Raw genomic sequence first — 115,343 nt, 5'->3', positions numbered from 1 at the left:
CAAGATCAATATCTTTCCATTCCATCTGCCGAATCTCGCCAGGCCGCTGGAACAGGTAAGGCGATAGCCTGAGCGCGGTTTGCACAACAAAGGTACCTTGATAGTGAGTAATGTCCCGCAGTAATTGGCCGACTTCTTTGGGGTCAGTAATCGCGGCGTTATGAATGACTTTTTGCGCGGGTATTTGAGCGCCGACAGCTTGCGCCGGGTCGTAATCGGTGAAGCCGTGGGCGATGGCATAGGCAAAGGCGCCGCTGATGTCTGAGCGTACCCTATGCGCGGTTTCCAATTGGTTTTTGATAATCAACGGCCGCACGACGGCGAAAACATCCGGCGATTTAACCTCGCCAATCGGCATTTGGCCGACCGCCGGGAATACATACAGCTCAAAGCGGCGGAGTTTCTTTTGATGGGTGATGTCGCGGACGGTGTGAGCATTTGAGGCTAACCATTCGCGAGTTACATATTCGAAGCTGTTGATTAGTGGCAGACCAGCATCAAGGCGATTTTGAGCTTCGGTGGTTTGTTGGATGTCGGCCTTTTCCTGCTTGCGAATTTCGCCGGGGTCTATGCCATTGGCAATCTGCTCGCGGGCGGCCTCAGCTTTGCGCCTGGCGCTTTCGAGGGAGGTTTCGGGGTACGATCCAAAGCCAAGCCGATTCTGCTTACCCTTAAATCGATAGATGAACCGCCAAAGTTTTGAACCGTTGGCTTTGACCAACAACGTCAAGCATTCGCCGTCGTTGATGGTGTAGTCCTTGTCTTTAGGCTTAGCTGCCCTGTAGACCGTGTCTTTATTGAGATTCTTAGCCATCGAGTGACACCGAAAGTGATTCGCAGTGATACGTTTAGGCGTTACTTTAGCGCGTGTCACTAATCGTGTCACTGTTTGCGGTGTATGTCACTGCATTTTGTTGCACTTCTTTGGACAATAAAAAACCCGCTAAGCCTTATGGCTTGCGGGTTTCTGTATGTTCTTGCACTTCTCTAAATCTTTCTTTGGTACCGAGGGTCGGAATCGAACCGACACTCCTTTCGGAACCGGATTTTGAATCCGGCGCGTCTACCAGTTTCACCACCCCGGCAAAGAAAGCGTCATTATACTGATTTTTGCAGAAATGCCAAACTATTTTTTACGCTGCCAATATTACCGCTGCTTTCAGCTTTTTCATGGCGTTTTGTTCAAGCTGTCTGATACGCTCAGCCGACACTTGATAACGATCCGCCAATTCGTGCAAAGTGGCTTTTTCTTCCACCAACCAGCGGCTAGCCAGAATATCGCGGCTTCTGTCGTCCAAGCCAGCCATGGCATCCATCAGCAACTCTTCCTTGCGGTCTTCCCAGTCGCTATTTTCCAGCAATAAAGCCGGATCGGCGCCGTGCTGTTCCAGATAAGCGATAGGCGCTTGCGCATGGTCTTCGCTGTCGTCGCCGGTTGGCTCAAGTCCTATATCGCGACCGTCCAAACGCCGTTCCATTTCGTAAACCGTTTTGACGTCCACATCCAGGTTCTCTGCTATCGCTTCCGCATCGTCTTGCGATAGGTAGTTCAAGTCGTTTTTAAACTTGCGCAGATTAAAAAACAGTTTGCGCTGCGCTTTAGTGGTAGCAACTTTAACAATGCGCCAGTTTTTAATCACATATTCGTGAATTTCCGCTTTGATCCAATGTACGGCAAACGACACCAAGCGCACACCCATGTCGGGGTCGAAACGCTTGACCGCTTTCATCAAGCCGATATTGCCTTCCTGAACAATGTCCGCCAACGGCAAACCGTAACCGGCATAGCCTCTGGCTACATGCGCCACGAAGCGCAAATTGGACATCACCAGCTCACGCGCAGCATTCAGGTCGCCTTCATCCCGGTAACGTAACGCCAAGTCCTGCTCCTGCTCGACGCTGAGTTTGGGCATTTGGGCGACTAAGTTCAAGTAAGAATCAAACGTCCCAACCGATAAATTGATCGGCAAAGCCAAGCTGTTGTTCATATCACCCTCGTTTCCGCGGAATAAATTAACGTTAACCGAATTCTAGCACTCGAAACACGAGAGTGCTAATAATTTAGTAAAAATCTTTTGATACAGATAGTTACACTGATTTTTGCTTCAATTTTGCTGTGTAAGCAGCTAGCGATGCCGCCTTTACGAATTCCGGCCAAACTCGTTAAAATGCAGATTAAGTCAGAAATCTCCGCCTAACTCATCAAAACCACAGCCATTTACTCAAACATGTCAGCTTCCGATAGCCCCGTATCATCCAACTTTATTAGACACATCATTGCCGCCGATCTGGCCGCCAACAAAAACAACGGCAAAGTTGCCACCCGTTTTCCTCCTGAACCCAATGGCTATCTGCACATCGGCCACGCCAAATCGATTTGCCTGAATTTCACCCTTGCCGCCGAAAACAACGGTACCTGCAATTTACGCTTCGACGATACCAATCCGGAGAAAGAAAGCGTCGAATATATGGAAGCCATCGAACGCGACGTGCAATGGTTAGGATTTAAATGGGCCGGCAAATACCACGCCTCCGATTATTTCGAACAGCTTTACGATTACGCGGTGCAACTGATCAAACAAGGGGATGCCTATGTCGACAGCTCCACGCCTGAACAAATGCGCGCGGATCGCGGCACCTTGACCGAACCCGGCAAGGAAAGCCGGGACCGCAGCCGCTCCATCGAAGAAAACCTGGATTTGTTTACCCGGATGCGGGCCGGCGAATTCGCTGACGGCCAGTATGTGCTGCGCGCCAAAATCGATATGGCCTCGCCTAACATTAATATGCGCGACCCGACCATCTACCGCATTCGCCGTGTTCATCACCAACGTACCGGCGATGCCTGGTGTCTGTACCCAATGTACGACTACACCCATTGCATTTCCGATGCTTTGGAAGGCATCACCCACTCGATCTGCACCTTGGAGTTTGAAGATCACCGCCCTTTATACGACTGGGTGCTGGACAAATTGCAAACCCCTTGCCATCCACAGCAAATCGAATTCGCCCGTCTGCAATTGGAATACACCATCGTCAGCAAGCGTAAATTGCTGCAATTGGTCACCGAAAAACACGTCAAAGGTTGGGACGACCCACGCATGCCAACCATTTCCGGCCTGCGCCGGGCCGGTTTTACGCCGGAAGCGATTCGGGACTTCTGCGAACGCATTGGCGTCACCAAAAACGATTCCTGGATCGAAATGGGTGTCTTGGAAAACTGCATTCGTGAAGACTTGAACGAACGCGCTCCGCGAGCGATGGCCGTGTTAAGGCCGTTAAAAGTAGTCATCAGCAACTGGGAAGACGGTAAAACCGAAACTTATCAAATCGCCAACCATCCGCAAAAGCCGGAAATGGGCAGCCGAGAAGTCAATTTCTCCAAAACCATCCTGATCGAGCAAGACGATTTCATGGAAAACCCGCCTAAAGACTTTAAGCGTTTGGTGCCAGGCGGCGAAGTGCGCTTGCGCGGCTCCTATGTGATCAAATGCGAGGAAGTGATTAAAGACGCAGCCGGTAATGTCATCGAACTGCGTTGCAGCTACGACCCGGCCACCTTGGGCAAAAACCCCGAAGGCCGCAAAGTAAAAGGCGTAATCCATTGGGTTTCTGAACAACACGCCCTGCCCGCCGAACTGCGTTTATACGACCGGCTGTTCAGCCATCCCAACCCGGACACACTGGATAATTTCCTGGACGGCATCAATCCCAATTCGCTGGAAGTGTTGACTGATTGCCGGGTGGAAGCCAGCCTGGTCAATGCCACGCCGGATACCCGTTATCAATTTGAGCGCACCGGCTATTTTTGCCTGGACTATGCCGACAGCACCGCGGAAAAATTGGTGTTTAACCGCACCGTGACCTTACGCGACAGTTGGGCAAAGTAGCAAAGTAATTAACCATGGCCGCGCTGCAAGCATTAATTGATCACCTGGAAGCACAAACCGGCCAATCACTAAACAACCACCGTCTGAGCAGTGTCGGCGGTGGCGACATCAATAGCGCTTACCGGCTGCAAGCCGCCAATATCGACTGGTTTATCAAATTAAACCGGGCAAGCCTAGCGAATATGTTTGTAGCGGAAGCGGCCGGTTTACGAGAGTTAGCCCGTATAGGCGAGGTGCGCGTGCCCAAGGTGATTTGCTTTGGCGAATGTCAACAACACGCTTATCTGGTGCTGGAATTCATCGAATTGAGTTCGTTGCATAGCCGCAGCGCCAGCTTATTCGGCGAACAACTGGCCTTGCTGCACCAGCGGCCGCAAGCCTATTTCGGCTGGCACATCGATAACACCATCGGCTCCACGCAGCAGCACAACGCCAGACACGACGATTGGGTCAGTTTTTGGCAGCAACAACGCCTGGGCAAACAATTACAGTTTGCCGCCGCTAACGGTTATCGCGGCTCACTGCAAACGCAAGGCGATAAACTGCTGGAGAACATCATCGCTTTTTTCAGCGATTACCGCCCACACCCATCCTTACTGCACGGCGACTTATGGGGCGGCAATGCTGCCTCGGATAAGCAAGGACAACCGATAATCTTCGACCCGGCTTGCTATTACGGCGACCGCGAAGCGGACCTGGCCATGACCGAATTATTCAGCGGCTTCAGCCGCGATTTTTATGCGGCTTATCAAGCCGACTATCCGCTGGACCCTGGCTACAAAACCCGTAAAACCCTTTATAACCTTTACCACATCCTTAACCATCTTAATCTGTTCGGCAGCGGTTATTTGAACCAGGCCAACAGCATGATCGCTCAGTTATTGGCTGAATTAAACTAATCGCGTCCAGCGCCGAATGGCCAACCGAAGCGATAGGTTGACATAGCCAGTTGCAATCCCCCTCCATTTTCCCTGCTCATAAAAAGAATTTTTCCCGCATCAATCCAGGAATTTCCTCCCGGATAATAGCCGTCAACTTTAAGGCCGAAACAGCAGCTTATATCCAGAGCCCCGTTTCGAAATTTATGACACCACCCATTCCACCGCTGCCATGAGCAACACCCTAAAAATATTGTTAGTCGACGACCATGCTGTGGTACGCGCGGGTTTTCGCATGTTATTGTCGGTTAGCGGCAATGTCGAAGTCATTGCCGAAGCGGAACGCGGCGAACAAGCCATTCAGCTTTATGGCGAGTCCAAGCCGGATCTGGTGGTCATGGATTTATCCATGCCGGGAATCGGCGGCCTGGAAGCCATTCGCCGGATCGTCGCACGGGATGCAAATGCGCGGATTTTGGTATACAGCATCTATCACGAACAAGTTTACGTGCGGCGAGCCTTGGATGCTGGCGCGCAAGGGTACATCACTAAAAACATGGCGCCGAATTTATTGTTGCCGGCTATAGAAAGCATTATGCAAGGTAAAGGTTATACGGAACCCGGCCTGCTTAAACCCGCGGACGAGCCGTCCGCCAATGCGCAGTATCAAGCGCTGATCGATGCATTCTCGCCGCGCGAGTTCGATATTTTCCGGCTACTGGCCCAAGGCCTGACGGTCTCGAAAATTTCCATTCACCTGTGTTTGGGCAATAAAACCATCGCCAACTACGCGACGCAAATCAAGAAAAAACTGCAGGTGCAGACCACCACCGAATTGGCCCACATCGCCGTCAACCTAAACATACTCAATCAGTAAACCTTATCTAAAACCGCTCAGCGCAATACTCTGATCGAACCCAAGGTACCGGTTTCAACGGTCACGCTCAGCCGGGTAATTTTACTGACGCGGATGGCGTTCTTGGGTTGCGAGGGGTCGAAATTGAATTCATCGCCCTCGCGCACCATGAAAGTACCGACACCGCTGACTTCCAACAGAGCAATAAAGGCCTTCCCGGACGGATTCAACAAACCTCGTAATTTGAGGTTAGGCACCTTCATGGTTTCCTGATTCGGCATAAACCCATAAGCGCCGACGGCAGCGCCCTGCGCCCCAGCCGTTTCGTACATCAGTTCGCTGGGCGTGAATGGATCGCGCAGCTGCTTCGGCGCCTCAGGCGTCAACGGCAGCGGCGTGGCCGGCGCTTCCAGAGCCCGCGCGGCGAGTGCCGCCATTGAAAAAGCAAGGCCGGCAATCGGCTTGATTGAATTCGACAAACTCATTTAATGCCCCGATACCAAAGAGAATAAGGCTTGAAAGAATGCATAATAGACAAAGCCCACCATCGAACCGATCACCAAAATCATCACCGGCTCGATCAGGGCCGACAGGCGCTTGATCGCAATTTCCAACAACTTTTCGTAATAAATGCCCAGTTCCTGCAACACTTCGTCCAGCGACCCGGTCCCCTCGCCTACGGCAACCATCTGCACTACCAGCGGCGGAATGCGCGGATGATCGATACTGCGCGCAATATCCCGGCCCTCTAAAATCTGGTTGGATGCGGCCAGCAACTGATCGACATAAACTCGGTTGCCCAGCAAATTAGCGGTAATTTTCAACGCCTGAAACACGGTGACACCGCTGCGCAGCAGAATCGACAACGCCCAGTTCATCTGCGCCATCGCACCGGTCACCAGCAACGAGCCGATCACCGGCAGCCGCAGCAACAGCCGGTCTATCCACAAACGGCCGTTACGGGTTTGATAAATCAACACTATCAGCAGCAGCAAAGCCGCCACACCACCTACCAGCCAAAGGCCATGCTGGCGCACGAAGTCGGATATATCCACCAGCAACTGGGTGGACGGCGGCAAAGCTTTGCCTTTGCCCATCAAAAACTTGCTGAATTTGGGGATGATTTTCACCACCATGAAAATGCCGACGCCGATTGCCGCCAGCACCACAATCGCGGGATAAATCATCGCGTTGATGGTCTGTGCCCGCAATGCGGCTCTTTTATCCAGATGTATCGCCAACCTTTCCATGATCTGATCCAAATCGCCCGTGGTTTCGCCGGCGACCACCAAATTGATCGCCATTTCCGGAAACACCGCCTTGTGCTTACTCATCGCCGACGACAGCGATTGGCCAACCCGAATGTCCTTCAGCATCAGGCGTAAAGTCAAATTCAAGCGCGGATTGGTCAATTGCGCCTGGGCCAGCTCCAGGGCCTGGGCCACCGGAAGGCCCGCCCGCAGCATAAAACTCATTTGCCTGAAAAAGAATATCAACGCCGTATTCGTTACCGAACGTTGCGAGGCCAACCAGTCAGAAAAATTGGCCTGGCCGAAAAAACCGCTGCTGCCGCGCCCCTGCCGTAACGCCAACACTCGCAAGCCGCGTTGGCGCAATTGCGATGCGGCATTACCCATATCGTCGGCTTGCAGCCTGCCGCCAATCTCGTTGCCGCGCTCGTCCAAGGCGGTGTAAACAAATTCCGCCATCTCAGTTTACTCCGCGCACGCCGCGGGTTTTGTGAACCGCCACATCACGTAACTCGTCTAGTGTGGTCATGCCCAACAGCACTTTACGGCAACCGTCCTCCCACATAAAACTCAGACGCTCACCGGCACTGGCTTCCAAGGTTTCCTCGTCGCTGCCGCGCGCTACCAAGCGGGCGAGCGTTTCATCCAGCCACAGCGTTTCAAACAATCCCAGCCGGCCGCGAAAACCGCTGCCCTGGCAGATCACGCAACCGCCCGGTTCGTAAATCTGCACGGCATCGTCATCCCGCCCCAGTTCCGCCAGCTCGGCAGGCGTCGCCAAGCGCGGTTTGCGGCAATGCCCGCATAAGCGGCGCACCAAGCGCTGGGCGATCACCGCCGCCACCGTGGAACCGATCAGGAACGGTTCGCAACCGATGTCGATCAAGCGCGTGACGGCGCTCACCGCGTTGTTGGTGTGCAGCGTCGAAAACACCAAATGCCCGGTCATCGCCGCTTTCACGGCCACATCGGCAGTTTCCGGGTCGCGGATCTCGCCTACCATCAACACGTCCGGATCGTGCCGCAAAAACGAGCGCAGGGCGTCGGCAAAACTGACTTTCGGCCCGGTCTGCAATTGAGAAACCCCGAGCATCACGTATTCAATCGGGTTCTCCACGGTCATGATGTTGATGTCGGCGCGGTTGATTTCCTGGAGCGCGGCGAACAAGGTAGTCGATTTACCGCTCCCGGTCGGACCGGTCAGCAGCACCATGCCATAGGGGCGGTGTATCACCTTGCGAAAATGCTGCAAATCTTCTTCCATCATACCCAGATCGGCCAGCGTCAAACCAAACGCCTCTTGGCCGAGCAGCCGCAGCGTCATCCGTTCGCCCAGCCGGGTCGGCGCCGTCGCCACCCGAATGTTAAAGCCCTTGTCGATAGGCCGGGGCAAATGATAAGAAAAACCACCGTCCTGCGGCATGCGCTGTTCGGCTATATCCAAGCCGGCCAGCACTTTGACCCGCGACACCAACGCGGCAGCCGCGCCGGCGTTGGCAACCAACGGAAAATCGCGCAATTTGCCGTCCACCCGCAAGCGGACTCGCAATCCATGCGCATCCGGTAATAAGTGAATGTCCGAGGCCCGGTAAAAATAGGCTTCGCGGATGATACCGTCCAACATGGCTACCAAATCGGTATCGGTCTCCGCCGTCACCGCGCCGCTTTGCTCGGGCGCCGATTTTCCGGCCAATGCCTGCTTTACCTTTAATTGCAATAAGGCCAGATCGGCCATTGCCAGCGGCAATACCTGCCCCAACAAGCGTTGCACCGAATCAATGCCGCCCCGGTCGCCCGGATCGCTGCAGATCAGTAACACCTGTTCGCCATCACTAACCGGCAACAGCAACTTGCGCTGTACCAGACTGGGCGGAATTTTTTTTAACAAGGCGCTTTCCACCTGTAGCGTATCCAGATCGACATACGGCACGCCGTATTGCTCGGCCACCGCCCGATGCAAGGCCGATAAGGGAAAACGATAATGGGCCTGAACCATGCTTAGCAAACTCAAGCGTTGCCGACGGGCGTCAATACGTAAGCGCTCCAATTGTGCGGCCTCAACCAAGCCGCAGCGCACACCGGCTTCCAGGAGATGTTCGTCATTGATAGCCATACGCTTACAACGCCAAAATCACTTCGGCCAGCAGGGATTGCGGATAGCCGGGCATCGCCAACACCGGCATGCGCTCGACGCTGATACGCAGCACCGCCACTTGAAACGGTAGCCGATCCAAATCGTGAATGAAGCGGTTCAAAGCCAGATAGGTGCCCTCCACCTCCAGGCGCCGCAGCGGCCTTTCCAACAACGAACCCGGCGACATCCGTGCCACCCAGCCGGCACTCAACGGCGGAATCACGGCAGTGATGGGCGTAGTGGGAGCAGCCGGCGTTGCAGCCGCCGGTTTGTTTTTCCGGCTTTTCTTGGTGGTTGCCGGTGCCGCCGCAACCGGCGCGGCATTGCTGCTTACCGCCGCTTTGAAAACCTCGTTGGCGCGCACATGAATCTGCGCATCCCGCGCCACTTTGGAAATATTCACAATCAGAAACTGAGAGTCGTCCGGCGCCAGATGTTTTTCCACGCTGTCCGACTGCTCCTTGATAGCCGCCAGCAAACGCTCTTGTTCCGCTAATTGGCTCTTCAAGCGCTCGACGTCCTCATCCGGTTCTTCCGGAATCTCGGCGGTGCGCAGGCGTTTGTCGGTGGCTTCCGCCGTTTGCTGTAATTGGCCGATTTCCCGGTTGGCCGGCACCCAGCGCAACCAGGCATATCCGCCGATGACGATCACGCCGATAGCCAAGGCCGACAACCATTGTTCGCGCTTACTCAAAGGGGGTAGTTTCATGGGGGTTTGGATTGGATAAACGAATGATTTTGCCGTCCGGCTCGGCCAATTTGACCAGCCGCAACGAAATACTGAAGCCGTTACTCTGCAGCGGCCCTTTGCCGAAAGTCACTTTGGGCTCACGAACCTGCAAGTCCCAGCGGGCGGCGGCATCACCCACCCGTTTGATAAAGGTCTGCGCGGCGCTGTCGCTGAGCGCCCAGGCCTCCAGCACCAGGTTTTCCGCTTCGATACGCTTGGCGTCGATAGGATTGGGCGGAGCCGCGTTCGGCGCCGCGGCCGGTTTTAATGCCGACTTGTCCGGCTCATCCAAACGCTCGATCACCACCTCATTGTCAACCAGCGTTTGCAGCATACCCAACACGCCCTTTACCAAATCCATGCGCTCCGGAATGTCTTCGTCGTAGAAGCGGGCCAGATTTTCCAGACGCGACTGTTCGGTGCGCAAACTCTTGATCTTGTCCTTGATCTGGGCGATTTCAGCCGCTTGGGCATTGATGCGCTTAATAGCCTCATCGATACTTTGCCAGCTGGCGTCCACCTGCTGCTTGTAGCTCTCGACGCTGCTTTTGCGCGCCCACAACGACAGCTCGGCCACGCCGACCATCAGCAATAGCAGCAGCACCAGCGCCGCGGCCCGCACCTCCAAGCGATCACGCAGTGCCGGCAATGGGCCGCCCAAGCGCACCCCCACGCAACGCTCCGCTTCGGCCAGACCCAAGGCGTGGTAAGCCGCTCCGGCCATGCCCGGCGAAACCTTATCGCCAACGACAGCATGGGTTAGCGGGTGCAAGTCCAGTTCCAGCATGTGTTCCAAATTGGCGGCCAGCTCGGGTGCCGACGGCCAACTAGCCAACCACACCGGCTCGCGCGGCGGCGCATGCAGCGCGTGGTAGCTTTCCAGGCAAATATCCAGCGGCGCTTTGTGCAGATTCAAATAGTGGCGCAAGGCCGTAATCCCGCCAGCGGCTAGCCGCGTGCTAAACCCCAAACCGGGTTGAGTCTCCAGCAGCACCGCGTAGGTTTCTGTCGCTGGAAGTAAGGCCGCGCTGCAACCGGTCAAGGGATACATGGTTTGCAATTTCAAACCCTGCCGCGCGAAAGCGTCCGACCAGCGCTGCAATAAACTTTGATGCACGCAACTAATCAGCCAGTTAAAAGTACCGGGTATATCGTCCACCGCACTCTGCGCCGCCCAGCCGACTTCGATGGCCTCGTCGGCGGCTTTCAACCACTCCTGCCCGGTCAAGCACGCATTGAGCTGGCTGCGTTTGATATACCCCAACTCCACCGCCAGATCGCCGAAACGCCGTAACGAAAACTGCTCGGCCAACGCCAAACCGCCGCCGGCCCTGGATTTACCTTGCTGCAAATCCATCACCGCCCGCGCTTGTTCCTCGGTCATATAGCCTTGGCCCACCAATAAATGCCCCACCGACCAGCGGGTGACGTGTTGCAGCAACAGCGGCTCCGCTTCCCAGCGCGCCAATTCCAGCATCTGCAACAATGGCCGGGGTTTGCGGGGATTGACCGGTAACTCCACCAGCGTCGAAAACACCGCCGGCGACAACAGAATCGCCGAACCGCCGCCCTGCCAACCCTGGCTTTTTAGCGTAATCAGCAGATCGCTGAGGCCTTCGGCCATATCCACTTGTTCGGTTTTGGCCTGATACAGCAATTCCATATCCTGATCGGCACGGCGCAGCACGGCGGCGCGCAAGGAAAAACCGTCGGTCTCGCAGACTAATAACTGCGACGGGATAGCGAAAGGGATAAAACGGTTAAATTTCATGGAGGCTTGGGTTAAAGGGATATTTAAGTGGTTCCCGGACTTTGATTTTTCGGCTCCGCCGCTTCTCGTTCACACGGTCATCCGTCACCGCCATTAAGTTAAGAGCGGGTGATTCCCTCTCCCCCTGGGAGAGGGTTAGGGTGAGGGGAATAAATAAGGGAAGAAGCGATATTTTGATCCCCTCATCCCAACCTTCTCCCGAAGGGAGAAGGAGCTTTTTCCTTAGCGTATTGGCACTGACGGCCCGCAGTGAGCGCACATAGCGAGACCGATTCGGACAAAGTGGACTCATGGAATGATCCAATTAAGGGCCAAATTCAGTGTCTGGCGGGGTAAGACGCTGAAACTGCGGATGTTGCTCACAGCCGGGACTGGATTTCCGGCCACACAATCGCCGTCGAAAATTCGATAGTTATCCGGGTCACCAGGCGGCACTTCGTGGCAAATGAGCGCATAAGCGCGTTTACCGATAGGCAAGATTGGCGGCGTACTCAACTTAAAGTTCTCGGTTTTTTGACCGCTCGCCGATACTGATAGGCTTGTCAAAACCAAGTAATCAGGAGTTCCCTCGTCCGAATCGACATAATCCGTCAAATCGGATAAGTAAAGGCGCAACACCAAGTTGACGCCTGACCCTGGCAATGGTGCCCCGCTTTGATTCTCAAACGTCACACTCACTGCCGCCGGTATTTGCACCTGCCAATCGGCGCTGACAATCAGTTGCGGCGCGGCCACGTCATCGGTTGCAACCGTTAAATCCATGCCTTCGCTAGCTAAACTGGCGGTCGCTGCGGTTACACTGTAATCCCAGCCTGAATCCAGCGCATCAGCGGCCGCATTCGCGCCCTCGTTGCCATAGCCATCTCTGAAACGCAGGCCGCCGCCGGATTCCGGGATAACCTGTAAATAGGGGCCGCGCCAGCCAATGCCGACACCCGTGTTCTGATCCAAATACCATTCGCTAACGATTTCGGTGACATCGCACGGCGATTTAAAGGTTTTCGGAACAGTGGCGGGAAGCACTTCGTCACCGAGCCTCAATAACTCCGCCAAACATAAGGGCAAGCGCCCCATATCCGCCACAAAGCCGCTAAGCTCCGGCGCGCCATTCACGGTGCGGCTCGGGTCGCCGACGATGGCTTTGCGGATCATTTCCATCCGGCGTTTGGTTTCGTCGTATTTGGTCTGATCTTCCACGCCCTCGGTCAACATCAAGCCGGTGGACGCCACCAGCGCCATCAAAAAAATCACCAGCAACATTTCCAGAAGGGTAAAGCCGCGCTCGGATTTGTGATGTCTCGAACCGACCGCAGGTAGGGTGGATAAGCGCAGCGCATCCACCGGGATAGGTTTGCATGCGGTGGATGCGCTGCGCTTATCCACCCTACGCGCTGTGCCCGAAAGCGGGCATCGATTCCCACGGCGGAGCGTGATAGCCTGCGCTTTGGCGTTTTTGGCGATTTCGATCAATAAGTTCATCGCAACAAACACAGCACAGTATCGTCGCCACTGCCAGCGATCTGGCAGGAACTGGGCGTTGGGTTATTGTCGGTTTTATCCGGGCCGATGCTGACCAGCCGGGCTTTGTCGGCGTCATCCAAATCCAACATGAGGTAATTGGCTTGATAGGCATCGGTAATCACCCACAAATTATCGACACCGGCATAACTCATCAGAGCGCTTTTGCGTTGCAAATACGGACCGTTCCAACCGCGACGGGTATCCGGATTCCAGCCGTTGCCCAAAGGATCCGCAAACAGCATCCAGAAATTGGCCGGCGATTCGCACCAGGCCAATTTTGCGGCGTCGGTAGTGCCCGCTTCGGAAGGTAAATTGACTAAATCCGGGTTGATTTTGCCGGCGTTTGCCGGGTCCTCGCAGACATAAACACCCTGCCCCGGCAAATCGTTGCTACCGCTATCGCGGCGAAACTGCAACAACGCATTGCGGATTTCCGCCATTTCAAACCGGGTGGCGTCTTGGCGGCCTTGATCCTGCACACCTTCATAAGCCAGCACCGCCGTGCCGGCCACCACTGCCATCAGCGCAATCACCGCCAATAATTCCAGCAGGGTAAAACCGGCTTGCGCGCGACTTTTCAGGGTTTTGGAACGCACGGCGGCAATATCGCGCCAGGCGACGGACCGCAACATCCCGCTAAAAACAAACAATAAACACCTCATTTACTTGCTTGTGAAAATTAAAAACTAGCCAGCCCTCGTTTCCGATTAGCTGGCATTAAGTTGGCGTCACGCCGGCATCGGCAGCCAATCAAATGTCTCAGTTAAAGTTGCTTGGCAGGCGCGCCGCTGCTGGTGACCACTTTTGCACCCAGCGTGGAGGCCAGCATCGGCAACATGAAATTAACCTTGGCACTGTCCGGGCCTTTAAGATGGAACAGGTCGACAATAAACTTTGAAGCATCATTCGGATAAGCGGCCAAGGCCCGGCTCAGCGTTTTTTGGGATGCTTGCTGATCGCCGTTCAGGGCTTGCAGCAGCGCCAGCCGGTACACTAAATTGTTGGCCGGCACGAAACGCACGGCAACATCCGCCAACACGGTCAGTTGCGGCCGCATCGCCAAATCATCGGGCTGACCGGTAAACGTAAAAATCATCGGCACATAAGGTTCGAGCAGCGGCGCTTGCGTCACCGCTTTTTGACAGACATCCACCAAATGATCGGAGCGTTGTTGAGAGGGTTGCGCCACCGTCGCTAACAAAGCCAACTCCATGCGCAGATAGTGGGTTTCATGTACAACTGCCACAGACGCGGCAGCAGCAATGCAGAAGCCCGCAATAACAGTGCCGGATTTTTTCCAAGCTATCGGCCGGCTCAACTCATCTCCCAAGCCCAGTACCATCGCGGCAACCCCCAAAAACGGCGCATACCACAGCGGGTATTCCAACATGCTGTGAATGCCCAAAATGGCCGCCAACAACATCAGCCAAGTCTTAAACGCTTGATGCGTTGTCCCCTCGCCCACGGCCAGCACCGGACGAATCCAGCGGCTGATAGCCAATAGCAGCAGCAATACCGGCAATAAACCCAGTTCGGCCAGCAAGTGCAAAATCAGGTTGTGCGCGTGTTCGATATAGGTAGGCAGTGCCGGAATATACCGGCCAGCTTGAAAATACGCGGTGTCGAATTGCCCAAACCCTTGGCCCAGCAAGGGCTGCTGCAAAAACAAGTGCCAGGCCACTTGCCAGATATGCCAGCGCGGCGAGGCGCCGCTGGTTGGTTGCAGCATGCGTTCCGCCGAGCTGAGTTGCGCATCGGGCAACACCCCCAGCGACCACAAACCCTGCAAGGCCAGATAACCGAAAAGCCCTAAACCAATGGGTTTCAACCAGGCGGAACGGTAGCGCCAAGCAATGATAAAGATGACTAGCCAATACAATAAAACGCTACGCGAAGGCGTCAGACTCAAGCCCAGCATCAGGCTAAACCCGCAGAACGCAAATACCCACCGCGGTAGCCGACCAAGTGCATGCCAGTACAATAAAGACACACTGCCCAAGGCCAACAAATCACCGTAATTATTGGCTTGGCCCACGCCGCCCCAATCGCCGATTTCCCCGGATAAGCGCCCAAATAGCTCACGCCAGGCTACCAGCGCGGCCGCCGTTACCAAACCACCGGCCAGCCAGCCGCCCACCCGTTCACTACCAAACTGTTGCCGAAAATGAGCCATCAAAACCATCATCAACGCAGCCCAAACCAAATAAGCCATCCCCATATAGGCATGGGGCACGACAACTTGCGGCAACAGTTTGGTTTGTAAGGCCAGATAGGCGGCCAGCGTTAAAGGCAACCACAGCGTGCGCGGCAACTGTAAATACTCACTACGCCACAATCTCGGCAATGCCGCAGCACAAGCCAGCAAGCCGCCGACTAACGCCAGCCATTCCAGATGAAAGGTGATTACCGGCTGCAAATGCCAGGGCGCCAGCCAAGGCAAAATCGGCAGCAAACCCAATAGCAACAGGCTGAGCGGTGGAAGTTTGGAGAAGTGGAGCGATTTCATGATTTGTATTCAATCGTTAATAGTTATGCGCGTGGCGATTATGAATTTCCTATACAGCCAAGTGCCTTGTTCCGACACTCCAGCGTGGGAAGGCACGCAGGCTTGCCACCACGACAGGGCGCAGGCTATCCCAAGCGCTACCCTTCGGAATTCCAGGAGCCCCGTACCGGCTAGCTCTAGACTCTGCCGCAAAGTCCAGAGCTAGCAGGGATTCCCACGGCGGACCGTGGGAATCGGCTTACCTAGCTAAACTTAGTTAGGGTTTTGATCAGCGATGTTCTCGTCGATCATACGGCCTTCGGTGTCAACCACGGCCAGCAGACGGGGTTTAGTGAATAATTCACCGGCTACAATGTTGTTGTCCACAGTTCCAGCATTCGCGCCATCTTGGCCGACGTGGAACAAGGCGATGTAACGTGCATAATTGACGGCTGGGTTGATATTTTTACTGACAAAAGTTGGTGCTGTCGAAATAGCGACAGAAGAATTGCTAGTGCTATGAGCGGCGTCGTGACCGAAGCCCAAGGCAATAACCAGATTACACTGGTCGCTTTCCAACGAATCGTTGATAACGTTTTGACGAGCACCATCATCGCCATTAATTGGATCACCACTCAACTTGGTAACAGGTAGCGCTACACTATTTACTTGGCAGGCCGCTGTGCCAAAAGTAGGCAGTATGGCAACGTTAGTAATTGCGTTCCAATCGTTTTCTGCCGCATCAGTTGGTGAAACAGTAAAAACTGCACCTTCGTTATGCTGCAGGTTTGGTTCTATACCAGCAGTGGTTGTAGCAACGGTACGTTCTTGAATTTCAGTGATATTGACTGCAGCCATGGCATCATTCAATGCCAAACCAAAAGCGGAAGCAGATGCAGGCACAGACCAGTTTGAGAACTTTGAAGCCGTTGCAGCAGCCATAAACGCAGGTGCAGAACCGGCACTAGCCCCTGAGCCGACAACCAAATTATCCCATTGATCTGGGAATTTTTGCGTAACCGCACGGTAGTTACGAATCGCACCGTCGGCCGTAGCAGTACTATTGGAAGCAGCAGTAGCTTGCGCGCTGTCACCAATGCCGTCATACGCCACCAATGCCGCTGTCGCCAACGTAGCGATCAGCGTGATAACCACCAGCAGTTCCAGTAAGGTAAAACCCGCTTGTCTGTGTTGCAGTCTTTTCAGTTGTTTGCCTTTCATACTGTTTTCTCAAATCTAAATGCCGCAACTGCCTCGCGCAGCCTATTGGTCATCTTATTTTTTGGTTTTTTGATGTGACCCCATCACACTCGTTTAGTTATGCGCGTCCGTGCGCGGATTAGTCCTGAATTCTCTATATTCCTCGCGCCCACTGGGCAAAAGATGGGGGATTATTTAAAAAATCTCCCCCGGCCCCTCTTTGCTAAAGAGGGGAATTGATAAGGCTAAAGCGGCCTTATTCCAATCTCCCGCCTTCCACTCGGACCGTGCCTACCGGAAGCATCAAGCTTGGCCCGGTAAGCTGCTATCCACCACAAAGCGGTATTGTTTGCCGCAGTGCAGAATCACTTCTTTTTGCTGACGCTTGAGAATTTTTACCTCGACCCGGATTTCGCCGAAGCCGTCGTGCTGCAATACTTCATCAAGCAATTCCATCAGCTTGCTTTTGACGGGTTGGGCTTGCATGTGCTTATGGTTTCTCATCATCTCTATTTCTCCCTCATTCAATTCAAGCGTGTTCATTGCGCCGGCAAGGCCAGTTTGTAACCGCTATGGCGGGCTTGATTCAGCCAATATTCGGCTTTTTCCTGCTGCTCCAGATTGGGACTGGTAGCGTGCACCCGGTACAGCATGTATTGCGCATGCGCATGCCCCTGGCGGGCGGCGGATTCGAACCAGCGTGCCGCCAGTGTCATGTCCTGCGGGCCGCCCAATCCCAGGTAATACAGTTCGCCCAGCAGGGCCTGGCTGTTGGCGTCGCCGGACCCGGCGGCGCGATGGCACCAATCGAAGGCTTGGGCAAAATTGATCTTGCGCAATTTGTCGCCGTAGCGGTAGGCATAACAGTTTTCGGTGGCGATGTCGGCCGGGGTATCCAGGCCCATGTGGTTGGGCTGGCAGGCGGCGCAGGCCAACAGGAACAGGCTCAGCAAACTCCGGACATAGAATTGCTTCGGTAACGGGAATCCGCGCCGAGCTTTTAAATGGTTGCGGCTCATTGATCCGACTCCCTCAGGCGCGGCGGCGCGCAAAACTCGCCGCAAACCGGTTCGTCCGGATTTTCGGGTTTGGGCACCGGCTTGGCTTGCATGGCGATTTCCGGCGCGTAGCGGTGGTATTTGTCGGTCGGATCGTATTGTTCGTGGTGATCGTTGCCCTGGTTCAACACGTAAGGCGTAATCAACAACACCATTTCCGATTTACTGTCGGAATCGACGGTCTGTCTGAACACGTTACCCAACACCGGGATGTCGGCCAAGTATGGGACTTTACGGCGGTTGCGGGAAAAACTGTCGCGAATCAAGCCGCCCACCGCGACGGTATAGCCGTGCCTAGCGAAAATTTCACCTTCCATACGGGCGGTGGTAATAGTGTCCACCGGTAAATCCACAACTTCACCGCTGGTGTTATTGGTCACTGGAATGGAGGCCGCGCCTTCGTTGAGCGTGGAATTTTCCTGCCTGAGCTGAATGTGGATGGTACCGTCGGCGTTGATATGCGGCGTCACTTCCAGAGTGGTGCCGATTTCTTCCAGCTCGGTCTCCGGGGTGGTGATGGTGCGGGTGGTATTCAGATTATCGATGTTGTCGATGGAATAGCCGCGCACCATGATGCGTTCTTCGCCGACGAACAGGTTAGCCGGGCGATGATTGGACGCCACCAGCATGGGGTTGGAAACCACGTTGACGCGGTTATTTTTTTCCAGAAATTCGATATTGGCTTTGATTTTGTCGCTGAGAAATTCGTAAACAAAGCTGCCGCCGCCGGTCATGGCCGCCGCGCCGCCCATGATCAAGGGATTGAGGCTGTCGCCTTGAATCTTGGTATTTTTGATTTCGAAGTTGAACAAGGAGCTAAAGTCTTCGCCAACCTTGACGTCGATAATCTTCATTTCCAGCATTACTTGATTTTGCGGTTTGTCGAGTTGCTCAACCAGGCTGGAAATGGATTTAAGAATGGCATTGTCGCTAGTCTTGACGATCAGCTGGTTGTGTTCGGCGTTGATGGTGACGTATATCACCTTGTTGATGCCGGACACCTCGGACAGTTCGCCGGGATCGACACGTTTGCCGTCGGCACCGAGTTCCGCGAGTTGTTCGACGCTTAAATCCTTGGGTACTTCTTCGCGGAAACCTTGTTGCAAGTTGCCATAGCGACCACCGGCCGCGCCTTGATTGCCCATGCCGCCGGAAAAACGGTTATTACGTCCACCGTACATATTGCCGCTGCTGCTACCACCAAAGCCGCCTTGAAAACCTCCGAATCCGCCGCCCATGCTGCCGAAGCCACCCATACCGCCACCGAAGCCGGTATTACCCATGCCGCGGTTATTGCCGAAACCGCCGCCACGGTTGTTGCCGCCACGCCCATTCATGCCGCCCATGCCGCTCAACATCATCGCGTTGCCGTAGGATACCCGCACCCGATTACCGTAAAGACTTTCGATAGCCATAGCCACCGCCATGACATTGGGGTTGCGCAATTGAAACACGCGCACATTGTCGTCTTGGCCCATCACCAGATCTTTGCTGTATTCTTCCTTGGTCATCAGTCTGAAGGTACCTGCATCGCCGTTATCCTGGCGGTACCAAAGATCGCTGATCCGGCAGATGGAACGGATAGCCTCTTCCAACGAGACCTTTTTTAGAAAAATCGTCACATTCTTTTTGCCAGCTTCCGGGGTGGCAACGATGTTGACGTTGGCATCCTCCGACAAAACCCGGATGATGTCCGAGACCTGGGAGTTTTTGAATTCCAGTTCCTGAATTTCCAGGGACTTGGCGGCCGCACACACGTCAAAGCCTGCCGACAACAGCATGAGCATGCATAACACCTTGATGTGCTTTGGTTTTACGATTTTCAATTACAGCCTCAGTAACTTGATAATTCATGTTTTGCACTTATCGAAAACTTTGGCGCACCCGGACGCATTAGTCCTAAGCCGCTTGTCGTTTGCGTATCAGCAGGCTGTTTAAAATTTGAATATAAAGATGCTTCCGCCACGTTGTAAAAACCGTTGATCAAGCTGTCCTTAGCCGAGCCCAAACCGCATGGATAAGTCGAAGCGTGCCCTCCATGGCTCTGGCTACCCGCTTCCTGGCGGGAACGACGGTTTTTTGGGGCTGACAGAAGCATCTTTATATTCAAATCGCCATAGCACAAAATGGCGCGCATTGTATGTTGGCGAATTCCCAGTTGTCGTTAGGAGTAAATCCCGAATTATTTGCCAATAATTCCGGGCGTTAAGAAGGGCAATGTAATAATTTTCCGCAATACCTCACGCATTTATTTGCGAGGCCCGCGGCTTTCTTGGCCTGGGATCTCGATACAAACGCAAAGGCAGCCGGTTAATCAGGCGGCTAGTGATCCGGCATTATTTAACGCCGGTATCGCGGCCAGGCGAAGCTTGTCGAGACCAGTTGGATACTGGGCTGCGACAAATTGTGTGCCAACGGTGGGACAGAAGGGAGAAATTTGGAGCGGAAGTATTTTTAGTTTTTGATCCCGGCAGACTCACTACCGCCGACAAACAGGCGATAGGCCGGGTTGCCGGTTTCATCTCGATACGCAAGCGCCAAAGCCGATAAACACTGCTCGAAACGCCTGCGTTGTTCGCCGTCGATCTGCAGACCGATCAAGACCTTGCCGAACGCAGCCCCATGATTGCGGTAATGAAACAGGCTGATATTCCACTGACTACCCAGCGACAGCAGAAATTTCAGCAGCGCGCCGGGGCGTTCGGGAAACTGGATGCTGTAGACGCTCTCCTTCAACTCGAACGGCGCATGACCGCCGACCATATAGCGGATATGGTCCTTGGCCAGTTCGTTGCCGGTCATATCGGTTACCGGAAAGCCATCTTCGGCCAATTGTTCGATAAGATGCTGGCGGTCGTTTTCCGCGCCGCTGCTACTGATCCCTACAAACACTTGCGCCATGCGCGCGTCGAAATAGCGGTAATTGAACTCGGTGATGCTGCGTTTGCCGATCATTTTGCAAAATCTTAAAAAGCTGCCCGGCACCTCCGGTATTTCCACCGCCAGCAGAATTTCCCTGTGTTCGCCTACCAAGGTACGCTCAGCGACATAGCGCAAGCGGTCGAAATTGATATTGGCGCCGCTGTCGATGGCAATCAGCGTGTGCTGTTGCAGGTGTTGCTGTTCGGCGTATTTTTTCAATCCCGCCACCGCCAGCGCGCCGGCCGGCTCGGCAACCGAGCGGGTATCGTCGAAAATGTCCTTGATAGCCGCGCAGATCTCGTCCGTGCCGACGGTGACGACCTGATCGACGTACTGCCTGGCAATGCGAAACGGTTCTTCACCAATTTGCTTCACCGCCACGCCGTCGGCGAACAAACCGACTTGTTCCAATATTACGCGCTGACCGACTTTTAAAGCTTGATTTAAACAATCGGCGTCGTCCGGTTCCACCGCGATGACTTTGATGTCCGGACGCACGAATTTGACGTAGGCGGCGATGCCGGCCACCAGTCCGCCACCGCCGACCGGCACGAATATCGCATGAATATCGCCGTTGTACTGCCGCAGAATTTCCATGCCAACAGTGCCCTGCCCGGCTATCACTTCCGGGTCATCGTAAGGATGGATAAATGTCATGCCTTTTTCCGCGACCAATTCCATGGCATGGGCATAAGCATCGTCGTAGGAGTCGCCGTGCAGCACGATTTTCGCGCCGCGTGCCTTGACCGACTTGATCTTGATTTCCGGTGTGGTTTTCGGCATCACAATCAGGGCTTTGATTCCCAGTTTTTTTGCCGCCAAGGCCACGCCTTGGGCGTGATTGCCGGCGGACGCGGCTATAACGCCGTGAGCGGTTTGTTCCGGTGTCAGGGAGGCGATTTTGTTATAGGCACCTCGCAATTTAAACGAAAATACCGGCTGTAAATCTTCGCGTTTCAGATAAACCTTGTTGTTGATTTTCTCCGACAGCGTAGCGGCAAAATCCAATGGGGTTTCTTCGGCAACGTCGTAGACTTTTGCCCGCAATATCTTTTCTATGTATTTTTGCATTATTGTCCTCGGCAACTGCTGGCGCACTTGCCGTCCATGCGTTGATCCTTGGGCCGTGCGGGCGATGCCGCCTACAACCTTACGGCGTAAAAACTGCTGAGAGATCAGCCTTAATCGGTTATTATCCCATACAATGACGGGTTAAACGCCGTGTCAGATTTATAAGAGCAATCCATCAGGACCATCACCATGACCCAAGACGAATTAAAAAAACAAGTCGCCCAGGCTGCCCTGCAATATTTGAAAAACGTGCCCATCATCGGCATGGGTACCGGCTCGACCGTCACGCATTTGATCAACTTGCTGGCCGACTGCGATTTCAAAAGAGACATCGAAGGCGCGGTATCCAGCTCGGCTAAAACCACCGAACATTTGCAATCCATCGGCATTCGCGTCATTGAATTGAATCAATCCGGCGATCTGGATATTTATGTAGACGGCGCGGATGAAGTCACCCCGCATAAAAAAATGTTGAAAGGCGGCGGCGGCGCGTTGACCCGCGAGAAAATCATCGCCGGCGCCAGCAAAAAATTTGTCTGTATCGTCGACGAAAGTAAATGCGTGGATGTGATGGGCAAATTTCCATTACCCGTAGAAGTGCTGCCGTTATCGCGCAGCTTCGTGGCTCGCCAATTGGCTAAACTGGGCGGCCAACCCGAATTGCGCATGAACAAAGACACCGGCGCCAGCTACATCACCGACAACGGCTGCGAGATTCTGGATGTGCATAATTTGAGCATCCTGGACCCTATCGAGTTGGAAAAAACCATCAACAATATCCCAGGCGTGATCACCAATGGTCTGTTTGCGATCCGCGACGCGGATGTGGTGTTGGTGGGTAAAGGCAGCGAAGTCATTACTTACTAAACCGCATCATCCGCTATTGCGACAGGTTGTCCGACGCGACGACCTCAGTCACCGAAACGCCGGCAACGCCCTATCTGTAAAGCCTTGCCGGCTTTTCACCATTAAATTTCTGGCTGCCCCAGCCTTAGAACTCTACAATATCCGCCCATCGCAGCCGCCGGCTGCTCTGCTTTATTGCCACACTTCTCAGAGTATTTTAGGAACTACCATGTCTGACATTGAAATTGCCCAACAGGCAAGCATGCGCCCAATTATTGATTTGGCCGGCGAAAAATTCGGCATTCCCGCCGAACATCTGGACCCTTACGGTCATTACAAAGCCAAGATTTCCCTGGAATATGTCAACAGCCTGACCGATAAAACCGACGGCAAGCTGATTTTAGTCACCGCCATTAGCCCTACGCCGGCCGGCGAAGGCAAAACCACCACCACGGTAGGTTTGGGCGATGCGTTGAACCGCTTGGGCAAGAAAACCATTATCTGCCTGCGCGAACCTTCATTGGGCCCGTGTTTCGGCGTAAAAGGCGGTGCGGCAGGCGGCGGCTATGCGCAAGTAGTACCGATGGAAGACATCAATCTGCATTTTACCGGCGACTTTCACGCTATAGGTGTGGCCCACAATTTATTATCGGCCCTGATCGATAACCATATTAACCACGGCAACAAACTGGACATAGACCCGCGCCGCATCCAATGGAAACGGGTAATCGACATGAACGACCGGGCGCTGCGCAAAATCACGATCGGCCAGGGCGGACCGGCGAACGGCTATTTACGTGAAGACGGCTTCGACATCGTCGTGGCTTCTGAAGTGATGGCGATTCTGTGTCTGGCCACCAGCCGCGCGGATTTGAAAGAGCGTCTGGGCCGCATCGTGATCGGTTATAAATCGGACAAAGTCACGCCGGTTTATGCCAGCGATCTGAAAGCCCACGGCGCGATGGCAGCTATCTTAAAAGACGCGATCAAACCGAATCTGGTACAAACCCTGGAAAACAATCTGGCGATTATCCATGGAGGTCCGTTTGCGAATATCGCCCACGGCTGCAATACCGTGACCGCCACCAAAACCGCGTTGAAGCTGGCCGACTACGCAGTGACCGAAGCCGGCTTTGGAGCCGACTTGGGCGCGGAAAAGTTTCTGGACATCAAATGCCGCATGTCCGGCTTAAAGCCCTCGGCGGTGGTATTGGTCGCCACAGTACGCGCGTTGAAATTCCATGGCGGCGTAGCTAAAGACGATTTGAACCAGGAAAATCTGGCGGCACTGGAACAAGGTTTTGCCAATCTGGAACGCCATCTGCATAACATTACCCAGCATTACGGCCTGCCCTGCGTGGTCAGCATCAATCACTTTACTTTCGACACCGATGCCGAAATCGCCTTGCTACAGCAGAAATGCGAAGCCTTGGGCGTGAAATGCGTAGTCGCCAAACACTGGGCGCACGGTGGGGCCGGCGCGGAACAATTGGCTCAAGAAATACTGAACATCGTCGATCATCGCGAACCCGGTTTTAGTTATGTTTACGACAGCGAACTACCGCTGTGGAATAAGATCGAAGCCATCGCCACCAAGCTGTACGGCGCGGCAAACATCAGCGCCAGCCCGAAAATTCGCGCCGAGTTGAAGGCGCTGCAAGCCAACTACGGTCATTTCCCGGTCTGCATGGCGAAAACCCAAATGTCGTTTTCCACCAACCCCAATGCCAAGGGCGCGCCGTCCGACCATACTGTGGAAATCAATGAAGTACGTCTGGCTAACGGCGCCGGCTTCATCGTGGCGATTGCCGGTGACATGATGACGATGCCCGGCTTACCGAAAGTACCGGCCGCCGAGCGTATCGATATTAGCGACGACGGCGTGATCAGCGGTTTGTTCTAAATATCGCTAGGCAAATTGGGTCGATTGTTCGAATTTTTTGCAATGCAATCGGCCCGTTTCCTTCAACCTTACACGTAGCAGGTATAAGCACCCTGGACTATGCTTGAGCATATGAATAGTCGCCGGGAGTGGACATGCTTGACCTGAAAACCGTTAAATTCAACCACAAAATAGCGGCCCTATCGCTGATACCCTTAGCAGGCTTACTGCTAATGGCCTCCTTCGTGGTCTACACCCATATTGTGGAGATGCGGTCAGCGGCAAAGATTATCTCCTTAGCCAACTTTTCCGTGTACGCCAGCGATCTGGTGCATGAATTACAAAAAGAACGCGGCTTGTCGGTCGGGCATTTGGGTAGTGGCGGCCAGAAATTTAAACAAGAACTGGGGCAACAACGCTTAACCACGGACGAAAAACTGAAACAACTGAATGCTTTTCTCAAAACATTCGACACCAAAGCCGCCGCCAATCTGGCGGCTGGTTTGGCGGCGGCAGACCGGCAAATCGACCAACTCGACGAGACTCGCCAGTCGGTCACCGCTTTAAGCGCCAGCGGCGAAGTTACCATCAATTACTATTCCAATCTAAATGCCGCCTATCTGGCGATCATCGCCCAATTGCCTCAATTGAGCACCAATGTAGAAATCAATCACAAGCTGGATGCCTATGCCAATTTTCTGAAAGGCAAGGAGCAAGCGGGCGTGGAGCGGGCCGTGTTGGCGAACACTTTTGCCAAGGACGCTTTTGGCCCCGGCATGTATGAAAAACTGGTGACGCTGATCGCTTTTCAGAATACTTATCTGGATATTTTCGCCTCTGTCGCCCCCCAGCAGTACCTGGATTTTTTACAACACACGCTGCGCGGCCAATTTATTGATGAAACGGCGGCGATGCGCAGCAAAGCTCTGAGCAATGCCGATAAAGGCGGTTTTGGGGTAGACCCGGCCCACTGGTTTGCCATGCAAACCGGCAAAATCAATCTGTTGAAAGACGTAGAAAACTATATCGCCAAGGACACCATAGATTCGTCCAAGGCGATTGAAAACAGCGCTAGTCGCCGATTGTTGTTCAACGGCGTGTTTATTATTGTGGTAGCGGGGTTGTCTTTTTCGCTATTTTGGATACTGCGTAAGGACATAGCCGCTCAGTTGGGAGGAGAACCGTGGCAGGTCAATAATCTGGCAGTCAATATCGCTGCCGGGAAACTGGAACGACGGGGCATGCCGCAAGCGGAGCAACATGTCGGCATTTTTGCGGCAATGCTGACCATGCAAAAACGTCTGGCCGATGTGATTGGCACTATCGGCAGTTGTTCGGCGCAAATCGCTCAAGCCTCTACCGAAGTCAATAATGCGGCGCAAACCCTCAGTCAAAGCAGCTGCGAACAAGCGGCCAGCATTGAACAAACCAGCGCCGCACTGGAACAATTGACCGGGTCGGTCGAACACAACCATGAGAATGCGCAGACTACGGAACAAATTGCCCTTACCGCCGCCCAATCGGCGCAAAGCGGTGAACAGGCGATCAGAGACACCGTGGAAGCGATGAACAAAATTGCCGAGAAAATCGGCTTAATCGAAGCGATTGCCTACCAAACCAATTTGCTGTCATTAAACGCTTCGATAGTCGCCGCCAAAGCGGGCGAACACGGCGCCGGCTTCTCGGTCGTAGCAACCGAGGTGCGGAAGTTGGCAACCCGCAGCCAGGATACCGCCAACGAAATCGGCGAACTCGCCAATACCGGCCTGGACATCGCTGAAAACGCCGGCCGTATCTTTAGCCAAATGCTGCCCAGCATTCAAAAAACCGCTACCCTGGTACAGGAAATAGCCATCGCATCTGACGAACAGGCTGCCGGCGTCCGGCAAATCAGTCAAGCGGTAGGACAATTGGATACGGCTATTCAGCATAACGCGGCAGCTTCAGAGCAATTGGCCGCCACTGCTGAAGAATTAAACGATCAAAGCCAAACGCTCATGCGGGAAGTTGGCTTTTTTAAGATGCACTAACAGACAAAAGATGACGGAAATAACATGAACGAATTCGTTTGGGAAAATCAATATCTGCTCGGAAACGAAGCCGTTGACCAACAGCACAGAGAGATTTTCGATCTGGCAAACCAATTGGTGAGCTCGAAAGATACGCAAGCGCTAGCCGAAAATATTATGTTGCTTTATCAACACGTTAGAGAGCATTTTCAAGCTGAAGAAGCCTTTATGAAACAGCACGGCTATCCGGAATATCAACATCATGTGCAGACGCATAATGTGATGCTGGAGAAGTTGATCGCTTTTAGTCAGGGAATCCATCAGCAAAAACGACAGGAAATAGACGTGTCCGGCTTCATGCGCGACTGGATTACTCATATGGCAGAGGAAGATGCTGCCATTAATACTTATTTAAAAACCCAGAAATAGCGGAAGAACACCTAACAGGATAGCAACGAGTGCTGCTACCTAGCCGTGAAGAAAGCAAGCTGCTGGGAGAATGCCGGAAAATTCTTCCAGCATAGCTCCCAGATCAAAACCTAGTCCGCATTTGCGAGCAGATGGTCTTGAGATTGCGCCAAGTCGTTTAGTAACGATAGCTCGTCCAACGACAGTACCCGGCTAATCGCCAAAAGTATAATAAATACGTCGTCGACACGGGCCATGGCTTGAATAAAATCGGTACGAATATCGGTTCCGAAATCCGGTGCCGGCTGGATATTGGCGGGCGGAATTTCCAAAATCTCCCGGACTTCGTCCACCAGCATGCCGATCAGTTGCGAACCCTCGCCCGTTTCAACCGCCACCAACACAATGCAACTGCGCTTACTGACCTCCGAGCAATGCCGGCTTAATCGTGCCGATAAATCGATTACCGGCACCACGCTGCCGCGCAAATTGATCACGCCGTGAATATAGTCCGGTGTCAACGGCACCCGGGTCACGTTGGCAATTTCGATAATTTCCTTCACATCCAGAATGCTGACGGCAAAACTTTCTGTCCCCACTAAAAAAGTCAGGTATTGGCCTACCTGCTCCTGAACCGCCACAGCGTGGCCGGTTTCTCTCCGAATCAGATTACTCATGGTCTGCTCTCCAGAGACTAAAAGCGCTCAAAATCTTGGTCGTTAAAATCCAAGGAGTTGTCGGCAAGGCTATTCACCGCCACGGGTTTTTTAACATAGTTTTGCGCTACCGCGCCACGAGACTGGTGCTTAGCGGCCGGCGGTGTTTTACCAAAAGATTGCGACCTATTGCTGTTGCCATCCAGTTTGAAAAACGCTACGGCATGCTGCAGTTGGGTGGCCTGTCCGTTTAATTCCTCGGACGTAGCGGCCAATTCCTCGGCGCTGGCGGCATTTTGCTGAGTCGCTTTATCCAACTGGCGCATCGCTTCGTTAATTTGATTAATGCCACTGGATTGCTCCATGGATGCGGCATTGATTTCCTGTACCAAATCGGCTGTTTTCACAATATTGGGTACCACGGCAGCAATCAAGGTACCGGCTTTTTCAGCTATTGCGACGCTATTGGTGGCAAGCTCGTTGATTTCTTCCGCTGTGACGCGGCTGCTCTCCGCCAGTTTTCTAACTTCTGCGGCCACTACGGCAAAGCCCTTGCCGTGTTCGCCCGCGGAGGCCGCTTCAATCGCCGCGTTTAACGACAGCAAATTGGTTTTGTAGGCTATATCCTCGATCAAGCCAATTTTTTTGGCGATATTCTTCATGGCCAGAACCGTCTCGTTCACGGCCTCGCCGCCGTCACGAGCCTCGCCTGCCGACTTAGTCGCCATTTGCTCGGTGACATGGGCATTTTCGGTGTTTTGTTGTACTGATGAATTGAGTTGTTCAATCGACGAAGTGGTTTCCTCGACGCTAGCCGCCTGCTCGGTAGCCATCTGACTCATGGACTGGGCGGTAGCACTGACTTGTTGCGAAGCACTGGCCAGCGTATCGGAGTTTGAGCGCACTTGCGAAACCACTTGGCTCAGCTTATCGCGCATTTCGCGTAAAGCCTGGGCAAGTTGGCCGATTTCATCTTTACCGTTGACTTCCAGCTTCGCTGTCAAATCACCTTCGGACAAGGATTGGGCAAATTTGACACCGACGATAATCGGCACGGTAATCAAGTTGGCCAGGAACATGGCGATGATAACGCCCAAAACCAATGCGGCAATAATGGTACCGATAATGATTTTATTGGCCTCGTCGACTAATTCGTTTGCTTGGGCCCTTGCCACCCCTAATTGGGCATACCCCGCTTCCTCCGCGCTTTGTGCTTGTTTAATGACGTTATCGCCCAATTCCAGCATTTCTTTTCGGACGACATTCAGCTTGTCGTCGTTATCAATCCAGTTTTGCGCGGCTTGCTGATAATCGCGGGTACTCGCACGCGCCGTCTCAATCAGACGCAAGGCTTCTTCGGAATTGACGATTTTTTGTAAATCATCATAAGCCTTCATCAGTTCCGGCATTAAAACTTGCATCTTTTTCCAGGCGACACGGTCTTTGTAATTCACTTCCTCTTTTTCCGCGCGCATGATTTCCATCGCTTTAATGTAAATATTGGCCGCGCCAATATAACGCTGAACGTATGGATCCAACTCTTGTGCATTAGTACCTTTTTTCATAGCCTCCTGATACAAACGCACTTGTCTATCCAAAAAATCATCTGCCGCTTTAGCGACGTCATCACCTTCTTTTACCATTTCTTCTACAGCCGCTTTATTTTCCTTGACCGATGCCACGACGGCTCTGAATTTTTCACCGAATTTCTGTGTGCCTTCCCGGGCGGTTTTAGACTGAGTCAATAACTCGGTATTGTTATATTTCTTGGCTACCTGATCGACCTTATCGAGATACTCAAATAACGTTTTCATGTTGTCTTCGACTTTTTGAGCATCTTCGTCTTTATTGGAAATACGGTATGCCCTTTGCGCCATGATAGTTTGCAAAGCCATTCTTTCTACGCCAGTAGCATATTCAACCGATTTGCCGTTGTTGTCGGTAATACCGAACAAAGCGCCGGCGACATCGCCAATATAAATTTTGGACAACACACCAAAAGCTATCGTGATAGCCACGAGCAGCATCGCCCCCGTCAGGATTTTTGTTTTTATTTTTAGGTCGTTGATATTCATCTGCTGTTCCCTCTAATAGGAATTTATAACCGTGAGAAATCGTTAACTTATTGAATTCGCCGCGACGTTAAGATCGGTGCCGGTCGGCTTTTATTTTTGATGGCCGCTTGAATCAAACCTTGTACATCCAGAATCAGTGCGACATTGCCGTCGCCGAGTACCGTCGCACCAGTGATACCATTCAATCTTTCGAACACTTTGCCCAGCGGCTTGATGACGGTTTGATGCTCGCCATGCAATTCGTCAACCACAAAACCCGCTTTGGTTTGCCCGGATTTAACCACCACGACGCTCTCACGTTTCCTGTTGGTATCGGCACTCTGATTATGGAAATAATCGCCTAAACGCAAGTACGGCAAGACCTGGCCGCGCAGATTGATGTAATGCTGTATGTCGTCTATCTCGCATTCGCTAGTGTTCATCTCGATGCATTCGTCGACCATACTCAGCGGGATGATGTAGCGGTCCCGACCGGTGCCGACCATAAAACCGTCGATAATCGCCAAAGTCAGCGGCAAGCGTATGGAAATGGTGGTGCCCTCGCCTTCTATGCTGTCTATCTCGACAGAACCGCGTAAGGCTTCGATATTTTTTTTCACCACATCCATACCAACACCGCGCCCGGATAAATTGGTAGCTTGATCCTTGGTGCTAAGTCCGGCGGCAAATATCAGATTATGAATTTCTTGTTGGGATAAATCGTGATCGGGTTTAATCAGGCCGTTGGCCAATGCTTTGTTAAGTATTTTTTCGCTATTCAAACCGGCGCCGTCATCAGCAATTTGAATGACGATATGCCCGGATTCGTGATAGGCGTTGAGTTGCACGGTACCTTGTGCCGGTTTGCCGGCAGCAAGCCTCTGCGCGGGACTTTCGATGGCGTGATCCAAGGCGTTGCGGATCAAGTGGGTCAATGGATCGTTGATTTTTTCGACAACCGTTTTATCCAGTTCTGTTTCACCACCACTGATATAAAGTTCGATGTCTTTATTCAACTCCTTGCTGACATCGCGTACGACACGCTTAAACCGGGAAAAGGTTTCGCCGATTTGTACCATGCGCAATTCCAAAGCCGTATCGCGGATACTACTGACCAAGGCATTCATGCTGGCGGCCACATCGCCGGCATCGCTGAGGCCATGCTTCTCGACGATCAAATTCATCGCCGCACTGGAAATCACCAACTCGCCGACCAAATTGATCAAATGGCCCAGTTTGGTAGCATCGACCCGGATGTAATTGGCTTCGCTTGCCAGTTTTTGTTTGGTCTGTTCCTGTTTTTTCAGCGCTTGATCGACTAATGGCTGCTGTACGACATGTTGCTCGACCAGTATCTCTCCCAAGGGTTTGCCGGGGACGATAACCTGTTCGGAATCAATATTGGCCTGCTGACGTTGCAAAGCATGGTTGACATCATTTTGAGTCAGCGCCCCAACCTGCACCAACATATCGCCCAAGCGGTTGACATGATTGTCATCCTGGGCATTCAACAGATTTAAATATTCCTCCAGCTTGGAATTGGGCGGCAAAATTTTGATATCGCAATCGTCCGAGGCAAAATCAAATACCGCCTCTATCGTCTGTTTATTCGCATCGCTCTGAAAAGCAATTTTGAAATGCAAATAGCAGCTTTCCGGGTCCATGTCGTCACCGACCGGCATTTCCGGGGCTACAGTAAGAATTTGTTTAATCTCACCCAAGGTGCGCAGATAGCGAATAAACGACAAGGGGTCCATGCCGTTTCTGAAGGCATCTTTCTGAAACTCTAGAGAAATTAGCCAGTTATCGTCCACCGATATTTCACCGCCGCCTTCAATTTCCAGCTGGACGCTATCGTCGCTTTGCTGCATGTCGGTCGTTTGCCGTCCGGTCAATTGCCGAATCAAACGCTCTCCGTCCGCCGCCAAGCTTGCCGGTAACTCGGCGTCTTTCTGCGTCAAACAATGTTCGATCAATTTAGCCGTGTGATCCTTGCTGTCCAACAAAACAGAAATCAATTCCGCGTCGATGCCGCGTTCGCCGTTACGCACTTTATCCAGGACCGACTCCGCTTCATGGGTAAAGCCGACAATGGCGTTAAAACCAAACAATCCGGAAGAGCCTTTGATGGTATGCATGGCCCTGAATAAACTGTTGATGGTTTCGCTATCGTCCGGTTTACTCTCCAGAGACAACAAAGCGTCTTCCATATCCGTTAACAACTCTTCAGCCTCTTGGGCAAAAACCGTTAAGGCCGCATCTAATTCGCTCATGATGTTTTCCAATCTGCGGAGATTACGATAGGGTCGCCGAAATGCTTACTCAGGTTGAGCAGTTCCAGCACTTCAACGACCGCCTCGCTATGCTGAATAAGACTAAAGCGGATATCGCGGCTGACGGCTTCCTGCTTCAGAAACATCAGCAGTTGCACACCGGCGCTATCGATTTCAGTGACATCGGCAAGATCGATTTGCACGTCTTTAGCCGAGCTTAGATACGGGGATAGTGCTTGTTTGTGTTCCAGCACCGAGTAGATGGTCAATTCACCCTGAATGGCTAGATGGGTGACACCCTTTTTTTGTTGTTTTAGGTGGATAGCCAAGGTTTTCTCCCCTTGTGCAATGGAGTTGTTTTTAAGGCAACACCAATTTAGACACCGCGTCGAGTAAAGTGGGGGCTTGAAACGGTTTGGTCAGCCAGGCTTTCGCGCCTGCCGCCTTGCCAGCCTGTTTTTTATCGTCGGCAGCTTCGGTAGTCAGCATCATCATCGGGGTGAATTTGTAAGCCGGGAGTTTTTTGGCTTCCGTCACAAAGGTTATGCCGTCCATATTCGGCATATTCACATCGGTAATGATCAAATTGATTTTTTGTCCGGTTAATTTACTCAGTGCATCCCTGCCGTCGCAGGCCTCAATCACATCGTAGCCGGCGCCCTTAAGGGCAATGCCGACAACCTGTCGAATGGATGCCGAGTCATCAACAATCATGATGGTTTTAGCCATTAGTCAATCCTTCATCAAATTTAGAAAAATGTAATCTCATCGTTGGCGGAAGTGCTTTGGTGACTGACCGCCGCACTTGAAGAGTGATTCAACAACTCTTCCGGCATCGTGTAACTAAGCTCCATTCTCGACAATGTGGCGCCGACATCCAAGCTATTTGCTTGGCGCTCGCCGCTGCTGCGCGTGGCATCTACCGCAGTTTGCAGGCTGTTTAGATTATGTTCGACATGCGACAGCATTTGGCTGACCCGATCCTGAAACTGGAACGCCGTCAACACCGAGAAAATCTCGTCGCGAATTTGCGCGCTGTTACCGCGCAATTGGTCCGCATCGTTTCTGAACATGTCCAAAGCCACCCGCAAATCGTCCAGAGCGGTGCGGATGGCGTGTTCAGCATCGCGGATCGCTTTATCATCGGACGAGCCGGATGCTTCGGACATTTTCAACGTCGAGGCCATGGCTTTGTTGATATCGGCAATGGCGTGGCTGATTTTTTCCCCGGTGGAAGACGAAAATCCGGCCAGTTTACGGACTTCGTCGGCAACAACCGCAAAACCCCGGCCATTTTCGCCTGCCCGGGCGGCTTCGATAGCCGCATTCAGCGCCAGTAAATTGATTTGTTCAGCGACCTTGCGCACTTCCTGCGCCATCGTGTCCAGTTGACCGGTATGCGCAGACAGTTTGCGAACCTCGTCGACTACCGCATGCTCAACGTCCTGGATTTCACTTAAAACTTTTAACACCGCCGTCAAAGCATCCCGGGTTTCGCCGAATAACACATCCACGCTACGACCTTGACGATTCTGCGCACCGCCGGAAATCAGTCTCTCCAATTGATTAACCATAGCGGCGAAACGGCTGGTCAGGACGGTGATTTCCTGTTCGGTATGCGTTCTGGATGTTTGTACTTGTCTGAGCAAAATGGGCACTACTTGCAGAAATAAACGCTCCAGCTCGATGGCGTATGCTTCAAGCTCTTGCAGTTTTAAATCTTCGTCGCCACGCCAGGCGTTATTAGCTTCATTCAGCGCGGTTTGCTGTTTATTGTACAAAGTAGACCCAATCAGGACGCCGGCAAAACCAAGCCCGGCAGTAGCTCCCAAGCTGATCAAACTGAAACCGGTTTGCACGCAAGCCAACAATCCACCTGTCACACCCAACCCCACCGTTAACAGATAAAAACCAAGTGGACCGGGGCTCTTGGCTACAGGATAAGGTTTTCGAAGCATGGGAATTCCGTCTGGGTTTTGGGTATGTTAAAGATAGTAGAGAGTTTTAAATTTGCATTCAACCCACTACCATCTTAGGTTTTTCGTTAATGTTAAGTTCTCAGCACTTCCTGTAATTATTTACTGACATAATTACGTCGCATATCCTTACTAACGGAGACGGTTTTATTACTATTACCCCGATCACAACCGAAGAATTCGAACGTTTCAGACGTTTGATTTACGACCATGCCGGCATCGCTCTGACACCGGAAAAGAAAGTCATGGTAGCCAGCCGGCTAGCCAAAAGGCTCGATTATTACCAGTTGGAACATTACGGGGAATACTACCAACTGGCTACCAGTCCCGATTACCCCCATGAATTTCAAACGCTGGTCAACATTCTGACCACCAATGAAACGTATTTTTTTCGGGAACCTAAGCACTTCGAATTTTTTCAACAGCACATTCTTAAGACCTGGCGCGGCGAGCATTTTAGGGTTTGGAGCGCGGCTAGTTCGACAGGAGAAGAAGCCTATACTCTGGCAATGGTATTAGCGGAGAACCTAGGCGCGCACAACTGGGAGATTTTCGGCTCCGATTTGAGCACGCGAGTGCTGGAAGTTGCCCGCCATGGCGTCTATCCACTGGATAGGCTGGACCATATGGACAAACGCCTATTGGAAAAATATTGTTTACGCGGCGTGCGCAGCCAGGAAGGTTACTTTCGCGTTGACAACAAACTACGCAGCCGCGTCAAATTTGATCAGGTTAATTTGATGAGTTCACTGCCGCATACATTGGGGAGGTTCGACGTAATTTTTCTGCGTAATGTTCTAATCTATTTTGACCAAGACACCAAAAAGCAGGTCGTCGAAAGACTGATTACCGCGCTAAAGCCTGGCGGACATTTCATCATCAGTCATTCGGAAAGCCTGCACCGGGTCACCGAACAGTTACAAATGCTGAAGCCTTCTATCTACCGGAAACCATGAAAATCCTGCCCTTCCGAGATACCCAGCGTATCGTCATCGATCCGGGCGAATTCTATGCCTCCCGCCAGCCGGAAGTCATTTCGACGCTGCTAGGCTCTTGCGTAGCTGCCTGCCTATATGACCCGATCAATCGGGTATTTGGCATGAATCATTTTTTGCTGGCTTATCGTTCCTACTCCAAAAACATGCCTATCATCGAATCCGAAGAGGGCCGTTACGGCATTTATGCGATGGAATTACTGATCAACGAAATGATGAAGCTCGGCGCCAACCGGCTCAATCTACAAGCCAAATGCTTTGGCGGCGGCAACGTGTTAAAACTGCGAGAGGACAAAAACCGCAAGGAAACCGTGGGCGACGTGAATGTTTTATTCATCAAAGAGTTTTTAAAAAAAGAAAACATTCCTATGCTTAGTGCCTGTCTAGGCGGCAATATCGGCAGAAACGTCCATTTCGTCGGTACTGATTATTCGGTGTTTATCAAAAAAATCGACCACAATCAGCAACTGTCTCTTGAAAACGAAGAGCGCCGCTACTGGAAGAAAAATATCGACGAACATGAAAAATCCAGAAGCAGTGCCGAATTCTGGTAAATCATCCAAGACCATTAGCAGGCAACACTATGACAGACACAAAAGTATTTATTGTCGACGACTCCGCCGTGGTCCGGCAGGTATTAACCGGATTGCTCGATAGCCTGCCTGGCGTCAAAGTGATCGGTGCCGCGCCGGATCCCATCTTTGCCCTGACCCGCATGGAAAAAGACTGGCCGGATGTCATCATCCTGGACATCGAAATGCCACGCATGGACGGCATCACCTTCCTGAAGAAGCTAATGCACGAACATCCCACGCCGGTCGTGATCTGTTCGACGCTCACGGCAAAAGGCGCGGAAGTGACGATGCAGGCCATGAGTGCCGGTGCCGTCGACATCATCACCAAACCGACCGTCAACCTGAAGGGCTTTTTGCAAGATTCGAAAACCCTGCTGGCGGATGCGATTAAAGGTGCTGCGCATGCCAGACTAAAAAAATCGGCTATCCCAAGCGGCAAACCTCTGGATGGCAGCCCGAAATTAACCGCCGACGCCGTCATTTCCCCGACCAGCCTGATCTCGATGACGGAAACCACCGATCGCGTCGTCGCCATTGGCACATCAACCGGCGGCACCCAGGCTCTGGAATACGTATTGACGCGATTACCCCGTACCACGCCGGGAATCGTCATTGTGCAGCACATGCCGGAGGCATTTACCGCCGCATTTGCCAAACGGCTGGACAGCCTGTGCCAAATTACAGTTAAAGAGGCCGAGCAAAACGACCGGGTCATTCCCGGCCTGGCTTTGATCGCGCCCGGCGGCAAACACATGCTGTTGCGCCGCAGCGGCGCCCAATACCGGGTGGAAATCAAGGATGGCCCCTTGGTAAGCCGCCATCGGCCATCGGTGGATGTGTTGTTCCGCTCGGCCGCGCAAGCTGCCGGCAAAAACGTACTGGGCATAATCATGACCGGCATGGGCGACGACGGCGCCCATGGAATGAAAGAATTACACGATACCGGCGCACTTTGCGTGGCCCAAGACGAAGCCAGTTGCGTGGTCTACGGCATGCCCAAGGAAGCAGTAAAACTGGGCGGCACCGACGGCGAATTGCCTTTATCAGCTATCCCGAATTTGATCATGCAATCGCCGAATCGGGCAAAATTCTTGAAAGGTTAAAGGCCGGTTTTATCTACAAGCGGCGACAGCGGTAACCGTAATAGGCGATATATAAATAACAGAGTAAAGGGATGAAAAAAGCCTGCTGAATGCCAATACGATCCGCAAACGCCCCTTGCAGCAAAGGTAAAATAGCCCCACCGACGATGGCGGCGCAGAGTATGCCGGAGCCTTGGCCGGTATGCCTGCCCAAGCCGGTCAAAGCCAGCGAAAAGATGGTGGGAAACATGATGGAATTGCACAAACCTACCGCCAGGATGGTAACCATAGCCAGTATGCCGCTGCCCAACATCGTCGCCAACACCAAACCAGCCGCCGCCAAGGCGTTAAAGGCCAACACTTTGCCGGGATGGATTTTCTGCATCACCGCCGACCCAATAAACCGGCCGACCATCGCCCCGCCCCAATAAAACGACACGTATTTGCCGGCCTCTTGCTCAGCCAAACCGGCTATATGCGGCTCGCCGAGAAAGTTAACCAGAAAGCTGCCAATCGACACTTCACCGCCGACGTACACAAAAATCGCCACGGCGCCCAATACCAGGTGCGAATATTGCCAGGCGCTGCCATCCACTGCATTTGGGCCGGTTGCCTCGGCTTGCTGGTTAATCTTAGGCAACTTCAACATCGCAAACACTGCCGCCATGAAAAACAAGACTGCCGCGAGACATAAATACGGATTCTGCACCGCCGCCGCTTCCGCGGCCTGATACGCAGACAATTGCTCGGCGTCGAGCAGCTTTATTTCCTCGGCGCTTTTCACCGCATTCGACAAAATAAACAATGCGCCAAAATACGGCGCCAGCGTGGTACCCAAGGAGTTAAACGCCTGCGTCAAGGTTAAACGACTGGACGCAGTGTGCGGATCGCCCAACACCGTCACGTAAGGATTGGCGGAAACCTGTAGCAAGGTAATCCCGGACGCCAACACAAAAAACGCCGCCAAAAACAAAGGATAAGAATGCAAGCCAGCCGCCGGATAAAACAGCAAACAACCGCCACCGGCAATCGCCAAACCGACGATGATGCCGCCCTTGTAATCGATTTTTTCCACCAGATAGCCGCTGGGCACCGACATCAGAAAGTAAGCGGTAAAGAAACAAAACTGGATCAGCATCGCCTGGGTGTAACTCAGCGTAAACACCGCCTTCAAATGCGGGATCAGGATGTCGTTAAGACAGGTGATAAATCCCCAAATAAAAAATAGCGAAGTCAGAACCGTCAGCGAGCCTGCATGCGAGGGTCTATCAAGGTTTTGTCGATCCGGCATGAGTGAATCCTGCATATTGATTTAGGGTTTGAGGACCTGGAAACGTGCGATCTCGTTACCGACCATCACCTCAAACTCGCCCGGTTCGACAATGCGCCGCATATCCACGCCGATAAAAGACATATCCTGCGGCGTTAAGCTAAATTGCAAGGTCTGCTCCGCGCCGGGTTTTAACTCAACTTTTTTAAACGCCTTTAGCTGTTTCACCGGCCGCGAAACCGAGGCCGCGACATCGTGCAGGTAAACCATCACGGTCTCCTTGCCGGTCAGCGTGCCGGTATTTTTCACCTTAACCGTCACGTCGATATTCTCGCCCATGGCAATATTGTCTTTGCTCAGACGCAGGCCGCTGGTCTGGAAGGTGGTGTAACTCAAACCGTGACCAAATGGATACAAAGGCCGATACTGATTGCTCTCAAAAGCCTCTATCGGCTTGTGATCGTACATCACAATATCGCTAACATCGCGCGGATAGGAAATCGGCAACTTGCCGCTGGGATTGGTGTCGCCGAACAAAATATCGGCCATCGCTGCCCCGCCTTCCATGCCCGGCAAAAAGCCCAACACCACCGCCTGCGCCTTGTTGGCAATTTCGGTGATGATGCGCGGCCGGCCGCCGAACGTGACTAAAACCACCGGCTTGCCGATTTCGAAAATCGCTCTAGCCAGTTGCAACTGTACCGGGTCCAAATGCAGGGATTCGATATTGCCTTCGGTTTCGGTGTAGGTTTTTTCGCCCAGCGCCAAAATCACCACATCGTGCTGCCTGGCTTGCGTTACCGCCTGCTCGATATTGATTTCGTCGCTGAAATTTTTGCCGCCCACGTACGTCACTTTGCCCGTGGTTTTCTGCTGAATGGCTTGTATCAAAGTGGGCTTGTCTTTGGGATATAAATGCTCTGCGGCGCCCTGCCAGGTAATCGTCCAACCGCCGTTCATCACGCTCAACAAGTTCGCGGTCGGCCCGGTGACCAAGATGCTGGCCTGCTTGCTCAAGGGCAGAATATGTTGGTCATTTTTCGCCAGAATGATCGCTTCCCGCGCCGCTTGCCGGTTAGCGGCCACCGCATCCTCAGTGACAAAGTTACCTTTTACGGCCAGCTCAGGCTCGTGCCTGTCAAACAAACCGCTTTGATATTTCACCCGCAAAATACGCGACACCGCTTCGTCGATACGGGTCATCGGCACTTCGCCGGTTTTGGCTAAATCCAGCAATAAGTCGTAAAACGAATAATCGAACGGCACCATGCTCATATCGATGCCGGCCATCACCGCCATTTTTACCGCTTCGCGCGGCGAGGATGCCAATTTATCGCGGGTATACAAGCGGCTGATGTCGGCCCAATCGGACACGGTAAAGCCTTTAAAACCCATCTCAACGCGCAAAATGGTGTTCAGGTAGTAATGATTGACGTGGCCGGGAATGCCATCCACCTCGGCGGAATTGACCATCACCGTCGGCGCTCCGGCTTTCACGCCCGCTTCGAAGCCCGGCAGAAAATATTCGCGCAAAGCTCGTTCGCCTATCCAGGCCGGGGTGCGGTCCTTGCCGTTCAAGGGATAGCTGTAGCCGACGTAATGTTTCAAGCAAGTTGGCGCTTTGTCGGCGTCCGCAAAATTATCGCCTTGATGACCTTGAATATAGGCACTGCCCATCGTCACCGCCAAAAGCACGTCCTCGCCGTAAGTTTCCCACAAGCGCGGCCACAGCGGTTGCCGGCCGATGTCCATAACCGGCATGAAATTCCAATCCAAACCCGAGGCCTTGGCTTCCCGCGCAGTCACTTCGCCTTCCTTGAAAGCCAAATCGGGATTAAACGTCGCCGCCATGCTGATGGCTTGCGGAAACAGCACTGCGTTTTCGGTGTAAGTTGCACCATGAATCGCGTCGATACCGTACAGCACCGGAATTTTCAGCCGGCTTTTTGCCGCCACGTCGCGTATCGCTTGGGTCATCCGCCGCCATTTTTCGATGGGCTGGGTTTGATTATTCGGCGTGGTGGGCGTGTTGAGTATCGAACCGATATGCCGGTTCAAAATGGCGTCTTCCAGTTTGGCCTGATCGATGGGATTGTCGGCTACCTCGCCATTCACGACCGAAACCACGCTAAAGTCGATCTGCGTCATCTGTCCGACTTTTTCTTCCAGGCTCATTTGCGCCAATAAGGCCTGTACCTGCGCTTCAACATTGTCGTTTGTTTCTTTTGCACTCACGCCGGACTCCAAAGCCAAGAATAGGGAAAGAATTAAGAAAGCTAATTTTGTTTTCAAGAGATTGATTTAAGGTTTGATCGATGCCCGCTCAATCGTTTTATCTACCTGCCGGCCGCACGGCAAAAATCCGATCAACGATAGCAAGGCATTTGTAGTTATCGGTAAAAATAGGCACATCATAGCCGGCGATAATTCGCTCATGTCAGCGGCAAGTGCCCATCAGGGACCCGGAATAGTTTATCCAGACCTGAAGATGCTGTCTTATATTTTAAGAGCAGCGGTGGCGTAGAGCCTGGCTTGGTGTTTTTCGTGGCAACTGCCACACCGGATGAAGTTTTCTCAGGATTGTTATTCCGGAAACAACTTATCCCGCGCATTCTCCAAAATCGCGGTCACGGCCGGATGCTTGAGTTTGCGGCGCATGGTGATGGCGTAAAAACGTTCATGCACCGAGTCGATACGGCCGATGGCTTCCACGCCGTATTGGCTTTGGATTTCGGCTTCGACATTACTCGGTGCGACAAACAAACCCACGCCACCACTGCCAAAGGTTTTGATCAACGCGCTGTCTTCAATTTCGGCCTGGATAGCCGGGCTGATACTTTCGGCGTCGAACCATTGATCCAGCGAGCGCCGCAGCGAAGTGTTGGCGGTGGGCAGCAGGAACGGTGCGCCGCTCAAGCAGCGTGGGAAATTTTGCCTATAGGTCGCGGCCAAAGCCGGCGCGCCGAACACGGTAACCCCGCATTCGCCCAGCAGATGGTTAAACGCTTTGGCGCCACTGGTTGGTGTCAGCGGCGCATCGGACAAGACTATATCCATCCCTTGCATGACCATCTCACTCAAAAGCCGCTCGGTTTTGTCCTCGTAACAAAGAATCTGCACCGACTCTGGTAAGCGGAATGCCGGCGCCAGCAAGCGATAAACCACCATTTTCGGTAACGCATCCGCCACGCCCACCACCAGACGCAGAGCCCTGCCGGTCGGCCGGCCTTTTAAGGTGTTAGTTAACTCTCGGCCCAGCGAAAAGATTTCTTCCGCGTAATTAAATACCACCCGCCCAGTGTCGGTGAGCACCAGTTTACGGCCTTGTTTATAAAAGAGTTTTTCGCCAATTTGCTGTTCCAGCACCGCTAATTGGCCGCTGATGGTAGGTTGCGCCAAATGCAGTTTCTCGCAAGCGCGAGTGATGCTTTCTTCACGCGCGACATTCCAGAAATAAAACAAATGTTGGTAGTTGATACGTTCCATAGCGCTCAATGTATAGGAATTTACGATGAATTAATTCTAAACATTCTATTTAACAATATCAAAATGCTGCGCTAGGCTATCACGCAACCCTAACCTACCCTGAGAACTGCACATGCAAAAGCTAAAAGCACTGCACAGCGAAGACATCGCGCCAAGTACCGGAGCCGCATTAGCGGAGTATGACAAGTCGGCGTTTGAATTGGATAACCTCGGCGCCAGCCAAATCCTCAGTGATCGCTTATCGGATGCTCACGGCGACGACAAAGAATTACGCAGTTCGATACGCCTGCTCGGTTCGATCTTGACTAAAGTGCTCACCGCCCAAGCCAAACCGGAGGTGGCCACCGCCGTCGCGCAGTTGCAACGCAAGTTTGCCAGCTTGCTCCGAGAGGGCAGCGCCAACCGCCGCCGCCAGTTCATGGAGATTCTGGAAGGCCTGGATGCAGAAGAAATAGGCGAAGTGGTACGAGTGTTTAACGGCTATTTCAGCCTGCTCAATATCGCCGAAGAATCACATAACCTAAATTTGCGCCGACAAAATCAGACCGGCCGCTATTGGCCCGGCTCGTTTCATGACACGCTGATTAAACTACGCGACAGAGGCGTCAGTGCCGATAAATTACAGGTGTTATTGGACGAAATGCTGTATTTGCCGGTGATGACCGCTCACCCCACCGAAGCCAAACGCCGCACAGTCAAAAGCGCGTTGCGCAATGTCTTTCTCAGCCAGGAGGCCTTGGACGATCCACGCCTACGCAGCCAGCAACGCAGCGAGGCCTTAGACAAACTGCAAGCACAGATTCAATTGCTGTTAAAAACCGACGAAGTGCGGGCCCGTAAACTGGGCGTGGCCGACGAAATCGACGCTGGTTTGTTTTATTTTTCACTGTCGCTATTTCAGGCTACCACCTTGGTTTACCGGAACTTACAACGCGCACTTAGCGATGTGTTCGGCGCCGACGTGGCTAGCCAAATCCGCATCCCCAGCTTTTTGCGTTTTGGTTCCTGGATAGGCGGCGACCGCGACGGCAATCCAAATGTAAAACCGGAGACCACCGAGCTGGCCTTACGCATGCAGGCGCAAACCATCATGCAGGAATATCTCGCCCGCCTGGATCAATTACGTGGCCAGTTGTCGCATTCTTATGGACTTTGTGACTTGGCCCCGGAATTTATCGACAGCCTGCACGCCGACCGCACCCTGCTAGGCCCGGTAGTCGCGGAGTTGGAAAAGCCCTATCTGCAGGAACCTTACCGGCACAAACTGATATTGATGAAATATCGCATGCAATCCACCTTGCAGCGCGTGCAACAACAGTTACAGGGCCAAGCGGAACAAGCCAATCGCCTTGCCTATGCCAGCGTGGCCGAGTTTTTACACGATCTGCGCTTGATCGATGCATCCTTGCGCAGCCACGGCGACGCCAATATCGCCGAGCTGGAATTAGCCGATCTGATCCGCTTGGCCGACGTGTTCGACTTTCACTTGATGCAACTCGACGTGCGGCAAGAATCGACTCGCCACAGCGAAGCAGTCGCGGAAATTCTGGCAACCGCATTGAACATTGACTACCTGGCGCTGGACGAAGCGCAACGCATAGCATTGTTAGCAGAGGCGATTGCCGCACCGGGTGGTTTGATATTCGACGCCGCCGCGCTGACGCCGGCCAACCGCGAAACCCTGGAGTTGTTTATGGTGATGGCGAAAATGCGCCGGGAAATAGGCCCGAACTGCTTTGGTAAATACGTAATTTCCATGACCCATTCCGCCAGTCATGTCTTGGAAGTCTTGCTGCTGGCGGCGCAAGCCGGCCTGGTCGGCAAAATCGGCGGGCATTGGCATTGCCATATCGGCGTCAGCCCCTTGTTTGAAACCATCGACGATTTAAATCGCATCTCCGAGGTACTGACCCAGCTATTCGATACCGAGTGCTATCGGGAATTGTTGCGCGTCAGCGATGACCGCCAGGAAATCATGCTGGGCTATTCGGACTCCTGCAAAGACGGCGGCATCCTGGCTTCGGCCTGGGGCTTGTCGCGCGCGCAACGGCAAATTATTGCGATCAGCGAGCGGTACGGTTTGAAATGCCGCCTATTCCATGGCCGCGGCGGCACCGTCGGTCGCGGCGGCGGCCCGACTCACGAAGCGATTCTGGCCCAGCCGCCCGACACCGTGCGCGGCCAGATCAAATTCACCGAGCAAGGCGAAGTGCTGTTTTATCGGTACAACAATATGGAAACCGCGGTCTACGAATTAACCATGGGCGTTACCGGCTTGCTGAAAGCCAGCGTCAGCCTGGTGCAAGCCGTTCCGGCGGATCATGCGGAAGATTTGGCAGTCATGGACGAATTGGCGCGGATCGGCGAACAAAGCTACCGCGACCTGACCGAACGCACGCCCGGCTTTTTGGATTATTTCTACGAAGCCAGCCCGGTCGGCGAAATCGGCGGCTTGAACATCGGTTCGCGGCCTTCGCACCGCAAAAAACTGGATCGCTCGAAAAACTCGGTGCGGGCGATTGCCTGGGTGTTCGCTTGGGCGCAATCGCGGCAGACGTTTCCGGCTTGGTACGGCATCGGTTTCAGTTTGGCCAGCTGGTGCGCCGGCAAGCCGGAGCGCCTGGAAACCCTGCGGCGAATGTATCGGGACTGGCCGTTTTTCCGCAACCTGCTGAGTAACGCGCAAATGGCTTTGAGTAAGTCGGACATGAACATCGCGCGAGAATACGCGCAATTGTGCAATGACCCGGAAACCGGCAAACGGGTTTACAACCTGATAGCCGGCGAGCACCAGCGCTGCGTGGAGTGGATACTGGAGATAGCCAACACTGACCGCTTGCTGGCGGAGAATCCGGCCTTGGCCGCATCCTTGCAGCGCCGCGATGCTTATCTGGGGCCGCTAAACTATATCCAGGTTTTTTTGATCCGGCGGCTGCGGGAAATGAATACCGAGAATCCCGCGGACAGTCCGTGGATGAAACCCTTGTTGCGCAGTATCAATGCGATTGCCGCAGGTATGCGCAATACCGGTTGATGTTATTAGCCCGGCCCTGAAATACCGGCCGTCCTGAACGGGTCGAAGGACGCGCCCCCTGAAAAGGGGAAAGGGCTTTTCGGCAGACTCTAAAAGGGAGGAGAACCATGCAATACGCCTACGCATTGGCACACTGGTTTAGAGTGATCATTATCAACACCGGGCGCTGGCTGTTTGAAAACAAGCCTGCCATGGCAATCTTGACCCTGATATTTTTGTATAAATTTGGCGACACCTTGCTACCCTTTCTATGGCACATTCTGCACTTGGCCATTGAGGTGGTCGAGATGTTGTTCGAGCATTTTTTGGAACACGTGTTCGGGGTAACGCCGCGCCAAGCCGAGTTCATTGTGTTCTGGACCGGTCTGACTTTGCTCGGTACTGTGGTTTGGCGCTTGTCATATAAAGCTTATCTCGTGATAGTGCGAGCATGCGAAGCTGCTTGGCAGAACTGGTGTGAAAAAGCCGGCCCGGCCAAATTGCTTGCCACACTAAAGGTTACACTTTTGCTGGGCATACTCGGCAAGACCATGCTGTTATTCGTTTAAACCGATAGGATTTCGTTACGTATGAGCATCACCGCCGGAAACAAGGAACACCCGCACAGAAAACAGTCGACGCAAACCTTGCTGGGATTCTTATTCGACCTGCTGGAAATCCCCAGCCAAGCCCAAGGCATCCGGGAGCGTTGGCTGGACTCAGTCAGCGACGACAGCCAGACAGCGCTGAGCCGCATCGGTGACCATTTGGGTTTGAATATGGAGAGCACGCTGCTTACGCCGATTGCGGCCGCCAACGCCTCATCCCCGCATACGCCGCTGCTCACCAGCCTCTCGGATGGCTGCGGCTGGCTGGTGTTGTGCGGATTTCGCGGCGGCAAAGTCAGAGTGGCCCTTGCTCAAGGCGAGGTGATCGAAGAGCGCTACGTCAAACCGGCTGACATCGCCGCACTATTGGGCCGAAGCGACGCCGGCATCAGCGAGTGGCTGTTAGTGCAAGCCCAGGCGCCGCTGGAGAATGCCGTCAGCCAAGACCATCACAACCACATGCCGCCATTTAGCCGCTTGCTGGAGCTGTTACGTGCTGATCGCCACGATCTCTGGTTATTGTTGGGTTTGGCTTTGGGCTCCGGATTGTTGGCGCTGGCTTCGCCGGTGGCGGTGCAAGCGCTGGTCAATACCGTAGCGATGGGCGGCATGGGCCAACCTTTGATCGTATTGGCGACCATACTGTTTTTCTTTCTAAGCTTCGGGGGTGCGGTTTTTGTGCTGGAATCTTATCTGGTGGAGATCGTGCAGCGGCGGATTTTTGTACGGCTGGCCGCCGACTTGGCCTATCGCTTGCCCAGAGTGCGCAGCGATGCCTACGATAGCCAACACGGCGCGGAACTAGTCAATCGCTTTTTCGATGTATTGACCTTGCAGAAAGCCGGCTCTGCACTGCTCTTGGACGGTTTGAGCACCGTGGTGCAAACTTGCGTCGGCTTAATCATGCTGGCGTTCTATCACCCCTTCCTGCTGGCCTTCGATGTGGTGTTGCTGTTGGCTATCACTGCCATCGTATTTTTGTTGGGCCGCGGCGCGGTCACCACGGCGATTCAGGAATCGATCAGCAAATATGCCTTGGTCGCCTGGCTGGAAAGCGTTGCCGGGAATATTCAAACCTTTAAATTCGGTAACGGTGCAGTAATGGCCGCCAACCGCACCGACCAACTCTCACTGGACTATTTAACGGCCAAACGCCAGCATTACCGCGTGCTGCTGGGCCAAGTCATCGCCTCCGTGGCGCTGTACGCCATCGCCAGTACGGCCTTGTTGGCTATCGGCGGCTACTTGGTCATAGACGGCCATTTAACCTTGGGGCAATTGGTGGCGGCGGAACTGATCGTCTCGTCAGCTTTATTGGCCTTGATCAAATTCGGCAAACACCTGGAAGGCTTTTACGACTTGATGGCCGGCACGGACAAGATCGGTCATTTACTGGACTTGCCCTTAGAAGATTCGGCCGAGTTGGACGCAGAATTTAACGGTCCGGCGTCACTCACAATCAGCGGCTTAAAATTCGGCTTCGGCGCGCAGCGGCCATTATTCTCGGATTTTGCGCTGCACATTCAGACTGGCGAAAAAGTCGCGATTTCAGGCGGTCCCGGCAGCGGTAAAACCGCGCTGGTGTCGCTAATCAGCGGGATGCGGCAAGCACAAGCCGGCCGGATACAAATCAACGGCCAAACACTGGATGAATTGCGCCTGAGTACTTTGCGGCAAAACATCGCCGTCGTCAGCCGGCTGGAGATTTTTCACGATAGCCTGCTGGAAAATATCAGGCTTGGCGATGCGAACCTGAGCGTTGCCGATGTCCAAGAGGCCTTGGCCAAAGTCGGCTTAACTAGCTTGGATTTGGATACCGTCATGAGTCCCGGCGGCTCGCCACTTGCCCACAGCCAAGCCATACAAGTCATGCTGGCAAGAGTCATCATCGCCCGGCCCACCTTGTTGATCGTGGATGGCATACTCGATGGCTTGGATAGCGGGTTACAGCAGCAGTTGGCATCAATACTATTGGCCGCTGACGCGCCCTGGACCCTATTGCTGCTGACCGGATCGAAAGAATTGGCCGCACTTTGCGGGCGCGAGATCACTTTGCCGGGAGCCGCCCATGACTGAGTTACAAATTAGGCTGTCCGCGCTATCGGCAGCCCATACTCCTCGCCTGGTCAGCAGTCTAGCGCGGGCTTGCGTCTGGTTATTTCTGTTGACCCCTCCAGCCCTGCTGCTGACACCGTGGCAACAAAACATCAACGGTATCGGCCGGGTCTCCGCCTTTGCGCCGCTGGAACGCCAACAGAATTTGGATGCGCCGGTTTCCGGTCGTATCGTCAGTTGGCATGCTAAAGAAGGCGCCAAAGTGAAGGCCGGCGATTTGCTGATGGAAATCACCGATGTCGATCCGGAATTGCTGGAACGCTTGCAACAACAGCGCGCGGCAGCCGCGGCGAAATTGGCGGCCAAAGAAGACGAGCTGCGGGCCTATCGCCTGCAAATCGACAACTTGATTGCTACCCGCGATTTGCAAGTAGCTACCGCGCAATACCGGCTGGATGTGGCCCGGCAACGCGCGCGCTCAGCCAGTGAAGCCATTGCCTCGGCACGCGCCACGCTGGAAACGGCTAGTGTGCAAACCCAGCGCCTGCAACGCTTGATCGGCGACGGCTTGGTGTCGCAGCGCGATTACGAAGTCGCGCAACGCGATGGCATCGTAGCGCAACGCGCCTTAAACAGCGCCCAAGCCGGTCTGGAAGGCGCTTTGGCCGAACAACGCGCCGCCGAAGCCGAAATCGGTCGAATTCGCGCCGATGCCCAGGCACGTATCGACTCGGCGACGGCATCGGCTAACAAAACCCAAAGCGAACTGGAAGACAGCCGCAGCAGCCTGTTAAAGAGCGAAGTGGATGTGTCTCGCCAACAATCCCAACAAATCAGAGCGCCGCGCGACAGCAGCATCCTCAGGCTGCTGGCCAATCCGCAGAGCGACATTGTCAGACAAGGCGATCCCTTGCTGGTGTTGGTGCCGGATATGGATGTAAAAGCCGTGGAACTGTGGGTAGACGGCAACGATGCCGTATTGATCACCCCAGGCCGACATGCACGTCTGCAATTCGAAGGCTGGCCGGCCTTGCAATTCGCCGGCTGGCCGGAAGTAGCCGTCGGTACCTTCGGTGGCTTAGTAGCCTTCGTGGACTCCACTGACGACGGCAAGGGTAAATTCCGGGTGCTGATCGTACCCGATCCCAACGACCGCCCCTGGCCGACAGAACGCTTCGCCCGCCAAGGCGTCAGAGTAAAAGGCTGGGTGTTGTTGAACCGGGTAACGATGGCTTACGAATTGTGGCGGCAACTGAATGCCTTTCCGCCACAAATGACTATGGAAGCGCCGGCGACCGATTTGGTCAGGCAAAAACTGAAATAAGCGCTTATGAATCGTTTCGCATCCCGTCAACACCCATCAGGGGCTACGGCCAAATACTTGCAAGCCTGCAGGCGGCATATCGGCGCACTCTTGCTGATACCTTTGCTAACCAGTTGCGGACAATATCTCGACACCAGCCCCGACCGTAAACTGGTCAAGCGCGTCGAGGAGCGCCTGAAACCTGATGAGGGTTTACCGCTACCGGCCATCTCGCAACTGCCGCCGCAAACTGTGGAGCAGGCCTTGCCCAAGTTTAAGGAAGGCCGGCCCAAGTCGGCGACTATTCTGCCCCCTCCCAGTGCTACGAAGCCGGAATTACCCAAGGCACCGCCGGAAGCGAGCAAGCAATTGTCCATCGCTGCGGTGCGCAGTATGGCTTTGGAAAATAACCTGGATTTAAAAATCGCCCAGGCCGATCCAAAAATCGCTGCCACTGCAGTCAGCGAAGAGCAAGCCAAGTTCGATGATTTAATCTTCGCCAAGGCCAAATACGGCAAGAAAAACACCCCGGCGCAAAATCTGGATGTCGTCAGCTTTACGCCGGTGGATCCCACTTCGCCGCTGAAAAATGAAATCGACAAACTCACCGCCGTGCCGCAGGAAACTGAAGTGCTGGATATGGAAGCCGGTATCGTGATCCCGTTGCGTACCGGCGCGAAAATTACCGTCAGTTCACCGTTCGACGGCAAACGGCAGTTTCGCGGTGTCGCTTCGGACCAGTATCAAAACGCGCTGCGGTTTTCCATCAGCCAGCCCTTACTGCGCGATGCCGGGATTGCCAATAACGTCGCCGGCATCCGCATCGCCCGTTACGAACAACAAGCCGTCGACGTCAAAACCCGTCTGCAGGCAATTCGCGTGTTGGCGATGGTTGAGCGCGCGTATTGGAGCCTGTATGTGGCTTGGGGCGAATTAGATGTGCGCCGCCAGCAATACGAAAACGCCTCCAATAATCTGAGTATGGTCCGGAAGCGTGTGGCTGAAGGCTTGACAGCCAGTGTGGAAATCAACCGGGCCGAAATCGGCGTGGCCGAACGTCTGGAGTCTTTGATCATCGCCGAAACCAGCCTGAAAACCCGCCAGCGCCAACTGAAATTGTTATTAAACGCGCCGGGCCTGGATCTGGATTCGCAAACGCTGCTGATTCCCGAGACCTCGCCGACCCTGCTGGAATTTAATCTGGACCGCGAACAACTGGCGCAACGCGCGCTGGACGGCCGCCTGGAATTGCTGGAACTGGAATTAAAGCTGGCCGCAGACTTGACCAAAATCGACTACCTCAGCAATCAAACCCTGCCGATGTTCATGCTGGATTACAACTACGCCGCACTGGGCCGCGACACGTCGTCCTACGGTGGCGCTTTTGATCAGACCTTGAGCGGCAATTATTCGGATTGGTCGGTGGGCGTACGCATGGAAATCCCACTCAGCAACGAATTGCGCCGCGCGCGTCTGGATCGAGCCGTGCAAGAACGCATGCAACGTCTAACTACGCAACAACTCAGGGAATTGAGCGTGCGTCGAGAAATCTACGACTCGCTGGATCAAATGAGCCAGAACTGGCAGCGCATTTTAGCCACCCGGCAGAACGTAGTACTGGCCGGTTTGAATTACGACGCCGAACTGAAACAATTTAAAGAAGGCCTGCGGACCATGACCGAGGTACTGGAAACCCTGACCCGGCTCGGTGAAGCGCAACTGCGCGAAGTGCGCGCCATCGGCGATTATCAAGTGTCGATGATAGACCTGGCGTTTGCTACCGGCACTTTGCTGGGACATAGCCGGGTGGATTTGGGCCTGAGCGCGAGTGCTCAGTAACAACAGCAGAGAATGAATGTAAGCGATAAAAGCAGCGCGTTTATCGCTTACAAATTTGCGGTTGGGAAATGACTATCAGTGATGGCAACCTGAACCGTGGATATGACCGTGAGCCACTTCGTCGGCTGTAGCAGGTCTGACATCCATCACTTCCACGTCAAACGTCAAATCTTCACCGGCCAAAGGGTGGTTACCGTCGATGGTGACATCGTCGCCGTCGATCTCGACGATGGTAATGATGCCTGGGCCGTGGCTGACATCGGCATGAAACTGCATACCGATTTCAATATCCATCCCGTCGAACATTTTCTTGGAAACGACTTGAATCATTTCTTCGGAGACTTCGCCGTAGGCTTGATCGGCGGCGATGGTGACGTTGAATTTATCACCGGCTTGTTTGCCGTTTAACGCTGCTTCCAGACCCGCAATGATGTTGCCCGCGCCATGCAAATACAACAAGGGCTCTTCGCCTCTGGAACTGTCCAGCTGCTCCCCGTCTTGGTTGGTTAAGGTATAATGGATGGAAACAGCCGTTTTGTCTGTGATTTGCATATGCATCTTCGCTGGATGAAAAAAGCCGACATCATATAACCTTTTCCCCGAAAAAACATGTCACGCTGGCGACCGCCCCGCCCCAAATCTTCACCGTACATCACTGCCGAAGGCTATCGCAGCCTGGAAACCGAGTTGAAACAGCTCTGGGAGCGGCGCAAGCATGTGACTATAGCCCTGTCCGCCGCCGCTGCAGAAGGTGATCGTTCCGAGAACGCGGAATACATCTACCGCAAAAAAGAACTACGAGAAATCGACCGGCGTATTCATTATCTGCAAAAGCGCTTGCCGTCGTTGACTGTCGTGTCCGAGAAGCCGAGCAATCGCGATCAGGTATTTTTCGGTGCCTGGGTGACTTTGGAAACGATGGATGGAGAGGAAATCACCTACCGCATCGTCGGTGCCGACGAAATCGATACTACGGGTGGTTTGATCAGCCTGGACTCACCTCTGGCGAAAGCCTTATTGAAGAAGATGCTGGACGACGAAGTGACAATCCGCCATGCCGAGCAGGAAACGCGGTATTACATTACCGCGATCAAGTATTAAGATGAGTACGCAAGCCGCCTTTACCCGATTCAAGTGGTTCGTGATCATTCTGCTGCTGACCATCGTCGAAATAGGCCCCTTTCCGCTGATGGGTTTGACGCTACTGTATGTCATCGCGTTCCGCCCACGCTGGTTCAAGGCGTTGGTCGATCAGATCTATTCATGAGCTGCGCGCAATACCTGTTTGTCTACGGTACGCTGCGCAGAAACCCGGACGATCAAACTCAACACCCATTTCTAGACGATTGCGATTACATAGGCCCTGCGTTTATGCACGGCGATTTGTATGAAATCGATAATTATCCAGGCGCCGTAACCCGCGGCACAACGCAGATCAAAGGCGAACTGTACTTACTTGGCACCCCCGAACACACACTGTCTGTATTGGATATTTACGAAGAATGCGCCACGCATTTTCCGCAGCCGCATGAATACATCCGCCGCCAACTTTTAGTAAACCTGCCCGACGGACAAAGCGTTTGCGCTTGGACCTACCTATACAACCGTCCGACGACCGGTTTGCAGCGGATCTTAAGCGGCGACTATCTTCATCATCTCAAGGACAAAACATGATCAGCATTATCCAGCGCGTGACTCAAGCCAAAGTCACGGTCAACTGCAACGACATCGGCGTGATCGGCACCGGCATTATGGCGCTGGTGGCTGTCGAGAAAGCCGACACCCCCAAGCAAGCGGACCGCTTGCTGGAGCGGATTTTGAATTACCGCATCTTTGCGGACGCGGACGACAAAATGAATCTGAGTCTGCGCGATATTCAAGGCGGCCTGCTGCTGGTACCGCAATTTACCTTGGCGGCCAACACCGATACCGGCAACCGGCCCAGTTTTGCCTCGGCCGCGCCGCCGGCAATGGGCCGGGAATTATTCGCGTATTTGCAAAAGCGCGCGCTGGAGATTTACCCAAGCAGCCAGTTCGGCGAATTCGGCGCCGACATGAAAGTAGCGTTGATCAACGACGGCCCGGTGACTTTTACCTTACGTTGTCTGGAAAAGTAATTTTGCATACCGTTTGGATTCGGGAATCACTGCCTGACCGCTCACCCGGTCGAATTACCAACCCGCCCTTAAATATTATCGCTCCCGCAAAGGCGCAAGCTCAGCCGCTAGAGTGGATTCGCCGTAAGATGTAACGGCTCCCGCCTTCGCGGGCGTGACAAACCCAAGGAAATTGAGGAACGGCTTGGCAGTCACTGTCAGATAGGCGCGCTCGCCAATAAATTATTCTGTGTTAAATAACACAATTTTATTTGCCTAACGTGCACCTTACCCCTACAATTGCGCCTCCTTTATCACCCACAGAGAAATACTTATGAAAATTCAACATTTGCTAATCGCCTTAACCTTGCCGGCTTTGCTGACCCTGACAGGCTGCGAATCCGCAAAACCGGTCGAAGCAACTGCTGAGCCTGCGGTCGTGACGCCTGTAACCGCTGCACCGGCTGAAACTGCTGCCCCCGCGCCAGCGGCGGCACCCGCCATGTCTCCGGAACATTGCGCTAAACATAAAGCCGATGCCGCAGCGCACAATTGCGTTGAACATTGCGCCAAACACAAAGGTAAAAATGGCAAAGCTTGCCTGAAACATTGTGCCGACAAAGCCGCAGCCGAACACGATTGCGCGAAACATTGCGCCGATCACCCAGGTGCTAAAGATAAAGTCTGCGCCCAACATTGCGCGCAAGATGCCCATGCCAGCGCCCACCAATGCGGTGCCGAGCATTGTGCCCATCACGAAGCCGCCGCTGCCGCCAATTGCAGCAGCCACCATTGCGCCCATCATCAAGGCGGCGCAGCCCATGATTGCAGTGCGGATCATTGCAAAAAGCACGGCGGCGACATGGCCGATTGCTGCGGCTCCGCGCATAAATGCGATAAATAATCTGTAACCTCAGATCCGATTGGGCCTCACTGCGGTGATGTAGTGACCGCAGTTAGGCCCAGTCAAACCAGTCCAGCCCGCTCGAAAAGCCCCCTACCGCCCTCTTCACTCGGCTAGATCCAGCCTCTTAACTCTCTCCCATTTATTCTTTAGCCGACGAGCGCATCTTTTAGATTGCCGAATCGTTTACATCTGCGCTAAATTCTCAAACTGTGCCACCTCAGGCGGCCGGACATTTTTATGCAGCAACAGAGGAACTTATGGCCGAATCCAATCAAAATCCCGCTATCGCCGCCGCGATCATTGGTGTCATCGGCTCGATCAGTGTCGCTATTATCTCTAACTGGGATAAATTGACTGGACAACAAAAGGCCGTAGAATCGCCGCCGGCACAGCAAACCGTGACGGCAATTTCTCCGCCGATTGCCCCGGCAAAACCGGCAGTAGTGGAGCCTGTGCCAGTCATCAACATCAGCGGCGACTGGTATAACCCCGCCGCGCCTACCGCAGGCGGCACCCACATCAACCAACAGAGCGACAGTTTTGAATTCCAGGGCTGGGGGATGTTGGCGCAAGGCGTGGGCTATACATCAAAAGGCAGTGGCAATCTGATCGGGCAAACCCTGACTTACGATTACACCGCACAATACCAAAACGGCTGGGTTTCGAAGGGCAATTGTACCGGCACGGTAACGCCGAACGGCGCGAAGATTACCGCAACCTGCACTGATACCATCATGGGTACCTACGTGTCGGCAGGCGTGCGGCAATAAGGCAGGACAAGGGGCAGACACAACCATCCCGGCAGTCTCCCCTTGAACTAAAACATCTAGCGAATGGCTAACAACGCTCTTAATACATCAACGCGGCTAATCATGCCGACAAACTGATCGTTTTGAAAAACCGGGAAACTCCTGGTCGGCGATTCCTGAAATTTGCTGGCGACATCCACCAGACTGGCATCGGCACTGACAAATTGCGGGTCTTTGCTCATGAACTCACCTACTTTTCCAGCCATGCTTTGGTTGTAAGCGGATTCGACAAACACCTTCATGCCGTCTTTTTCGGAAAATATCCCCACTAACTTACCGTGTTGGTCCACAACCGGCACGCTGGTTACTTTGTGGTCCAGCAAAATCTTAACAGCCTGAGAAATTTCGGTATCGGGGGTAACGGTAACGATTTTGGTCGACATGTAATCGACTACAGCTATTTTGGCTAGCATGGTGTACCTCCTGTTATTATTTTTTATTCTACGCTTGGACAGCCTCGGGACCGACCGGTTCGGCGGCCAGCTGACTTCTGTCCTATGCGATTATTATAAAAATTCCCCACACTAGCTAGCTTTATTATTCCAAAGCAGCAGCGACCGAAATACCGGGGGATTTCGGCGTCGGCCACCCATTCCGGGCTAACGGGTTAATGCTGAAGCCCCACCCGCAAACTCCTTGTAACGGCCATTTTCAGTAATGTAGGAATTTTCTGCCAGGCCGTTGGGATTTGCGTTCCCGGCCGTGCGGATACGACGACATTCAACGGCGGGCTTTGTAAGTTGCAAAATGACTATGCAACTCGCGTATCAGTCTAAACTTGTGAAACCGCACATTGACGTTTCTGCTGAAAATGGATACCGCTTATGCCTGATCGCCTTAGTAATCAGTCCGCACCTCAGGATTTTTCCTTACGCAAACTGTTGACCGTACTGACCGCCACGGTGGCTTTATTGCTGATAGTCGGCAATATGTTTGTGTGGCTTAGCCACGGCAAACTGGAAACAGCGGAAGCCGAAAAACAGCGTCTGATAAATGCGACGCTGGCATTTAAAAATGTTCGCTATCACGTCGTACAAATCCAGCAATTTCTCACCGATGCATCAGCGGTAGGCGAAGACGATTACAGCGATGCCTTGGCGGAAAAAAACGCCGCGCATGCGGAGTTGACGAGTTTACTGGCGATGATGCCGGACATGAGGCCAGCGATTCAAGACGCCGATAACGCCGTAAGTGCGCTTTATGCCACCGGCGAACGCATGGCGAACGCCTATTTTCAGCAAGGCCGTGAAGCCGGCAACCTGATCATGAAAGCGCCGGAAAATGGCTTCGACGCGGCTTCGGAAATTCTGGCCAACAAACTCAATCAGCTTGCCGGCAGCGTGGAACAGCAAGCCAACACCGCCTCACAGCAGCAAAATCAGATGCAGAGCCAGATGTTTACGGTCAGCGCCACGGTTGCCGGTCTGGCTTTACTATTGATCGTGTCAGCCAATATCTGGCTGACGCGAAAATTATTTAGCGTGTTGGGCGGCGAGCCCAGCTATGCGTCGAAAATTGCCGGCAGTATCGCCAAAGGCCAATTAGACATCAAAGTCGCCACTGAGAAAAACGATACCAACAGCCTATTGGCGACCATGAAGCTCATGGGCCAGGAACTAACCCGCCATATGCGCGAGATCAACGCGGTTAGCAAGCAAATCGGCCAATCTTCCTACCAAATATCCAATATTTCCGGCGGCATTTCCAATGCCAACCGCTCGGAACAAGCGAGATCGTCCGAGGTAAAAACCGCTACCGAACAATTACGTAGCACCACCGAAGAAGTCGAACGCTTTTCCGTTGAGATTCGCCACCGCACCCAGCAAACGCAAAACACGGCACATAAAGGCATTGTCGCCGTTAACGAAAATCTTGATGAAATGCGCAGGGTTGTGAAGGAAGTGGAAAACGCGGAAGCTAAAACCGTGGCGCTGCGCCAAGCTAATCGGCAAATTCAGGATATTACCATCACCATCCGCAACATCACCGAGCAAACCAATCTACTGGCCTTAAACGCGGCCATCGAAGCCGCCAGAGCCGGCGAATACGGCAGAGGCTTTGCGGTGGTAGCCGATGAAGTGCGGAAACTAGCGCAAAACGCTTCCGGCGCTACCGCCGAAATTGCCAGCATTATTGGCGAATTAACCAAAATCATCGAAGAAAATACTCTGGCGATGGGTTCCATCATCCAGACCACCAAACAGGGCATGGAAAAAGCCGAAACCACCAGTGTAGTCATCAACGAGATTGTGGGTCAGATAGCAGAAAATGCGGGTACGGCGCAGCAAATCTCCCAGGTGTCCAAATATCAACTGGAAAACGTCAACCAATTGCAGACCCGGGTAGCAGCTTTATTCGACGCGCTGGGACAGAACGAATCCAAAGTGCACATCACCCGGACCATCAGCGACGACCTTTACGTGGTGACCGAAAAAATGCGCACTATGCTGGAACACTTTAGCTTCGATGCGCAGTGGACGGCGACTCCCGCCGCCAACGAGAATCGCAAATTTCCGCGCAGCAGCCAATACTTGCTGGCCCATGTCGAAATCGCCGACTTGGTTCTCGACGGCGTCACTGCTGATTTCAGCATGTCCGGTGCCTGTTTGCGTCTGCCTGTGGAACTGCCCTGCCCGCTAAACAGCTCGATTGCTATTCAATTGCGTATTCCTTATGACAATATTCAGCAATATGAATCGCAACTACCGCTGGAACTGATGTGTAGCATAGTATGGTACAAGCCTATCGACGGCGAGCACCACTACGGGGTTAAATTCAACGAATTCATGCCGCCGGAAACCGCGCAGAGCTTAAAAGCCTGTTTTGCCTTTTTCAATCACTCCGCAACCTATTAACCACGGCTTGGAAATACTTGGCGCAAAAATTCAATCGAATTCGTTGCAGCATGGACATTTCCAATCCACATCCGCTGGCCGCGTCGGATGCACGTGATTCAGCAGTTTTTTCGAGCCGCCGAAATCATGATAGTTTTGGCAGACTTTTTCGAACGCGGCCTTGGGCGATGCGGCATAGCTAAACTTAAATTTGGGATACCTGCCGACATGCTGCTTCAAGCGGGCGTTTAGGTCGGTTTCCGAACGGCCGACGTATTTGACGACAAACTTATTGGTTTTTTGATTAATAATGCCCAAGGCATAATTACCTTCAGTGCTTTCGGTGATTAACTCGTTGATTTTGGCATTGCTCAAATCGTAAGCCCCTTGCATATCAAGTGAAGCCATAGTTCCTCCAGTAGCGTCTCGCTATTCTTATAATCAAGTCGTAGGTCTGGCAAATATGCCTGATGACAGGATAATACTCTTATCTGGTCCAAGTATTACTTTAAATATTGCAAGTTCAGTCCGACGCCTTTGTAAGGCGCTGCAGACCGGACAGAATATAGCGCTTGGGATTAATGAATTTTACAGCCGCCCATAACCAGGAGCCGGGATGCAACGCTTGATATTGTCGGGATGTTTGATCAGTGTGGTTGGTTGGCTGCTGGCCTTCCCGGCGCACGGCACCGAATGGCAAGTCGGCCCGCAGCGCGCGCTTAAGCTGCCTAGCGCGGCTGCAAGACTGGCCAAAGACGGCGATGTCGTCAGCATCGATGCCGGACTCTATGAGGGCGACGTCGCCAGTTGGCCGCAGCAGCGCTTAACCATACGCGGACTGGCAGGCGGCGCTCACCTGGATGCGCTTGGCAATTCAGCGGAAGGCAAAGCGATCTGGGTACTAAAAGGCAATGACACGGTCGTTGAAAATATCGAACTTTCCGGGGCCAGCGCGCCGGCGTTGAACGGTGCCGGCATCCGCTTCGAAGGTACTCATCTGACTCTAAGGAATTGCCATTTCCATCACAACCAGATGGGCATCTTGACCGGCGTTAACCCCGACAGCGACATCCTGATCGAAAATTCGGAGTTTAATGACAACACCGTCGATTATCCCCGCTACGGTAAACTCGGCCATAACATCTATATTGGCAATATCCGCCGTTTTACCCTGCAAAATTCTTATATCCACGATGCCAGCACCGGCCATAACGTCAAATCGCGGGCCAGGGAAAACTATATTCTTTACAATCGCATCACCGACGAGCGTAACGGCTCCAGTTATCTGGTGGACTTACCGGATGGCGGCGGCGCTTATCTGATAGGGAATCTGTTTCATCAAGGTACAAACACCGAAAATGCCGCAATGCTGGCTTTTGCCGCCGAACACAACCAAACTCAGCCGAATCAACAGCTTTATCTGGTCAACAATACCTTCGTCAACGATTACCCCGGCGGCTCATTTCTGAATAATCACAGTATTGCCACTGCGATGTTAATCAACAATCTGTTGATAGGCGAAGCCACCGCCATGATTGGCCCAAGCCAGGAAAACCAAGACCTCAAGGCTAAGGCCAACGTGTTACTTGATCCGGCAAATTACGATTACCGCCTGAAACCCAATGCGCCGGCAATCGATCAAGGCGTCTCCCCAGGATTCGCCACCAACGGTTTACTGCTTAATCCGCAATTTGTCTACCGTCACCCGCGCGGCAGCGAAAAACGCCGCCAACAAGGACCGCTTGATGTGGGGGCCTACGAATTTATCGCCCAACAGCCCGATTAAACCTTAGCCGAACAAAGCCAAAGCCTTTTTCAACGTAGACCACACGCCCCAACTGAGCGGGATCAATACATAAAGCCAGAATACCGCCAACAGCCAGGGGCTGGAAGATTTACTCGATGCGGAGTTATTCATAAAAAGTGCCCTGCCTTGCTTAATGTTCGGCTTCGTCGGCCGGATAAATACCGTCCAGCTCATCGAAATCGCCGTGTTTCATATGATGTTTCTCGTGCACCGGCCGGATCGATAGATTGGCAATAAAGCCCACCACCAATAATCCGGCCATGATGTACATGGTCACGTTGTAAGCATCGGCCTTAGCCACGCCCTGGCCGATTTGATATTCGCGGATGTAATTCACCAACACCGGCCCCAACACACCGGCGGTTGACCAAGCCGTCAACAATCGGCCATGGATACCGCCGACAAAACGGGTGCCGAAAATGTCCGCCAGATACGCCGGAATCGTCGAAAAACCACCGCCGTACATACTCATGATCAAGGCGTACAGCAACACGAACAGCGCCATATTGCCGCTCATACCCATGGTAGGTATGGTGGAATACAAGGCGGCACCGACCGCGAAAAAAATAAAATAGGTGTTTTTACGCCCGAGATAATCCGACGCCGACGACCAGAAAAACCGCCCGCCCATATTGAACAAACTCAGTAAACCGACGAAACCGGCCGCCGAAGCCGGCGTTACCGAGCCTTTAAACATCTCCTGTATCATCACCGAAGCTTGCCCCAGCACACCGATACCGGCCGTCACATTCAGGCACAGCACCAGCCACAGCAAATAAAATTGCGGGGTTTTTAAAGCTTGGTCGATATGAACGTGCTTATCGGTGATCATTTTGTTTTGCACCAGCGGCGGCGTCCATCCCGCAGGCTGCCAATCAGGCGGCGGGATGCGGATGGTCAATGCGCCTATCAGCATCGAACAAAAATACAGGCCGCCCATCACCAAAAATGTTTGCACTACGCCAACCGATTCGGCCGATTTAAACTGGTCCATCAGCAACACCGACAAGGGCGCGCCTATCATCGCCCCGCCGCCGAAACCCATGATAGCCATACCGGTCGCCATACCGCGCCGGTCGGGAAACCATTTGATCAACGTCGATACCGGCGACACATAGCCCAAACCCAAACCAATACCGCCGATCACCCCATAACCCAGGTAAATCAGCCAAATTTCGTGCAGGTGTACGCCCAGCGCCGAGATCAAAAAGCCACCGCCAAAACAGCAAGCCGCGACGAACATCGTTAAGCGTGGCCCGACTTTTTCCAGCCATTTGCCGCCGAACGCCGCCGACAAACCTAAAAACACAATCGCCAAGCTGAAGATCCAGCCCAGTGTCGTCAGCTTCCAATCCTCCGGCGCGGAGGTACCGATGCCTATTACCCGAGTCAATGGATCGTTGAACACACTGAACGCATAGGCTTGGCCGATGCACAGATGCACCGATAAAGCCGCCGGCGGCACTAACCAACGGCTATAGCCGGGCTGCGCGACGCTATGTTGTTTGGAAAAAAATCCCGACATAATTGATCCATTGTTTAACTAAATTTTCGATAGTGGCGGTTTACCGCAGCGCCGGCCCATGCGGCATTTTAGCATTGCCGGCCGGCAGGCTTTAAGTCCAATATCCGCGGACCTAAATCAGTACCAAGCCGGCGAAACAAGCCATATACCGCGAAACCGTCCATTTATCTAACATAGATTAATTAAAAAACTCAGCCCTTATGCCCTGCAACACCCGCCGTGTTGGGACTTCCGTTTCCGGCACACTACTTGCTGCCACCCAAAAGCCTTCTAACTTCTAAATGCCTGATAAAAACAATGAAAAAAACCAAGTTACAGGATTTTCCAGTTGCCCAAACCGGTCACCTAGCAGGCGTCGCCGCCTTGCTGTTTTCGCTGCACGGCATCGCCCACGCCGCCGAGCCATCGCCGACCGAGGATCTAAAAACCAGCGAAACCAACAGCAAACCCAAAACGGCCAGAACCGCTAGCCAAAGCCAAACCAGCGACACTGCCACTACGCTGGATACAGTCACCGTAGCGGGAACGGCTCCCTTTAATCCACCCAACCAAAAACCGCAACTGGATACCGAAGCCGCTACCGGCAGCCGCCTGGGCCTGACACCTCGCGAAACGCCGGCTTCGATCACGATTATTGATCGGGCGACTTTCGAAAAGCGCGGCGCGCAGACTACGCAGGAAGCCTTGGAAAAAGCCCCAGGCATACTCGTATCGTCGCAACCCGGCTCGGCGGGCTCGGTTTCGATGCGGGGTTTCACCGGTTCGCAAATCACGCAGTTGTTCAACGGCATTACCGTGCAATATGATGTCGTGGCCGCCCGCCCCATCGACAGTTGGCTCACTGATCGCGTCGAAGTCTTGGGTGGACCGTCCACATTTTTATACGGCCAAGGCGCAGTAGGCGGCTCGGTCAACTATGTCAGCAAAATTGCGCATCGCGGCCCGGATGAACATCACGGCTTGGTATCGCTGGGTGAATACTTAAACCGCCGGGCTTCCTATGGTTTCAACGGCCAACTGGGTAATACCGATAATTGGCTGCAAGCCGACATCAGTTATTTGGGTTCCGAAGGCTATATCGACCACACGGAAGCCGATTCCGGCGTGATGTCGTTTTCCTTGTTAAGCGACATTACGTCCAAACTGTCGCACACCATCGCCTTCGAGCATCAGATGGAAGACCGAGATTCTTACTGGGGTACGCCGGTGCTGAATCCGGTCGTCAACGGTAGAATAGTTCCCTGGGGTACCGCCGGTTTAGGGCCCACCGAAGGCCAAATAGACCCCGGCACCCGCTTTAAAAACTATAACGCCAGTGGTTCGGTATTTGATCAGCAGGTGTTTTGGTTACGCGACATTGTCGACTATCAACTGTCCGATAACACCCAATTCAAAAACACCTTTTACTATTACAAAGCGGATCGCCAGTATTTAAACGTAGAAGGTTACGACTGGAACAGCACTAATACGCTGATTACCCGCAATAAATCGTTTGCGGTAAATCACGATCAAGCCTTGGTCGGCAACCGATTCGAAATCGTGCATAACAGTAATTGGTTCAGCCTGCCTTCGAAAATTTCGGCCGGGGTTGACATTGCCTACAACAAGCAAACCCGCGCACCCAGCATGGAAAGCTCGACAGGCACCGTCAGTATCGTTAACCCATACAATTTCAGCACCGGCACCTACTACGACAACCCTCTGGCCACCGGGCCAATCTCCAACGCCCGCAACGAACTGTATACCGTCGCCGGCTATGCCGAAAACCGCCTGACCCTGGTGCCCGATTTAAACTTGATCACGGGCGTGCGGGTGGACGACATTCGCCTGGATGCGAAAAACTTGCGTACTTCCTTCGTACCACCGACCGCCACCAACCCCGCCGCCTTCGGCCGGCGCTGGACCGCAGTGACCTGGCGGGCGGCATTGATGTACGACATTACCTCCACGTTTAATGTCTATGCGCAATACAGCACCGCAGCCGATCCGCCGTCCGGCATTTTGACCACCGGCACCTTCGCCGCGCTGCAAGACTTCGATCTCACCACCGGCCGGCAAGCAGAAGTAGGCACCAAATTCGACTTTTGGGACGGCAAAGGCTCGGCGACACTGGCAGGCTATTACATCGAACGGAAAAATCTATCGATAACCGATCCGACGGACCGAAATCGGCAGCTACCAATAGGCGCACAGTCCTCTGGCGGTGTAGAGGCCAATATCGGGGTACAACTCACCGACGAATGGAGCGTGCAAGGCAACATGGCCTACGTCGATGCCCAGTACGACAAATTCCTGGAAACCGTCGGCACCAGCACAGTGTCCAGAAAAGGCAATCGGCCGGCCAATGTCGCCAAATGGGTGGCTAATGCGTGGCTGACCTGGGATTTCGATGCCGACTGGCAATGGAATTTTGGCTCGCGCTATGTCGGCGACCGTTTCGTCGATACCGCCAACCTGATCAAAACCCCGGCTTATGCGGTATTCGATACCCAACTGTCCTGGAAATTTAATCCAAAAGCCACGGTCACCGCGCGGGTTAAAAACCTGTCCGACGAGCAATACGTCGAATGGGGTAGCGGCGGTAACGCCCCGTTATTTTTCGTCGCCGCACCGCGTACCTTCATGATGGAATTGAAAGTAGACTTTTAATGCTCAACGGGCTCAAGCGCAATCTATATCTGGTTCACCGTTGGCTGGGTATAGCCTTGTGCTGTTTCATGGCCATGTGGTTCGTATCCGGCGTCGTGATGATGTATGTCGGCTACCCCAAACTGACGCCACAGGAAAAGCTGAGCGCCTTGCCTGGCTTGGCGGCTGAGCGCTGCCGCATCAACCTTGCACAAGCACTCGCAGCTAGTGCTCAAGCCAAAAGTCCCGATAGCGTGCGCTTGACCAGCGTGGCCGGCGCGCCGCGTTATGTATTTGCTTACGGCAAAACCCAAATCGCCGTGGATGCCGAAACCGGGAACCGTGTCGATCAGGTGACGCCGGCCCAGGCTTTGGCGTCAGCCGGCAGCTTTCTGGCGACGGCTGACGGCTATTATCTGGATCGCATCGACGAAGACGCCTGGACGCATTCCAAAGCGCTGGACGAACATCGGCCGCTGCACCGCGTGCAAATGGCCGACGAGCAAGCCACGCTGCTTTATATTTCCAACACTACCGGCGAAGTGGTACGCGATGCCAATCGCCACGAACGCACCTGGAACTGGCTGGGTGCCTGGATTCATTGGCTATATCCGTTTCGCGGCGGCGCTTTGGATCGTTACGCGGCGGATATTGTCATTTACACCGCGCTGGCCGGTTCGGTATTAAGTTTGCTTGGCCTAATCGTCGGCATACTGCGTTGGCGTTTTCAAGGCCGTTACAAACATGGCACAAAAACCCCATACCGCGAGGCCTGGATGCGGTGGCATCACCTGCTGGGATTGGGTTTTGGCGTAATCGCCTTCACTTGGATACTCAGCGGCTTATTTTCGATGAATCCGTGGAAAATATTCGACTCCACGGCCGCCAAACCCAAGCTCCAGACCTACATGGGCGGAGACATTTCGCCGCAGTATTTCCCCTTGTCCGCAGCGGAAGCCTTGGCGCGTTTTCAAAATACCGGGTTTCAGCCGCGGGAAATCGAATGGCGCGTACTGAACGGCCAAGGTTTTTACATTGCTTTTGATGGTCAGGGCCGCAGCCGTATCCAGACGGCGCAGACTGATAGCCGGGTTTTCGAGAAATTCGCGTGGCCTGCCCTGCAAACCGCAGCCGAACGGCTCATGGCTCCGAATAAAATTGCCAGGCAAAGCGTGTTAAACGAATACGATTTTTACTACTACAGCCGCGCCGCGCATACCATGACCGGGCACATCGACAAACGTTTGCCTATCCTGCGTTTGGAATTTGCCGACGCCGACAGCACCTGGCTGCATCTCGACCCCTACACCGGTCACTTCAGCAAACTCGATGCCGGTAGGCGCGTCAGCCGCTGGCTATTTGCCTTTTTACACAGTTGGGACTGGCTGCCTTTACTGAACAATCGGCCTGTCTGGGATATTGTGTTGATAGTATTCAGCACCGGCGGCTTGTTGATTAGCGCAAGCGGCATCGTCATCGGCTGGCGGCGTGCGAAGCGCAAGCTGGCTATTCATTAAGCCAACCCACGAACACCGATGCTTCCAAGCAGGCGGGAGCCACCCATCCCTTATCAGCGCTCCCCAAGCCTGATCGGCTTAGTCGATAACCGTTAGAAAACGTCAGCCAAAACGCTTATTCTGTCGGCACGTTTAACCTCGCCGGGTAGTCCCCTTCTACCAAAACGCCAAAATGCTACGGATACTAAAACCATGAACGACTCAAGAACCCGCTTGGACAGAATCAATACCCGGATTAGAAACAACCCGCTGCTGTCATTGTTGATTGCAGTCAGCACGCTGGTTATTGGCCTTTCGACGTTTACCAACGCCACCCGGAATCTAATAGATCTGTTAAGCGGCGCAGAACAGCGGCCGGCAATCAACGGATTATGGCAAGCCCAAGTCAGCTATGACTGGCCGAACGCTAATTATCAAGAGCGATTCGATTTCGCCGGTAGCGATACGCAGCTATATGGCAGCGCTACATTTACCGGCAGCCCAAACGGCATTTTAGAAGGCGAGATCGCCGGAGGCACCTTGCGTTTTATCACCAAAACCCCGGAATCGCTGGGATCAGGTCCCACACAACAGGCTATCCATCGGTATCAAGGCAAAATGGCCGGCGATGAAATTAAATTTGTGATGCAAACTGAAGGCGGTTATTCGACGCACGTGCCTGTTGAGTTTACCGCGAAGAGAACCGGCAATCCGGCGCTTCAGCCGTCAGCTAACTGATATTTGCGCAGAACAGCAAAGTGACAGGCTTCGCGCCGCTGCCCCTGGCGGCATTTCCAAGTAGACAGCACGATCCGGTGTTTGCGATCTAAAAATATGATCTGAGTTGATTGGCTCGCTCGCAAATTGAATGATTTGGCGAAATGCCACCATAACAGTTATGCGCTTTTTCAAGCCATACAGATTTCATTTCACTAAATCTGTACTTAAAAATTAGGCAATAAACTGAATCTGTTTGGCTTTTTCCTAGCTTAGTAAAGTATTCACCGTCGACCAGGCAACGCTGGCGGCCAGAAATACGTCCCTGTATCCATCCCGCCGATACAGGGCATTTTTTACTAACATCCAGGAGAACTTCATGCCCGCAGTCACCGCACCAGCACATCAAAAAGGCGATTGTTTTGTCGATTTCGAAGAAAAAGTATTTGAAGACGTCAAAGCCGAGCCAGGCCAGAAAGCCTTGGTCAAATTCCATACCGTCGCCTTTGAAGGATCGATCGGCTTCGTCAATCTGCTGCAAGCCACCCGTTTGCAACGCAAAGGCTTCGAAACCTCCATCCTGCTATATGGTCCGGGCGTGACATTGGGTTTGCAACGCGGTTTTCCGCGCCTGGGTGACGAATCATTTCCCGGCCATCAAAACTACGCCAATCAGCTTGCCAAATTCATCGAAGAAGGCGGCAAAGTCTATGCCTGCCGCTTTGCCTTGCAAGCCCTGTATGGTCATGGCGAACCCAGCCTGTTGCCGGGCATCCGTCCGATCAGCCCACTAGATGTGTTAGACATCGTGTTACTGCACCAGCGCGACAACGCCTTCATCCTGGATACCTGGACTTTATAAACCGTAACGCCGAACCCTTCATCGAGAGGGCGTCGTAAAAACCAAAATGTAGGTTGGGTTAGCGTAGCGTAACCCAACAAAATCAAATTGTTGGGCTTCATTGCATTCAGCCCAACCTACGTTTTGAGCTTGTTGATCATCCACAGGAGAAAAAAGTGACCAATCCCAACATCGTCAGAGCGGCGGCGGTACAGATTGCGCCGGTGTTCGAATCCGCCACCGCCACCGGCGACAAGGTTTGCCAAGCCATCAGCGACGCCGCCGCGAAAGGCGCACAAATCGTGGTGTTCCCGGAAACCTTCGTGCCTTATTACCCCTACTTTTCCTTCGTGATGCCGCCGGTCACCCAGGGCCGAGAACACTTGAAGCTTTACGATTACGCGCCGACGGTACCTGGCCCGATTACCGACGCGGTCGCGGCGCAAGCCAAGGCGCATGGCATTGTGGTGGTGTTGGGCATCAACGAGCGTGACCACGGCAGCTTATATAACACGCAACTGATTTTCGATGAAACCGGCCGCCTGGCGCTGAAACGCCGCAAGATCACGCCGACCTATCACGAGCGCATGATCTGGGGCCAGGGCGATGCATCGGGCTTAAAAGTCGTAGAAACCGGCATCGGCCGCATCGGCGCGCTGGCCTGTTGGGAACATTACAATCCGCTGGCCCGCTATGCCTTGATGGCCCAGCACGAACAAATCCATTGCAGCCAGTTTCCGGGCTCCCTGGTTGGGCCTATTTTTGCCGAGCAAATTGAAGTGACGATACGCCATCACGCATTGGAATCGGGCTGCTTTGTCGTTAACGCCACAGGCTGGCTTAGTGACGAGCAAATTGACTCAGTGACCACCGACCCTGGCCTGCAAAAAGCCGTACGCGGCGGTTGCTGTACCGCCATCATTTCGCCGGAAGGCCAGCACGTCGTCGAACCGTTACGGGAAGGCGAAGGCATGCTGATCGCCGATCTGGATATGAATTTAATCACCAAACGTAAACGAATGATGGATTCGGTCGGCCATTACGCCCGGCCTGAACTACTTAGTTTGCGCATCGACTACAGGCCGGCGGCACCGATGTTCAGCGACCTGCCAGCCGTTTCGTCTCAACCCATCCAAGAGAGCGACCACGATGACGCTATCAACACACACTAAAGTCGGCGTGGCAGAGCTGATCGCCGATCTGCAATCCTTAGGCTTACGCCTGGAAGACAGCGATGTTGGCGTAACCAGCCGCCGTGGCGGTGCCGGGCCTTCCGATCACAAAGCTATTAACTTGGCCGGCCGAACCGTGATGATACCGATCGCCACCGTGTCGGCTTGCGAATCGCCGTTCATCGCCAGTCGGCCCGACACACACGGCATCAGCGAGATTCGCCGCGATGGCGTTGTGGTCAGCCAGGTTCAATTCCCGCGCCAACCACGTTTTTATGATTTGCAAACGGCCGACGGCATTCCCTATTCGCAGATCGCTACCCTGCATTCGGCGGATGTGCTGGCGACCACGCTGCTGCAATCCTGCATCCGTTACGGCAACCGCAAAACTTCCTGCCAGTTCTGCGCCATCGGTCAGTCTCTGGCGGCGGGCAAAACTATCTTGCGTAAAACGCCTGAACAATTGGCCGAGGTCGCGAAAGCCGCGGTCGAACTGGATCAGGTCAAACACATGGTGATGACCACCGGCACGCCGAATCTCAGCGATAGAGGCGCGGCATTGCTCTGCGAAAGTGCCGAAGCCGTTAAGGCGGTCGTCGATCTGCCGATTCAAGGCCAATGCGAGCCGCCGGATAACGACCTCTGGTTCGAGCGCATGAAGGCCGTCGGCATAGACAGTTTGGGCATGCATCTGGAAGCGGTCATGCCGGAAGTGCGTGCCCGCATCATGCCCGGCAAGGCTAGTGTTTCCTTGGAGCGTTACATGGATGCCTTCGACGCCGCGGTTGCGGTGTTCGGCCGTGGCCAGGTCAGTACCTACATCCTGGCGGGCCTGGGCGACACGCCGGAAGCGATTCTGTCGGTCTCCGAGCATTTGATCGCCAAAGGCGTTTACCCCTTCGTGGTGCCGTTCGTACCTATCAGTGGCACACCCTTGCAAAACCATCCGGCGCCGACAGCGGATTTTATGGCGCAAATCCTGCCGCCGTTGGGCGCGATGCTTAAGCAGGCGAACCTGCTGTCCCAAGACATGAAAGCCGGTTGCGCCAAATGCGCCGCATGCTCGGCACTCGCCAGTTATGAGGTGTGAGATGTGGAGCAACGACTTTAAACCGTTTTTTGCCAACACCTACCTGATCAAATTCGTCAGCGAGGATTGGGAGCATAAGCAAATGCGGGCGTTACGTCAGGCGGTGTTCTGTGAAGAACAAGGCATCTTTGCCGGCGACGATCTGGACGACATCGACTACATCGCCACCCCTATCGTCGCCATCGCCTGCGTCGCCGGGTTGCCGGACCGAGTCGTTGGCACCGTGCGTATTCATCAGGAGCAACCCGGCGTGTGGTGGGGCTCGAGATTGGCGGTGGATCAGGACTACCGCAAACAAGGCAGTCTCGGCGCGGCTTTAATCAAACTGGCGGTCACCAGCGCCCACGCCCAGGGTTGCACACGCTTTCTGGCGCAGGTGCAAAGCCGCAACCAATTGCTGTTCCGCCGGCTGCACTGGAAATCGTTACAGGAAATCACGGTGCATGGGCGGCCGCATTATCTGATGCAAGCTGATCTGGCTTGGTATCCGCCTTATGCCAACGGCGCTATCGGTTTTGTAACGACCAGTCGGATCGCGGCATGAGTTGGCTGGCCGATTTGAGCCTCGACATTCGCCAAGGTTTGGGATTGGCGCATAAGCGCGATATTGCCCAGGTGATGAAATACTTATCGCCGCATTCCGCTGAGAAGATTTATTGTTCCCACGGTCTCCGTGGGAACCTAGCCCCGGACGCTCCAGCGTCCCGAACCGCTGAGCGGTTCAGTCTGCGTTCCCACGCACAGCGTGGGAACGATGTACCGGTAGGCGACGACTGCGCCGCCATTCCGGATGGTGCCGGCTATTTATTGCTTGCTTGCGAAGGCTATCTGAATGACTTCGTCGCCAGCCAGCCCTGGTTTGCCGGCTACTGCGGCGTGATGGTCAACGTCAGCGACATTTATGCGATGGGCGGTCGGCCTATCGCCGCGGTCGATGCACTTTGGAGCGACGGTGAAAATCAAGCCAAGCCGATTCTGGAAGGCATGGCAACTGCCGCGCAAGTCTACGGCGTGCCAGTGGTTGGCGGCCACAGCAATCTGCGCAACGACCGCCCGCAATTATCGGTGGCCGTTCTGGGCCGCGCCAAGAAATTGCTCAGCAGTTTCGCCGCCAAACCGGAACAACAACTACTGGCAGCCATCGACTTACGCGGCCACTTTCGCGAGCCTTATTTGTGGTGGGATGCCAGCACCGGCGCGCCACCCGAACGCTTGCGCCAGGATTTGGAAATCCTGCCGACACTGGCCGAAACCGACCTATGCGCAGCCGCTAAGGACATCAGCAATGCCGGAGTAATCGGCACCTTGTTGATGCTGCTCGAATGTTCCGGTTTGGGCGGCGTGATCGATATTGACGCCATACCGCGTCCAGACAACATCGATTTGGCAAGATGGTTGCGCTGCTTTCCCAGCTACGGCTTCGTGTTGAGCGTCGATACGCATGACACCGGTACCGTGATCGATCTATTTAGCCAGCGCGGCATTGCTTGCGCGGCTATTGGCAAGACTGACGACAGCGGCCAACTCAGACTCAAAGCAGGCGACGAAGAACGACTGCTCTGGGATTTAAACAGCGAAGCCCTGATCGGCTGCGGTCCAAACCGGCAGGACTAGCCATGCCAAGACTACGAATTGCCATGCTGACCCATTCCGTTAACCCGCGCGGCGGCGTGGTACATGCCATGCAACTGGCGGAGGCCTTGCAGGATATAGGGCACGATGTGACCTTGATCGCCGCGGCGGAACCCGGCAAAAAATTCTTTCGCGCCGTACGCTGCCAGACACCCCTTATACCGCTAGCCGGATTGAGCGGCGATCTGGTCGCCACTGTGGGCCAGCGTATTCAGGCGTATATCGATTACTTCAGCCAATCCGACACCGAGACATTCGATATTTACCACGCCCAGGATGCCATCAGCGGTTGCGCGATGGCCGAACTTAGCGAACGCGGCATCATTAATGGCTTTGTCCGCACCGTGCATCATCTGGATAGTTTCGACGAGGCTTCATTGGCGAATTGGCAAAATCGCTCGTTTCTGGCGGCACAACAAGTCTTATGCGTTAGCCGTGAATGGCAGGAAAAATTGCACAAGCAGCATCGGCTTGCTGCCACCCAAGTCAATAACGGCGTCGATGTGCAACGCTATTCGCCAGCGCCGCAAGCCCATGATGACACCCTGCGCCAGTCGCTGGGCTTGACCCGTGGCGGGCCGATTTTCCTGGCAGTCGGCGGCATAGAGGCGCGCAAAAATACTTTACGCATCTTCGCCGCATTCCGACAAGTTTTGCAGCAGCGTCCCAATGCGCAGTTGATCATCGTCGGCGGCGCCAGCTTGTTGAATCACGATGAGTATCGCCAGCGATTCAATGACGCTGTTTCTGAAAGTGGCATTCAGGATGGCCCAGGCCAAGCTTTGATCATCACCGGCCCATTGCCCGATGCCGACATGCCGAGTTTGTTTCGTCTGGCTGACGCACTGGTGTTTCCATCGCTGACCGAAGGCTTTGGCCTGGTAGTGCTGGAGGCCATTATCTCCGGCACGCCGGCCATTGTTTCGCTACGGCCGCCGTTTATCGATTATTTGCAATATCAAGACTGCATATGGACCGACCCGGAAGATAGCACAGCGATCACAAACGCGATGCTGACGGCCGTCGATGATTTCCCCACGGATAGCCTGCCAACTATTGCTAGGCGTTTAAGCGAGCAATTTTCCTGGGGGCAGTCGGCCAATACTCACCTTGAAATTTACCGTTCACTCATCAACGCCAAAGGAACTCAACATGCCTGAAATGCGCTTCCGCGTCCGCTGGCCGGACCAAACCGAAAGCCTGTGTTATTCGCCGTCACTGGTAATTAAGGATTATTTCCAACCCGGACAAAGTTATCCCTTGCCGGCATTCGTCGAGTACAGCCGCGAAGCGCTGGAAATAGCCAGCGAACGGGTGCGGCAGAAATACGGTTACACCTGTTCCAGCGCGATGAGCCAACTGGCGGAAATCGAAGCCAAGGCCAGCCATTTTTTGGAAAGCGACAGCCCCATGGTCAGCGTGATCGAATTCATCGAATAAGCCAACACACCCCACTCAAATACACGAGGACGACATGAAAGAAAAATCAGAAAACACCCGCCTGCACTATGACACGATTATCGTCGGCGGCGGCCAGGCCGGTTTGTCCGTCAGTTACAATCTGCAAAAACACGGCATCGACCATATCATCTTCGAAAAAAACCGTATCGGCCATGCCTGGCGTAACGACCGCTGGGACAGTTTTTGTTTGGTCACCCCAAACTGGCAATGCCAACTGCCGGACTTTCCCTATCAGGGCGACGATCCGCAAGGCTTTATGCTGAAAGATGAAATCGTCGATTACATCGAAGCTTTCGCCAAAAAAGTGAATGCGCCCATTATGGAAGGTGTCACAGTGAATCGGGTCTGGCGCGGCGAGCAAGGCAAGTTGCATGTCAGCACCTCGGCCGGCGAGTTTTCCGCCGACCATGTCGTGGTAGCAACCGGCGGCTACGATATTCCTATCGTGCCCGACTATGCCCATAGCCTGCCCAAACACATCACCCAGATTCATTCCGTCAATTACCGCAATCCGGAGCAATTGCCGGAAGGTGAAGTGCTGGTGGTCGGCACCGGCCAATCCGGCGTGCAGTTAATGGAAGACTTGCATCTGGCCGGTCGCAAGGTACATCTGGCCGTTGGTAGCGCCCCGCGTTCGCCGCGCATGTATCGCGGCCGCGAAACCACGGAATGGTTGTTTGACCTGGGCTTTTATCAATTGACCATAGACCGCCATCCCCTGGGCGACGAAGCCAAGCATAAAACCAATCACTATTTGACCGGGCGCGGCGGCGGCCACGAAATCGATTTGCGTCAGTTTGCCTTGGAAGGCGTGAAACTTTACGGCAGCATGGCCAATATCGACGGCAGCCTATTGGAGTTTTTACCGGATTTGACCAAAAACCTGGACGATGCCGACGACATCTACGTCAACATCCGCAATGACATCGACCGTTACATCGCCGAGCATAATATCGATGCTCCGGTAGAACCGCCGTTCCGCAAAGTATGGGAACCCGAGTTCGATCCCACCCGCATCGACGCCGACGCCGAAAACATCACCAGCATCATCTGGGCCATTGGTTTTAGACCGAACTATCGCTGGATAGAGCTGCCGGCATTCGATGGCCGCGGCTTCCCGCAATACGATCGTGGAGTCAGCAACGTGGACGGTCTGTATTTTATCGGCTTGCCCTGGTTGCATACTTGGGGTTCCGGACGGTTCCTGGGGATTGCCGACGATGCTGAGTATTTGGCGGATGTGATTAAGAGCAAATTGGCGGTTAAGACAGTGGCTGAGCTTTAATAATTGGCCGTCAGTGCGGCAAGGCCAGCATAGAGTGGGCTTTATAATACGGCTTATTGATCGAACTTAAACGAGTGGATGCTCAGTGCAAATGCATGGCTTAACCTGGATAAAAACATGAAACACTTGTACGAAACCGTCGCGGATACGGTGATTGCGCATATCGAACAGGGTGTTTACAAGCCGGGCGAAAAGCTACCCGGTGTCAGGAAGTTGAGTCAGCAATTGCATGTCAGCATCTCAACCGCACTGGAAGCCTATCGGATGTTGGAAGACAGCGGCAGGATTCAGGCGCGCTCGCGTTCCGGTTACTATGTCAGCAGCTTTCGCCGGCAGGCGATTGTGGAACCGCAAGTTTCCGATGCGCCGGTGACGCCAGCCAAGGTCACCGGCCAATCGCTGACCCGGCAAATCCTCCGCGCCGCCAAGGACCCGTATCAGATCAACCTGGGTTCGTCGGTACCGCACGCCGATTTCTTACCCACTCATGCGCTGCAACAAGCGACCGGCAAGGTGGCGCGCAGCTTTGGTAAACGCTGTTTCGACGCCGACGAATTGCTGGGTAGTCAGGAACTACGCCGGCAAATCGCCAAGCGCATGGTGGAACTGCAATGCGCCGATAGCCCGGACGACATTGTGGTGACCCACGGCGCGCGCGAAGCGGTCAGGCTGGCGTTAATGGCTATTTGCGAACCCGGCGACTTGATCGCCATCGAATCGCCCACCTTTTACGGCTTATTGCAAGTCATCGAATCCTGCGGCATGGAAGCGCTGGAGATTCCTACGCATCCGCGCGACGGTTTGTCGCTGGATGCGCTGCAAATGGCCATCGAGCAATGGCCGATCAAAGCCTGTTTGCTTGTCTCCAATTACAACAATCCGCTCGGTTCCTGTATGAGCGACGAGCGCAAGCAAGCCTTGGTGGCTCTGCTGGAAAAACATCAGATTCCATTGGTCGAGGACGACGTCTACGGCGACCTGGGCTTTGGCTTGCGCCGACCTTCGGTTTGCAAAGCCTGGAGCCGAAACGGCCAGGTGTTGTATTGCAACTCCTTTGCCAAGACCCTGTCGCCAGGCTTGCGCGTGGGCTGGCTGGTGCCGGGCCGCTATATGGCGAGGGTGGAAAACCTGAAATACATGCAGCATCAGGCCGTGCCGACCTTGAATCAGTTGATCGTCGCGCAGATGCTGGAACAAGGCGGTTACGACCGCTACCTGCGGCATGTGCGCCAGGACTATGCCCGCAACGTGGCGTTGGCGGTGAACGCGGTCAGCCTGTTATTCCCGGAAGGCACGCGAGTAACCCAGCCCGAAGGCGGCTTTGCCTTGTGGGTGGAACTGCCGGCCGGCGTCGATGCCATGGCACTGCACCGCCGGGCCAGCCAGGAAAATATCATCATCGCTCCCGGCCCCTTATTCTCGGCCACGCAAAAGAAATACGGCAATTTCATTCGCTTGAGTTGCGCCGTGCCTTGGAACGACAGGGTAGAAAAGGCGTTGAAGAAGTTGGGCGATATTGCCGGGGATTTGCTGGCACAAAATCCCCAGTGACTGCAGTTAATTTGATAACGTGGGTATAGTTGTCTTAGCTAATGAAATTGGATGTTGACCGCGACCGGCGGGTTTTTGCCGCTCGTAACCAATCCATTAGCGCTGCCGCACAAACAGACTAGCGCCCAGCCATATTGGCTTTGCGTGCAATCATTTTGTCAGCCAATGCCAGGGTACCGCCACTGTCAAGAATGACTTGGCGGATTTTCTCGTCCGGAATCCGTAACACCACGTTTATGGCCTGTTTGATGTCGTCAGCACTCATCTCGGAAAAGAGTTTGACGGCGTGCGGGTTATCGGTATCGCGGCGCAACAGCTCCAGTTCGTCGACGCGGGTACCGAATGCTTTGCCTTTCGGATCGCCCTGAGCCCGAAAGGCCAGTGCGCCGCCCACATCCAATGTCAGCACTTTGCCACCGGCAACACCTTGGTTATCGCCATTGTAGCCGGCAGCGTCCCAGTTGGCGGTCCAGGCGTGCACACCGAACCAGTACCGAGCCTGTTTGCGTTCGCTGTCGTTCAGATGGGCGACGCATTTTTTGGTGAGTTCGACCCATTCTGTCGCCACCTGGTCCGCCGCAATTGTTCTCACATAGGTCAAAGTGGGCGCTCCAGCCAGTTGATAGAGCTCGGCTGCGATCAGCTCATTGCGCGCATGCGCCGCAGATTCCAGTGTTTTCACGTAGTAGCGTCGGCCGTTACCGTCCTGAAAAATGCCTGCTGGATTGCTACCCAATTGCCCGCCTATCCGTTGCAGGGTGGTGGTATCAATAGTCGCAGTATCGGCACACATCGTTATGCGCCGGCTTAAGAGATGGGTTTAGTGCGACGCACCAGCGCCAGTTGTGCCGGTGTTTCGATGGCCCCCTTACGCACGTGCCGAACGGCATTGATCGCTTCTTCGGCGTCCATGCCCAGTTCCACCAACAGCCGCGCCGCGATCATGCCCGCCCGACCCAAGCCGCCTTTGCAATGTACCAGCACATCTTGGCCGCTACGCAAAATCTCTCGGATCTCATGCCCTTGCGTGACCCACTGCTGTTCGAAAGCCAGAGTAGGCACGGAAAAATCGGCAATCGGCAAATGGCGCCATTCGATGCCGCGTCGGCGAATTTCATGCCCGAGCTGCGGCACCTTGAGGGCTTTAAGCTCTGCGGGTTCGACGAGTGTCAACACCAGTTTTGCCCCCCAGGCAGCGATGGCATCCAAATCGATACCGAGGTCGCGCTCCCAGGCCCCCGTGTAAGCAAAGTGATCGTGCTTGCCGGGGCAGAAAGTAATGCCGATCCGTCCATGCGCAGGACTCGCACGTAGTTCTGCGATCTGCAGCGGATGTGTGTGGCTGGTCCGTACAGCTGTCATATTGTCATCCTGCCGGAATATTGAAGGGAGGAGTTTTTAATTTTTAGAATTGAGTTGTCCGCATGCCGCTAATACATCATCACCTTTAGTGCCTCTTATTAAGGTCGGGATTCTAAAGGTATCTAAAATTGCCTTAAAATTTTCGACTTCAATCAGATCAGGACTCTCGTAACGTGAGCCAGGGAAAGCATTAAATGGAATTAAGTTTATATAAGCCCTTTTGCCTTGCAGTAACGCGCCCAATTTTTTAGCATCATCCGCAGTATCGTTTAAACCTTTTATCAGAATATACTCATAAGTAATAAATTGTTTCTTTTGCAAAGGTATGGCGTCAATATAGGTTAATACTTCAGCGAGCGGATATTTTTTATTAATCGGAATAAGTTCATTCCTTTTTTCAGTGAACGGTGAATGCAGCGATAAGGCCAAGTTCACGCCGGGCACTTCCTGGAGCCATCTTTTCAGTCCGGGAATATAACCGGCCGTTGAAATCGTAATCTTTTGCACGCCAATTGACGTACCACGTTGCGATAAAAAAATTTCACAGGCTTTTTTAACGGCGTCAAAGTTATGTAAAGGTTCGCCTTGCCCCATAAAAACAATATTTAAAATCCGCTCTTCTCCTGGCCTGTTGCTTGCCAACCAACGCCAAGCCTGCAGAAATTGTCCAACCATTTCACTGGTAGTCAAATTCCGCTTAAGCCCTTGTTCTCCGGTAAAACAAAAAGAGCAATTCATGGCGCAGCCAACCTGCGAGGACAGACAAATAGAATATTTGTTGTTAAACGGAATAAGGACAGTTTCGACTTTGTGCTGGTCCTTGAGCTTAAACAGAAATTTTACTGTTCGATCTTTTGACGACTCTTGCACGGTATCGATTTCCGGCAAGGAAAAATCGAAATGTTTTTCAAAAAAAGCCAATGAGGATTTTGAAATATTATCTCGGCATTGCATGCTTTCTTTTTTCTTATAATGCCAATTAAATAGAATACCTGCTACCGATTGATTTAAATCATTCTGCTTTATAACGGCTTCTAAATCAGCATAATTTAAATCGTAAAAAGATTGTTTCAAAACTTCTCCTGGCAATGCCGACATTTTACCTATCCCTGCAGGCTTGAAAATTGGGTATTATTTTCCGAATCTACGCAGATCCGCAATGCCTCAATACCACACCCGCACCCCGACGACACCTCGTAGACTGTGTTGGTGCTCGCGGAGTGATTCTTCCTCGACATAGTCCATACCCACATAAGGCGCAAATTCGCGTGCGATCTCGTAACGCAAGCGAAAGCCGGCTTCAAACTCGGTAATGCCGGCCTTGACGCCGCGATTTTTTATATCTTCTGCAGCGACATTCACTTCCACCCGCGGTTGCAGAATCAGGCGTTGGGTCAACAGCATTTCGTAACCTAGCGTCAAACGCCCCAGCACGTTGCCTTTCTCGTTAATGAACATCGCACTGTCCACTTCAATAAAATACGGCGCCAGCCCTTGAAAGCCGATCACCGCATCAAACGTGCGCTCCGGTTCTATCGCCCGCCGCGCACCGATTTGAAAGTCCCAAAACGTATCAATATTTCGGCTATACAGCACTTGCAAGTCGGCGCGGCCAAAGATGTTTTGATCGGCGGAATAATCGCCTTCTGATTTCAACCACAGTTTATTTTCGTCGGTGCCGGTCCAGTTTTGCACGTCCCATTTGAACAGATGCAAGTCTTGATTACCTTCGTATTCCAATCTGTCGGCCTTGAAATGATTAAAAATCATCGAGCTATCGTGCGCAGTAGCAACGGAACAGAATAAGGCCAAGCAAAGCCAGGCATTGCGAGCACTGAACAGGGCTTTAACGATGTTCATGCTCAGCCCTTTCCACGATCAATTTACGAAACATGCCGGTATCCATGTGATACAGCAGATGACAGTGAAAGGCCCACTCGCCTTCCGCATCTGCCGGCACATCGACGCTCACCGTCTGACCGGGCTTGACGTTGATCACATGTTTTTTCGGGTTGTACATGCCATTCCCATTGTCCAGGTACTGCCACAGGCCGTGGATATGGATGGGATGGTTCATCATGGTTTCGTTGACATAGGTAAAGCGAATCCGCTCGCCGAATTTGACCCGAATCGGCTCCGCATCCGCAAACTTGGTGTCGTCGAACGACCAGATATAGCGCTGCATATTGCCGGTTAGCCTGAGTTTGATTTCCCGATCCGGCGGCCCCATTAGCGCATGGTTGGGTTGCGCGGCGATTAACTGGCTATAGCTCAACGGTTTGGCGGTATCGCTGGCATCAGCCACTGGCATGACGTGGCCGGCATGTAGATTTGACTGCGCCTCGGCAGTGGCATGCTGATGGCCGCTGTGCTCCATCATGGTGGAATCTTGTGTAAGCGAGTGCTCTGCGTGCGAGTGCGCAACTTCCGCAGCGACCGCTGGTTCATCCGGCACTTCATGAGCAGAGTGGCCGGCATGCTCGCCACCCATGTCCGCCAAGGTCAACAAAGTCATGGGTCGCATTTTGGGCAGTTCAGCATGTAGATCCGCGCGTGGCGTCAGCGTCGCGCTGGCATAACCGCTACGATCCATCGCCTCGGCAAAAATACTGTAAGCCTGTTCGGTTTGCGGCTCCACCAACACATCGTAGGTTTCCGCGACCGCTATCCGAAACTCCTCCACATCAACCGGCTCGACGGGTTGCCCGTCGGCGGCAATCACCGTCATTTTCAGACCCGGCAGACGCACATCAAAATGCGTCATTGCCGAAGCATTGATAAAGCGCAAACGCACTGTTTCGCCAGGCTTGAACAGATAGTGCGGTTTCGCTTCCGCGGTTTGGCCATTGATCAAAAACCGGTAATTGGCGCCGGTCACGTCGGCCAGATCGGTAGGCTCCATACGCATTTCACCCCAGGCCAGCCGATCACTAACGGTCTCCCAAAAACCCAAGCGCTGAATATCGGCGAAGAAATCGCCCACTGTGCGCTGCTGAAAATTGTAATAGTCACTTTGCTTTTTTAAGCGCGCCATGGTCCGCTGCGGATCGACACGCGGCCAGTCGGACAGCATGACCACGTAATCGCGATCTACCGTTTGCTGCTCCTGTTGCGGGGCGATGATCAGCGCGCCGAACAAGCCCTGTTGCTCCTGCATGCCGGAATGGCCGTGATACCAGTAGGTGCCGCTTTGCTTGACTTTAAACTGGTAGGTAAAAGTCTGGCCGGGCTCAATGCCGTCGAAACTGATGCCCGGCACACCGTCCATTTGGTAAGGCAGAATAATGCCGTGCCAGTGTATGGAAGTAGGTTCCGCAAGTAGATTAGTGACTTGCAAGGTCACGTCCTCGCCTTCTCGCCAATGCAAGGTGGGCGCCGGCAAGGCAGCATCCACCAGCACGGCCTGCTGGGTTTCGCCGATTAGATTGATCGAGTTTTCCGAAACCGACAAACGATAAACATCGGCCTGCGTCAGGCTGGGTAGCAAATTTGCCAGCACCAGCCATGCAAAAGCATATCTATCGACCCGCCCCTTAAATTTCCTGCGCTCCTCATGTCCTGGACGGCCGGAATCGATTGCTTTAAGGACCGGATTAATAAGGTGGGAAAATACCCAATAACGCATAACACCTCTAAAAACCGGTTAACAGGTGTTTACTCTAACATTTTTAAAAGAATCGATACTTCTGAGCGGCAACACTGGGATTACGGACGCCGAAAATTCAGTCGGCCGCGCGATTACGGACTTAGTCGTCCAGCACAAAATCGCGCGAATCGCGCATACCTTCCAGAAAACTAAACAAGCGTTGCGGACTGATCAGACAGCCGGCCGCCGCTTTTCGGGGCATGATTTCTACTAATACGCCCTGTGCGGTCAGCTTGTTCAAGATTTGGTACATGAAAAAATCCAGCGTTTCCGCCACGCCTATCATGTTTTCCCATTCGCCGACCGCCGCCTCGTCGGCGTAACGCCGGTACGGCCAGACCGGCAAGGTTTCGTGGCCGTCCACCACCCGCAAGATCCATTGCCGGCTTTCTTTCAAGCCCCAGACTTCGTCCATTTCGACGATGCGATACATAAAATATTCCAACAGATCTTCGTCGCTCATGGATTGAGCCGCATCATATTCTTCTTGGTAGGGTTCGTAGCGCATAGTAAAGATCCGGAAATGGAAAACCACTTTGCAGCAATAATCGCACCACGCTAATCGGCCACCATTTAGCCCGCCAAACTCGGCGAATTGTCGGGTTTGCGCACAAATAAGCCCTATCGCCGCGCGTTGACTAAGCGATTGATTGTCGCGTAAACGACAAAACCTCAAGCAATTGCCGCACAGGGCGTATTTAGCAAAAAGCCAAATCCGATAAGTTGTATAGTTGCGGGCCTTTAGCATAAACAAGTAAACCCATGAAATTACTGATACGCAATCTTCCCCGCACCACCACCGAAGCCGAATTGCGGGCCATGTTCGCGGCACACGGCAGCGTGCAGTCCTGTTCGCTGGTGATGGACAAAGACACCCACAGCTCGAAAGGCTTTGGATTTGTAGAGATGCCCAAAGCCGGCGAAGCCAAGGCCGCCATCAAAACCCTGAATGGTCTGGAAATGGACGGCAACCGGATTCGCGTGAAGAAGGCCGAAACCAACGCTGGCGAAGCTGCCGATGACTAAACCCGGCAAGCAAGATCCGTTGCATGGCATCACGCTGGAAACGCTGCTGACCCGTTTGGTAGAAAAATATGGCTGGGCGGAATTGGCCAGCCGCATCGACATCAACTGCTTTGCCAAAGACCCCAGTATTAGCTCCAGTCTGAAGTTTTTGCGTAAAACGCCGTGGGCGAGGCAAAAGGTTGAGTCGCTTTATTTGCAGAGTTCGTGGACAAAAACTCAAGATTAGCGCGCTATTGCGGATGCGGCCTTATTGGCCCAGGGCAACTAGACGTGCAAGTCTTTGTGGTTAAAAACGATTGCCGGCGACGCGACCATACTGATGGACCGGGAAACCTGGAAAGTATCCGGCTGTCTGCTGGTCAATGCCAGAACAATCAGAGCAACAATGGCAATGAGGATCAGACTAGGTTCATCATGACGAAACGCTCCGGCTGCTAAAAATGCTAACGCGGACTCTCGGCAACGCCATCATCGCGAATAGCAGTCTGTAAATCGATCATGCTCTGCTGACTCACCCGGATTACGCCCCGATACGGCCGGTCCAAATCCAGAATAATGAACACCATGACCACAATCAACCAGACCATGATGTAAGTGACGAACGATGTGCGATGTCCGGCCAGACCGTTGGTATAACCCACCAATGCTCCGCTCATGACAAAGGTGACGTACAACAGGGCCAGCACCAACTCGGGTACATGCCGCTTCACCTCGGCATCGCGTTTGCCAAAATTATCGATCAAATCGTTTAAGGCGGGGATAAACAAACCGGTGGTCACCGGATTGGGTGCCTGCTCATTCGCTTGCCGGGCGTAATCCCAAAGCTTCGCTTGCATGCGTCCGGCCTCCGCGATCAGCGCTTCCCTCTGCCCACGCTGAGTGAGATCGACAGTGCCGGTTCTTACCCGCAAATCCAGGTAGTTGCGTATTAAGCTGCTGACTTCTGCACTGACCGACTTCGGCAATAATTGCGCGCGCAAATAAGCCGTACCGATAGCATTGGCTTCGTCAACCACCGCCTCGCTGCGACTATCGTAGCGCTGTAAGGACAAGGAGAAGGTAAACCCCAGCAGCAATGCCAGAATGCCAAGTAAAGACCCGGAGATCGAATTGACATGGGCTTTGAAATTATCATCCACCTTAGGGTTAATTTTTAAACCCAAGCGATAACCCAGTTCGATAGTGAGCGCCATGGATAACAGCAACACACAGGCGATCAGTAAACTATCGATGTCGTAAGTAATCTCGTTCATGATTTTAATTGGCGAAAGCAACTGACAGGAAATTTGGGCAAACTTGCCGTGGCTTGATTATGGAGGACAGGTGAAAATTTGTCATTCCGGTATATGCCGGAAGCGCAAAGTCCTTCAGCTATTAATTCGGCCTTGTTTAACACGGGTACACCATTGGGGCTGAGTCTGTCGACGCCTGATCTGGCATGTCTTTCGACAAGGCTCTCCTTAGCGCAGCCGAAGGACTCAGAGATTAAGGCCCAAGCCAAGCTCGGTAAGCAGCCTCGCGAGTCCGCTGCCTGAGTTTAACCTATCATTCAGTTGGACAACTGCTGTTGCTGGGCCTTGGCGTTGAAATGATCAATATCGGTAATCAACTCGCAGTGGCTTAAATCATTTTGCAATTGCGTGTAATAAAAATAAGCGCCGCTGCCGCCCAACCATACTTGGGTGGGCTCACTGCTGACCGAATCTATGATCAGCTGTAATTCGTCAAGGGTCACTTGCTCCGGCGGCGTCTTGACCAAGCCCATGACTATGACGTCCGGCTTCAAATGCTGACAAGCCTCGATAATATCTTTGGCTGGCAGATCGGCACCCAAGTAGTAACAGTTGTATCCCTGGTTGGCGGCAATCAGGCAGCTCACCAATATGCCAAACTCGTGCGGATCGCCGCTCGGCGTGGCGAACAGCATGCCCGGATTGTTTTTCGAGTGGTGGTGCAAATTGTTCACCATGCTCAACACTATCCGCTTGATACAGCTGGAAAACATGTGTTCCTGGGCGATGTTCAACTTTCCGTCATGCCAAAGTTCGCCCACTGTTTGCAAGGCAGGCAACAAAATGTCTCTGGCGTAGTCCAAGGGCTCGGCGGCAATCAGAGCCTTCTTCAACAACTGTTCGCAGCGTTCGATTCTGTATTGTTTCAACGAGTCGATGATCTGCGCTAACAAAGGCGACTGTTCTTTCGCCGGTTGTACGCTGACTTGCTTCTGGAAGTCTTGTAGTTGCTGGTTGTCCAGGGTCGCCAGCTTACCGATGGGATGGCCCTTTCGGGTCAGATTGACCAATAGCGTCAATTTTTCCAAATCCTGTTGCGAATAGAAACGCCGCCCCGTGCTGTTCCGCGCCGGCATGATGCAGGCGTAGCGACGTTCCCAGGCTCTTAGTGTTTCCGCTGTTAATCCGGTTAAGGAGGTAATCGCTTTAATTGAGTACATTGTTCAACTTTTGTATAGAAAATACTTTGACAAACATTCTACATTCTAGTAAGTTATTTGCCAACAACTTAAATAACCAAGTGAATTGATTATGTCCAACTTAGCCGCATTGCCAATTGATAGCGAGATGGATTCGATAACAGAATCCCAACCCAACTCACTTGCCGTTCAAGTTGAACAGGCCAGGCAGAATCTGTTAGCGTTATTGCTTGAGAACAAGCAAACCAACGCTTTGATAATTAACAGGTTCTTGCATGATCTTGATTCGGGAGTGGACTCCTCGGATCTGATCTTAGCCAAGAACTCGGAAGACTATAAAAGGCTACTGCAATTACTGGTCAATACCGAGACAGCCAACAGATCCCATCAGCTTGCCTGGGGTGAGAATAACGGACAGGGCAAAGTTGTACAAGCCGAGAATGTTGTACAACTTATGGGTTCGGAGTTTGCCCAGCAATCCCTGATCGCCCGCTCAGTGAATCGCTTGTTGTACAGCCTGCACTTGTTACCGGTATTTTTGTTGGACAGTGCGGCGCAAGCAGAGAGCATATTGACCACGGACACCGAAGACGGCGCAGATTTCAAAAAACGCTTGGGCAAAGCCAAACGGGAATTAAGAAGCTTGCGCCAGGAAATGATCTCCGCCAACACCGGCTTGGTGGCGTTCGTGGCGCACAAGTACAAAACCAGTAACCTGAGCTTTGAAGATTTGATGCAGGAAGGCCTGGTCGGGCTCATTAAAGCAGTAGACAGATTCGATCCGGATCGCGGCATCTGCTTTTCCACTTACGCCATTTATTGGATCAGACAGGCCATATCCCGTCTGATTGTCAAACAAGAAAAAATTGTGCGACTTCCGGTGGCTTTGGCCGAAAAAGCCGCCACCGTATTCGAAGCTATGCGTAGTTGCTACCTTAGATATGAGCGCTGGCCGAGCATCGCAGAATTAAAACTGGCTTGCGATTTATCCGAGCAAGAGATTAAAACCATCAGCAGCTACTATCAAGCCACGCATTCTTTGGATGCGTCTATAGGAGATGATGACGATAACCTGGAATTGATGGCAAAAATGCAGCAGCATCAATTCAGTCTGCCACTCGATGAACTAATTGATCAGGATCTGGCTCAATATGTCGACAAAGCAGTTGCTTCGTTACCTGAAAAACAGGCGGCGATTTTAACAATGCGTTTCGGTCTGCGCGATCACACGGAAATGACCTTGCAGGCAGTAGCGGATCAGCTGCATGTTACTCGGGAGAGAGTTAGGCAAATTCAAAATGAAGCTTTAAAAAAACTGAAACAACAATTTGGCTTTGACCTTATGCTATTTCTCGAACCCAAGGACGGCTAACAATAACAATCATTGACCCAGGTCAGGCTAACACTACAAGAGGAGTGATTATGTCATCAGAAAAACAAAACACCAGTAAGCAAACGCCGCAGTCCGACTGGAAGTTGGAATTGGATAAGCAGTGGAAGCACGTCTCTACCAAAGCGGGCGACTTCTTCAACGATCATAAGAGTATGTTTTCGTTAACCAACATCGCCGCCGCCGTGGGTGGCACGTTGACCGTCGTCTGGCTGGCCAGCGGCGTTTACATCGTGGACCAAGGCAATCGAGGCGTGGTAAGCCGCTTTGGCGCTTACACGGAAACCACCCTACCCGGCCCACACTGGCATATTCCCGCGCCCATCGAAAGCGTCGCCAATGTCAACGTAGAGCAGCAACGGTTTATCGAAGTGGGCTACACCGACGCCAGCCGGGTGAACAAATCATCTGTGATTCCACAGGAATCGCTAATGCTGACCGCGGACGAAAACATCATTACCGTGCGTCTGGCTGTGCAGTATCAAATCAATAACGCCCGAGACTACTTGTTCAATGTCAAAAACAACGAAAACACGTTGAAACAACTGACTGAAAGCGTGGAGCGGGCGGTGATTGGCCGCAACAATATGGACTTCGTGTTAACCGAAGGCCGTAGCCAGATCGTCGCCGAGATCAAAGAACAAATCCAGGAAGCGATGGATGCTTACAAAGCCGGCATCAGCATCGCCAGTGTCAACTTGCAGGATGCACAACCACCCGAAGAAGTGCAAGGCGCCTTTGAAGACGCGATTCGGGCCAGGGAAGATAAACAACGCTTGATAAACGAAGCCGAAGCCTACAGCAACGAAGTAATTCCTAAAGCACGCGGCGCGGCATCACGGATTATTCAGGAAGCGGAAGCTTACGAAGCCGAGAAAGTCGCCAAAGCCAAAGGTGAAACCGAACGGTTCGATCAATTGCTGGTGGAATACGAAAAAAGCCCCGCCATCACCCGCAAGCGTTTGTACCTGGAAGCCAAAGAAAAGCTGTACAGCAGCACCAATAAAATCATGCTGAACGAAGACCAATCCAGCCCGATGATGTATATGCCCTTGCCGCAAACCATTACTCAACATGCGCAGCCCGCTGCCAGCCATACGGAACCGGAAGTTAGCGCAGAACCGCACAACGGCGACAAAAACGCCGTTCGCAAATCAACCGGCAACGAATTACGTCCTAGCAGGAGCAAACCATGAGCAGCAAAACCACCCAAGTTTTAATTCCGGCCGGTTTAACCCTGTGCGTACTGGCCTATATGTCGGTTTTTTATGTCAAAGAAAACGAAAAAGCCATTCTGTTTCGCCTCGGGGAAATGGTCACCTCCGACTACACCCCCGGGCTACATTTCAAGACCCCCATCATCAATAACGTCAGTACATTTGATGCGCGTGTGCTGACCTTGGATGCCAAATCCGAGCGTTTTCTTACCTCCGAGAAGAAGAACGTTATTGTTGACTCATTCGTCAAATGGCGAATCGGTGATGTGGGTCTCTTTTACACCACGGTCGGCGGCGACGAGTTTCAAGCCAATCTGCGCCTGGACCAAATCATGAAAGACGCCATGCGTAGCGAGTTCGGCGTGCGGACCATCAAGCAATTGATCTCCGAAGACCGAAACGAACTAAGGCAAACCTTACTGGCTAAATTAGCGCCGGCCGCCGAAAAGTTCGGCATTGAATTGATCGACATCCGCGTTAAACGCATCGATCTGCCGCCGGAAGTCAGCAGCTCGGTGTACCAACGGATGCGTGCCGAACGCGAGCGGGTCGCCAGAGAATTCCGTTCGCAAGGTGCCGAAAGCGCCGAACAAATCAGCGCGGAAGCCGATAAGCAAAAACACGTGATAGTTGCCAATGCCCAGCGCGATGCGGAAAGCATTCGCGGTCGCGGTGATGCGCAATCAGCGGAAATTTACGCGAAAAGCTACGGTAAAAACCCCGAGTTTTATGCGTTCTACCGTAGCTTGCAGGCATACCAAACCTCATTTGAAAAAACTCAGGATACTTTGGTGTTAAAACCAAACTCCGACTTTTTCAAATACTTCTCCAGCGAAAAGTAAGTTAGGAGACAGCTATCATGAAAAAAATGTTTATTTTTCTCTCCATCCTGATCGTAGCAGGGTTGGTGGTGTCGGCGGTGATGAACCGCAACATGCCGCAATACGATCCGCATTATGAAATTTCGTACTCCGACTTTATCGAAGACGTGCGTAACAAAGTGGTTACGGAAGTGGTGATAGACGGCAACTACGTTGACGGCCAACGCCAGAACGGTACGCGCTTTGCGACCTACAACCCCAACGACTCCAGAATGATTGACGAATTGCTGGAGTATGGCGTGAAAATCAAAGTCGAGAAGCCACAACAACCCTCCACTTTGATGAACATCCTCATTTCTTGGGCGCCTACCCTGCTGCTGATCATGGTGCTGGTGTATTTCATGCGTAAGCAGGCAGCGATGGGCGGCCGCGACGGCCAGATGGGTTTCGGTAAAAGCCGAGCCAAGTTGATGGCTGAAGACCAGATCAAGGTACGCTTCACCGACGTGGCCGGCGTGGAAGAAGCCAAGGAAGACGTCGTGGAAATGGTCGACTTCCTCAAAGATCCGGGCAAATACGAAGCATTAGGCGGCAAAATTCCGCGCGGCGTGCTGATGGTGGGCCCTCCGGGTACCGGTAAAACCTTGTTAGCCAGAGCGATTGCCGGCGAAGCAGGCGTGCCGTTCTTCTCCATCTCGGGTTCCGATTTCGTGGAAATGTTCGTCGGGGTCGGTGCTTCCAGGGTCAGAGACATGTTCGAACAAGCCAAAAAACGTGCACCTTGCATTATCTTCATTGACGAGATTGATGCAGTAGGCCGGCAACGTGGCGGCAGCGGTATCGGCGGCGGTAATGATGAACGCGAGCAAACGCTCAACCAGCTGCTGGTGGAAATGGACGGTTTCAGCGGCAACGAAGGCATTATCGTCATCGCCGCTACCAACCGCGCTGACGTACTTGACAAGGCTTTGTTGAGACCGGGCCGTTTCGACAGGCAAGTTCAAGTCGGTTTACCGGACATCAAAGGCCGAGAGCAAATTTTAAGAGTGCACGGTGCCAAAGTGCCTTTGGCGGAAGACGTCAACATCAACGATTTGGCCCGCGGCACGCCCGGCTTTTCCGGCGCGGAATTGGCTAACTTGATCAACGAAGGCGCTTTGTTCGCTGCGCGTAACAAAAAGCGTGTCGTGACCATGAACGATTTGGACAAAGCCCGCGACAAAATGATCATGGGTGTGGAAAAACGCACCATGGTCATGACCAAGGAAGACTTGTTGATGACCGCTTATCACGAAGCCGGCCATGCCATCGTCGGTCGCAATGTGCCTGAACATGATCCTGTCTACAAAGTCAGCATCATGCCGCGCGGCGGAGCTTTGGGTATCACGATGTTCCTGCCAGAGCGCGACCAATACAGTGCCTCCAAGGATAAGCTGGAAAGCCAGATCGCCAGTTTGTTCGGTGGCCGGGTAGCGGAAGCCTTGATTTACGGTAAAAACAAGGTCACCACCGGCGCTTCCAACGACATCATGCGGGCTACGCAATTAGCTAGAAACATGGTCACCAAGTGGGGATTATCAGACCGTTTAGGGCCGATGGATTACGGCGACAGCGAAGGCGGCTATATGGGCCCGCAGTCCAAACCAATGTCCGAAAAGATGGCCCAAACTATTGATGAAGAAGTTCGGGCGGTGATCGATGCTAACTACAACCGCGCCGAAGCTATTCTGAAAGAAAACATCGAAGTGTTGCACAACATGGCGCAAGCCTTAATGGATTGGGAAACCATCGATAAGTATCAGATTGACGAACTGTTACAAGGTAAAAAACTTGCGCCACCGGAACCCGAAGTAGAAGAACCCAAATCGTTTGAAGAGATTGAAGACTCAATAAACGAAGAAACCGGTGGTCACCTGGATCAAGGACAAATATTGGCGTCCTAAAAGTCCTCCTCTATGTACCCTCCAAACGCTGTACTCCTGGAGGGTATCTTTTTTTCAGAGGTAGCAATATGCATACTCAATCGATAACCACAAAAACCATGAATTTCCTGCAATTGTTGTTGCAGATTAATTTTAATGTAGCGGTGATTTTATTATTGATCAGCGGTGCAGCCACCATATTCGGCAATACCCTGTTTTTTGAAGATAGCAGCGACTTGTACGGTCCATTGGCAAACAATATGCGGTTAATGATGTTTTATTTGTGCTTAATCCAAATCGCAGCGTACAGTTTTTATAAATTAAGCAACAGCCCGGAAGCATTGGCGGCGTTAGGGGTTTTTCTGCTGCTATTAATTGGCTCCCTGGAGTTTTACTGCTCGATTAATCAAATTGAAATCGACGAAAACTACCGGCAATTATTTATTTATTCGGGCTTATCGCACCTGCTTTATGGCGGCTGCGCGGCCATGCGCCACCAGCAAAACTAGAGATTGGTAATTTTCCGGTAGAAAGCGGGCTAGAATTAGACATAAAAAGCCGAAGCGCCTGACGGCGATTTAATTGCACAGATTTAAATACCGTTTTATTGGCTTTACGTGTCCAGAAAAATAATAACAACGCTGAGCAGAAAGCTCCGCGAGGGGGAACATCAAATGCACATCAAATTTCCGTTTGACTCACACAAGCCCATTGCCGGCGAGGCCTGCATCGATATAGACAAACCTGTTGACGATGTTTTTCATTATGTTGGTGAAAATTTTTTTGAAAACTATCCGAAATGGGCTGTGGAAGTAGTCGATTTTGAACCGCTCGACGGCAAGGAAGTATTCATCGGCGCCAAGGCCAAGCAAATTCGTAACGACAACAACGGCGAAATAGAATCTGTTTTTGAAATTACCGAATATCAACCCAAATCCAAGCTGATCTTTCAAGGATTAACCCAACCTTACAAACACAGCTATCTGCTCGAAGCCATTCAAGAAGATCGCCGACCTACCCGCTTGACGTTTCGTTTTGAATTCTTGGAGTTGGAGGTATTTATGCGGCCTTTTGAAAAATTAATTCGTTGCGCGATCGAAGACGGTGCGGAAAACACCGTCGAAAACATCAGGAATTTAATATTAGTAGAATGCAACTAGCATTTACAAACTCATAATTATTATAAAACCCGGAGTTTAACCATGGCTTTTATTGTTGAAAAAGATAGCGGACTGATTCCGCAAGTACTTTCCGCTATTTTGGACGAATGCGTCAACGGCGTCACGCTAGCCGACCCTGACATTGAAGACGCGCCGATTATCTATGCCAATAAGGCATTTGAACGTTTAACCGGATATAGCCATGACGAGATCATCGGCCACAACTGCCGGTTTTTGCAAGGTGAAGACAGAGAGCAAGATGCGCGTTTTAAAATTGTGGAAGCCATGAAAAACCACGAAACAGTGGAAGTCACCTTAAGAAACTATAAAAAAGACGGCACTTTATTCCACAATCATTTGAAAATAACCCCGCTATTGGATAAGAAAAATAGAGTCATTTATTATCTGGGCGTGCAATACGACATTACCCAACAAATAAATGCCAATAACGAAATCAAGGAATTGACAAATTTATTAAACGCTATTCAAGGAAATTAAAAAAACCGTTCGATAAATATCTCATTATTGGGGACTTCCATGAACACCACTGCAAATAGCCAAGGCGACAGTAGCCTGTTTTTTAACGAAGCCTTATTCGGATTAGCGATACTGGCTTTCGTGCTGTTGCTGGTCATAGAAAAAACCAAACCTTATCGGCCATTCCCGGCCAAAACCTATAAAGAGTCGTTTGTCACCAATACTACGGCTTTCTTGGTCAACAATTTAATCTTAACCGCGCTCCGAGCCTCATCCTTATTTCTGGTAGCGCAACAATTCGCCAGTTACGGATTATTAAGCGGCCTGAGTAACGGTCCGCTTAAATGGATTCTGGCGTTTGCTTTTTTTGATCTGGCCATTTACCTGTGGCATTACGCCAGCCATCGGTCCGAATACTTATGGCGCTTTCATAAAATCCACCATAGCGACAAATGCTTTAACGTTTCCACCGGTTTTAGATTTCATGTTTTCGATTTATTTCTGGAAATAATTTACAAATGTATATTCGTGGTAGTAATCGGCGTGGATGCTTACCTAGTGCTTTCCATCGAAATTATCGAGTTATTTTTCATCTTTTTTCATCACGGCAACATCCGCGTCCCCAACGAAGCTACGATTTCTCAAATCATTATCACCCCTTCCCTGCACCGCACTCACCATTCCACTTTGCGCTCGGAACATGACAGCAATTACGGCATAGTGCTGGCGATTTGGGACCGGATGTTTGGAACCCGCAAGGAATTGGTACCCGCCAATATAGGATTGGATTTGATTGAAGCCGAGAATTTTATTCAATTGTTTTCTCTGGCATTTATTACCGAACGTAAAATCCGCCAATTGATGGGCTGGATTCCGAAAGGCAAAAAATAGTGGGACTTCTTCTATAAGTTACCGGTAATCAAGCCATGATTATAAAAACAATAAAAAATATTCCCGGCAGTGAAATTACCGATCCCCTGGTTTTTCAGCAACGCCGCACCCTCATCAAAGCGATGGCGGCGATGATGCTGACCGGCACCAGCATCCGTACCGGCGGGGCCGACGACTCAAAACCACTTTGGAGCGCCGTATCCAAAAGCCCGCTCTCAGCGCCTGAGTTAGTGGTGACGCCGGCTGCGGCCGCAAAAAATTACAACAACTACTACGAATTGGCCTTCAACAAAGAAGACCCCGCCAGCCTGGCCCAAAGCCTGCGCATAGATCCCTGGTCCGTGGAGATCGGCGGTGAAGTGGAAAAACCCGGCATCTACCAGTTGGAAGATATTCTGAGCCGGCACACCTTACAGGAATACATCTATCGTTTCCGGTGCGTCGAAGCCTGGTCCATGGTAGTACCCTGGGTGGGCTTTGCGCTGGGCGATTTACTGAAAGCCGCCAAGCCTTTATCAAACGCCAAGTTCGTAAAGCTCACCTCGGTTCAACAACCGGACACCATGCCCAAGCAACGCGGCAAGGCCATGCTGGATTGGCCCTATGTCGAAGGTTTGCGTATCGACGAAGCCATGCATCCCTTGACCATACTGGCGGTAGGTATGTACGGCGACATTTTACCCAAGCAAAACGGCGCGCCGCTGCGTTTGGTGGTGCCCTGGAAATACGGCTTTAAAAGCATCAAGGCCGTCGTCAAAATAGAACTGCTGAGAAGACCGCCCATTAGCAGTTGGAACAAGTTTGCCCCCAACGAATACGGCTTTTACGCCAACGTCAATCCGGACGTACCGCATCCGCGTTGGAGCCAAAATAGCGAGCGACTATTGAGCAGCGGCTTTTTTACCCCGCGTCGGCAAACCGAATTATTCAATGGTTACGGCGAACAGGTCGCTCACCTGTATCGTGATATGGATTTGAGGCATTTTTTCTAATGATTATGCCAATTAATAATTTGCGGCCTTTAACCATCGCGGTTTCCATTATCCCGCTGCTTTGGATAGTGTTCGATATTGCCTTCGATAATCTGGGCCCAAATCAAATGCAGGCCTTACATATTCGTTTAGGCGATTGGGCCTTGCGATTTCTATGGATAACCTTAGCCATTACTCCCGTGCAAACTGTCACAAAATGGCGCGGCATGACTGAGTATCGGCAACTATTCGGTTTATTCGCTTTTTTTTACGCCAGTCTGCACGTCCTGGTTTATTTAGCGGTAGACCAGGTTTTTGCCTGGCGAATGATCGGTATCGATATTCTCGAAAGCTCGTATATCTGGTTTGGATTAATTGCCTATATCATTGTTTTTTCATTGGGGATTACCTCTTCCAAAGCATCCAAAAAACTCTTGGGCAAGAGCTGGAAAAAACTGCATCGATTTATTTATATCGCCGCCGGTGCGGCAATGATTCATTATTTCTGGCAGCTTAAAGGTAACCTGGCCGAGCCTTTATTCTATTTGCTCCTGATATTTATGCTGCTGGGTTTTCGCGCAGTAATCTGGATTAAAAACAAACAATTAAACCAAATGATGATTCCAAAAGGCCGCACTTCCATCGATACCGAAGCCGATTAAGCCAGCAATCCCATAGTCGGCGATGCAGTTGGTTGTCAGTAGTTTCCGGAGCAGAACTTATGAATACAAATTCGATTTTAATCAGCGGCGGCACCGGCTTTCTGGGCAGTGCACTGGCCAAACAGCTTATACAAAAAGGCTATGCAGTGACGGTCCTGAGTCGTAGCCTCGAAAAAGTCGCCGCTACTTTCGGCAACAGCGTGCAAGCGGTCAGTTCCGTAGCCGATTTACCGGATGCCGCCACGTTTAAAGCGGTAGTCAATTTGGCGGGCGCCGGTATTTTCGACCAACGCTGGACGGAGGCGCGCAAGCAGTTGCTGCGCGATAGCCGGATTAAACTGACCGAGCAGTTGGTGGCCTGGATAGCCTCCTCGGCGCAGCCCGCGCCTGTGCTGGTAAGCGGTTCGGCTATCGGCATCTACGGCGATCAAGGCGATAAGTTTCTGACTGAAAATAGCGCGAGCATTGCCGATTTTTCCCAGCAGTTGTGCGCGGATTGGGAATCGGCAGCCTTAGCGGCGGAAAAATTCGGCAGTCGGGTCTGCCTAATACGCACCGGCTTGGTGCTGGGTGATAATGGTGGCATACTGAAACGCATGCTGTTGCCGTTTCGCTTGGGATTAGGCGGCCGCATGGGAAATGGCAAACAATGGATGTCCTGGATACATCTGCACGACTGGTTGGCTATCGTCGAATCGATGCTAGATCAACCGGCAATGCGCGGCCCATACAATGCCACAGCCCCAGAACCGGTCAGCAACCAACAATTCAGCGTCAGCTTGGCCAGCGTACTTCAGCGGCCACTGCTCCTGCCGCTGCCGGAAGCGCCCCTTAAATTATTGCTGGGCGAAATGGCGGCGCTAGTCTTGGGCAGCCAGCGCGTTCTGCCGGAGCGGTTACTGGCCCAGGGCTTTGCATTTAAATATTCACAGCTGGATACCGCATTGCGCGATATTTTGCATAAACCCTAGATATAAAAACGGGCATTCTTATGTTGATCGACAGTCTTTCCCTGCTATTTGCCTTTACCTCGTTCGTCACCTGGTACGAAGCGCTGTTGGTCGCGCTGGCATTGGGCACGCTGGTATTTTATCTGACGCCCTCACCCGCCCAGGAATGGGAAGAACGCACGCCGGCCACGCTGTATTTTTACCTGCAATGGAGCTGGCTGGGTTATCTGCGCTTAAAAGATGCGTTTTACCCGTTTTTTATCCTGTACAACGCCGTATTGTTTTTCATCGACTACCGAATTAACGAAGGCAACTTCACCGTCGCCAGCTGGGTGACCATCCATATTATTATGGCGATGCCGCTGATTTACTGGACCGGCGCCGTGTGGCGTTGCTCCGACAAAGGCGCCAGCAGAGTTTGGGCCGCCTTGGCGCGACTGATGACGGTAGCGGCATATTTCGATTTGCTGCTGCGCTGGGTGATTTATCAGTATTACCCCAATATTCTGTTTAATTGCCAACAAATGATTATTCATTGGGGCGACTGTTGAGCCGATGGCAAAAAAAACCTACAAAACCTCGCTGTTCATTTTCCGCCGCGATTTACGCCTGGAAGATAACACCGCTCTGAACGCCGCACTAAACCAGTCCGGGCAAGTCATTGCCTGCTTTATCTTCGATCCCCGGCAAATCCAAACCCATCCTTACCAAAGCACGCCGGGCTTGCAATTCATGCTGGAGTCGCTGAGCGATTTGCAGCAACAACTGCAACAGCAAGGCGCCCTGCTGTACATTTTCAACGCTCAGCCGGCGCATCTGCTCCAGCCTTTGCAGCAGGACTTAGGCATCGAAGCGGTATTTGTCAATCGCGACTACAGCCCGTTCAGCCGGCAACGGGACAACGAGCTGCGCGAACAATGCGAAACACTGCATCTGGCTTTTCACAGCCAAGCCGATCTGCTACTGACCGAACCCGAGCAAGGTTTAAGAAGCAACGGCAAGCCTTATCAGGTATTCACCGCATTTCACCGGCAAGCCCGGCTCCAGCCGGTATCGGCTCCGCAAGGCTTGGCAGCGGGTAAACTATCGGCAAAAGCCTATGCCGGACACAAACCGGAAGTAATACAGCAGCTGCAGCAGCCGCACCACAATGCATTGCCCGGTGGCAGGCAAGCGGCGTTGGCGCGATTAGCCATCATCGGCAACTGCAAAAACTACCTTGCCGTTCGCGATTTTCCGGCCATGGCCGCCACCAGCCAGCTCTCAGCCTATTTAAAATTCGGCTGTTGCTCGGTACGCGAGGCTTTTTACAGCATCCAAGCCGAACTTGATCCCGAACATCCCTTGCTCCGGCAGTTGTATTGGCGGGATTTTTTCACCCATATCGGCTTTTATTTTCCGCATGTATTCGGTCACGCCTTTGACAGGCGTTACGACGGTTTGCTGTGGCGCAACGGCCAAGAAGATTTTTGGGCCTGGGCCAACGGCCAAACCGGCTTTCCGATTGTGGACGCGGCCATGCGCGAATTGAACCAAACCGGCTGGATGCATAACCGCTTGCGGATGATCGTTGCATCGTTTTTGGTCAAGGATTTACACGTATCCTGGCGCTGGGGCGAACGCTATTTCGCGCAACGCTTGCTGGATTACGACCCTTGCGTCAACAACGGCAACTGGCAATGGGCAGCGTCCACAGGCTGCGATGCGCAACCGTATTTCCGGATCTTCAATCCCTGGCTACAGCAGAAAAAGTTCGATCCACAATGTGTGTATATCAAGACCTGGATTCCGGAGTTGCAACGCTTCCCGGCAGAAGTCATCCACAAATGGGAAAAGCATCCGCAAGCCGGCGACTACCCTCGACCAAAAGTTGACCACGGCTTACAAAGCCAGCTAATCAAAGCCCAATTCAAAGCCCTGGGCAATACCACGGCGCCAGCGGAGTAAACCATGCGTTATCTACCCATACTGTTATTCAGCTTGCTATGCGCCTGCACCGGCATCCCGGAAGGCGTGAAAGTGATAGACGGCTTCGAATTGAACCGCTATCTGGGCACCTGGTACGAAATCGCCCGCCTCGATCACAGCTTCGAGCGCGGCCTGACCGACATCAGCGCCGAATACAGCCTGCGCGATGACGACGGCGTCAAAGTGTTAAACAGCGGCTACGACGCCGAGCGAGGCCAACGAAAAATCGCCGAAGGCAAAGCTTACTTTATTGACAAACCAGAGATCGGCCGCCTGAAAGTCTCTTTCTTCGGACCGTTTTACGGGGCGTATAACATCATTGCATTGGATAAAACCGCTTACCGCTATGTGATGATCGCCGGCCCGGATCGCGATTATTTATGGATACTGGCCCGCAGCCCGGAGCTGGAACCGAGCATCCAAAAAGATTTAATAGAACAAGCCAAAACCCTGGGTTTTGCCACTGACAAACTGATTTTTGACCAACACCCCAAGCAATAACAGGATTAAGTATGCAGAAAATTTCGGTGGGCATCAGCGCCTGTTTGTTAGGCCAAGAAGTGCGCTACGACGGCGCGCACAAATATCACAGCTACATCGAACGCACGCTGGGCCAATACTTCGAATTTAGAGCATTCTGTCCGGAAGTCGAAGCCGGTTTGGGCATCCCCCGCCCCTGCGTACAGTTGCGGGAAACCGCGGACGGCATTCGTTGCGTCGGCGTGAAGGACCATAGTTTCGACGTGACGGACCGCTTGGAACAGGCCTCCGCCCGGCAACATGATTGGCTGGGCGGCTTGTGCGGCTACATTCTGAAAAAAGATTCGCCCAGCTGTGGCATGACCCGCGTCAAAATTTATAAAAACGACATCCCCGCGCGGCAAGGCACCGGCATTTTTGCCGACTATTTACAGCGCACTTTCCCTAGCCTGCCGGTGGAAGAAGAAGGCCGGCTGGGTGATCCGGGCCTGCGGGAAAACTTTATCCAGCGCGTATTTGTGATGCGCCGCTGGCGGGACTTATGCGAGCAGGGTTTAACAGCGCATGGTTTGATTACCTTTCACAGCCGGCATAAATTGATCGCGATGAGCCACGAGCAAAACCAGGCCCGCGAGCTGGGAAGAATTATTGCCGGCGTCACTAACGCAGATATTGAAAACACCGCCGCTGCCTATATCGGAGCCTTGATGACTTGTCTGAAAATCGTCGCCACCCGCGGCAACCATGTTAATGTCTTGCAACACATCCAGGGCTATTTAAAGCACAAGCTGGACAGCGACGACAAACAGGAACTGGTGGAAACCATCGAAAACTATCGGATTGGTTTATTGCCGTTGATTGTGCCGCTCACCCTGCTCCGCCATCATTTCCGCAGAGAGCCGGATGACTTTATCGACAACTCCTATTACATGCTGCCGCATCCGGCGGAATTGTCGTTGCTGAACAGTATTTAGCGGCTACTTGAGTTGCTGCCGTTCGCGCTGATAGGCGTCGTAACTTTGCCGCCGTTCGCAATCGTTGGCCATGGCTTTTTGGCACTGCAATTGCCCGGCGTTCTGCAGCACATGATAACCAAGCCGCTGCGGCCAATCCGCACTGCAAGCGCTGCACAAGCCCAACACCCAGGGCACACAGCTTATGGCTTTGATTCTTCGCATAATCCCGCCTCCACGTCCTCTGTATAAAAGACCCCTAGTTTAATCCTTGCCGCAAAAACGGTGGTGCCTGTCAGCAAGATATTGGAACTGCTGCCTCACCCAAGAGAGCTGTATCCCTAAATCATCTTTACAAGTTGCTGGTTTTTGTTAAATTTTAATTTCAAGGTTGATCGTTTGAGGTATTCGGAAGGTAGGTCTTAAAACCGGAATTAATAAAATTCTGTTGAAATTGTTCCGCACTCACGGGTCTGCTAAACATGTAGCCCTGCAGCGAATCGCATTTTTGCTCAGTTAGAAAGGATAATTGACCCTTGGTTTCCACCCCTTCGACCACGACAGACAAGTTAAGCTCATGGGCCAGAGCAGTGATGGCCCGGACAAGGGTTTTACTGCCGTCGTCGCCAGGAAGATCAATCACAAAGGATCGATCTATTTTGACGCTTTGTATCGGAAATCGGCGCAGGTAGGTCAAGCTGGAATAACCTGTACCAAAATCGTCGATGCTGAGCCGCACCCCAAGCCCTTGAAACTGATGCAATACCTGCAGCGTGTTCTCGGGATCCTGCATAATTGCCGATTCGGTGATTTCAAGTTCCAGGGCGCTGGGATTAAGGCCGGTTTCGGCCAAGGTTCGTTTTACTGTTTGAAACAGGTTGGTATCGAGGAATTGGCGCGCCGATACGTTCACGGCTACACCGCCGAATGGCCCATCATTTTCAATCCAGGTTTTGGCTTGTAAACAGGCCTCACGCAACACCCAGGCACCAATAGGCACGATCAGTCCGGTTTCTTCCGCCACGGTAATGAATCGGTCCGGATACACCAAGCCCCATTCCGGATGCTGCCAACGCACCAGCGCTTCCGCGCTGACCACCACGCCGCTGCCGGTACAGACCTGAGGCTGATAATGCAGCCGTAATTCATCATGGGCTAAGGCATGCCTCAGGCCCCGTTCCACCTTCATGCGTTCGATCGATTTTTCAGTCATTTCCAGGGTATAAAACTGAAAGTTGTTTTTACCACGGTCTTTGGCCAAATACATGGCCGTGTCGGCGTTCATTAACAGCGAATGACTGTCCTTGCCGTCGTCGGGATGAATACTGATACCAATGCTGGCGGTTACTACAAGATCATTGCCTTCCAAGGTAAACGGCTGGGTGAGGATGTCCAGGGTCTTTTGAGCAATTCTGGCTACATCGTCGATTTGGTTGATGTCACTCAACAACACGATAAACTCGTCACCGCCCAACCGAGCCAGAATATCGTTCGAGCGCACCGAGGCTCTCAGGCGGTCGCTGACGGCTTGCAGCAATAAATCGCCCAAGCGATGGCCCAGCGTATCGTTGATCAACTTGAAGCGATCCAAATCCAGATACATCACGGCCAATTTACGGTTATGTCTTTGACCGGTCGATAATGCTTGAGTAAGGCGGTTATGAAACTGGTCGCGATTCAGTAGCCCGGTCAAGGGGTCGTGATTGGCCAGATAGATCAATTGCTGTTCGGCGTATTTACGGTTGGAAATATTCTGAATTTGCACAATGAAATACTGCGGCTCGCCGCCGGCAGTGCGAACCAGCGAGGCGCTGATCATAGTCCAAATGGTCTTGCCGACCATTTTATGAAGGCACTCCACCTCGATCTGAAACGTCGGCAGTACGTCGGTTACCAATTGCCGCAAGTAAAGGTTTATTACTTTATCATGATGGTCTGCATGCGTGAGTATTTGCAGATTGGAGCCCAGCAACTCATCCCGCGTGTAACCAAAAATTTCACAGAGGGCATTATTGACTTGCAGGAAACTGCCGTCCAGGGCTATCAGCGCCATGCCGATAGCGGCCAATTCGAATGAGCTATGGAAACGTTCTTCGCTTTCCCGCAGTAAATGTTCCATTTGCCGACGGGCGGTGATGTCCCGAAATACCATCACAGCACCCAACAAGGTTCCATCGTCATCGAGTATCGGGGCGGCGCCGTCGTCCACCGGAATTTCCACTCCTGACTGACTAACGAACAAAGTGGGGCAGTCAATGCCGGTCACGGTCCGATTCTGTAATGTACTGAGGACCGGGTTTTCAATGACACTGCGGCTCGACTCAGCTATCAGCGTCATGAGTTCGCTGACCCGTTTACCTTTGGCCTGTTCCAGACTGTGTTCCGTTATCGTTTCGGCCACCGGATTCATAAACCGGATGACCCCTTCAGCGTCGGTGGCAATGACGGCGTCACTGATACAGTGCAGGGTTTTGCCAAACCACTGTTCGCTCTCCTTCAGCTTGCGTTCCAGCTGATACTTATACAACGCGACTTCGATGGAAGCATGCAGTTCATCCGGCCGGAACGGCTTGATCAAATAGCCGTATGCGCCTGTGGCTTTCGCGCGCAACAAGGTGGCCGGGTCGCTATAAGCTGTCAGAAAAATCACGGGAATATGCAGAGACTCCGTGATGGCATGCGCCGCGCTAATGCCGTCCATCTCGCCTTTCAACACAATATCCATCATGACTAAATCGGGCTTATGCTCATTGGCCAGCGTAATGGCTTGGCCTCCCGAAAAAGCAGTCGCAACCACCTCATAGCCGAAACCTTCCAGCTGCCTACGAATATCCATGGCAATAATGCCTTCATCCTCGACGATCATAATTCTACTGGCTAACATGCGGAGCCCCTCCCGCTTAACAAGTTTTAGTAAAACGCAGAGTAAAGGTGGATCCGTTTGTCCGATCCAGGCTCATCTGTCCCATGAGTTGATTGGTCAAGGTATCAACCAATTGCAGACCCAGCGAGCTGCTTTTTTTGAAATCCATTTCGCTGGGAAGGCCGATGCCGTTATCGGAGATTATCAGGATGTATTCGCCTTGCTCCTGTGTGAAAGCGATGCCGATTTCGCCGCGCCGATCTCCGGGAAATGCGTACTTAATGGCGTTGGACAGTAATTCGTTGATGATCAGGCCGCAAGGTATCGCGGTATCGACATCGAGAAACACATTGTCTATCTTCATGTTGAGCTTGAGCTTGTCCGAATATGCGCCGTAGCCGAACAGCAAATGGTCGGATAGGCTACGAATGTATTCGTTGAAATCTATCCTGGCCAAGTCTTTGGATTGATAAAGTTTTTCATGTAACAAGGCCATGGCTTTGATGCGATCAGCACTTTGTTTGAGTAAATCGGCGGTCTCCGGACTCGTTACATTGCCGGCTTGGAGGTTGATCAGGCTGGACACCACCTGTAGGTTATTCTTGACCCGGTGATAGACCTCCTTAAGCAGCATTTCTTTCTCGTTGAGGGTTTGTTTCAGCTTATCGTGGGCACTCTGGCGCTCGGTAATATCAACGATGGAGCTGAGGACGATGATGCCGTTATCGTCATCGATCAGACCCAGGCCGATTTCGACCGGAAATTCGGTGCCGTCCTTGCGTAGCCCGTACAGATCGCGTCCGGCTCCCATCGGCCTCGAAACCGGATCGGCTAGGTAGGCCCGGCGGAAACCGACATGTCCGTCGCGAAATCGCTCGGGAATCAACATCTCCACCATTTGCCCGATCAGTTCGGTTCGCGCGTAACCGAACGATGCTTCCGTTTGCGCATTCACCATTACGATGGTGCCGGACTCATTCACCATCACAATGGCATTCGGCGCCGACTCCACCGCTTGCCGGAATCGTTGTTCCAGGCGCTTGCGCTCGGTAATGTCGACGATCGAACTGAGCACCAGGGTTTCTTCATGGCTTTCGATCAGACCCAGGCCGATTTCGACCGGAAATTCGGTACCGTCCTTGCGTAGCCCGTACAGATCGCGTCCGGCCCCCATAGGCCTCGAAACCGGATCGGCAAGATAGGCCCGGCGGAAACCGATATGTGCGCCGCGAAAACGTTCCGGAATCAACATCTCCACCCTCTGCCCGATCAGTTCGGTTCGCGCGTAACCGAACGATGCTTCCGTTTGCGCATTCACCATAACAATGGTGCCGGACTCATTCACCATCACGATGGCATTCGGCGCCGACTCCACTGCTTGCCGCAACCGCTCCTCACGTTGTTTATGTTCGGAAATATTGTCATGGATTACGATAAGCCGGGCTAAATTCTGGTCGGGAAACAGGATGACTTTCCCTGCAAACCATAGCTGACCGGAACCGGTGTAATAAGGATATTCAAGCGAAAAGCTGGATAAAGCGCCGTTCAAAACCGACCTAATACCCTCTGCGAACGCCTTTCCGCCCCTATCGTTGGTCAGCCCGGTTTCCAGCAGGGCCAGATAGTTTTGCCCGGGTTGAAGGCTGGCTTTATCCCCGGCGTATGCCTGATCGAAATCAAGCCAAGGCCTGCTGACTTTCAAGATATTGGCAGCTCCATCCAACACACAGTATTGTTTTGACAAGGAATCCAATATGGCGCCGTTAAAATGTTCGGCGTTGTGCGCTGTATCTTGCGGACCCAAATCAGCCGGCAAGGCTTGGGCAGTGGGTTTTTCAAGGATGTCGGACCGGCTTTTTTCCTTCTGTCTGCGCGCCAAGGCTGTACCGACTTGGCCGGCAAGAATCTTGAGGCCCTCAAGTTGATTGACACTTAACGCTCGTTGCACAACGTCGAACACACAAAGTGCGCCTAATGCTTCACCGGTGGGAACTAGAATCGGGCTGCCCGCATAGAAACGGATATGCGGCTCGGAAACCACGAGGGGATTGGCCGCGAAGCGACTGTCATGCTCGAGATGCGGTACAACCAACACATCCGGGTGTAATAGGGTTTGTGTGCCGAATCCGCAGTCTCTGGATTGTTCGTTGGCCGCTATGCCCTTTTTGGCTTTGAACCACTCGCGGTCACTATCGACCAGTGTGATCACCGCAAAAGGCGTGTCGCACATTAGTGCAGCTAGCCGGACAATGTCGTCAAAGTTTGATTCAGGGGGCGTGTCGAGGATGCAGCATTCGTGCAGCTTTTGTATCCGCAGAGCTTCAGCTTTCGATTCAAGCATAGCGAGTACCCCACCTCGGTTTAGACACTAGGGCTAATCATAATCTATAATTCAAAGTCAGGTGCTAATGTCGGTAAGGTAAAAATAGTCTCCTGGGGAACGTGCAGGCAGTCCGCCGAATGGCATTCATTATCGGTTTTTCTGCTACAAAAAACTTTCATTTGCCGGAGTTACGCGGCTTATTTCATGATCATTAGATGAAAAATCCCGTTATCCGCGAATAAGCGAAATTGGCTGTCCCGGTCAGTTGGTTTTTTTCAGCAGTTGCTCTACTTCCGAAGCCGGCAACGGTCGGCTAAAGAAATAACCCTGAATTTCATCGCAGCCATTCCGCGCCAAAAAATCCATCTGTGCCTGTGTTTCAACCCCTTCGGCTACCACTTTAAGTTTAAAGTTGTGCGCCATCGCAATAATGGTCAACACTAATGTAACATCGCCCTCTCCCAACGGAATATCGTTGATAAATGCCTTGTCTATTTTAAGATTATCGAAGGGAAATCGTTTTAAGTAGCTCAAACTTGAATAACCCGTACCAAAATCGTCCATGGAAATCCGAATGCCGATATTCTTTAGCCGGGTCAAAGTAATGGCTACATTATCCGGGTCTTGCATCACCGCGCCTTCGGTTATCTCCAAATCCAGAAAACTCGCGTCCAATCCACTTTGCCGTAAAACACGGGTAATAGTTTGATCAAACGTGGGACTATGCAACTGCTTGGGTGAAACATTGATCGCCATATTGATGGCGGGTAGTCCCGCCAACTGCCAAGCTTTAGCTTGCAAACAGGCCGTATGCAACACCCATTCGCCTATCGGCAGAATCAAGCCGGTATCTTCCGTCAATGGAATGAAGTGATCGGGGGGAATCAAGCCCTTTTCCGGATGGTTCCAGCGCAGCAAAGCCTCCATACCGCTAATTTGTTCACTATGCAAATCGAACTTGGGTTGATAATAGACGACAAATTGCTCCAATCGTAAAGCCTGGCGCAAGTCTTCCTCCAGCATCAAACGCTGCATAAGGCGTTGGTTAAACGCTTGAGTATAAAAACTAAAGCTATTCCTACCCTTATCCTTAGCGTCATACATGGCGGTATCCGCATGCTGAAGCAGGGTCTCTTTGTCCGCCCCGTCTGCAGGATAAAAACTGATGCCGATACTTACCGCCCCATGCAGGGTGTGCCCATTCAGCTGTAGAGGCTGCGAGATTTCGGTAATGATTCGCGCCGCGATCAAAGCAGCATCATCGGTTTTAGCGATGCTTGGACATACACAGACAAATTCATCGCCGCCATATCGCGCTACGCTATCGCAAGCTCGGACGCAATTCAGCAGTCGCCCGGCAATGATTTTTAGGAACTCATCCCCCACCGAATGTCCCATCGTGTCATTGATGACTTTAAAGTCATCGAGATCCATAAAAAACAGGCAGAATACTTTGTGCTCGCGTTGCGCGGTACTGATGGCGTTATTTAGACGATCATTAAGAAGATTGCGATTGACCAGCCCGGTTAGATCATCATAGTTGGCTCGATATTCCAACTGTGCCTGGTTGGATTTGAATTCGGTAATATCGTCGACGATAGCGACAAAGTGCGTCACTTCATCGTTGGCGTTTTTGATTGGCGCGATAGCCAGTTCATTCCAGAACAACGAGCCATCCTTGCGATAATTACGGATAACGGCATAGCCGGTTGTCTTCCGGCGAATTGCAATTCGGAGACTCTCCAAGCCAGGCTGATCATGATCCTCGCCCAGCAGAAACGAAAGGTTACGGCCAAGTACTTCCGCTTTGTCGTAACCGGTAATGCGTTGAAACGCCGGGTTGGCATAAACCAGGGGATTGCCGGCTTGTCTGGCATCGGTAATGGTGATGCCATTGCGTGCGGCTTCAATGGCTTGATTGTGGAGCAACAGGGTTTTATTGGCTTGCGCCAGCTCTGCTGTACGTTGTTCGACTTTTTCTTCCAGATGTTCGTTGATGGCTTTCAGTGCATCGTTCTGTTGCCGGATGATAGCCGATAAGCGTTCCTGTTCTTCACGCAAACGTTTTTCTTGCAGTGCGTTATGAATCAATAGTTTTAATTCTTCGCCATTCCAGGGTTTCGTGCAATAACTGTAAATCCGGCCTTTGTTGACTGCTTGGATAGTCGATTCTAAATCGGCATAGCCTGTTAACAAGATACGCACGGTATCGGGCCATCGCTCAAATGCTTGAGCGAAAAATTCGGCGCCGCTCATTGTCGGCATCTGCATATCGCAAACAATTATATCAACGGTATGCTCGCGCAAAACCGTCAAGCCCTCCGCACCGCCCTCCGCAAGATAAAGCGTGTAATTTTCATGCCGAAACAGTCGATGCAAGGCTTTGAGCACATTGGTGTCATCATCGACAAACAGTAAAGCCGCCCGCCGATCATTAGTCATTGGTGATGGCGGCAAATTCATAAGTCGACCGGCTGTTCTTTTTTTGGCAATACCACGCGAAAGGTGGTGCCTTCGCCGATCCGGCTGTCTACCTTAATTTCGCCCTGGTGCTTTTTAACGATGCTGTAGGAAACGGACAGTCCTAATCCCGTTCCTTTGCCCACCGGTTTGGTGGTAAAGAAAGGGTCGAAAATTTTATTGGCGTGCTCGGGCAAAATACCTTGCCCCGTATCGCTGACCTCAACCCAAAGGGTGCCGTTTTCGCTGCCGGTACGGATGGTGATCGTACCTTCCTTTTCAATGGCGTGGGCGGCGTTGACCAGCAAATTCATAAATACTTGATTCAACTGATGCGGCAAACACCAGGCATGCGGGATGTCCCCGTATGCTTTGACCACACGGGCTTTGTATTTGATTTCGTTATTGACGATATTCAGTGTGCTATCCAAGCAGTCGTGCAAATTCGTCCATTGCCAGTCGTCGGCACCGCCAGCATGCGAAAAATCCTTGAGATCCTGAACGATTTTTTTGACGCGCGACGCCCCCTCGTGAGACTCAACCAATAAATCGAGCACATCGGTTTTTAAAAAAACCAGATCGATTTGCTGCTTGAAATCCTGAATTTGCCGAAGTTGTTCGCCGTCGGCGCATTCCCCCTCAGTTTTTTCATATTTTTCCACCAAGGCCAGCAAATCTTCCACGTAGGTTTTCAATGAAGTGAGATTGGAGTTGATATAGCCGATAGGATTGTTGATTTCATGCGCGACGCCCGCCGCCAATTGGCCGATGGAAGACATTTTTTCGGACTGTACCAATTGCTGCTGGACTTCTTGTATGGTGTCGAGGGCTGTCTGTAATTCCTGATTGCGCTGTTTCAGCAAGTCTTCGGCATTTTTATGCTGGGTAATATCCACAGTGATGCCGTCGATGCGTACCGGTGAGCCGGCATCATCGCAAACGGCGCACATGCGATGAAACAACCAACGAAGCCCGCCATCGGGGCGGTGAATACGATAGATGACTTTCTGGATACTGTTAGTCTTTAAATCGGCCAGACTGGCTTCCACCTGCTTTCTATCAGTCGGATCAATAATATTCAGCCATAACTGCGGATCGTTTAAAAAATCCTCGACCGGCCGACCGGATACCTCAGTGGCGGCCTTGTTGAGATACAGCAATTTCATCGTGACCGGCTCCATCGACCAGACCACGCTATCCAGTGAATTTAAAATGTCGTTAAGGCGTTTTTCCGACTCATTCAAGCGTTTGTGAGCCTCTATTAATTGCTGGTTGGCATTGGCATAGCGTTGATTTGCGTTGGCAAGCTGCTGGATGCGCTTGCGTTGATCACCATGTAACCTAATGTTGTCGATCACGAGCGTGATCGGATTAACTAATTTTTGTCCGTGGTCTAAATCCGCTCCCGTGTAACTACACTCATCGTTAAAACTGTTGACCGATAATGCGCCAATCAAGCGCTGGCCTATCTGCAATGGCCAGCACATGGAGGCAACCGGTATGCGGGTTTTGGTTTTGGGTGGGTAGCGGAGAAAGCGCGAGTCTTTATTGATGTCGCCCTTGATCAATAGCGCCTGCTGGTTGGCCAATACCCAAGCTATCACGCCGTTGCCATTGGGTATCGCGCTGCCGACACATTCCTCAGGCAAACCGAGCGCAGCGACTATGGTTAAACAGCTGCTGTCTTCGCCTTCATACAAGACTAATGAGCCGGTATCGGCTCTAAATCCCTCTACAATATGACGCAGTAATTTTTCGAATATCTTGTTTGTATCTTCTTCAAACGCATCGGATTGCCCTAATTGGTAGAGGTTATAAATCCAGTCCCATTGTTGCGATTCAGTTAATAACATAATGCTCCCGAATTTATAGACTGGCGACGACCTGATTGGCGAATTGTTGACTAGAATTAGCCCAGTCTATGGCTTGGTCAAGAGGAATGTTCAGCATCTCAAGTATCTGCACAATAGACTCCGGATACTCAAAAGCCTGGTCGTCGCGTTGTGTGGCAAGTACCAGAAAATTGGCCATATGGATCATCAATTCTAACGATTTCCCTTCATCTTGCCCGCGTGGGATTTCGTGCTGTTCGATAGCATGCTGAATCGCCATCGGTAAATTCCAATGCTTTGCGACATTGCAGCCGATCTCCGCATGATCAAACCCCAAAACGCGCCGTTCCGCTTCAATTCTATTGAGATGTTGCCCCGTAGTAATACGGCTGAAATCGTCTGGAAATAACAAAACAATGGCCAGCAGCCCGATGTCATGCAGCAATCCCGCCGTAAAAGCAATATCCTGATCCATACCGGTATGAATCGCCAATTGTCGAGCACACTCCGCGACTGCCATGCTGTGATGCCAAAACTGTGAGTAGTCGAAATCTTGGCGGTCCAACCGAAACAGGTTCATAAAACCAAGGCCTAACAACAGGTTTTTTACCCGGTTAAGCCCCAACACCACCACCGCTTCCTGCAAAGAACCAATTTCTCGAGACCTACCGTAAAAAGGCGAATTGGCGACGCGCAAAATGCGTACCGCCATGTGTGGGTCTTGACTAATTTTGTTGGCGAGATTGGACAAGTTTTGCTTGTCGGCCGTGAACTGCAAGGCATCCATGATTACAGTGGGTAAGGACGGCAAATCAGCCAGTAGGGTCGCTTGGGATTTCGTATTCATGTCGGCAAACTCCACCTCTGTACTTTTCTGAGACAGTCAAGGTTATGTCTTTACTGACGAAAGCGCCACTATAGTGCCTTTTGATTGACTAAGTTCACCCATTGGGCTTATCCACACGTACAGGGTCTTGCTATTGCCTAAATCTAAGCAGCTGCCGTTAAATTCTGCTGCAGTTTCAGAATCCTTGGTTTGCTGTAATACATGCAATAAGGGGGCGGGCAAAACACTCTCTGCTTGCAGGCCAAGCAAGCATTCGTTGGGATAACGCTGGAATAGCGAGTCCGCAAGTCGATTGGAAGAGGCGATCATGTGTCGTTCATCAAGGCCAAGAATAGCCAACGGCAAATGTTCAAGTATTTCCTGAGATATTTCCAGCATTTTGATGTTATGTACGATTTCACGGGTTTTTTGCATCACTTGTTGTTCCAAACTTTGATTAAGTCTGGCAAGTAAATCGTTTGAATGTTGGAGCTCTCGAGTCAGCCGTTGATTTTCCTGTTCCATTTCATGATATTCAAACGCTTCGCGAACGTTCTTACGTAGCAACTCGTCATCCCACGGCTTAGTCATAAATCGGTAAATCGCCCCTTCATTGATGGCGCCAGTCACCGATTCAAGATCGGTAAAGCCGGATAACACCACCCGTACGGTTTTTGGATAGAGCTCTTTAACTTTGCGCAAAAATTCCACACCGCTCATCTTAGGCATACGCTGATCGGATATGATCAGGGCTATATTATGATCGACAAGTAAATCAAGCGCTTCTTCCGCACCATTGGCAGTGAGTATGCTGTAGCCATCTCTGCGCAACGTACGTTTCAGCGCATTAATAATGTTCGGTTCGTCGTCGACCAATAGCAACGTTCTAGGGGGGTGAGTACTTTCTGCCATAGCCGTATATTTACGTTTTGTTGAGCTTGTCATGGATTGTATCGGCAATACCCGTTTGGTCAAACGCTTCAAATGATCTGACATCTGAATTTATATAAGGATGGCTACAGACATTTGCTTTTGACAAAGGTGCAGGCAGGTATAGGGGCGATGCCAAGCCTTTGGGGCTTGCCATCATGATCAACCTACCAAGCAATTGATCAGTATTTAACCGTCAACTCACCATGGTGCGATCTGACAAAAGCGGGAACCCAAGGGCGTCAAAATCCCCAACACTCGCCACCCCAAAACAAGAAACTGTTCGAGCAGCGCCTCATCCCCTCTCTAACGCGGCACAAGAGTCACTATCCCATAAACAATTACTGCCGGACTGAGTGGAAAATCGCTACAATGCGCCCGAGTTCTGCAAGTTTAGGCTGATACAGTGAACATGGAAACCGTGGAAAACCCCGAAAAATACGCCGCCTTTCTCAGCTTGTTAAAAAGGAAAGGTAAGCTCTCCGACAGCGATTTGAGTAAAGTCCGCCGCATGCAAAAATCGGCATTGGACGACTCCGTGCCGCAACTGCTGATCAAACTGGGTTTGTGTTCGGACAGCGACATCGCCGGCAGCTTCGCCGAAGCCAGCGGGATTGCTCGCGTAGGTCCGGCACAGTACCCGCCGCAAACGCCGCTGCCGGATAGTGTTTCGCAGCGTTTTTTAAAGCAATACCATGCCGTAGGTCTGGCGGCGGACGACGAACAGATCCAAGTCGCGGTGATGGACCCGGAAGACGACTATGTAACGCAAGCTTTGCAACTTGCCACCGGCAAACCCATTAAATTGCAAATCGGCCAGCTTTCGGAAATAGACGCCGCGTTGGAATTGCAATACGGCGAAGGCAAGTCGCAAATGGACAAGCTGATGGACAACTTGAATGTCGAGGAAGAAGGCAGCGAAGATCTGGAACATCTAAAAGATCTAGCCAGCGAAGCGCCCATCATCAAAATGGTGAACTTCATCCTACAAAAAGCCGTGGAAAGCCGCGCCTCGGACGTGCATATCGAACCGTTCGAGCAAAGCCTGAAAGTGCGCCTGCGTATCGACGGCGTGTTGCAGGACATCGACTCGCCGCCGGTGGCTTCCACCGCCGCCGTGCTGTCGCGGATCAAGATCATGGCCAAGCTCAATATCGCCGAGCGTCGCTTGCCGCAAGACGGCCGCATCAAACTGCAAATGATAGGTAAGGAGCTGGATTTGCGGGTTTCCACCATTCCTACCCTGCACGGCGAAAGCGTGGTGATCCGCTTGCTGGACAAGGAAAACGCGGTACTGGATTTCGAAACCCTGGGTTTCGTCGGCAAACAGGCTGAACGCTTCATGGAAGTGCTGGCCCAACCGCATGGCATTTTGCTGATCACCGGCCCGACCGGTAGCGGTAAATCCACCTCGTTGTATGCGGCGCTAAAAACCCTGAACACCTCCGAACGCAAGATCATCACGGTCGAAGACCCGGTGGAATATCAGCTGGAAGGCATCAACCAGATTCAGGCCAAACCACAAATTGGTTTGACTTTTGCGTCGGCCCTGCGCTCCATCGTCCGCCAAGATCCGGATGTAATTATGATCGGCGAGATGCGCGACCTGGAAACCGCAAAAATTGCCGTGCAATCGGCACTGACCGGTCACTTGGTGTTATCCACGCTGCACACCAACGATGCCGCCGCTGGTGTTACCCGTTTGCAGGACATGGGCCTGGAAGAATACCTGCTCAGCTCGACCATCAACGGCATCCTGGCCCAGCGCTTGGTGCGCCGCCTCTGTCCGCACTGCAAACAAGCCCACCCGGCCTCGGACACGCTGATCGAAGAAATGAAACTTAGACAGTGGCAACCTACCGGCGAAATCCTGCTGCACAAACCGGTCGGCTGTCCCACCTGTAACGGCATCGGCTATAAAGGCCGACTGGCGATCATCGAATTTTTGACGATGACCGACACGATCCGCAAGCAAATCATGAAACACGAAGAAGCTTTCGTGATCCAGCAAACCGCGATCCAGGAAGGCATGCAAACCATGTACGAAGACGGCGTCGGCAAAGCCTTGCAGGGTATCACCACCTTAGAAGAGGTATTAAGGGTAACGACCGAAGCTTGAGCTGTTTAATCGGCGCCCGACAACAAACTTTCGTTGATCCAAACCTAGAAAGGCTTTGAATAACAAAGCCAACATACCGCATAACAAATAGCGTCAAGTGGAATATGACTAAAACCCACTTTTTAATCAACATCATGGATTCAAGATGTGCCAATCGCCAGCCGAGTCTGCAAATAATCCTCCGATAGCCAGACGACGTTCGCGCAGCGTCGGTGCCGATGCCTCTTGCGCTTTCTCGGCGTTGCTGATCGGATTTTTTTCAACTGCCGACGCTGCCGTTTGTACCTGGCAAGGCGGAGATGATATTTGGTCTACGCCCGCTAACTGGTCATGTGCCGCAAACCCCGGAGCCGCGGATGATGCGGTTATCAATGTCGGCCAAAATGTGGCTCTTGATATTTCGCCCACTGTGGCAAATTTCAGTTTGGCGCATGCCGGCGCGACTTTGAGCGGTGCCGGCACATTATCCTCAAACAACGACTTTGATATGCAAGCCGGTACGGTCAGCGCGGCGTTGGGCGGCAGCGTGGGCTTGAGTAAAACCACCGCTGGTACCGTGACGCTAAGCGGCAACAATACTTACACCGGCACCACCCAAGTAAATGCCGGCACGTTGACCTTGGGCGCCGGCGATGTGCTCGCCAATGCCTCGAGTCTGATCGTCAACGGCGGCACTTTTGATTTGGGTGCGAACAACGACACCGTCGCCGGCGTGCAATTACTGTCCGGTTCGATTACCGGCACCGGCACGTTAACATCAACCAGCGACTTTGATATGCAAGCCGGCACGGTCAGCGCGGCGTTGGGCGGCAGCGTGGGCTTGAACAAAACCACCGCCGGTACCGTGACGCTGAGCGGCAGCAATACTTACACCGGCACCACCCAAGTAAATGCCGGCACGTTGGCCTTGGGCGCCGGCGATGTGCTCGCCAATGCCTCCAATCTGATCGTCAACGGCGGCACTTTCGATTTGGGTGCGAACAACGACACCGTCGCCGGCGTGCAATTATTGTCCGGTTCGATTACCGGCACCGGCACTTTGACGTCTACCAGCACGTTTGATGTGCAATCAGGCACGGTCAGCGCCAAGCTAGGCGGCAGCGTCGGCCTAAACAAAACCACCGCCGGCACCGTGACCCTGAGCGGCGCCAATACTTACACCGGCAACACCCAAGTCAACGCCGGCACGTTGACCTTGGGCGCCGGCGATGTGCTCGCCAATGCCTCGAGTCTGATCGTCAACGGCGGCACTTTTGATTTGGGTGCGAACAACGACACCGTCGCCGGCGTGCAATTACTGTCCGGTTCGATTACCGGCACCGGCACGTTAACATCAACCAGCGACTTTGATATGCAAGCCGGCACGGTCAGCGCGGCGTTGGGCGGCAGCGTGGGCTTGAACAAAACCACCGCCGGTACCGTGACGCTGAGCGGCAGCAATACTTACACCGGCACCACCCAAGTAAATGCCGGCACGTTGGCCTTGGGCGCCGGCGATGTGCTCGCCAATGCCTCCAATCTGATCGTCAACGGCGGCACTTTCGATTTGGGTGCGAACAACGACACCGTCGCCGGCGTGCAATTATTGTCCGGTTCGATTACCGGCACCGGCACTTTGACGTCTACCAGCACGTTTGATGTGCAATCAGGCACGGTCAGCGCCAAGCTAGGCGGCAGCGTCGGCCTAAACAAAACCACCGCCGGCACCGTGACCCTGAGCGGCGCCAACACGTACACCGGCAACACCCAAGTCAGTGCCGGCACCCTGACCTTGGGCACCAGCGACGTGCTCGCCAATGCCTCCAGTCTGATCGTCAACGGCGGCACATTCGCTCTAGGCAGCAATAACGATACGGTGGCCGGGGTGCAATTAACGTCCGGTTCGATTACCGGCTCCGGCACCTTGACCTCGAACAACACATTTGATGTGCAAGCGGGCACGGTTAGCGCGGCGTTGGGCGGCAGTGTGGGCTTGAATAAAACCACCGCCGGCAGCGTGACGCTCAGCGGGACGAATACCTACACCGGCAACACCCAAATCAATGCCGGCACGTTGGCCTTGGGCGCCAGCAATGTGCTCGCCAATACCTCCAGCCTAATCGTCAACGGCGGCACTTTCGATCTGGGCGCAAACAGCGACACCGTCGCCGGCGTGCAATTACTGTCCGGTTCGATTACCGGCACCGGCACCTTGACTTCGACCAGCACGTTTGATGTGCAATCAGGCACGGTCAGCGCCAAGCTAGGTGGCACCAATATCGGCCTAAACAAAACCACCGCCGGTACCGTGACGCTGAGCGGCAGCAATACTTACACCGGCACCACCCAAGTCAGCGCCGGCACGTTGGCCTTGGGGGCCAGTGACGCGCTTGCCAACACCTCCAGCTTGATCGTCAACGGCGGCACTTTCGATTTGGGTGCGAACAACGACACCGTCGCCGGCGTGCAATTACTGTCCGGTTCGATTACCGGCACCGGCACTTTGACTTCTACCAGCACGTTTGATGTGCAATCAGGCACGGTCAGCGCCAATTTAGGCGGCAGCGCGGGCTTGAGCAAAACCACCGCAGGAACCGTGACACTGAGCGGGGCGAATACCTACACCGGCAACACCCAAGTCAATGCTGGCACGTTGGCCTTGGGCGCCGGCGATGTACTTGCGAATGCCTCCAGTCTGATCGTCAACGGCGGCACTTTTGATTTGGGTGCGAACAACGACACCGTCGCCGGCGTGCAATTAACGTCCGGCTCGATTACCGGCACCGGCACGTTAACGTCAACCAGCGACTTTGATATGCAAGCTGGCACGGTCAGCGCGGCGTTGGGCGGCAGTGTGGGCTTGAATAAAACCACCGCCGGCACCGTGACACTGAGCGGGGCGAATACCTACACCGGCAACACCCAAGTCAATGCTGGCACGTTGGCCTTGGGCGCCGGCGATGTACTTGCGAATGCCTCCAGTCTGATCGTCAACGGCGGCACTTTTGATTTGGGTGCGAACAACGACACCGTCGCCGGCGTGCAATTAACGTCCGGCTCGATTACCGGCACCGGCACGTTAACGTCAACCAGTGACTTTGATATGCAAGCCGGTACGGTCAGTGCCGCACTAGGCGGCAGCGTCGGATTGACCAAAACCACCGCAGGTACCGTGACGCTGAGCGGCAGCAATACTTACACCGGCAACACCCAAGTCAGTGCCGGCACGTTGGCCTTGGGCGCCGGCGATGTGCTTGCCAATACGTCCAGTCTGGTCGTCAACGGCGGCACTTTCGATTTGGGTGCGAACAACGACACCGTCGCCGGCGTGCAATTAACGTCCGGCTCGATTACCGGCACGGGCACTTTGACTTCGACCAGCGCGTTTGATGTGCAATCAGGCACGGTCAGCGCCAATTTAGGCGGCAGCGTGGGCTTGAGTAAAACCACCGCAGGTACCGTGACGCTAAGCGGCAGCAATACCTACACCGGCAACACCCAAGTCAGCGCCGGCACGTTGGCCTTGGGCACCAGCGACGTGCTCGCCAATGCCTCCAGTCTGATCGTCAACGGCGGCACCTTTGCTCTGGGCAACCATAACGACATAGTGGCAGGCGTACGACTGCTGTCGGGGTCTATCACCGGCACCGGCACCTTGACCTCGAACAGTGCGTTCGATCTTCAATCCGGCAAGGTCAGCGCCAATTTGGGTGGTGGCGCGGGTTTGAACAAAACCACTTCGGGTACGGTGACCTTGAGCGGCACTAACAGCTACACCGGTAACACACTGGTAGATGCCGGCGTATTGAATTTTACCGGCAGCAATACCCACTCCGGCAATTTCACCGGCAACGGCACCTTGCAATTCGGCGCAGGCACGCAACAATTCAATGCCGGCACCAACCTTGGCACAGCCAATATCACTTTTAGCGGTGGGACAAATCTAGTCAACGCCGGCGTTGCCCTAACGGCCACCGATGCGGTGTTCAGCGGCGGAACAACCACTATCGCCGGCGATTATTCAGTAAGCAATTCCACGACGGTATCCGGCGGCACCGTCAATTTTTCGTCCGCAGCGACCAAGCAGCTCAATCTGGGTAGCACTTTTACCATAAACAACGGCACCGTCAATTTACAGCACACCAGCACCGAGGTGAGTCGTTACGTGCAGACTGGCGGCATATTATCGGGCCCTGGCGAATTAAGAGTGCAATCCGCAGTGCTTTCCGGCGGTGAGATGCGCGGCCCAGGTAGCTTGATTATCAGCGGCTCAGGAGGCTCCGCCAGCGACTTATTGCTGAACGGCAATTTCATCCTCAACAATCAATCGACGGTCATTAATTCCGGCAATGTGCGCGTGACCAGCAATGCCTCGTTTATCGGCAACGGCACTTACCGGCAAACAGCGGGCACTACCCGGGTAGATGGGGTTTGGAGTCAGGCTTTGACCGACATACAAGCCGGCAGCTTCGGCGGCAACGGCAGCGTCAGCGGTCCGCTCATCAACAATGGCACGGTCGGCATCGCCGGTTCGCACTTGACTTTGAACGGGCCGGTATCCGGCAGCGGTTCTTACGCCGGCATCGTGGACATAAACAACAGTTTCTCGCCGGGGCCGGGTGCCAATGGGCAAGGGATAGCGGCCATTGACGCCGCATCGGCTGATTTGATTTTCCGCCAATCCAGCAGCTTGAATTTGGAATTGGGCGGGGTAAACGGACAGTTGGTAACCGATTCGATTACTGCGCGCAGCATCGATATTCAAGGCGCAAAGCTTAACTTACAACGCTTGGCCAGCCAGCCTAACTTCTCGCCGCAACAGGCTTTTTCGCAGTCTGTGCTGTTGCAAACCACCAGCGGCAGCATCTCCGGAAATTTTAACCAAAGCATTACCTGTCCGGAAGGCTCCAGCGATATGTTTATATTTTCCAAGCAGGAAAAGCAGTTTTTGCTGACCATGGTGCCCAGATTGCCCAATCTGGTCCCCGCCGACGTGCAATCCTTGGCCAACGCCTTACAGCAAATAGACTGCAGTGCCTCAACCCCAACTAATCTGCAGAATCTATTGAACGGCTTGAAACCCTTTTTAGCAAACGGTAACGCCGATGCCAGCAAAGTAGACCAATTCATCAGCGCGTTGCGGCAAATCAGCCCTGGTCAAATCGCGGCGGAACAAACCGTATCGAACCAAATAGCCAAATTGCAGACCGGCAACATCACTCAGCGACTCGTCACCCTGAGGTCCGCAAGCGTCGGCGCCGGTTCCGCGTCAAGTTTCAAGTCGTCCCCCACGTTCAACACACCGGTAAGCAGTTCAATGGCTATCGGCAGCGCTCCGGGCGTTCTCAGCGCACCCAACAGTATCAGCTCACCGAATGCGTCAAGCAGCATAAACACGCCTAGTAGTACACCCAGTGCGCCCACCAGTTCAGCCAGTTCGCCCAGTTTAGGCAGCTCACCCAACACACCCAGTTCTAACGCTATCAGCATTCAGGCTTCAACGCCGGAAAAAGACGGTCAATCCTCATCCAATGCTCCCTCCTCGGTCAGTATTTCCTTAAGCACGGATAACGACGGCAACGGCACCGATCTTATCTCCGGCTTCAGCAATTTGGGCTTATTCATTAACGGCCAATTCGAATGGGCTGATAGAACCGCGACGGTCGTTCAACGCGGTTATGCGTCCACGATGTCCGCCGTCACTGCCGGTGCCGACTATCGCTTGAGCAAACGGCTA

Annotated in this window: 98 protein-coding genes and 1 tRNA gene (2 of these 99 only partly in view); 54 read left to right on the top strand and 45 right to left on the bottom strand. The window is 52.8% G+C overall.

The window, feature by feature from the left end; all coding sequences use genetic code 11:
* The 3 genes from DDY07_RS04125 to rpoH form a co-directional block, all read right to left on the bottom strand.
* A protein-coding gene (locus DDY07_RS04125) for an integrase arm-type DNA-binding domain-containing protein (RefSeq protein WP_171694906.1) crosses the window boundary here: on the bottom strand, positions 1-814 show its 5' portion. The gene continues 440 nt to the left of window position 1, outside the view; only the first 814 of its 1,254 coding nucleotides appear in the window; the start codon lies at positions 812-814; its stop codon lies off the left edge, out of view.
* A 186-nt stretch (positions 815-1,000) separates the two neighbouring features.
* Positions 1,001-1,085, bottom strand: a tRNA-Leu gene (locus DDY07_RS04120).
* A 48-nt stretch (positions 1,086-1,133) separates the two neighbouring features.
* A complete protein-coding gene (rpoH, locus tag DDY07_RS04115) occupies positions 1,134-1,988 on the bottom strand; it encodes an RNA polymerase sigma factor RpoH (RefSeq protein WP_171694905.1) in 855 nt (284 codons plus the stop codon).
* Positions 1,989-2,228: 240 nt separating this feature from the next.
* Between rpoH and DDY07_RS04110 the strand changes: the two genes are divergently transcribed.
* The 3 genes from DDY07_RS04110 to DDY07_RS04100 all read left to right on the top strand — a co-directional run bounded on the left by DDY07_RS04110 (position 2,229) and on the right by DDY07_RS04100 (position 5,645).
* Positions 2,229-3,890, top strand: coding sequence for a glutamine--tRNA ligase/YqeY domain fusion protein (locus tag DDY07_RS04110; protein WP_171694904.1), 1,662 nt, complete (start codon positions 2,229-2,231; stop codon positions 3,888-3,890).
* A gap of 14 nt (positions 3,891-3,904) precedes the next feature.
* Positions 3,905-4,789: a fructosamine kinase family protein gene (locus DDY07_RS04105; protein WP_171694903.1), complete on the top strand. Its 885-nt coding sequence runs from the start codon at positions 3,905-3,907 to the stop codon at positions 4,787-4,789.
* A gap of 211 nt (positions 4,790-5,000) precedes the next feature.
* A complete protein-coding gene (locus DDY07_RS04100; protein ID WP_171694902.1) occupies positions 5,001-5,645 on the top strand; it encodes a response regulator transcription factor in 645 nt (214 codons plus the stop codon).
* A 17-nt stretch (positions 5,646-5,662) separates the two neighbouring features.
* On the opposite strand, the gene DDY07_RS04095 is transcribed toward DDY07_RS04100, so the two are convergent.
* The 13 genes from DDY07_RS04095 to ilvA form a co-directional block, all read right to left on the bottom strand.
* Entirely contained in the window at positions 5,663-6,109 is a 447-nt protein-coding gene (locus DDY07_RS04095; protein ID WP_216614704.1) for a hypothetical protein, read from the bottom strand.
* Positions 6,110-7,333 (bottom strand): type II secretion system F family protein, encoded by a 1,224-nt coding sequence (locus DDY07_RS04090; protein ID WP_171694901.1) that lies wholly within the window; start codon positions 7,331-7,333, stop codon positions 6,110-6,112.
* 1 nt (position 7,334) lies between these two features.
* Entirely contained in the window at positions 7,335-8,987 is a 1,653-nt protein-coding gene (locus DDY07_RS04085; protein ID WP_171694900.1) for a GspE/PulE family protein, read from the bottom strand.
* A 4-nt stretch (positions 8,988-8,991) separates the two neighbouring features.
* Positions 8,992-9,717, bottom strand: coding sequence for a hypothetical protein (locus DDY07_RS04080; protein WP_171694899.1), 726 nt, complete (start codon positions 9,715-9,717; stop codon positions 8,992-8,994).
* Entirely contained in the window at positions 9,695-11,509 is a 1,815-nt protein-coding gene (locus DDY07_RS04075) for a hypothetical protein (protein WP_171694898.1), read from the bottom strand. Before DDY07_RS04075 ends, DDY07_RS04080 begins: the two co-directional genes overlap by 23 nt.
* Before the next feature lie 288 nt (positions 11,510-11,797).
* Positions 11,798-12,988: a type II secretion system protein gene (locus tag DDY07_RS04070; RefSeq protein ID WP_171694897.1), complete on the bottom strand. Its 1,191-nt coding sequence runs from the start codon at positions 12,986-12,988 to the stop codon at positions 11,798-11,800.
* A complete protein-coding gene (locus tag DDY07_RS04065) occupies positions 12,985-13,662 on the bottom strand; it encodes a type II secretion system protein (RefSeq protein WP_171694896.1) in 678 nt (225 codons plus the stop codon). The genes DDY07_RS04070 and DDY07_RS04065 overlap by 4 nt, the downstream gene beginning before the upstream one ends.
* Before the next feature lie 131 nt (positions 13,663-13,793).
* Entirely contained in the window at positions 13,794-15,536 is a 1,743-nt protein-coding gene (locus tag DDY07_RS04060) for a PglL family O-oligosaccharyltransferase (RefSeq protein ID WP_171694895.1), read from the bottom strand.
* Between the two features lie 252 nt (positions 15,537-15,788).
* On the bottom strand, positions 15,789-16,736 hold the full coding sequence (locus DDY07_RS04055; protein WP_171694894.1) for a type II secretion system protein: 948 nt from the start codon (positions 16,734-16,736) through the stop codon (positions 15,789-15,791).
* 282 nt (positions 16,737-17,018) lie between these two features.
* A complete protein-coding gene (locus tag DDY07_RS04050; protein WP_201799028.1) occupies positions 17,019-17,222 on the bottom strand; it encodes a hypothetical protein in 204 nt (67 codons plus the stop codon).
* A 32-nt stretch (positions 17,223-17,254) separates the two neighbouring features.
* Positions 17,255-17,734, bottom strand: a complete 480-nt coding sequence (locus DDY07_RS04045; RefSeq protein ID WP_171694893.1) for a tetratricopeptide repeat protein — start codon at positions 17,732-17,734, stop codon at positions 17,255-17,257.
* The gene (locus DDY07_RS04040; RefSeq protein ID WP_171694892.1) at positions 17,731-19,599 is read right to left on the bottom strand and encodes a type II secretion system protein GspD; all 1,869 of its coding nucleotides are present in this window, start codon (positions 19,597-19,599) and stop codon (positions 17,731-17,733) included. Before DDY07_RS04040 ends, DDY07_RS04045 begins: the two co-directional genes overlap by 4 nt.
* Before the next feature lie 628 nt (positions 19,600-20,227).
* Positions 20,228-21,769: a threonine ammonia-lyase, biosynthetic gene (gene ilvA, locus DDY07_RS04035; RefSeq protein WP_171697699.1), complete on the bottom strand. Its 1,542-nt coding sequence runs from the start codon at positions 21,767-21,769 to the stop codon at positions 20,228-20,230.
* Positions 21,770-21,955: 186 nt separating this feature from the next.
* Between ilvA and rpiA the strand changes: the two genes are divergently transcribed.
* The 4 genes from rpiA to DDY07_RS04015 all read left to right on the top strand — a co-directional run bounded on the left by rpiA (position 21,956) and on the right by DDY07_RS04015 (position 26,932).
* Positions 21,956-22,633: a ribose-5-phosphate isomerase RpiA gene (rpiA, locus tag DDY07_RS04030; RefSeq protein ID WP_171694891.1), complete on the top strand. Its 678-nt coding sequence runs from the start codon at positions 21,956-21,958 to the stop codon at positions 22,631-22,633.
* A gap of 208 nt (positions 22,634-22,841) precedes the next feature.
* Complete coding sequence (locus tag DDY07_RS04025) at positions 22,842-24,515, top strand: formate--tetrahydrofolate ligase (RefSeq protein WP_171694890.1); 1,674 nt, start codon at positions 22,842-22,844, stop codon at positions 24,513-24,515.
* 134 nt (positions 24,516-24,649) lie between these two features.
* Complete coding sequence (locus tag DDY07_RS04020) at positions 24,650-26,524, top strand: methyl-accepting chemotaxis protein (RefSeq protein WP_171694889.1); 1,875 nt, start codon at positions 24,650-24,652, stop codon at positions 26,522-26,524.
* A gap of 24 nt (positions 26,525-26,548) precedes the next feature.
* Positions 26,549-26,932: a bacteriohemerythrin gene (locus DDY07_RS04015; RefSeq protein ID WP_171694888.1), complete on the top strand. Its 384-nt coding sequence runs from the start codon at positions 26,549-26,551 to the stop codon at positions 26,930-26,932.
* Positions 26,933-27,042: 110 nt separating this feature from the next.
* Here the strand turns inward: DDY07_RS04015 and DDY07_RS04010 are convergent, their stop codons facing one another.
* Genes DDY07_RS04010 through DDY07_RS24265 form a run of 6 tightly spaced genes read right to left on the bottom strand, consistent with a single transcriptional unit; the run spans position 27,043 to position 33,852 of the window.
* On the bottom strand, positions 27,043-27,588 hold the full coding sequence (locus tag DDY07_RS04010; protein ID WP_171694887.1) for a chemotaxis protein CheW: 546 nt from the start codon (positions 27,586-27,588) through the stop codon (positions 27,043-27,045).
* A 17-nt stretch (positions 27,589-27,605) separates the two neighbouring features.
* Positions 27,606-29,642: a methyl-accepting chemotaxis protein gene (locus DDY07_RS04005; protein WP_171694886.1), complete on the bottom strand. Its 2,037-nt coding sequence runs from the start codon at positions 29,640-29,642 to the stop codon at positions 27,606-27,608.
* A 47-nt stretch (positions 29,643-29,689) separates the two neighbouring features.
* Complete coding sequence (locus DDY07_RS04000) at positions 29,690-31,894, bottom strand: chemotaxis protein CheA (protein WP_171694885.1); 2,205 nt, start codon at positions 31,892-31,894, stop codon at positions 29,690-29,692.
* Positions 31,891-32,223: a lipid asymmetry maintenance protein MlaB gene (locus DDY07_RS03995; protein ID WP_033156658.1), complete on the bottom strand. Its 333-nt coding sequence runs from the start codon at positions 32,221-32,223 to the stop codon at positions 31,891-31,893. Before DDY07_RS03995 ends, DDY07_RS04000 begins: the two co-directional genes overlap by 4 nt.
* 31 nt (positions 32,224-32,254) lie before the next feature.
* On the bottom strand, positions 32,255-32,623 hold the full coding sequence (locus DDY07_RS03990) for a response regulator (RefSeq protein WP_033156659.1): 369 nt from the start codon (positions 32,621-32,623) through the stop codon (positions 32,255-32,257).
* Between the two features lie 20 nt (positions 32,624-32,643).
* On the bottom strand, positions 32,644-33,852 hold the full coding sequence (locus DDY07_RS24265; RefSeq protein WP_033156660.1) for a methyl-accepting chemotaxis protein: 1,209 nt from the start codon (positions 33,850-33,852) through the stop codon (positions 32,644-32,646).
* A 128-nt stretch (positions 33,853-33,980) separates the two neighbouring features.
* Here DDY07_RS24265 and DDY07_RS03980 point away from each other — a divergent pair, with 128 nt between their 5' ends.
* The 3 genes from DDY07_RS03980 to DDY07_RS03970 are packed head-to-tail and all read left to right on the top strand — an operon-like array spanning position 33,981 to position 36,543.
* The gene (locus DDY07_RS03980) at positions 33,981-34,826 is read left to right on the top strand and encodes a protein-glutamate O-methyltransferase CheR (RefSeq protein WP_367650909.1); all 846 of its coding nucleotides are present in this window, start codon (positions 33,981-33,983) and stop codon (positions 34,824-34,826) included.
* Complete coding sequence (locus DDY07_RS03975; RefSeq protein WP_033156662.1) at positions 34,823-35,419, top strand: chemotaxis protein CheD; 597 nt, start codon at positions 34,823-34,825, stop codon at positions 35,417-35,419. Before DDY07_RS03980 ends, DDY07_RS03975 begins: the two co-directional genes overlap by 4 nt.
* Positions 35,420-35,448: 29 nt before the next feature.
* Complete coding sequence (locus DDY07_RS03970; protein ID WP_033156663.1) at positions 35,449-36,543, top strand: chemotaxis response regulator protein-glutamate methylesterase; 1,095 nt, start codon at positions 35,449-35,451, stop codon at positions 36,541-36,543.
* Between the two features lie 13 nt (positions 36,544-36,556).
* Here DDY07_RS03970 and fucP read toward each other — a convergent pair whose 3' ends face one another.
* The 3 genes from fucP to nhaR form a co-directional block, all read right to left on the bottom strand.
* A complete protein-coding gene (gene fucP / locus DDY07_RS03965; RefSeq protein ID WP_033156664.1) occupies positions 36,557-37,813 on the bottom strand; it encodes an L-fucose:H+ symporter permease in 1,257 nt (418 codons plus the stop codon).
* A gap of 21 nt (positions 37,814-37,834) precedes the next feature.
* On the bottom strand, positions 37,835-40,027 hold the full coding sequence (locus tag DDY07_RS03960; protein ID WP_225893083.1) for a glycoside hydrolase family 3 N-terminal domain-containing protein: 2,193 nt from the start codon (positions 40,025-40,027) through the stop codon (positions 37,835-37,837).
* A gap of 348 nt (positions 40,028-40,375) precedes the next feature.
* Positions 40,376-41,278, bottom strand: a complete 903-nt coding sequence (gene nhaR / locus DDY07_RS03955) for a transcriptional activator NhaR (protein ID WP_033156666.1) — start codon at positions 41,276-41,278, stop codon at positions 40,376-40,378.
* A gap of 112 nt (positions 41,279-41,390) precedes the next feature.
* Here nhaR and ppc point away from each other — a divergent pair, with 112 nt between their 5' ends.
* The 5 genes from ppc (at position 41,391) to DDY07_RS03930 (ending at position 50,096) form a co-directional block, all read left to right on the top strand.
* Positions 41,391-44,312: a phosphoenolpyruvate carboxylase gene (gene ppc, locus DDY07_RS03950; protein WP_205800342.1), complete on the top strand. Its 2,922-nt coding sequence runs from the start codon at positions 41,391-41,393 to the stop codon at positions 44,310-44,312.
* Positions 44,313-44,419: 107 nt separating this feature from the next.
* Complete coding sequence (locus tag DDY07_RS03945; protein WP_171694884.1) at positions 44,420-44,860, top strand: hypothetical protein; 441 nt, start codon at positions 44,420-44,422, stop codon at positions 44,858-44,860.
* A 21-nt stretch (positions 44,861-44,881) separates the two neighbouring features.
* Complete coding sequence (locus DDY07_RS03940; RefSeq protein WP_171694883.1) at positions 44,882-46,975, top strand: peptidase domain-containing ABC transporter; 2,094 nt, start codon at positions 44,882-44,884, stop codon at positions 46,973-46,975.
* A complete protein-coding gene (locus DDY07_RS03935; RefSeq protein WP_171694882.1) occupies positions 46,968-48,278 on the top strand; it encodes an HlyD family secretion protein in 1,311 nt (436 codons plus the stop codon). The genes DDY07_RS03940 and DDY07_RS03935 overlap by 8 nt, the downstream gene beginning before the upstream one ends.
* 6 nt (positions 48,279-48,284) lie before the next feature.
* Positions 48,285-50,096: a TolC family protein gene (locus tag DDY07_RS03930; RefSeq protein WP_253734400.1), complete on the top strand. Its 1,812-nt coding sequence runs from the start codon at positions 48,285-48,287 to the stop codon at positions 50,094-50,096.
* Positions 50,097-50,171: 75 nt separating this feature from the next.
* On the opposite strand, the gene DDY07_RS03925 is transcribed toward DDY07_RS03930, so the two are convergent.
* The gene (locus DDY07_RS03925; RefSeq protein ID WP_171694881.1) at positions 50,172-50,648 is read right to left on the bottom strand and encodes a peptidylprolyl isomerase; all 477 of its coding nucleotides are present in this window, start codon (positions 50,646-50,648) and stop codon (positions 50,172-50,174) included.
* Positions 50,649-50,705: 57 nt separating this feature from the next.
* Between DDY07_RS03925 and greB the strand changes: the two genes are divergently transcribed.
* The 6 genes from greB (at position 50,706) to DDY07_RS03895 (ending at position 53,869) form a co-directional block, all read left to right on the top strand.
* Positions 50,706-51,197 (top strand): transcription elongation factor GreB, encoded by a 492-nt coding sequence (gene greB, locus DDY07_RS03920; protein ID WP_171694880.1) that lies wholly within the window; start codon positions 50,706-50,708, stop codon positions 51,195-51,197.
* Between the two features lies 1 nt (position 51,198).
* Positions 51,199-51,363 (top strand): hypothetical protein, encoded by a 165-nt coding sequence (locus DDY07_RS03915; protein WP_165385942.1) that lies wholly within the window; start codon positions 51,199-51,201, stop codon positions 51,361-51,363.
* The gene (locus DDY07_RS03910) at positions 51,360-51,770 is read left to right on the top strand and encodes a gamma-glutamylcyclotransferase (RefSeq protein ID WP_033156672.1); all 411 of its coding nucleotides are present in this window, start codon (positions 51,360-51,362) and stop codon (positions 51,768-51,770) included. Before DDY07_RS03915 ends, DDY07_RS03910 begins: the two co-directional genes overlap by 4 nt.
* Positions 51,767-52,213 (top strand): D-aminoacyl-tRNA deacylase, encoded by a 447-nt coding sequence (gene dtd, locus DDY07_RS03905; protein ID WP_033156673.1) that lies wholly within the window; start codon positions 51,767-51,769, stop codon positions 52,211-52,213. Before DDY07_RS03910 ends, dtd begins: the two co-directional genes overlap by 4 nt.
* Before the next feature lie 313 nt (positions 52,214-52,526).
* Positions 52,527-53,096, top strand: coding sequence for a hypothetical protein (locus DDY07_RS03900; RefSeq protein WP_171694879.1), 570 nt, complete (start codon positions 52,527-52,529; stop codon positions 53,094-53,096).
* A 260-nt stretch (positions 53,097-53,356) separates the two neighbouring features.
* The gene (locus tag DDY07_RS03895) at positions 53,357-53,869 is read left to right on the top strand and encodes a hypothetical protein (RefSeq protein ID WP_033156675.1); all 513 of its coding nucleotides are present in this window, start codon (positions 53,357-53,359) and stop codon (positions 53,867-53,869) included.
* Positions 53,870-53,925: 56 nt separating this feature from the next.
* Here the strand turns inward: DDY07_RS03895 and DDY07_RS03890 are convergent, their stop codons facing one another.
* Entirely contained in the window at positions 53,926-54,321 is a 396-nt protein-coding gene (locus tag DDY07_RS03890; protein ID WP_033156676.1) for a CBS domain-containing protein, read from the bottom strand.
* A 411-nt stretch (positions 54,322-54,732) separates the two neighbouring features.
* On the opposite strand from DDY07_RS03890, the gene DDY07_RS03885 reads away from it, so the two are divergent.
* Positions 54,733-56,763 (top strand): methyl-accepting chemotaxis protein, encoded by a 2,031-nt coding sequence (locus DDY07_RS03885; protein WP_171694878.1) that lies wholly within the window; start codon positions 54,733-54,735, stop codon positions 56,761-56,763.
* Positions 56,764-56,793: 30 nt separating this feature from the next.
* Here the strand turns inward: DDY07_RS03885 and DDY07_RS03880 are convergent, their stop codons facing one another.
* Positions 56,794-57,150, bottom strand: a complete 357-nt coding sequence (locus tag DDY07_RS03880; protein WP_171694877.1) for a hypothetical protein — start codon at positions 57,148-57,150, stop codon at positions 56,794-56,796.
* A gap of 208 nt (positions 57,151-57,358) precedes the next feature.
* Here DDY07_RS03880 and DDY07_RS03875 point away from each other — a divergent pair, with 208 nt between their 5' ends.
* Positions 57,359-58,528 (top strand): right-handed parallel beta-helix repeat-containing protein, encoded by a 1,170-nt coding sequence (locus tag DDY07_RS03875; RefSeq protein ID WP_171694876.1) that lies wholly within the window; start codon positions 57,359-57,361, stop codon positions 58,526-58,528.
* Positions 58,529-58,531: 3 nt separating this feature from the next.
* Here DDY07_RS03875 and DDY07_RS24255 read toward each other — a convergent pair whose 3' ends face one another.
* Positions 58,532-58,660 (bottom strand): hypothetical protein, encoded by a 129-nt coding sequence (locus tag DDY07_RS24255; RefSeq protein WP_301539340.1) that lies wholly within the window; start codon positions 58,658-58,660, stop codon positions 58,532-58,534.
* A 19-nt stretch (positions 58,661-58,679) separates the two neighbouring features.
* Positions 58,680-60,074 (bottom strand): OFA family MFS transporter, encoded by a 1,395-nt coding sequence (locus DDY07_RS03870; RefSeq protein WP_171694875.1) that lies wholly within the window; start codon positions 60,072-60,074, stop codon positions 58,680-58,682.
* A gap of 297 nt (positions 60,075-60,371) precedes the next feature.
* Between DDY07_RS03870 and DDY07_RS03865 the strand changes: the two genes are divergently transcribed.
* The 12 genes from DDY07_RS03865 to DDY07_RS03810 all read left to right on the top strand — a co-directional run bounded on the left by DDY07_RS03865 (position 60,372) and on the right by DDY07_RS03810 (position 73,947).
* The gene (locus DDY07_RS03865; RefSeq protein ID WP_171694874.1) at positions 60,372-62,723 is read left to right on the top strand and encodes a TonB-dependent siderophore receptor; all 2,352 of its coding nucleotides are present in this window, start codon (positions 60,372-60,374) and stop codon (positions 62,721-62,723) included.
* Positions 62,723-64,219, top strand: coding sequence for a PepSY domain-containing protein (locus DDY07_RS03860; protein WP_171694873.1), 1,497 nt, complete (start codon positions 62,723-62,725; stop codon positions 64,217-64,219). The genes DDY07_RS03865 and DDY07_RS03860 overlap by 1 nt, the downstream gene beginning before the upstream one ends.
* Positions 64,220-64,411: 192 nt before the next feature.
* Positions 64,412-64,936, top strand: a complete 525-nt coding sequence (locus tag DDY07_RS03855) for a hypothetical protein (protein WP_101051888.1) — start codon at positions 64,412-64,414, stop codon at positions 64,934-64,936.
* 358 nt (positions 64,937-65,294) lie between these two features.
* Complete coding sequence (locus DDY07_RS03850) at positions 65,295-65,777, top strand: MSMEG_0572/Sll0783 family nitrogen starvation response protein (protein ID WP_101051887.1); 483 nt, start codon at positions 65,295-65,297, stop codon at positions 65,775-65,777.
* 155 nt (positions 65,778-65,932) lie between these two features.
* A complete protein-coding gene (locus tag DDY07_RS03845; protein ID WP_171694872.1) occupies positions 65,933-66,928 on the top strand; it encodes a Nit6803 family nitrilase in 996 nt (331 codons plus the stop codon).
* Positions 66,906-68,018, top strand: a complete 1,113-nt coding sequence (locus tag DDY07_RS03840; protein WP_171694871.1) for an MSMEG_0568 family radical SAM protein — start codon at positions 66,906-66,908, stop codon at positions 68,016-68,018. Before DDY07_RS03845 ends, DDY07_RS03840 begins: the two co-directional genes overlap by 23 nt.
* Position 68,019: 1 nt before the next feature.
* Positions 68,020-68,562, top strand: coding sequence for an MSMEG_0567/Sll0786 family nitrogen starvation N-acetyltransferase (locus DDY07_RS03835; RefSeq protein ID WP_171694870.1), 543 nt, complete (start codon positions 68,020-68,022; stop codon positions 68,560-68,562).
* Positions 68,559-69,632: a sll0787 family AIR synthase-like protein gene (locus DDY07_RS03830; RefSeq protein ID WP_171694869.1), complete on the top strand. Its 1,074-nt coding sequence runs from the start codon at positions 68,559-68,561 to the stop codon at positions 69,630-69,632. The genes DDY07_RS03835 and DDY07_RS03830 overlap by 4 nt, the downstream gene beginning before the upstream one ends.
* A 2-nt stretch (positions 69,633-69,634) precedes the next feature.
* Positions 69,635-70,810: an MSMEG_0565 family glycosyltransferase gene (locus tag DDY07_RS03825; RefSeq protein WP_171694868.1), complete on the top strand. Its 1,176-nt coding sequence runs from the start codon at positions 69,635-69,637 to the stop codon at positions 70,808-70,810.
* Entirely contained in the window at positions 70,803-71,090 is a 288-nt protein-coding gene (locus DDY07_RS03820; RefSeq protein WP_171694867.1) for an MSMEG_0570 family nitrogen starvation response protein, read from the top strand. Before DDY07_RS03825 ends, DDY07_RS03820 begins: the two co-directional genes overlap by 8 nt.
* A gap of 34 nt (positions 71,091-71,124) precedes the next feature.
* Positions 71,125-72,396, top strand: a complete 1,272-nt coding sequence (locus DDY07_RS03815; RefSeq protein ID WP_171694866.1) for an MSMEG_0569 family flavin-dependent oxidoreductase — start codon at positions 71,125-71,127, stop codon at positions 72,394-72,396.
* 117 nt (positions 72,397-72,513) lie between these two features.
* A complete protein-coding gene (locus DDY07_RS03810) occupies positions 72,514-73,947 on the top strand; it encodes a PLP-dependent aminotransferase family protein (RefSeq protein WP_171694865.1) in 1,434 nt (477 codons plus the stop codon).
* A 118-nt stretch (positions 73,948-74,065) separates the two neighbouring features.
* Here DDY07_RS03810 and DDY07_RS03805 read toward each other — a convergent pair whose 3' ends face one another.
* The 6 genes from DDY07_RS03805 to DDY07_RS03780 all read right to left on the bottom strand — a co-directional run bounded on the left by DDY07_RS03805 (position 74,066) and on the right by DDY07_RS03780 (position 79,463).
* Positions 74,066-74,740, bottom strand: a complete 675-nt coding sequence (locus tag DDY07_RS03805) for a hypothetical protein (protein WP_171694864.1) — start codon at positions 74,738-74,740, stop codon at positions 74,066-74,068.
* A 14-nt stretch (positions 74,741-74,754) separates the two neighbouring features.
* Positions 74,755-75,309, bottom strand: coding sequence for a cyclin-dependent kinase inhibitor 3 family protein (locus tag DDY07_RS03800; RefSeq protein WP_171694863.1), 555 nt, complete (start codon positions 75,307-75,309; stop codon positions 74,755-74,757).
* A gap of 36 nt (positions 75,310-75,345) precedes the next feature.
* Positions 75,346-76,407, bottom strand: coding sequence for a 23S rRNA (adenine(2503)-C(2))-methyltransferase RlmN (gene rlmN, locus DDY07_RS03795; protein WP_253734399.1), 1,062 nt, complete (start codon positions 76,405-76,407; stop codon positions 75,346-75,348).
* Between the two features lie 66 nt (positions 76,408-76,473).
* Positions 76,474-77,169 (bottom strand): copper resistance protein B, encoded by a 696-nt coding sequence (locus tag DDY07_RS03790; RefSeq protein WP_253734398.1) that lies wholly within the window; start codon positions 77,167-77,169, stop codon positions 76,474-76,476.
* Positions 77,156-78,808 (bottom strand): copper resistance system multicopper oxidase, encoded by a 1,653-nt coding sequence (locus DDY07_RS03785; RefSeq protein ID WP_367650849.1) that lies wholly within the window; start codon positions 78,806-78,808, stop codon positions 77,156-77,158. The genes DDY07_RS03790 and DDY07_RS03785 overlap by 14 nt, the downstream gene beginning before the upstream one ends.
* A gap of 247 nt (positions 78,809-79,055) precedes the next feature.
* Positions 79,056-79,463 carry a DUF2750 domain-containing protein gene (locus DDY07_RS03780; protein WP_240348278.1) on the bottom strand — a complete coding sequence of 136 codons (408 nt, stop codon included), beginning with the start codon at positions 79,461-79,463 and terminating at the stop codon, positions 79,056-79,058.
* A 254-nt stretch (positions 79,464-79,717) separates the two neighbouring features.
* Here DDY07_RS03780 and DDY07_RS03775 point away from each other — a divergent pair, with 254 nt between their 5' ends.
* Entirely contained in the window at positions 79,718-79,981 is a 264-nt protein-coding gene (locus tag DDY07_RS03775) for an RNA-binding protein (RefSeq protein ID WP_033156691.1), read from the top strand.
* Positions 79,974-80,207, top strand: coding sequence for a VF530 family DNA-binding protein (locus DDY07_RS03770; protein WP_171694861.1), 234 nt, complete (start codon positions 79,974-79,976; stop codon positions 80,205-80,207). The genes DDY07_RS03775 and DDY07_RS03770 overlap by 8 nt, the downstream gene beginning before the upstream one ends.
* A 217-nt stretch (positions 80,208-80,424) precedes the next feature.
* Here the strand turns inward: DDY07_RS03770 and DDY07_RS03765 are convergent, their stop codons facing one another.
* Together DDY07_RS03765 and DDY07_RS03760 are read right to left on the bottom strand one after the other, a co-directional pair.
* Positions 80,425-81,234 carry a hypothetical protein gene (locus DDY07_RS03765; RefSeq protein ID WP_171694860.1) on the bottom strand — a complete coding sequence of 270 codons (810 nt, stop codon included), beginning with the start codon at positions 81,232-81,234 and terminating at the stop codon, positions 80,425-80,427.
* Between the two features lie 296 nt (positions 81,235-81,530).
* Positions 81,531-82,433, bottom strand: a complete 903-nt coding sequence (locus tag DDY07_RS03760) for a MerR family transcriptional regulator (RefSeq protein WP_101051880.1) — start codon at positions 82,431-82,433, stop codon at positions 81,531-81,533.
* Between the two features lie 91 nt (positions 82,434-82,524).
* On the opposite strand from DDY07_RS03760, the gene DDY07_RS03755 reads away from it, so the two are divergent.
* From DDY07_RS03755 to DDY07_RS03685, 15 genes are all read left to right on the top strand, one after another.
* Positions 82,525-83,784: an RNA polymerase sigma factor RpoD/SigA gene (locus DDY07_RS03755; RefSeq protein ID WP_171694859.1), complete on the top strand. Its 1,260-nt coding sequence runs from the start codon at positions 82,525-82,527 to the stop codon at positions 83,782-83,784.
* Between the two features lie 50 nt (positions 83,785-83,834).
* Positions 83,835-84,998, top strand: a complete 1,164-nt coding sequence (gene hflK / locus DDY07_RS03750; RefSeq protein WP_171694858.1) for an FtsH protease activity modulator HflK — start codon at positions 83,835-83,837, stop codon at positions 84,996-84,998.
* Positions 84,995-85,861, top strand: coding sequence for a protease modulator HflC (hflC, locus tag DDY07_RS03745; RefSeq protein WP_033156700.1), 867 nt, complete (start codon positions 84,995-84,997; stop codon positions 85,859-85,861). Before hflK ends, hflC begins: the two co-directional genes overlap by 4 nt.
* A 17-nt stretch (positions 85,862-85,878) precedes the next feature.
* Positions 85,879-87,783 carry an ATP-dependent zinc metalloprotease FtsH gene (ftsH, locus tag DDY07_RS03740; RefSeq protein WP_033156701.1) on the top strand — a complete coding sequence of 635 codons (1,905 nt, stop codon included), beginning with the start codon at positions 85,879-85,881 and terminating at the stop codon, positions 87,781-87,783.
* A 68-nt stretch (positions 87,784-87,851) separates the two neighbouring features.
* Positions 87,852-88,271 (top strand): hypothetical protein, encoded by a 420-nt coding sequence (locus tag DDY07_RS03735; RefSeq protein ID WP_240617960.1) that lies wholly within the window; start codon positions 87,852-87,854, stop codon positions 88,269-88,271.
* 165 nt (positions 88,272-88,436) lie between these two features.
* Positions 88,437-88,922 (top strand): SRPBCC family protein, encoded by a 486-nt coding sequence (locus tag DDY07_RS03730; protein WP_171694857.1) that lies wholly within the window; start codon positions 88,437-88,439, stop codon positions 88,920-88,922.
* A gap of 42 nt (positions 88,923-88,964) precedes the next feature.
* The gene (locus DDY07_RS03725; protein ID WP_101051876.1) at positions 88,965-89,420 is read left to right on the top strand and encodes a PAS domain-containing protein; all 456 of its coding nucleotides are present in this window, start codon (positions 88,965-88,967) and stop codon (positions 89,418-89,420) included.
* Between the two features lie 39 nt (positions 89,421-89,459).
* Entirely contained in the window at positions 89,460-90,290 is an 831-nt protein-coding gene (locus DDY07_RS03720; protein ID WP_171694856.1) for a sterol desaturase family protein, read from the top strand.
* Positions 90,291-90,325: 35 nt separating this feature from the next.
* Complete coding sequence (gene msrP, locus DDY07_RS03715) at positions 90,326-91,282, top strand: protein-methionine-sulfoxide reductase catalytic subunit MsrP (protein ID WP_171694855.1); 957 nt, start codon at positions 90,326-90,328, stop codon at positions 91,280-91,282.
* Positions 91,283-91,287: 5 nt separating this feature from the next.
* Positions 91,288-91,923: a sulfite oxidase heme-binding subunit YedZ gene (locus DDY07_RS03710; RefSeq protein ID WP_253734397.1), complete on the top strand. Its 636-nt coding sequence runs from the start codon at positions 91,288-91,290 to the stop codon at positions 91,921-91,923.
* A gap of 59 nt (positions 91,924-91,982) precedes the next feature.
* Complete coding sequence (locus DDY07_RS03705; protein ID WP_171694853.1) at positions 91,983-92,894, top strand: TIGR01777 family oxidoreductase; 912 nt, start codon at positions 91,983-91,985, stop codon at positions 92,892-92,894.
* 20 nt (positions 92,895-92,914) lie between these two features.
* A complete protein-coding gene (locus DDY07_RS03700) occupies positions 92,915-93,424 on the top strand; it encodes a hypothetical protein (protein WP_171694852.1) in 510 nt (169 codons plus the stop codon).
* A gap of 4 nt (positions 93,425-93,428) precedes the next feature.
* A complete protein-coding gene (locus tag DDY07_RS03695) occupies positions 93,429-94,820 on the top strand; it encodes a deoxyribodipyrimidine photo-lyase (RefSeq protein ID WP_171694851.1) in 1,392 nt (463 codons plus the stop codon).
* Positions 94,821-94,823: 3 nt separating this feature from the next.
* On the top strand, positions 94,824-95,342 hold the full coding sequence (locus DDY07_RS03690) for a lipocalin family protein (protein ID WP_171694850.1): 519 nt from the start codon (positions 94,824-94,826) through the stop codon (positions 95,340-95,342).
* An 11-nt stretch (positions 95,343-95,353) separates the two neighbouring features.
* Complete coding sequence (locus tag DDY07_RS03685) at positions 95,354-96,295, top strand: DUF523 and DUF1722 domain-containing protein (RefSeq protein ID WP_171694849.1); 942 nt, start codon at positions 95,354-95,356, stop codon at positions 96,293-96,295.
* A 3-nt stretch (positions 96,296-96,298) separates the two neighbouring features.
* Here DDY07_RS03685 and DDY07_RS03680 read toward each other — a convergent pair whose 3' ends face one another.
* The 7 genes from DDY07_RS03680 to DDY07_RS03650 all read right to left on the bottom strand — a co-directional run bounded on the left by DDY07_RS03680 (position 96,299) and on the right by DDY07_RS03650 (position 107,523).
* Positions 96,299-96,499: a hypothetical protein gene (locus tag DDY07_RS03680; protein ID WP_033156713.1), complete on the bottom strand. Its 201-nt coding sequence runs from the start codon at positions 96,497-96,499 to the stop codon at positions 96,299-96,301.
* A gap of 160 nt (positions 96,500-96,659) precedes the next feature.
* Positions 96,660-99,158 carry a GGDEF domain-containing response regulator gene (locus DDY07_RS03675; RefSeq protein ID WP_171694848.1) on the bottom strand — a complete coding sequence of 833 codons (2,499 nt, stop codon included), beginning with the start codon at positions 99,156-99,158 and terminating at the stop codon, positions 96,660-96,662.
* A gap of 16 nt (positions 99,159-99,174) precedes the next feature.
* Positions 99,175-101,478, bottom strand: a complete 2,304-nt coding sequence (locus DDY07_RS03670) for a PAS domain S-box protein (RefSeq protein WP_171694847.1) — start codon at positions 101,476-101,478, stop codon at positions 99,175-99,177.
* Between the two features lie 243 nt (positions 101,479-101,721).
* The gene (locus DDY07_RS03665; protein ID WP_171694846.1) at positions 101,722-103,902 is read right to left on the bottom strand and encodes an EAL domain-containing protein; all 2,181 of its coding nucleotides are present in this window, start codon (positions 103,900-103,902) and stop codon (positions 101,722-101,724) included.
* Positions 103,903-103,919: 17 nt separating this feature from the next.
* Positions 103,920-105,773, bottom strand: a complete 1,854-nt coding sequence (locus tag DDY07_RS03660) for an ATP-binding protein (protein WP_171694845.1) — start codon at positions 105,771-105,773, stop codon at positions 103,920-103,922.
* Between the two features lie 13 nt (positions 105,774-105,786).
* On the bottom strand, positions 105,787-106,599 hold the full coding sequence (locus DDY07_RS03655) for an HDOD domain-containing protein (RefSeq protein ID WP_171694844.1): 813 nt from the start codon (positions 106,597-106,599) through the stop codon (positions 105,787-105,789).
* Positions 106,600-106,641: 42 nt separating this feature from the next.
* Entirely contained in the window at positions 106,642-107,523 is an 882-nt protein-coding gene (locus DDY07_RS03650) for a response regulator (RefSeq protein ID WP_253734396.1), read from the bottom strand.
* Between the two features lie 397 nt (positions 107,524-107,920).
* On the opposite strand from DDY07_RS03650, the gene gspE reads away from it, so the two are divergent.
* Both gspE and DDY07_RS03640 read left to right on the top strand, forming a co-directional pair.
* Positions 107,921-109,627 carry a type II secretion system ATPase GspE gene (gene gspE, locus DDY07_RS03645; protein ID WP_171697693.1) on the top strand — a complete coding sequence of 569 codons (1,707 nt, stop codon included), beginning with the start codon at positions 107,921-107,923 and terminating at the stop codon, positions 109,625-109,627.
* A gap of 145 nt (positions 109,628-109,772) precedes the next feature.
* Positions 109,773-115,343 carry the 5' portion of an autotransporter-associated beta strand repeat-containing protein gene (locus DDY07_RS03640; protein ID WP_171694843.1) on the top strand. 726 nt of this gene lie beyond the right edge of the window, so the window shows 5,571 of its 6,297 coding nt (coding positions 1-5,571); it begins with the start codon at positions 109,773-109,775; its stop codon lies beyond the right edge, outside the window.

The organism is Methylomonas sp. ZR1, assembly GCF_013141865.1.
Classification (GTDB): Bacteria; Pseudomonadota; Gammaproteobacteria; order Methylococcales; family Methylomonadaceae; genus Methylomonas.
The sequence above is the reverse complement of the archived record's forward strand: the minus strand, read 5'-3'. Positions and strand labels throughout refer to the sequence as shown.

Bases quoted from the DNA above. Each gene is read 5' to 3' on its own strand.
- DDY07_RS24255 (WP_301539340.1), bottom strand. From the start codon at position 58,660: ATGAATAACTCCGCATCGAGTAAATCTTCCAGCCCCTGGCTGTTGGCG.
- DDY07_RS03775 (WP_033156691.1), top strand. From the start codon at position 79,718: ATGAAATTACTGATACGCAATCTTCCCCGCACCACCACCGAAGCCGAA.
- DDY07_RS03875 (WP_171694876.1), top strand. From the start codon at position 57,359: ATGCAACGCTTGATATTGTCGGGATGTTTGATCAGTGTGGTTGGTTGG.
- DDY07_RS04060 (WP_171694895.1), bottom strand. From the start codon at position 15,536: ATGAAATCGCTCCACTTCTCCAAACTTCCACCGCTCAGCCTGTTGCTA.
- DDY07_RS03735 (WP_240617960.1), top strand. From the start codon at position 87,852: ATGCATACTCAATCGATAACCACAAAAACCATGAATTTCCTGCAATTG.
- DDY07_RS03850 (WP_101051887.1), top strand. From the start codon at position 65,295: ATGCCCGCAGTCACCGCACCAGCACATCAAAAAGGCGATTGTTTTGTC.
- DDY07_RS03925 (WP_171694881.1), bottom strand. From the start codon at position 50,648: ATGCAAATCACAGACAAAACGGCTGTTTCCATCCATTATACCTTAACC.
- DDY07_RS03840 (WP_171694871.1), top strand. From the start codon at position 66,906: ATGACGCTATCAACACACACTAAAGTCGGCGTGGCAGAGCTGATCGCC.
- DDY07_RS03890 (WP_033156676.1), bottom strand. From the start codon at position 54,321: ATGCTAGCCAAAATAGCTGTAGTCGATTACATGTCGACCAAAATCGTT.
- DDY07_RS03915 (WP_165385942.1), top strand. From the start codon at position 51,199: ATGAGTACGCAAGCCGCCTTTACCCGATTCAAGTGGTTCGTGATCATT.
- DDY07_RS04105 (WP_171694903.1), top strand. From the start codon at position 3,905: ATGGCCGCGCTGCAAGCATTAATTGATCACCTGGAAGCACAAACCGGC.
- DDY07_RS04025 (WP_171694890.1), top strand. From the start codon at position 22,842: ATGTCTGACATTGAAATTGCCCAACAGGCAAGCATGCGCCCAATTATT.
- DDY07_RS04065 (WP_171694896.1), bottom strand. From the start codon at position 13,662: ATGTTGCGGTCCGTCGCCTGGCGCGATATTGCCGCCGTGCGTTCCAAA.
- DDY07_RS04010 (WP_171694887.1), bottom strand. From the start codon at position 27,588: ATGAGTAATCTGATTCGGAGAGAAACCGGCCACGCTGTGGCGGTTCAG.
- DDY07_RS03675 (WP_171694848.1), bottom strand. From the start codon at position 99,158: ATGTTAGCCAGTAGAATTATGATCGTCGAGGATGAAGGCATTATTGCC.
- DDY07_RS03710 (WP_253734397.1), top strand. From the start codon at position 91,288: ATGCCAATTAATAATTTGCGGCCTTTAACCATCGCGGTTTCCATTATC.
- DDY07_RS03910 (WP_033156672.1), top strand. From the start codon at position 51,360: ATGAGCTGCGCGCAATACCTGTTTGTCTACGGTACGCTGCGCAGAAAC.
- DDY07_RS04055 (WP_171694894.1), bottom strand. From the start codon at position 16,736: ATGAAAGGCAAACAACTGAAAAGACTGCAACACAGACAAGCGGGTTTT.
- DDY07_RS04050 (WP_201799028.1), bottom strand. From the start codon at position 17,222: ATGATGAGAAACCATAAGCACATGCAAGCCCAACCCGTCAAAAGCAAG.
- DDY07_RS04095 (WP_216614704.1), bottom strand. From the start codon at position 6,109: ATGAGTTTGTCGAATTCAATCAAGCCGATTGCCGGCCTTGCTTTTTCA.
- rpiA (WP_171694891.1), top strand. From the start codon at position 21,956: ATGACCCAAGACGAATTAAAAAAACAAGTCGCCCAGGCTGCCCTGCAA.
- DDY07_RS03685 (WP_171694849.1), top strand. From the start codon at position 95,354: ATGCAGAAAATTTCGGTGGGCATCAGCGCCTGTTTGTTAGGCCAAGAA.
- nhaR (WP_033156666.1), bottom strand. From the start codon at position 41,278: ATGGAACGTATCAACTACCAACATTTGTTTTATTTCTGGAATGTCGCG.
- DDY07_RS03940 (WP_171694883.1), top strand. From the start codon at position 44,882: ATGAGCATCACCGCCGGAAACAAGGAACACCCGCACAGAAAACAGTCG.
- DDY07_RS03780 (WP_240348278.1), bottom strand. From the start codon at position 79,463: ATGCGCTACGAACCCTACCAAGAAGAATATGATGCGGCTCAATCCATG.
- DDY07_RS03900 (WP_171694879.1), top strand. From the start codon at position 52,527: ATGAAAATTCAACATTTGCTAATCGCCTTAACCTTGCCGGCTTTGCTG.
- DDY07_RS03990 (WP_033156659.1), bottom strand. From the start codon at position 32,623: ATGGCTAAAACCATCATGATTGTTGATGACTCGGCATCCATTCGACAG.
- gspE (WP_171697693.1), top strand. From the start codon at position 107,921: ATGGAAACCGTGGAAAACCCCGAAAAATACGCCGCCTTTCTCAGCTTG.
- DDY07_RS04005 (WP_171694886.1), bottom strand. From the start codon at position 29,642: ATGAATATCAACGACCTAAAAATAAAAACAAAAATCCTGACGGGGGCG.
- fucP (WP_033156664.1), bottom strand. From the start codon at position 37,813: ATGCCGGATCGACAAAACCTTGATAGACCCTCGCATGCAGGCTCGCTG.
- rlmN (WP_253734399.1), bottom strand. From the start codon at position 76,407: ATGTCGGCATTGCCAGGAGAAGTTTTGAAACAATCTTTTTACGATTTA.
- DDY07_RS24265 (WP_033156660.1), bottom strand. From the start codon at position 33,852: ATGCTTCGAAAACCTTATCCTGTAGCCAAGAGCCCCGGTCCACTTGGT.
- DDY07_RS04070 (WP_171694897.1), bottom strand. From the start codon at position 12,988: ATGAACTTATTGATCGAAATCGCCAAAAACGCCAAAGCGCAGGCTATC.
- DDY07_RS03830 (WP_171694869.1), top strand. From the start codon at position 68,559: ATGAGTTGGCTGGCCGATTTGAGCCTCGACATTCGCCAAGGTTTGGGA.
- DDY07_RS03970 (WP_033156663.1), top strand. From the start codon at position 35,449: ATGACAGACACAAAAGTATTTATTGTCGACGACTCCGCCGTGGTCCGG.
- msrP (WP_171694855.1), top strand. From the start codon at position 90,326: ATGATTATAAAAACAATAAAAAATATTCCCGGCAGTGAAATTACCGAT.
- DDY07_RS03680 (WP_033156713.1), bottom strand. From the start codon at position 96,499: ATGCGAAGAATCAAAGCCATAAGCTGTGTGCCCTGGGTGTTGGGCTTG.
- dtd (WP_033156673.1), top strand. From the start codon at position 51,767: ATGATCAGCATTATCCAGCGCGTGACTCAAGCCAAAGTCACGGTCAAC.
- DDY07_RS03720 (WP_171694856.1), top strand. From the start codon at position 89,460: ATGAACACCACTGCAAATAGCCAAGGCGACAGTAGCCTGTTTTTTAAC.
- DDY07_RS03655 (WP_171694844.1), bottom strand. From the start codon at position 106,599: ATGAATACGAAATCCCAAGCGACCCTACTGGCTGATTTGCCGTCCTTA.
- DDY07_RS03810 (WP_171694865.1), top strand. From the start codon at position 72,514: ATGAAACACTTGTACGAAACCGTCGCGGATACGGTGATTGCGCATATC.
- DDY07_RS04100 (WP_171694902.1), top strand. From the start codon at position 5,001: ATGAGCAACACCCTAAAAATATTGTTAGTCGACGACCATGCTGTGGTA.
- DDY07_RS03945 (WP_171694884.1), top strand. From the start codon at position 44,420: ATGCAATACGCCTACGCATTGGCACACTGGTTTAGAGTGATCATTATC.
- DDY07_RS03755 (WP_171694859.1), top strand. From the start codon at position 82,525: ATGTCCAACTTAGCCGCATTGCCAATTGATAGCGAGATGGATTCGATA.
- DDY07_RS04080 (WP_171694899.1), bottom strand. From the start codon at position 9,717: ATGAAACTACCCCCTTTGAGTAAGCGCGAACAATGGTTGTCGGCCTTG.
- DDY07_RS04020 (WP_171694889.1), top strand. From the start codon at position 24,650: ATGCTTGACCTGAAAACCGTTAAATTCAACCACAAAATAGCGGCCCTA.
- ppc (WP_205800342.1), top strand. From the start codon at position 41,391: ATGCAAAAGCTAAAAGCACTGCACAGCGAAGACATCGCGCCAAGTACC.
- DDY07_RS03705 (WP_171694853.1), top strand. From the start codon at position 91,983: ATGAATACAAATTCGATTTTAATCAGCGGCGGCACCGGCTTTCTGGGC.
- DDY07_RS03975 (WP_033156662.1), top strand. From the start codon at position 34,823: ATGAAAATCCTGCCCTTCCGAGATACCCAGCGTATCGTCATCGATCCG.
- DDY07_RS03835 (WP_171694870.1), top strand. From the start codon at position 68,020: ATGTGGAGCAACGACTTTAAACCGTTTTTTGCCAACACCTACCTGATC.
- DDY07_RS03760 (WP_101051880.1), bottom strand. From the start codon at position 82,433: ATGTACTCAATTAAAGCGATTACCTCCTTAACCGGATTAACAGCGGAA.
- DDY07_RS03800 (WP_171694863.1), bottom strand. From the start codon at position 75,309: ATGACAGCTGTACGGACCAGCCACACACATCCGCTGCAGATCGCAGAA.
- DDY07_RS04015 (WP_171694888.1), top strand. From the start codon at position 26,549: ATGAACGAATTCGTTTGGGAAAATCAATATCTGCTCGGAAACGAAGCC.
- DDY07_RS03860 (WP_171694873.1), top strand. From the start codon at position 62,723: ATGCTCAACGGGCTCAAGCGCAATCTATATCTGGTTCACCGTTGGCTG.
- DDY07_RS04110 (WP_171694904.1), top strand. From the start codon at position 2,229: ATGTCAGCTTCCGATAGCCCCGTATCATCCAACTTTATTAGACACATC.
- hflC (WP_033156700.1), top strand. From the start codon at position 84,995: ATGAGCAGCAAAACCACCCAAGTTTTAATTCCGGCCGGTTTAACCCTG.
- DDY07_RS03660 (WP_171694845.1), bottom strand. From the start codon at position 105,773: ATGTTATTAACTGAATCGCAACAATGGGACTGGATTTATAACCTCTAC.
- DDY07_RS03895 (WP_033156675.1), top strand. From the start codon at position 53,357: ATGGCCGAATCCAATCAAAATCCCGCTATCGCCGCCGCGATCATTGGT.
- DDY07_RS03880 (WP_171694877.1), bottom strand. From the start codon at position 57,150: ATGGCTTCACTTGATATGCAAGGGGCTTACGATTTGAGCAATGCCAAA.
- DDY07_RS03805 (WP_171694864.1), bottom strand. From the start codon at position 74,740: ATGTGTGCCGATACTGCGACTATTGATACCACCACCCTGCAACGGATA.
- DDY07_RS03725 (WP_101051876.1), top strand. From the start codon at position 88,965: ATGGCTTTTATTGTTGAAAAAGATAGCGGACTGATTCCGCAAGTACTT.
- DDY07_RS04085 (WP_171694900.1), bottom strand. From the start codon at position 8,987: ATGGCTATCAATGACGAACATCTCCTGGAAGCCGGTGTGCGCTGCGGC.
- DDY07_RS03935 (WP_171694882.1), top strand. From the start codon at position 46,968: ATGACTGAGTTACAAATTAGGCTGTCCGCGCTATCGGCAGCCCATACT.
- DDY07_RS03670 (WP_171694847.1), bottom strand. From the start codon at position 101,478: ATGCTTGAATCGAAAGCTGAAGCTCTGCGGATACAAAAGCTGCACGAA.
- DDY07_RS03650 (WP_253734396.1), bottom strand. From the start codon at position 107,523: ATGACAAGCTCAACAAAACGTAAATATACGGCTATGGCAGAAAGTACT.
- DDY07_RS03770 (WP_171694861.1), top strand. From the start codon at position 79,974: ATGACTAAACCCGGCAAGCAAGATCCGTTGCATGGCATCACGCTGGAA.
- DDY07_RS03825 (WP_171694868.1), top strand. From the start codon at position 69,635: ATGCCAAGACTACGAATTGCCATGCTGACCCATTCCGTTAACCCGCGC.
- DDY07_RS03700 (WP_171694852.1), top strand. From the start codon at position 92,915: ATGTTGATCGACAGTCTTTCCCTGCTATTTGCCTTTACCTCGTTCGTC.
- DDY07_RS03870 (WP_171694875.1), bottom strand. From the start codon at position 60,074: ATGTCGGGATTTTTTTCCAAACAACATAGCGTCGCGCAGCCCGGCTAT.
- DDY07_RS03820 (WP_171694867.1), top strand. From the start codon at position 70,803: ATGCCTGAAATGCGCTTCCGCGTCCGCTGGCCGGACCAAACCGAAAGC.
- DDY07_RS03930 (WP_253734400.1), top strand. From the start codon at position 48,285: ATGAATCGTTTCGCATCCCGTCAACACCCATCAGGGGCTACGGCCAAA.
- DDY07_RS04045 (WP_171694893.1), bottom strand. From the start codon at position 17,734: ATGAGCCGCAACCATTTAAAAGCTCGGCGCGGATTCCCGTTACCGAAG.
- rpoH (WP_171694905.1), bottom strand. From the start codon at position 1,988: ATGAACAACAGCTTGGCTTTGCCGATCAATTTATCGGTTGGGACGTTT.
- DDY07_RS03730 (WP_171694857.1), top strand. From the start codon at position 88,437: ATGCACATCAAATTTCCGTTTGACTCACACAAGCCCATTGCCGGCGAG.
- DDY07_RS03765 (WP_171694860.1), bottom strand. From the start codon at position 81,234: ATGAACGAGATTACTTACGACATCGATAGTTTACTGATCGCCTGTGTG.
- DDY07_RS03690 (WP_171694850.1), top strand. From the start codon at position 94,824: ATGCGTTATCTACCCATACTGTTATTCAGCTTGCTATGCGCCTGCACC.
- DDY07_RS03665 (WP_171694846.1), bottom strand. From the start codon at position 103,902: ATGACTAATGATCGGCGGGCGGCTTTACTGTTTGTCGATGATGACACC.
- DDY07_RS03695 (WP_171694851.1), top strand. From the start codon at position 93,429: ATGGCAAAAAAAACCTACAAAACCTCGCTGTTCATTTTCCGCCGCGAT.
- ftsH (WP_033156701.1), top strand. From the start codon at position 85,879: ATGAAAAAAATGTTTATTTTTCTCTCCATCCTGATCGTAGCAGGGTTG.
- DDY07_RS04075 (WP_171694898.1), bottom strand. From the start codon at position 11,509: ATGAAATTTAACCGTTTTATCCCTTTCGCTATCCCGTCGCAGTTATTA.
- DDY07_RS04090 (WP_171694901.1), bottom strand. From the start codon at position 7,333: ATGGCGGAATTTGTTTACACCGCCTTGGACGAGCGCGGCAACGAGATT.
- DDY07_RS04000 (WP_171694885.1), bottom strand. From the start codon at position 31,894: ATGAGCGAATTAGATGCGGCCTTAACGGTTTTTGCCCAAGAGGCTGAA.
- DDY07_RS03865 (WP_171694874.1), top strand. From the start codon at position 60,372: ATGAAAAAAACCAAGTTACAGGATTTTCCAGTTGCCCAAACCGGTCAC.
- greB (WP_171694880.1), top strand. From the start codon at position 50,706: ATGTCACGCTGGCGACCGCCCCGCCCCAAATCTTCACCGTACATCACT.
- hflK (WP_171694858.1), top strand. From the start codon at position 83,835: ATGTCATCAGAAAAACAAAACACCAGTAAGCAAACGCCGCAGTCCGAC.
- DDY07_RS03855 (WP_101051888.1), top strand. From the start codon at position 64,412: ATGAACGACTCAAGAACCCGCTTGGACAGAATCAATACCCGGATTAGA.
- DDY07_RS03885 (WP_171694878.1), top strand. From the start codon at position 54,733: ATGCCTGATCGCCTTAGTAATCAGTCCGCACCTCAGGATTTTTCCTTA.
- DDY07_RS03790 (WP_253734398.1), bottom strand. From the start codon at position 77,169: ATGAACATCGTTAAAGCCCTGTTCAGTGCTCGCAATGCCTGGCTTTGC.
- DDY07_RS03815 (WP_171694866.1), top strand. From the start codon at position 71,125: ATGAAAGAAAAATCAGAAAACACCCGCCTGCACTATGACACGATTATC.